Below are 115,343 nucleotides of genomic sequence, written 5' to 3' on the forward strand. Positions count from 1 at the left end.
TGTTCTCGGTCATGATGCTTTTGCCTCACCTGTGAATGACAATTGCAGATCTCGTGCACACGGAAAGGCCATTCTTTCTGTGTTGCGCTGAATGCAGAGACTACTCCCGGTGTATGTGAGGGACAATCAACCTGTCACATGCGCGCGAGGGGCTACGAGGCCCCATTGGAGACGCGCGTGCGGCGTGGTAGCTTCACTGAAAATACGCTGGAAATGGTGGGCTATCTGCATGTTTGCAGCGTGGTGCTTCGGTTGCTGCCACCTGCATGGGCGGCGCGGATGCACACGTTGTGTTAAAGCGAGGCGCATTCAAGATGCACATAGATGCGATTGAGGCGCCACCCTCAAATTGTTGGAGATGGCGCTGTTGGGGAAAATGTGCTCACATGTTGGCCGATGTGTGTGGTGGGCGATCGTCAGGCGGGCGGGTCCGTGCGGGGTGTGCGTAGCTCAGGGGTGATGACCTGCGGGTACAAGTAGAATACTTGACATATGGATGTAACTGGCGTAATAGCTGCTATGATCAACTTGACAGTAATGTTTAGTTACTGTCGAACTCAATGATGAGAGGAAGAGTCATGTCATGGTTGCTTGAGCTAGGGATTGGTGCAGCTGCGGGTATCCTTTCCGGCGTCATTCTGCAGGTGCTCTTTCCTGCAAATTCAGGTATTTCTTCGCCCGTTATTGCCTCTGGTGCACAGGTGAATCAACAGGTGATGACAAGTGAGGGTGATGCGATTTCGATTGTAGGGAGTGGGAATCAAGCGCACATTGGCGATGTCAATTCAGTTCATGTGACGGTTAATGAGCGTGTAGGCCAACGGGAGTCAAATAATGATGACGTTGGTGGATTTGTCATCCTGTGTATCGTTGTGACTGTCGTGGTTGCGTGGGTTCTGCTGCGTAATTACGAGAGCATATTGCATGTACTCATTGGCGTATCAGCTGCACTGTTGACGCTATGTATCCTGATGGTTGGTTTGGCGCTACGGGCGCGATATGTTTCGCCTTCCCTTGGTGCTGCAATATTCACGAGTATCTTGATGGGCACTGTGGTGTACGTTAGTTACTACACGTGCTTTTCGCTCAAGACTGCAACGACAGGTTTGTCGATGCCAGATCTATCACGCTTGCTAGCTGAGTCTTCAGAGAGCGGCAATGCGACTTCGGTTGGTACAGTCGTCCGCGTTCTTTTCGATGAAGGTGCCCTGGCATATGTGGGGACTGTATTCATTGAGATGCTGATTAGCGCATTGCTGGGTGTCCTGGCGTTCCAACTGCTGCTGCGTGAATGCTGTGAGCGCTACATGGTTGGGTACTCTGGTGGTGGAGTAGCTCAGTGGGTCTCGGATCATCTCACCGTGTCGTGGAAGCGTTCATTGCTTTGCGCTGTCATCCTTCTCGGTATTTCCGTCGGGTTGATCTTCCTCTTCCACTGGATCCCAGATCTTATTCAATAGTGGTTCAGTGCGTGTCCCTGTCACGTGGAAGTGTTACTTGTACGGTTGTCCCCGCGCGGCTGTCCGCGCGGGGACAACCGTGTGCGATGATAGTAAGGTTCCTGGCGGGGAAACCGCCGCGTTGATTGAGGTAGACCGTGAGAGGTGACGTCGTGTCGGATCGCAGACTGGCCTCGACAATCACGGTGGGCGGCGCGACGAACGCGGGAACGTTTGAGGCGGCTGAGCTGATGGCCGCTGGCATGAGTGCGCGCGAGGCGAGCGACGTGTTGTTCGAGCAGAACTTGGTGGTTGCGGACTCGGAGTCGACGCGGCGCCGCTTGGCGAGTGCGACGACGAAGCACCTGTCTTTCCTGGAGGATGACGCCCTCCGATTTGTCGCTAGTCGTGAGTACGGGTGGGAGCTTGTCATGTGGCTGGCTCTCGTCACGGAGTCATACGTATTCGCGGCCTGCGCGCGCGAGGTTGCGTGGCCGCGCCTGATCGTTGATGAGGCTCCTTTGACAGCGTCGGATATCGACGAGTTCGTGGAGCGCCAGCGCAGGGTGGATCCCGCGATGTCGACGCTGACGGTGAAGAGTAGGCAGAAAGTGCGCTCCGTGTTTTTGCGTTGCATGCGCGATGTGGGTTTCATCGACGAGGCTGGGGTTGCTTTGCCGATCGTGGTTCCCGTGGGGGTTGCCCGCTTGGTGAACACGGCTCCCCAGCCGTGGGGCTGGCCGATGCGGGAGTCGTTCCCGGTCGCGCAGTTCCAGTTCGATGTCCTTAACTGACACTTATTCGGGAAAATGTGACGTAGGAGCCATGATTGGAGTCGAATTGTGGGTGGCCTGCGGTACGGTAAGAGAAGCCCGGTGAGGGGCGCTGCACGAGAGGAAGGTACGGTCGGTGTCGAAGCGTGGGGCGTATCTGGATTCGCTCAGGGAGACCTTTGATTGCGCCTTCCGGGTGCTCACGTCGGAACGCTTCAAAAAGATGGAGGGCTTGGGTAACGAGGTTCCTTTCTTTGTCCTGCGCTACAAGCCGGAGTGGGAGCCGACTGTCGACGAGGAGCTCTCGCGGCTGCGTCGCCGCCTGCGCGAGGAGCGCTACCACCTGGCCGATATCGACGTCTTTGCCCTCGCGGTGGACATCTGGAAGGGATCCCCTTTTTTCGATCAGATGCTGGCGATGGAAAAGACGCTGCCTCCGGAGACCTTCCGGGATGCGCTGAGCAAGGTAATCGACGCCGAGGGTTTGCTCGCGCCCGCTATTAAGAAGGCTGTGGACGAGGCCGGGGGAGAGGATAGCGTTGACGCCGTCCTGCTCTCGGGGGTGCATCATCTGTTTCCGCTCGTGCGCACGCATTTGCTGCTGAACTGCCTGCAGCCCCTGCTAGGGCGCGTGCCGCTGGTCGTGACCTTCCCGGGGTCGTACCACCAGTCGCCGTCCACCCACTCGGCGCTCGTCCTCTTCGATCAAATCTCCCAGGACAACTACTATCGAGCTTTTGATTTGGTGGACTTTTCACTTACTCTAGAACCGTCGGCGAACTGAAAGACAAAGGTGTGACGCATGGACATGAAGGGTCTGTACGCGAAGGATATTTTCCGGTCGATCGACGGTGTCATCAAGGCTGATGACGTCTCCAAGGTCGCCTCCGAGGTCGACGAATATGTCATGACCAGCGAGATCCGTAGCGGCCTGTCGCGCATTGTTGATGCGTGGAACCAGGTCGACGCTCCGTCGAACGGCGTGTGGATTGCGGGTTTCTTCGGTTCGGGTAAGTCACACCTGCTGAAGATGCTGTCCTATCTGCTCGGTGAGCAGGCGGGCAGCCAGCCGGTGACCCGCGAAGATGTCGAACGAGCCTTCGAACAGAAGGTCGCAGGCGACGAGACACTTATCGCGGACCTCAAGAGGAGCCTGCATACGCCCACGCGCGCGGTGCTCTTCAATATCGACGCCAAGGATGATAAGTCGACGCGTGAGCGCGGATCGGCAATGATCGAGGTCTTCTACAAGGTCTACTTTGAGGCGCGCGGCCTGTACTCGAAGGATCTGGGAGTTGGCGCACTCGAGCGCGACCTGGAAGATCGGGGAGAACTGGCGCGTTTTCGCGAGGCCTACCAGGAGGAAACTGGGCACACCTGGGAGGTCGGTCGCGTCAACACCGTCTTTTCGGAGGCGCTTGTCTCGAGGGCGCTGGCCCGCCTTGGGCACCAGGTGGATCAGCCCTTCCGCAGCTATCGGGAGCAGATGAACCTGTCGGCCGAGGCCTTCGCGCAGGACGTGGCCTCGTGGCTTGACCGTCAGGGGCCTCACCAGCGCATCGCCTTCTTCGTCGACGAGGTCGGCCAGTTCATCGGCGACGACTCTCAGCTGATGCTGAACCTGCAGACCATCACCGAGCAGCTGGCGACGCATTGCCCCGGTCGCGCCTGGGTCTTTGTGACCTCGCAGGAGGAACTGAGTGGTATTACGGCGCAGATGAACGAGCGCCGCAGTACTGACTTCTCTAAGATTCAGGGGCGCTTCGCGATCAAGGTGAGCCTGTCGACGGAGGAGGTCACGGACGTGATCGCTCGCCGCCTCCTGACGAAGAGCGATCAGGGGGCGGAAGACCTGGACACGCTGTGGCAGCGTCTCGGCGCGGGGTTCCCGTCGATGTTCCGTTTCCCAGTGAAGACGAAGAAGTACGATAATTACCTGACGAGGGATAGCTTCGTCGCTAAATACCCGTTCGTGGACTACCAATTTGAGATGTTCACACAGGCGATGCGAGGTCTGTCGGATAACGACCTGTTCACGGGCCGTCACTCGTCGGTGGGCGCGCGTTCTCTGCTGGGCGTGTGTCAGCAGATCGCGCAGGAGCTGACGGATGATGAGCTGGGCACGGTCGCGTCATTCGATCGCTTCTACGATGGCATCGCGGCGATGCTGAAGTCCGACGTGAAGGACAATATTGGACGCGCTGCCCAGGATTCACGCACGAGCGACTCCTTCACGATGAGTGTGCTGAAGGTCCTCCTGCTCGTCCGCTACGTGGATTCCTTCCAGGCGTATCCGCGCAATATTGCGGTCCTGCTGCGCCGGTCCCTGGATCAGGATGCGACTGATCTGGAGACGCGTGTTGAGCGTGCGCTTCGTATCCTGTCGGATCAGGTGTACGTGCAGCGTCAGGCGGACGGCACGTTCGCGTACATGACGAACGAAGAAAAGGAAGTTCGTCGCGAGATCAGTCAGATCATCGTGGAGTCCCGGGAAGTCGCGGATCTGCTGCGCACGGATATCCGTAGGCATGTCGGTACCTCCGCGACGAGCTTCGTGTATCCCGGAACAAACCGGCGCATGGGCGTGTCCCTGTTCGTTGACGGGCGCCGTGAACAAGCCGAACCGCTGGTAATCTCGGTGTATACGCCGCAGTCCTCCCTGGACGAGGAGAGCATCCGCCACGAGAGCGTCGTCCGTCATGACACCCTCTCATTGGGTCTGGATATCAGCTCCGAGATCCTCGAGGACGTGCGAGTCTTCTGTCAGACGGAGGAATACGTGAAGCGCCAGGCGGGCGCCGCATCGGGCCTGCGTAAGCACATCATCCTGAGGCATAAGGAAGACAACGAGCAGCGCCGTCAATTGATCGGCGAGGCCGTGAAAGACGCGCTCATGCGTGCCTCGCTGTTCGTCGACGGGCAGGAAGTGAAGACGGGGACGGCGAAGACACCGGTGGACGTGATTGAGCTAGGTTTGACTCGCCTGGCCCAGCAGGTCTATCCCCGTATCGAGGATGTGAAGCCACTAGCGAACCTCAAGGACGGGCAGATCGCATCCTTCCTGCGCGATCAGGAGGACGCGACGCTGGACGTCGACCCGGGCGTGGATATCGCGCAGAGTCTCGCGGGCGAGTGCACCCAGTGGGTAGAACAGGCGCGCGTGCTCAACGGCCAAAACGTGTTCGTAAAGAACGCGATCGAGTATTACGGTCAAGCCCCCTTCGGCTGGGACAAGAACGCGGTGCTGGCCATCGTGGCGACGGCCCTTCGCCTGGAGCTGCTCGAGGCCCTTGAGAACGACAGGCCGCTCGCTCGCACGGAGCTGGAGAGCGCCCTGCGCGACGTGACCCGCCAGGGGCGGGTGCTGCTGCAGAAAAAGAAGTACCTGGATCGCGCCGCGCTCGCGGATTTCCAGCGTTTTGTCGGCCATTTTGTCCCGAAGGAGTCCCTGCAGGATGGCCCTTCGCGCGTTCGCGCGGTTGAGGTCAAGGCGGCCGAGTGGGTGAAGCTGCTCAAGGGATACAGGTCCGACTGGTACAGCTTTGATGACGAGGTCGCGGAGGCCCTCGACCTGCTGACGCCGCTCACAACCACGCAGCACACCGAAGAGGAGATGCTTGCCCCGCAGATCCGCGGCGGATTCGACGAACTGATCGAGATTGTCGACGACTTCCTCATGTCCTACCGGGAGTTCGTGGAGGAGCATGAACAGGAGCTTCGCGACGCGTTGGCGGAGGCGGACAGCCTGTCGTTCTTCGAACTCACGGAGGACGGCGAGCAGGCAATTGGTGAGCTTCGAAAGCTCGCGGGTGACTCGAGGTTGTACGTGCGCACGCAGGAGATCGCGCCGTTGGTTCGGCGTATCGACGCGGCGCGTCGCGCGCTGGTACAGGCGCAGCGCGATAAGGTACTGCGACGCATCGACGAGGCCGTGGCGGGTATTCGAGGTTCCGCCGAGTTCGAGGCCGCCTCGGAGGTTGCTCAGCGGCGGGTTGATGCTGAAATGGAGCGGCTCTGTGCTGCGGTGAATTCGGTATCAAAGCCGGGTCATGCGGAGGAAATTGGCCGCCAGCTCGATCAGTGTGTGGACGACCTCTACGCCGCATTGATCGCGTCGGCAACGTCTGCGGAGCGAGCGGACGCGGACGAGGCGACGGAGCCGGCCCCGAGGCCGAAGATCGTGCGCCTGGCGGATCTGCTGCCGAAGACGAACGGCCTCCTGTCGACGCCGGATCAGGTCAACGAGTACGTCGAGCATGTTCGTGAGCAGATGCTCGCGGCTGTGAACGATGGCAAGCAGCTGCGCCCCTGAAGGAGTAGGTAATGAATACCTCAGCGTTGGAGTCTCTGGCGTCCGCCTCACGCGAGCGCCTCATTGAGATGTCCGTGGCGGCGATTGAGCGCAAGATGGCCGATCCGCTTCTGAGCGACGCCGACCGTGCTCGCCTGACCCAGGCTGTCGACAAGCATGCCGAGGCCGGTGGTAACCGGGTGCTGGGTGCAGCGAAGGTGGTCGCCTACTCGTGGTTCAATCGCCTCACGGCCCTGCGCTACATGGATGCGATAGGGGTCTCGGGCAACTACGGAGTCGTCTCACCGGCGGAGGGATCGGGGACGGGCGTGCCAGAGTGCGTGCAGCGCGCTCGTGGGGGCGACTTCGACCGCCACATCGGAGAGGGCGCGCGAGCGCGGGTGGCGCAGCTGCTGTTCGACAACCGAGACTTGGATGCATACGTTCTGCTGCTCCGCGAGTACTTCATCTCGTGGCACCGGGTCATGCCGGGCGTATTCCCCGAGGCGGACGACTGGACGAACCTTGTTCCGCCGACGGACCTGCTGTCAGCTGGTGAGTCTGTGCGTGCCGATATCGTGGCGGCGATCGGCCCCAACGATTCTGGAGGCATGGACGTTGAGGTGATTGGCTGGCTCTATCAGTTCTACATCGCCGCTCGTAAGCAGGAAATCAACGAGTCGAAGGCCAAGATCGACAAGGACACCTTGGCTCCCGTCACGCAGCTCTTTACCCCGCACTGGGTGGTGCGCTACCTGGTGGAGAACACGCTCGGGATGCAGTGGCTGCGCGCTCACCCGGACTCGGCGCTCCGGGAGCGTTTTGAGTATCTGGTGACCCCGGCCGAGGGCCAGGAGGATCAGGGCCTGGCGATCGCCAACCCTGTGGATTTCCGCGTCATCGACCCGGCCTGCGGCTCCGGGCACATGCTCACCTACGCCTTCGACGTCCTGTGGGAGATGTACGCTGAGGCCGGATACCCGACCAGACGGATCGCCCGTCTGATCCTGGAAAAGAACCTGCATGGTGCGGACGTGGATGGACGCGCGGCGCAGCTTGCCTCCTTCGCCCTGACGATGAAGGCCGTCGAGCACGATCCAGGTTTCTTGGGGCGCATCGAGCGTCAGAGCCAGCGGGCTGGCGAGACCTCGTGGCGTGGGCCCAGGATCGTTCACGTCGAGTCCATGAAACTCGATGAGCTGAGCCCCGCAGAGATCGCGGATGCCTCTGGAGACGGAGTCTCCCTCGGTATCTCCCAGTTGATCGAGCGGCTCCGTCATGCCGACACCTACGGTTCTCTCATCCGCGTGCCCGAGGGTGCGTCTACCCTGTTCCGCGAGATCGCGCGCCGCATTGAAGCGGGGGAGAGGCAGCAGGTGCTGGGCGGCGCGGACTGTGAGGAGTGGCTGCGTGCCGCCGACATGTGCGAGATCCTCGAGGACGACCGCTACACGACCTTGATCGCGAACCCGCCTTATCTCAGCATGAAGAAGGCAGACGACTCGCTGAAGAAATATGCGAAGTCACAGTACTCTCGTTCGTACCAAGACCTTGCGACGATGTTCATGGAACGTTCGCTGTCCCTCGTTGCAAGGGGTGGTGCATGCGGAATCTTGTCGCTGAACTCTTGGATGATGACTGTTACGTTCAAGAAGTTCCGTTCGCTGATTCTGTCTGCCGCTCAAATCCTCTATATTGCCCATCTGGGTAGAGGTATTGCAGGTATTGCCCTCGACTTCGCAACGACTGTGTATGTGGTGGGTTCCAATACGTCTGATTACCTCATTCGTTTTATGCGGGCGAGTAAAGCTGCGCAGTCTCCATCAGATAAAATACGGACTGAGCGTCTCAGACGAGCCGTACAAGCAGTTGAAATGGGTGACGATTGCTATGTACTCTCCAGAAGCCGTATTCGAGAGATGCCTGATTGTGCTTTCTTAGGTGATCTTTCCGATCGTCTCCTTGAGGCTTTCCGACACCCATTGGGAGAAGTGGCACCCGTGAGGCAAGGGCTCGCAACCGGTGATAATGAGCGATTCCTGCGGCAATGGTTCGAGGTAAGCGGCGACCGCTCGTACATGCAGGCCCGCGATCGTGAGGATGCTCGGGCCAGCGGTGCCAGATGGTTTCCTCATATCAAGGGAGGAAGCTATAGAAAATGGTGGGGAAATCGAAGCGTTCTAATTGCGTTTTCTAAAGGTGATCAAAGTGATCTTTCGGAGCTTGGGAATCACCTTCCTTCTAGAAATTTTTACTTTAACCCATGTGTTTCCTGGTCGAATGTTTCTAGCGGTGAACCCTCGTTCCGCCTGTATGAGGCTTCAAGTATCTTTAGCCATGTCGGGCAAGCTGTGTTTCCGGTGGATTCTGAACGGCTTAAGGTTCTGAGCTATGCCAACTCGAGAGTAGTGACCACCGTCCTCGAGACCATCGCGCCCGGGACGCACTTCGAGGTTGGCCAGGTGAAGAATCTTCCCTGGATCGAGCCCGAGTCCTTCGATTCTGTGGGTGTCGAGCGGTTGATCGAGATTTTCCGTGCTGACTGGGATGCACGCGAGACATCGTGGGACTTCGCCCGGCCTCCCTACCTGCGCGGCGGACACTCGCTGCTCCAGGATGCCTTCGACGACTGGTACCGCCGCAGCTGTGAGACTGCCGATGAAGCGCAACGCCTGGAGACAGAGAACAACCGCTACTGGGCCGACGTCTACGGCCTCGCGGACGAGGTAGAGGTCGACGTCCCCCTCTCGCGAGTCTCCCTCACCTACAATCCACGATTCGCATTCGCTCCCACGAAGGGTGCGCCTGAGCGCAGCGAGGACGAGTATCGCTGGCTGCACTACCAGCGCAGCGCGCGCGAACTCATCTCCTGGGCTATTGGCGTCACGATGGGGCGCTACAGTGTTGACGTGCCCGGCCTCGTGCTGGCGGACCAGGCCTCGTCCCTTGACGGCTTCCGCGCCCGCGTTTCCGAGTCGCGCTTCGAACCCGACGACGACGGCATCATTCCCGTCACCGGTGGCGCCTTCGACGACGACGCTTCGCGCCGCGTCAAGGCCGTGCTGCGCGTTGTCTTCGGCGCCGCCGATCTAGGTGACAACATCGAGTTCCTCACTCGCTGCCTGTCGGTCAAGCCTGGCAGCGCCACCGCGGAGTTTGTCCCGCCGTTGATCCCTGCGGATCCGGATCGCGCGCTCGAGGACTACATGGCGAAGTCCTTCACCGCCGACCATCAGAAGGACTACAGTGGTCGCCCCGTGTACTGGTCCCTCGAGTCACCGAGGGGTACGTTCCAGGCGCTCATCTACTTGCACCGCTACACGCCCGACACAGTCGGACAGGTCCTCACCAAGTACGCGGCCCCCTTCGTCGATCGCCTCAAGGCCGAATCGGAGGCTGTTGGGCGCGAGCGCGACGCCGTGACTGGCGACGATAGGAAGGCCGATCGCGAGCGTGCCCGCATTGACAAGAAGCGCTCGGAGATCGACGCGACGATCGCGGAGGTTCAGGGCTACATCGACTCTGTCCTGCAGCCCCTCGCCCAGCGCCGCATCCACCTGGACCTGGACGATGGCGTGCGCATCAATCGCTTGAAGCTCGCCTACGGTTGGCGCTCGGACCTGGCTGACCTACCCCAGCCCGCGATCGGCGCCGCCACGACGGAAGTCAAGAAGGGAATCGCGACTGACCTAAAGTGGGCCCGCGGGGAAATTAAGAAGAACAACGTGTGGTGGTCCTGACAGTGCTCCCTCCCCGTGGGACACTGGAGAGGCACCCGGTCTGGCAACGAAAGGACTGACGTGAAGCTGACGCACATCGCCATCACGAACTGGCGCAACTTCGCCCACATCGAGTTCGACCTGTCCTCGCGTCTCTTCGTTGTCGGACCCAACTCATCGGGCAAAACCAACCTGCTGGCCGCCCTGCGCTTTTTGAGCGATGTCGCGCGGCGCGGACTGCTGGCAGCCTCGGTGGACCTAGGAGGCCCGGAGCGCTACTTTCACACGGGAGCAGACTCCGCATCGTTTGCCGTGACAGCGGAGATCGATGTGCACCAGATTACCTACGATCTGTCCCTTCGGAAGGTGACAGTGGTTGAGGATTTCGTTGGTGGAGAAATGCGGATGCGTCCTCTGAAAGCCGGTATTCCCGCTGGTTTGCTGGAGGCCGATCAACCTCGGATACTTCAGCCCCGGGTTGCTGCCAAACCTACTTCGTTTTCCTTCGAGCATCTAGCGACAATGGAGATAGCCGATTCCCCCGACGAATATCAGCTGGAGGATGAGAGCGTTAACCCGGTGTCGGAATACGTCTCGGACTATGCTTTCGTCGAAGATGAAAAGCTAGTGATCGACGGCGAAGACGTAACGGGTGTTCCTGGAACAAAACGAGTAACGGGAAGTGCCCTGTCTATTCGCAACATGCTCTCGGGCATCCGCTACATTCACCCGAACCCCAAGAAGATGCTCGAGCGGGCTGATCGCTACGACCCGGACCATGGGACCGGCTTCTTCCAGCACGCGGGGCGTTTCCCGGATCAGCAGCTGGATGCCATCGTCGACCGCATTCGCCCGATCATGGCCGCGGTAGTCCCGGAAATCCCGAACTTGTCCTACCAGCGCATGGGGCTCGGTACGGAGCTCGTCTTCTACAGCGACACTCCCGTGCGCGGCGCGAGCGGCGTCTACTCGCACGAGCAATTCTCCGAGGGAACGCTGCGCCTGCTCGGCCTGCTTTTCGACCTGGCGACGTTGCCGCGCGACACGAGCGTCGTCCTCATCGAAGAACCCGAAACCTTCCTGCAGGCCTCCGTCGTCCGTTCCCTGCCCTCGCTCCTGGCAGAGGTCGCCATGAACCGCGACGTGCAGATGGTCATCAGTACCCACTCGCCGGAGCTTATCGATTCCGAGCTGGTGCTCCCCAGCCAGGTCCTGATGCTTCGTTCGGAGAACGGCGCGACGACTGGCGAACTGCTCTCGCAGTCTAACGACCCTCGCATTAGAGCCGTTGTCGGTGCGGGCCTGCCCAAATCGCAGGGCATCGATGCTGTCAACGGTCGCACGATTCCCCCGGGAACCTGGTAAGCGATGGAGGGCTACGTCTTCGCCCAGGTCATCGTCGAGGGGACGACAGACGAACCGGTTGTCACTGCGCTGATGCACGCGGCGGGATGGGCTGATCATGAGTTCTTCGTCAGGAGTGTCAACGGCAAGGGCGCAATTGATAGGCACATCGAGAACTACTGGGAGGCCGCTCAGTATGTGCCGTATGTCGTCTTCCGTGACCTTGATCGGGATGGCGGAGGATGCCCCGTGACCCTTCGAGCGCAACTTATAGAGGGAACACCGGGTGAGTCGCCGGATCTGCTTGTCCGGATCGTCGACCAGTGCATCGAGTCGTGGATTCTGGCGGACCGGCACGGGGTTGCTGATTTCTGCAAGCGGTCGCCAGCGAGTGTGAAGCCGCCCGCGTCCCATCACAAGCCGTACCTGCTCAGCATCATGAAGGAAGCGAAGCTCGCGGACGCTGTCGAAGAAAAGGGGCGTGAACTGGATTTTGGTCCCAGGTACAACACTTGCTTGCAAAATCTCATGACGCACCATTGGAGCATCGAGCGCGCCGCCGCCGAAAGCGATAGCCTCAGGCGGGCCATGAAGCGCCTGACGGACCTGCATGACCGACTTGGAGGAGGCGCAGAATGAGCGGAATCGATGCCTCTCGGCTGGCAGAGGAACTCAACGCCCTGCTCGAGCATGGGCGCATTGTCACGTGGCTGGACCGCAACGGCGAATACGCCGACGACCTTGACGCCGTCCGAGAACTGCTCGACGGCGCCACCCTCATCACCGTTAGTGCCAACCTTTTCGAAACCAAACTCCGTATTTTCGCCGAAGACACCAAGTCCCGCTACGTTCTCTACCGCGGAGGCGAACTCCCGCCCCTCGAAGAAGACCTCCTCGCCGACGTGCGATGCGGATACCCCACATTCAAGGCCGACGCGTCGACCCTCCTCGTGCGCGAACTCGGCGTCGACCCCGCGCTGGCCGCAGTCATCGACGAATACGCCCCCTTCTTCAACTCCACCGCCCGCGTCGCCGACCTCAAGAAGCACCTCGCTGCTATCGGCGACGCCGACAAGCGATCCGACCGCAAGACATTCCTCGCCGCGATGAGTGCCGTCCTGCTCAAGACCCAGCAGCGTTCCTTCTCCGTGCTCTTCGCGAAGCTCGCCTCCATGACGCAGGACAACCCGCTCGACGCCCTCAAGTGGGGCCTCGACGCGTACTTCTGGGAAGGCGCCCGCGCCATCTGGGGGTACGACGGCGAATACACCTTCGACGCGCTCATGACCTGGCTCTTCGTCATGAATGCGAATGGCTGGGACCACCGGCACAACTCCGCCCAGCGCGACTTCAGCATGTGGACCCGCGACGTGGCCACGCGAGACGATGCCCGCCGATGGGCCAGGCGCGTCGACGAAGCAACCGGTGCCAGCGCCGCCCTGAAGGGTGCAGCTACCGACGCCCTCCTCATCGACACGACCACGCTCGGCGTGGACCGAGAACTCATCTCCCGCCTCGTCCGCGGAATCATCGACGGATCCATCGGCGTCGCTCAGGTCGAAGAACAGCGCGGAAGGCGCCGCGAAGGCCTCTGGTTCGACGACACGGAGGCGCTGTGGGACGCTGCGCGTGCGGGGGCGCGTCTGCTCACCCACCTGCGTGCGCTCCCGGGCATCGCCTTCTCGGACGCAGCCGAGGGCTTCGCTCGCTACACGAACCCGGACGGCGGCCTGTGGGCCATTGACCAGGAGTACCGCCACTACGTGCGTGCCTCCCGAGCCGTTCACGTCGACGACGTCCTCACCGGCCTCGACCGGCACGTCGAAAACGCGTACCGCGACGACTACCTGCGTCCCCTCTCGCGCACGTGGGATGACGCGCTGCGCGGCATGCGCACATGGGATATCGCCGTTCCTCCGTCCAGCGGGCGCATCGACTCGTTCCACCGCCTCCTCGTCGCCGGCTCTCACAGGCGCACCGTCGTCATCATCTCCGACGCTCTCCGATACGAGGCCGGCGTCGAGCTCGCCGACCACCTGCGCTCCCTTGGACGCGGCGCGATCGCCGTGAATCCCTGGTACACGATGCTGCCGTCGATCACCGCCCTCGGAATGGCCGCGCTGCTCCCGCATCGAGAGCTGACCCTTAACGTACGCGGCAAAGACCAAGTGGTCGTCGAGGCTGACGGCCGACCGCCGTCCGGGATCGATGCACGCCGGACAATCCTCGAAGGTGCCGATGGGCGTGCGTTTACCTATCAGGAGCTCGCGAGCGACTCCGTCAAGTCGATGCGCTCGAAGTTCAAGGGTGCCTCCGCCGTGTACATCTACCACGACGTCATCGATGCGATCGGCGACCACGCGGCCTCGGAAAGTGATACCCCCGATGCCGTCAACCGTGCGATTGCCGAGCTCTCCGGCCTCGTCGGCAAGCTCATTTCCGCGGACATCACCCGCATCCTCGTGACCGCTGACCACGGCTTCCTCTTCCAGGACAGCGAACCCGCCAACGACGACACCGCGAAACAGGACGGCGTTCCGCGCGGGCGTTCCGTCTCCGTGAAGAAGCGTCGCTATGTCCTCGGCAAGGACCTGGGGTCGACGGATGACTTCGTCGCTTTCGACGCGACGAGCGTCGGCCTGACAGACGGGCCGAGCATCGCCCTACCCTACGGCACCCGCCGCATTCGCACCCAGGGCCGAGGAAACCGCTTCGTCCACGGAGGAGCCTCCCTCCAGGAAATCACAACCCCCGTCATTGAGTTGTCGGTGGGTAGTAGGGGTGCCGAGGATGTCCGCGACGTCGGTATCGCCCTGCATTACGACGACATGTCCCTGAAGGTCAACCGTTTCAGTCCACGTGTCATCCAGCGGGAACCCATCAGCCCGACGCGACGCCCTCTGACCGTCACGATTGGTCTCGAGAGCATGTTGGGTGAGCAACTGTCGAGCACTCGAGTCCTTACTCTGGATGCGGCTGAGCGCTCCGAGGTGTCGCTCAAGCAGAGCAGCGAACTCATCCTTTTCGACGGGGTGCTGCAGAGACACTCCGGCGAAGCCGTCAGGATCGTCGCCTACAAGACTGTTCACGGACAGGTCGTCGGCGAGGCCGTCGCCACCCACGAGCTGACCCTCAACGACAACGGGTTCGGAGGATTCGGAGGATTCGACCTATGAGCATCTCGCCCGAAGACGCGCTAGAGCGCGAGGATTCCCCGGCCTCGTCCCTGATCCCGGGCAGCGAGGGAGGAAAGCTTGCGGAGTACGAGGAAATCGCCGCGCGCGCATACGACGGCTTCGTCGTCCGCAAGGACCTGGTCGGCCAGGTTAAGGGCAACGCGATCGTCCCCTCCTACGTGCTCGAATTCTTGCTCGCTCAGTACTGCGCGACTACGAGCGAAGCGGCCATTGTCGAGGGCGTCGAGAGCGTCCGTCGCATCCTCGCCAAGCACTACGTCAACCGCGGAGATTCCGAACTCATCAAGTCCCGCATCCGCGAGGAGGGACAGTATCGGATTATCGACAAGGTCTCCGTCAACCTTGACGAAACGCACGACCGATACAACGCCTCCTTCGAAAATCTCGGGGTCGCCAACGCGCTGGTATCCGACGAGACCGTTCGTGAGAACGACCGCCTCCTGACCGGTGGTGTCTGGTGCCTGGCTGAGATGTCCTACGTGCCGATGGGAGATTCCGGAGCAAAAGCATCCAGCCCGTGGATCGTCTCCCGCCTTCAAGCCATCCAGCTGCCGCGCTTCGATTTCGGCCGCTACTGCACGGGGCGCGCCTCTTTCAGCACCGACCAGTGGATCGACCTGCTCGTCGCCTCGGTCGGTCTCGATCCCGATAAGCTCAGCCGACGCTCGAAACTCTTCCAGCTGACCCGCCTCATTCCCTACGTCGAACGCAACTACAACCTCGTCGAGCTGGGCCCCAAGGGCACCGGAAAATCGCATATCTACTCCGAATTCTCGCCCCACGGCATCCTCGTGTCGGGCGGCGAGGTGACGCTGGCAAAACTCTTCGTTAATAACGCGACCCGGCGCATCGGCCTGGTTGGCTACTGGGACGTCGTCGCCTTCGATGAATTCGCCGGGCACAAGCGCGTGGAACGCAGCCTGGTCGACACGCTCAAGAACTACCTCGCGAACAAGTCGTTCTCACGTGGCGACAGCACGATCACGGCCGAGGCCTCGATGGTCTTCGTCGGTAACACGACGCGGACCGTACCCGCGATGCTGGCCAGCGCCGACCTTTTCGAGGCCCTGCCCGAGGCGTATCACGACACGGCGTACATGGACCGCATCCACTACTACCTGCCCGGATGGGAAGTGGACATTGTGCGGCCCGAGCTCTTCTCGCGCGGGTACGGGCTCATTGTCGATTACCTGGCGGAGGCGCTGCGGCACCTGCGTACCCTGGATTACTCCGGTGACCTGGATACCCTCGCGACGCTCGATCCGGCGATGTCCAAGCGCGATCAGGACGCTGTGCGAAAGACGTTCTCGGGCCTGGCGAAACTCATCTTCCCGGCACGCGATGGCGAGCCTGAGGAACTCGAGGAGCTGCTTCGCTTCGCGATCGAGGGGCGTAAGCGCGTCAAGGATCAGATCATCCGACTCGACGACACGATGGCTGCGTCCGGGTCCCACTTCACGTACATGCTGGGACGCGTGGACCAGGACCGCTATGATGCCTCGAGCGCCCGATCCGTTCCCACGCAGGAGGAACTGGACTACCCGCAGTACTTCACGTCGCACGGTGATGCTGATGAGCGGGGGAGTGGTCAATGGGATGCCGGAGAGCTTTCCGACGGTCTTCCGAAGTCGGACGTTGTAGTCGATGCACGCGGAGACAATAAGCCGGCCTCGCCCGTCTTTGACCGTCGAGCCCTGTTGAAAGCACGCGCCATCCCCAAGCGCTACAAGATCGAGCCGAGCATGGGTAATTCCATGCCGGACATCCTGCTCCCGTACCTGTTCGATGCGGCTGAGATACGGATCCGTGACCCGTACTTGCGCCAGACGCACCAGGTTCGAAACGTGCACGAGATACTGCTGCAGCTGATCCAGAATGCTGATGTCGCGAAGCTGCCGCACATTGTCATCGAGACGTGCGCCAGCGACGAGGACATCTATCGCTCGCGGCAGGAAGAGACGTTCAAGCAACTACAGCAATCGTGGGAGCCCTTCGGCATCGTGATCGACTGGAGCATCGTTGATTACTTCCATGACCGCTGCATTACGACCGACACCGGCTGGGTCATCGACCTCGGTCGCGGGCTGGACGTCTATGACGCGTACACGCCGCTATCGCAATTCGACCCTCGTTATGCAATCCCGCACCTGCGGCGGACGAAGGAGATCACGATCAACGTCAGCAGGGAGTAAACTGTCCGTTCGTCAATCGTATAGTTGTGATGTAATGCCGACCGCTGAGCGCATCGTGAGTGCAGTATAGTTGGGCACTTATAGTGGCGAGTGTCACTAGCACTTGTTGTGACGGGCGCATTGCTTAAGGGTATCGTTGAATATAACATGACCGGTTCCGCTACCCGCTATGCAGTGGGAGTCCAGGGCCGGTCCTTGCTATTCGGGAGAAGCGATTTGTGCCGTGACTCGTGTGAAAGTGTTCAAAACCTACGCTGAGCAGGTCGAGCTGCTTCGAAGTCGTGGGATGCGTATTGATAATGTTGGGCGCGCGGAGAAGGAGCTTGCTCAACTGAACTACTATCGACTATCGGGGTATTGGTATCCTATGCGCCGTTTTTCTTCAGGTACCCGTAAGGCGTGCGACGAGTTTGTTGACGGAGCTTCGTTTGATTTGGTCATCGACCTCTATGAGTTTGACGAACAGATGCGGCATGTCGTATTCGGCGAACTTGATCGTATTGAAATGGCCATCCGCACCATGCTTGGGTATCGCTTGGGAAGCATTGATCCTTTCATTTATCGAGATGTGAAACGTTTGAGTGCGTCTGCTCGTCAACAGAATAAGGGGAGTTCCCGTAGTAAACATGCTGTTTGGATGGAGAAATTTGAAAGAGCTGCGAAGTCTTCAAGGGAAGACTTTGTCGAGCATCATCGGAAACATTATCAAGGCGATATGCCTATCTGGGCAGCTGTTGAAATCATGGATTGGGGGATGTTGTCTTACTTATATGATTTTTCTCCGACGTATGTACGTGACGATATTGCGCATGAGTGTCGACTTACGGCTCCGCAGCTCGCATCATGGTTGAAGTGTCTGAATATTGTGCGAAATTATGTCGCCCATCATGCGCGTATATTTAATCGTGTTTTCGATATTAAGCCGAAGCTTAGTAATGATGAGCGGTTGCAGGCGGTGGCTGGCGTGAGCAATCGTTCTTTTGGGCAGTTGTCACTCATCCAATACTTGCATCGCCAACTTGGTCTATCTCCCGCCAATCGCCTGCCTCAGTTGCTTGATATGTTCCCGCATAACGATGTTGTTCCCTTGTCGCGAACTGGTGCTCCTGATGGATGGCAAAAGCTTGCGGTGTGGGAGCGCTAGTCTAGAGTGCTCCATATCGCACAGACGTGCACATGCGAGACATGCTGCGGAACGGATGCTCTTGGCTCAGGGTGTGCGTATGCGGGTTGGTAAGGGTTCGAGGTGGAAGATAGGGGTTCGTATGCGCCACGCTCCGAACTGGTCCGACAAATCAGCCCACAACCAGCCTAAACGCGCCCTGAAACCCCACCACGGCCTCGTCCGAAGCAGAGCCAAAAAGTGAACGCCACCACGAAAAATGGCTTAGGATGGTGGACGCGCCGACGAACCCCAATGACGGGAACGACCGGCACACCACAGTACCCAACGCAGCAGCAACACACCAACCAGCAGACCGCAAGGCCAGCACAGCGCGGACGCACCGTCGCAACCGTGCGCAGCCGGAGCACAGCGGGGGAGCGGCACCGCAACGCGGTCAGCCGCGACAGCCCGTCGTGACCCAGCAAGCCGCGACCCGGCACGCAGCGGCACCGCGATGTCGGAACCCGGCAGCATCGCGATGCCGAGCCACCGAGCCGCCGCACCACGGCGCCGCGCCGCCGTACCACGGCACCCCGCACCACCACGGCGGCACCCCCCACGGTCGCCGCGCGCACAACCACAACCTCAACACCGACGTTGACCACACCCAGAGGAGTCACGATGAAGTCCAGGCTCGCAGCAACAGCACTAGTCACCATATCGGCAAGTGCCCTCGCACTCGGCGCTTGCACGACGGACGGGGGCACTACGGCCCCGGGCGGCAAGGCCGCCGGAGACGGCAACTACACGATTGCCGTCGTCCCCAAGGACGCCACCAACCCGTGGTTCGTCCGTATGGAAACGGGCGTCAACAAGTACGCCTCGGACACGGGTATGAACGTCTTCCAGAAGGGCCCCGCTGAAACCGACGCCACCATGCAGGCCCAGGTCATCCAAGACCTCATCGCCCAAGGCGTCGACGCGATCTGCGTGGTCCCCGTCGACCCCGGTGCTATTGAACCCGTCCTCAAGCAGGCCATGGACGCCGGCATCGTCGTCGTCACCCACGAGGGTGCCTCGCAGGAAAACACGATGTACGACATCGAAGCCTTCAACAACACGGCATACGGCGCGTTCATTATGGATAACCTTGCCGAGGCCATGGGGGAGGAAGGCGTCTATACGACGATGGTCGGTCACGTCACGAACGCTTCCCACAACGAGTGGGCGGACGGTGCCGTGGCCCACCAGAAAGAAAAGTACCCGAAGATGACGCTGCTCGAGGCCGAGCCCCGCGTCGAATCCCAGGACAACGGCGAGACCGCCTACCAGACCGCCAAGGAAGTCCTCAAGAAGTACCCCGAAGTCAAGGGCATCCTCGGCACCTCCTCCTTCGACGCGCCCGGCACGGCCCGCGCTATCGACGAGCTGGGCCTGAAGGGCAAGGTCTTCACCGCCGGTACGGGCATGCCCGCCGCGAACGCCCAGATCCTCAAGGACGGCTCCGTCTCCACCCTGACCCTGTGGGACCCCGCGAACGCCGGCTACGCCATGGCCTCCCTGGCCACGAAGATCCTCAACGGTGAGACCATCGAAGACGGCGTGAACCTAGGCGTCGAAGGCTACGAGAGCATGCACTTCTCGTCCGGCTCCACCAAGGTCCTCGAGGGCACCGGCTGGCTCAAGATCACGAAGGACAACGTCGACTCCCTCGGCTTCTGATCCGCAAACAGGCGACGACCACCAAGGCTCCACGGCCTCGTCCCTCGCTCCATTGACGAGGCCGTGGCTGGGCCACTCCCGCGCGTGCACGGACGCTCGCGCATCCTTGTTCCTCCTGCGCGCGACGCCCGCGCGCGTGGGGGTGGCCTTTGGGCGGTGGCGTGCGTTGGAAAGGACACCACATGGACACCCCAGTGCTGGCGGTACGACACGTCAGCAAATCCTTCGCGGGTGTGCGAGCCCTGGTCGACATTGACCTGGAGATCGCGCCCGGAGAAATCCACTGCCTGGCCGGGGAAAACGGGTCGGGTAAGTCCACGCTCATCAAGGTCATTTCGGGCGTGCACACCCCCGAACACGGGACGGTCTCGATTGACGGTCGCGACTTCACGCGCCTGACGCCGGCGGCCGCCATCGACGCGGGCGTGCGCGTCATCTACCAGGATTTCTCGATTTTCCCGAACCTCTCCGTCATGGAGAACATCGCGCTGGGCAGCGAAGTGGCCGCCGGGCGTCGCCTGGTGAACCGTTCCCGCATGCGTAAGGTCGCGCGCGAGGCTGTGGCGAAGATCGGCTTCGACGTGGACCTCGACGAGCTGGTCGGCAACCTGTCCGTGGCCGACAAGCAGCTCGTCGCCATCAGCCGCGCCCTCATGGGCGACGCGAAGCTCATCATCATGGATGAGCCGACGACCGCCCTCACGAAGAAGGAAGTCGCCGCCCTCTTCGACATCGTCCGCGACCTGCAATCGCGTGGCATCGCGATCCTCTTTGTGTCCCACAAGCTCGAAGAAGTCTTCGAGATCGCGCAGCGCTTCACCATCCTGCGCAGCGGCCACAAGGTCATCACTTGCCCGAAGGAGGAACTCGACCGCGCGAGTTTCGCTCGCTACATGACGGGGCGCGACTTCGCGGAGGAGCGCTACCGGCCGGGCACCATTGACGAGGCCCCGGTCCTCCAGGTGGAGGGGGCGACGGTGAACGGTGCCTTCGCCGATGCGTCCCTGAGCGTGAGGCCCGGCGAAATCCTGGGCATCACGGGACTGCTGGGATCGGGCCGCACCGAGCTGGCTCTCTCCCTCTTCGGGATGCTGCCCCTTGACTCGGGGCGCATCCGCGTCAAGGGACAGGACGTCACGCTGCGCGGCGTGCGCGACGCAATCGAGGCTGGCATCGCCTACGTGCCCGAAGATCGCCTCACCGAAGGCCTATTCCTATCCCGCTCAATCGGCGAAAACATCACCATCTCCGAGATGGAGAACTTCACCAAAGTGCTCGGCTTCATCGATAAGAAAGCCATTCGCGCCGAAGAACAGAAATGGGTGACGCGCCTCGAAGTCGTCACCCCCGACCCTGCCAACGCCGTCAACACCCTGTCGGGCGGCAACCAACAAAAAGTCGTCCTAGCCAAATGGCTGGCCACCAAACCCTCCGTCCTCATCCTCAACGGCCCCACCGTCGGCGTCGACATCGGCTCCAAGTTCACGATCCACTCGATCCTGCGCGAACTCGCCTCCCAAGGCATGGCCGTCATCATCATCTCCGACGACATCGCCGAAGTACTCACCAACTGCTCGACGATCGCCATTATGCGCGCCGGACACCTCAGCGAACCCATGAGTCCCGACACCCTCACCGAGGTCGAGCTGACCCGTCTCCTGTCCGAGGACCGCGCCCCGGCCTCGTCCACTGAAGGGGGAGAGAACTAATGCCCCGACTCATCACGAAAGTCCTCCACGCCAACGAATTCTGGGTCTTCCTGGTCATCGCAGCGCTGAGCCTGGTCATCCAGGCGCGCTCCGGACAGTTCTTCACGGCGAACAACCTGGTCGACCTGGCCGGCGCGATGGTCGTCCCCGGCCTCTTCGCCGTCGCCGCGCACCTCGTCCTCGTCTCCGGCGGCATCGACGTGTCCTTCCCGGCGCTGGCCTCCCTGGCGGTCTACGTGACCACGAGGGTCCTGGTCGATAACGGGTGGAACGGCCCGGTCATCGTGCCCTTCCTGATCGCCGCCGGCCTCGGTGCGCTCCTGGGCGCCTTCAACGGCCTCTTCACCTCCAGGCTCACCGTGCCGACGCTGATCATCACCCTGGGCACCGCCAACGTCTTCAACGGCGTCATGCAAGGCGCACTCAAATCCGTGCAGATCAACACGATCCCCGCCTCCATGCGCTCCTTCGGGTTATCCTCCCTATTCGTCGCCCGCAACGAAAGCTCCGGCCTGCAATCATCCATGCCCGTGTCCTTCCTGATCCTCGTCGCGGTCGTCGCCGTCGCCTTCGTCGTCACCCGCTACACCATGTTCGGGCGATCCCTCTACGCCATCGGCGGCGACGAAAGCGCAGCCGCGCGCGTCGGATTCAAAGTACGCGCCACCAAGTTCTGGCTCTACGTCATCGTCGGCATCATCGCCGCCCTGGCCGGCATGGTCCGCACCTGCGCCATGGGACAGATGCACCCCACCAACCTGCTCGGCATGGAAATGATGGTCATCGCCGCCGTCGTCCTGGGCGGCACCGCCATCACCGGCGGCAAAGGCTCCCTCACCGGCGTCATGCTCGGCACACTCCTCATCGTCATCGTCCAAAACTCCATGATCCTCATGGGCATCAAGACGTTCTGGCAGGGCTTCGCCCTGGGCCTGCTCATCATCGTGGGAACCGGCGTCTCCGCGCTCCAGGTCATGCGCGGCCGCCGCAACGCAGCATAGGAGGACCACATGTCAACGCTACTCGCCTCCCCGCGCCTCGCTTTCCTCAAAAAAGACAGCTACATGGCGCGCCTCGTCATCGTCTTCCTGCTCCTGCTCATCTTCTTCGCCGCCGTGCGCCCCGGCCCATTCTTCGCCGTACGCACCTGGCAGTCCATGGCCCTCCAATTCCCCGAATTCGGCCTCATGAGCCTGGGCGTCATGTTCACCATGTTCACCGCCGGTATCGACCTGTCCGTCGTCGCCATCGCCAACGTCACCGGCATCTGCGCCGCCCTCACCCTGCGCGCCACCCTCACAGGGCCAGCCACGGCCTCGTCCATGGGAATGGCCGTCCTCATCGCGCTCGGCGTCGCCCTGGTCGTCGGCATCGTATGCGGCCTCATCAACGGCATCCTCGTCGCGATCCTCAAGATCCCACCCATCCTCGCCACCCTCGGCACCCTCGAACTCTTCGGCGGCGTCGCCCTGGTCCTCACCGAAGGCAAACCCGTCTCCGGCCTGCCCCCAGCGTTCAGCACCGTATTCACCGCGAAGGTGGTAGGCCTCGTGCCCATCCCCCTCGTCGTGTTCCTCGTGTGCGCGGCCGTCGCCGGTTTCATCGTCGCGTGCACCAGCTTCGGACGCACCATCCTCATGCTCGGCACGAACGACACCGCGGCGCGCTTCTCCGGCCTGAAAGTCAACAGCCTACTGATCCGCACCTACGTGCTCTCCGGCGTCATGGCGGCCATGGCGGGCGTCGTCATGCTCGCGAATTACAACTCCGCGAAGGCCGACTACGGCACCTCCTACACGCTGCTCACCGTCCTCATCGTCGTCCTCGGCGGCGTCAACCCCAACGGCGGCTCCGGGCGACTGAGCGGCGTTCTCCTGTCCATCCTCATGCTCCAGGTCCTCTCCTCGGGCCTGAACATGTTCCCCAACATCTCCAACTTCTACCGGCCCCTCATCTGGGGTGGCGTGCTCCTGCTCGTCATCTGCATGAACGAGGGCCTCTTCTCCTTCCCCTCCCTGCGCAAACTCCTGAAAGGACGCTCCCATGCTGACAGTTAAAGACAAGCACGTCGTCGTCGGCGCCGACTTTGCCGGGCACCCCCTCAAAGAAGCCGTCAAAGCCCACCTCGAGGAGTGCGGCTGGACCGTCACCGACCTGACGCCCGACGCCGAGAGCGCCCCCATGTACCACCGCGTCGGCTTCGCGCTCGGCGCGCAGATCGCCGAAGGAAAGTTCGAACGCGCCCTCGCGTTCTGCGGCACCGGCATGGGCATCCACATCGCCGCCTCCAAGTGCCCCCACGTGCACGCCGCCGTCTGCGAGTCCGTGCCCGCCGCGCGCCGCTGCGCCGCCGCCAACAACGCGAACCTGCTCGCCGTGGGCGCCTTCTACGTCGCGCCACGCACCGCGATGGCCATGGCCGACGCGTTCCTCGAGTCCTCCCTCGGGTCCGGGTACGAGGCCTGGGACGGCTTCTACGAGTACCACCGCATCGGGTACGACGAGTGCGAGAACTTCGACTACGAGGCCTACAAGGCCAACGGCTTCGAGGTCGTCGACCCGGGCAGCGCCGTCCTTGCGGAGCAGCCGAAGGGGCTGGCGTACTGAGGTTGTGATGCTGCTGTAGATGGGTGGGGGCTCCCGTTTGGGAGCCCCCACCTTTACGTTGGCGTGCGATATCGGAATGCTGAGGCCTCGTCCTACCAGCCTCCCAAGCCCAGGTAGTACAGCGGGTGGGTGAGAATTGCGATGATTTGCTCGCGGTATTCGAGGGGTAGCATCGGGAAGATGACGATCACGGCCAGGACCGCGACGATCAGCGTCACGAGGATGCGTTTCTTGGTGCTCATGCGCGACTCCTGTGCGAGTTTGTGAGCGCTGCGCGGGCCTCGGCGAGGATGTCGTTGACGAGGTCGACGCCTTCCGGTGTGGCCAGGAGTGGACGGTCCTCGGGGTGATCGTTGAAGTGTCGCATGAGGGCGTCGAGGCCGGTGAAGGGGATGCCGAGGTGCCGGGAGCAGATGATCGAAAAGTCAGGGGCTATCTTCTCGCCGAGCAGATAGAGGTCGGATCCGATGATGCAATCGATGTAGACGCCGTCCCCCCACGCGAAGGAAACCTCGGTTTGCCAGCCAGGACTATCACAGGATAAGGGGGGTGGGAAATGCAGGTAAATGCCCTTGGGTGTCAGGGTAATCGTCTGTCTGTCGCGCAGCGCGATGGAGAGGTCCGCCAGCGGTTGATGAGTGCCTTCGACGTATGCCCACAACCCGACGAAGAATGCGCAGATAGCTGCGTGCAGAGGATACCCGGTGATCAAGCCGACGATGAATGTTCCAGCGGCGAGGAGCCACTGCGCAAATCCGGTGATAATGCGTGCAATGTTTTCGTGGTTTCCCCTGATGACGATGCTGTCCTTAACGTGGCGGGGACGGCGGTGAATGAAGGGGCGCACGCTCGCTTCAGCCAGCTGAGGCAATGATGCGGCAAGGAACAGGGGATACCAAGCGAAGAGCAGTTCGAGACGTGGGAGAGGGTATCGGAAATGGACCAGGTACGCGCCGATGCCGAGAATGGCGTTAACGCTGATGGCGAGGGCTAGCCATATCCATTCACGACGTGCTCGTTGGTCCGCGGAAAAGGATGAGTATTGATCTTCGTGAGGGGTATTCGACGTTGAATCGGCGGTCATCATTGCTTTCTTGGTCGTGCCTCAAGATCGATATTTCGATCAATCTCCAACTTCTCAAAGTGGATCCGTTGTTTGAGTTCTGGAAGCCGTGCTATTTCGATAAGAGCCCAGCCTTGGTCGTCACCCATTCCGTCAAGCAGTCGGTCAAGAGATGTGTATGCCAAAAGTACCGTCGTTTGATCGAACATATGGGCGAGTGAAAAACCGAGCCTCCATCGGCTCGCTCATCGACCGGCACATACAGGACCGGAGGCACGATCTCCGGATGGGCATTGATAGACATGTGTTCCATGACATGACGCTAGCAGGCGTGTGATCGGGGACGCAAGTATGGGTGAAGAGGTGAGCAGGCATGAGTGTGTGAGGGGACCGCGCATCGTCCTGTGGGGCGGCGCGCACATGACGCAGCCCCGGCCTCGTCCCTGAGAAAAGAAGCGAGGTCGGCGCACAGTCAGCCACAACCGCGACAGTCAGCGGCCCGAGGCGAGCGCCGCCCGGGCGACCTCCTCGAAGGTGAGCGGGTCGCGGCCCGTCACGTCGCGCACGGTCGTGGACACGACGTCCATCTCGCCGCGCGCAATCGACGTGTAGGTCGACACCCACGAGTCGTACTCCCACTGGGCGGCCGGCCACTTCTTGCGGGACTCGTACGCCTCCTCGACGGTTTCGCGCACGTACGTGACGGGCCGGCCCCACACGCGGGTGAGAATCTGCGTGATCTCGTCGAGGGTGAGGGCCTCCGGGCCCGTCACGTCAAGGGTCTGATTCTCGAAGCTCCTCGGGTCGGCGAGGACCTCGGCGGCCACGCGCCCCGCGTCCTCGCGCGCGACCACGCCGACGCGCCCGTCGCCCGCGGGTCCGAGGATGCGGCCCTCCTCGTCAGGCAACGCCACGAAAAAGTCCGCGTAGAAATTATCGCGCAAGAACGTGTACGTCATGCCGGACGCCTTGATGTGCTCTTCCGTGTGGAAGTGCGTGCGCGCCAGCGTGAACGTTGCATCGGGAGCCGCGTTCATAAACGACAAGTACACGATGTGGCGCACCCCGGAAGCCGCCGCCGCGTCGACGAACGCGAGGTGCTTGTCCAGGCGGTCCTCGCTCTCGGGTGCGGACACCATGAAGAGGACGTCAACGCCCGTAAGGGCCTCGCGCGAGGCCGGGGTGTCCTCATACGAGCACTGGACGGTGTGCGCGCCGGGCAGCTTGGGCGCGCGCGACGGCGTGTTCGCGAGCAGGCGTAGGGGGAGGCCGCGCTCGGACAGGAGTCGGGCGACCACGCCGCCGACGTTTCCGGATGCGCCGGTGATCGCGAGGGGCGGGAGGAACGAGGCCTGGGCTGGCTCGTTCGTGCGGGCTGTGGGAGCGGGGGCGTCGGTCATGTGTGTAGTGTGCCACCGACGTTGTGGCGTGTGTGTACGCCACGCGAGGTTTGGGCTGTGGGCGTACCGGAGGTTGCCGCCGACGCGGGGCCTGCAGGGCCTGGCCGGGCTTCGAGATCGACCACTCCGAGCCGAAGGCTCGCGTGTGGCGATCTCGCGGGCGGGCAGGCTCCGCGTCGGCGGGAAAACGGGTCTCGTCGGTCGATAAAGCCAGGCCCCGCGTCCGTAGGGACGCGGGGTCAGTCGTCGAAACGCCGGCCTTTGCGAGTTCGTAGGCCCCGCGTCCGTAGGGACGCGGGGCCTCGCACGCAGCAGGGATGCAGCTACACCCCGTAGCGCCTCGAGAAGTCGTGCTCGAACTGTTCGAGGGAGACGCCCCGCGTCTCGGGCACGATAAACAGGTAGAAGCACAGAGCAACGACATTGATGACGCCGAAGGTCAGGTAGGTCCACGTGGCACCCAGATGGCCGATCATGATGGGGAACAGCCACGTGACGACCGCGTTCATCATCCAGCCGCAGCCCACGGCAAAGCCCTGGGCGACGCCGCGGATGCGGGCGGGGAAGATCTCGGAAACCAGCACCCAGTTGACGGTGCCGGACTGCTTGGCGAAGACGAACAGGGACACGAGGATGAGGACCAGCCACGGCAGATAAGAAGGAATCTCGGGCGAAATGCTCCCGTCGGCCAGCGTGTAGGGGCCGATGCCGAGCCCGAAAATGAGGGCGAGGGCGAACAGGAACAGGGTGACGCCCGTTTCCTGGTAGATGCCGACGTGGCGGCGAGCAAACTTCGACACGAGGTACAGGCCAAATCCCGCGCCGATGCACGCGACGGCTCCCGTAATGACGTTGAGGGTGATGGAGTCGGCGGAGCTGAAGCCGGCGGCTGCCAGGATCTTTGGTAGGTAATACATGGCGGTGTTGATGCCGGTCAGCTGGTCGAAACACGCCAGGCCGATACCGATAAACAGGAGCCGCCTGGTCCACGCGACCGACGCGGTGCGCCGCAGTGTCCAGTGCCCCTGGCTGGCCTCGGCGGCGTGCAAGGCCACAATCTCGCTGATCTCGGCGGCGACGTCGTCGCGCTGGGGGTCGCGGATCCGCTTGAGGGCACCCACGGCCTCGTAATAACGAGCCTTTGACGCGTACCAGCGTCCCGACTCGGGCATGAGGCGCATGCCGACCCACAGGAGCACCGCGGGGATCGTGGCGAGCACGAGCATCCACCGCCACGCTGAGCCGTCACCCTCGGAGACGACGGCGGTCGCGACGCGGGAGACCTCGTCCCACGAGTACCACTGGCCGGGCGTGAGCGTGCCCGACGGGTCGGCGCTCACGAGGACGCGCGGGCCGCCGTGCGCGTGGGAGAGCGCCGCGTTCATCGAGTAGGCGAGGAGCTGGCCGAACACGATCATGAACTGGTCGAGCGCCACCAGGGCACCGCGCATGCGCGTGGGTGCCGACTCGGACAGGTAGATCGGCACGGTCGCCGACGCACCACCGACCGCCAGGCCGAGCACGAAACGGAACAGGTACAGCACCCAGACGTTCGGCGCGAACGTGCACCCGAGCGTGCCGACGATGAACACGAGGGCGAGGAGGAGGATGTTGTGCCGTCGCCCGTTGCGGTCCGACAGCCGCCCGGCGGCAATCGCGCCGATCGCTGCGCCGATGGCGAGGACGCCGCCGACGAGGCCCTCCTCGATTTCGTTGATCCCGAGTCCGCCGGCCGTGTGCGGCATATACATGTACGGCAGTGCGCCCGCGATGACGCCCGTGTCGTAGCCGAAGAGGAGGGATCCGAAGGTCGCGATGGCGGCCAGGAGTTTCACAGAACGCGCCGGCCCCGAGGCCGGGGTTTCCTCCGTGAGTGTGCGCAGTTCTTGGTCAGTGGGGGCACCGATGGCCCCAGGTCGGGTGCTCATAGGTTACATTGTGCGCCAGCGCACGCCGCGGTGCGCGGGTGAGTTTAATATTCAGGATTTTCCCAGGAAAGTCATAAGGCACAAATGAGGTGTTCATAGGTTTTTCATAGGGTTGCGTGGGGAAATAGGGGCATCGACAAAAGGAGACACCAATGACCGCCCTGATCCTGATTGCCATTGACCTGGTCGCCATGGCCGCCCTCGTGTTCGGCCTCTACTTCCCACGGCACCGCCGCGCCGACCTGGTCGCAGCCTTCCTCGGTGTGAATGTCGGCGTCCTCGCCGTCACGATCATCCTCGCGAACTCGACCGTGAGCGCGGGCCTCGGCCTCGGCCTCTTCGGTGTTCTCTCAATCATCCGACTGCGGTCCGACCAGATCTCGCAGACGGAAATCGCCTACTACTTCGCGTCGCTGGCTCTCGGCCTGCTGACGGGCATGTCCTCGGCGGTGACCCCGCTGCTGGGTGGCCTCATTGCCCTGATCCTCGTGGCCCTCGCTTTCGGTGACTCGAAGCTGATTTTCGGCCGCTACACCTCGCAGACTGTGCAGCTGGACCGCGCGATCGCCGACCCTGCCGAGCTGAAGGCAGCCCTCGAGCAGCGCCTCGGTGCGTCCGTCGCCTCGGTCAACGTCGTCAAGCTCGACCTCGTGAACGACCTGACTCTCGTGGACGTTCGCTCGAAGGTCGCCTGACACACCGGCCCGCCACCCGAGCCCGCCCTCGCAGCACCCTTGGCCACGGCCTCGACACTCCGCAGACCACCTCTACTAAGGACACGACTGATGAACGCCACCCTGAACTCGCTCCTCGCCGACCTTGATGTGATCGGACTCGATGAAATGAATGAGCGCGCGGCGATGCTGACCCGCGTGGACCGCAAGTACGCGCTGGACGCGGCCACGGCCTCGGCGATTCTGAGCCGGCTCCCCGAGGACGCGTTGGTCCTCCAAATCGCCGGCCAGGTGTCCCAGGGCTACGCGTCCACCTACTACGACACCCCCGACATGGATTCGTACCTGCTGACCGCGCTCAAGCGCCGCCGCCGCTTCAAGGTCCGCGCCCGCACCTACCTGTCCACCGGCACCTCCTTCCTCGAGGTGAAGACCCGGGGACCGCGCGGACTGACCGTCAAGAAGCGCATGTCGATTCAGCCGCACGAGGCCGGGGCTCCTCTCGCGGGTGAGCACCGTTCGTGGGTCACGAGCAAGGTTGAGAAGACGGGGTATGGCCACCTGGTTCCTGAGCTCGAGCCTGTGCTCGCCGGAACCTATGAGCGCAACACCCTGCTCCTGCCCGGCGGCGCGGGCCGCGCGACGGTGGATACAAAGCTGACGTGGCGCTCGCTGCGCACGGACGGCACCGAGGTTGCACGCCCCGACCTGGTCATCATCGAAACGAAATCGGGAGCGACCCCGTCCATCGTCGACCACCTCCTGTGGGAGGGTGGCGTGCGACCCGTCAAGATCTCCAAGTACGGGACCGCGATGGCCGCCATGCATGACCTGCCCGCGAACAAGTGGCACCGCACGCTGCGCCGCTACTTTCCCGAATACGTCGAGGCCCCTGAGCTCACCCGCGAGGAGTCCCTCGCGATGGCCGCCTGAACGACCTCATACCGGCGCGCGAGTCATCGATAGCACACGACACGCAAGCGCTGAGCATAAGAAATACAAGCGTTAATCGCATGAAAGAGACATAGCAATGAAAGCCCTTCAGAAAATTTGGACCCCCGCCCGGACGATCGGCGCGATCGCCCTCGTCGGAACGCTGGCGCTGGGTGCCTGCAGCTCCTCGGGCGCGGCCTCCTCTGGTTCCACCGCGACGAGCGCGACCGCGGCCGTCGCGGCCGCCGGAACCAACGGTGACACGACCGCGCCGCCCACTGCGGCCGACGCCCTGGCCTCGAACGCGAAGGCCTCCCACGTGAAGGACAGTGACTGGAAGGCCTCGGACGCTGTCGACGTGACGCTCAGCGGCACGACCGCGACCTCCTCGTCCGACGCCGCGAGCGTGAGCGACGGCGTGCTGACCATCTCCAAGGCGGGCGTCTACAAGCTCAGCGGCTCCTTCACCGGTAAGGTCGTCGTGGCAGCCGGATCCGGGGACCGGGTCGTCCTAATCCTCGACAACGCCACCATCACCTCGTCCACGGGCGCCGCTATTGAGGCGACCAGCGGTGACGACCTCGTCCTGTCCCTCGAGGGCACCTCGACGATCACCGACGGGACCTACACGGGGACCGAGGACGCGAACGCTGCGATCTACGCTGACATGGACCTGACGATCACCGGCTCGGGCACTCTCAACGTGACCTCCGGCACCTCGGACGCGATCACCTCCAAGGACGACCTGTACGTCCTGAGCGGCACGATCAATGCGACCGCCTCGGACGACGGCCTGCGCGGCAAGGACTCCCTGACTGTTGCCGGCGGAACCATCACCGTGAACGCCGGCGGCGATGCCCTCAAGTCCGACCAGGACAACGACGACACCAAGGGATACGTGTCGATTATCGACGGAACCGTCACCCTGACTTCGGGCGGCGACGGAATCGACGCGTACACGGACGCGATCGTCACCGGCGGCACCCTGTCGATCACTTCGGGCGGCGGCGCCTCGACCGGCAAGCCCTCCACGGGCTCGGCCAAGGGCATCAAGGCTCAGACCTACATCATTGTCGACGGCGGCACGACCACCATCGACGCCGGGGATGACGCTATCCACTCCAATGGTGCCCTGCGCCTCAGCTCCGGCACGATCAGTGCCGCCTCCGGCGACGATGGCGTGCACACCGAGGTCGCGGCCGTCCTGGACGGCGCGAGCGTGACCGTCACTCAGTCGAACGAGGCCCTCGAGGGTGGCCTCATCACGATCTCCGACGGCACGGTCGACCTGACCTCAAGCGACGATGGCATCAACGCCTCGGGCTCAATCACGGTCGAGGCCGGCCTGGCCGCCACCGCGGAGTCCAGCTCCGATACGACCACCACCGATACCTCCACCCAGCAGATGGGCCCCGGAGGCATGGCTGACGGCGGCGGTTCCATGGAGGACACCGGCGAGCAGATCACCATCACCGGTGGAACCGTGACCGTCAACGCAAATGGCGACGGCCTCGACTCCAACGGTTCGCTGACCATCAGCGGTGGTACGACGACCGTCTACGGCCCGGCCTCCGGCGCGAACGGTGCCCTGGACAGCAACGGTGCCATGAGCATCACGGGCGGCACGGTCATCGCCTTCGCCACCAATGAGATGGTGGAGACGCCGACCACGACCGACGGCCAGGGCTGGGTTTCCGCATCCGCGACCGGGTCTGCCGGATCCACGGTGACGATCACCGACTCGTCCGGCAAGACGCTGGGCACCTACACCTCGCTCAAGGCCTTCGGCAACGTCATCTACTCGACCTCCGGCATGACCAACGGCTCCACCTACACGGTGAACGTCGACGGCACCGCCACTGAGGCGACCGCCGGTGAGGGCGGCGGCATGGGCGCCGGCATGGGACCCGGAGGCCCGGGTGGTCAGCCCCCGGCGGGTGGCCCGGGTGAAGGCAGCCAGCCCCCGGCCGGTGACCCGGGTCAGGGCGGACAGCCCCCGGCCGCGCCCCAGAACTGACGGCCATCTCTGATCGGCAGCCAGCCCCGACGGGCGGTTGGAGCTGGAAGCCAGTCGGCCCGGGTGTAGGGCCGATCCCGACAGTCGGAGCGGCCACAGAGCCAGTGCGAACTGACGTCTCCAAGAATCTGTGCCCCACGTACTCACGAGTACGCGGGGCACAGTCGCAGGTGCCGAGGAGACGGGCGAGGCCGGCACCGGGATCTCACGCCAGCACCCTCGCTCACCACCCCTGGGAAGAGCGCAACTAAACTGGAACCAACGGACGAGGCCCCGGCCTCGTCAATCAGAACGAAAGGACCCCCCATGCTCCCCTCCGAGAAGCTCGCCGAGCTTGGCCTCGAGCTGCCCGCCGTCGCTACGCCCGTCGCCGCGTACGTGCCGGCCGTCATCGACCGCGGCGTCGTGCGCACCTCCGGTCAGATCCCCGTCGTGAACGGTGAGCCCGTGTGTATCGGCGCGGTCGGCGAGGACGGTGCAGACCCCGAGGATGCCAAGGACGCGGCGCGCGTGTGCGCCCTCAACGCCCTGGCAGCGGCCGCCTCCATCGCGGGCGGCATCGACAACCTCGCGGGCGTTGTCAAGGTTGTGGGCTTCGTGTCCTCGCGCCCCGACTTCTACGGGCAGGCCGGCGTCATTAACGGCGCGTCCGAGCTGTTCGGCGAGATCTTCGGCAGCCAGCACGCGCGCAGCGCCGTCGGCGTCGCGGCCCTGCCCCTCAACGTCAGCGTCGAGGTCGAAGCCGAGTTCCTCATTAAGTGAACGCGCGTGCTCGGCTGAGGCGCGCCTACACTGGATAAGGTTCACTGAAGTGGCCCTGCGGGCCGAAGGATAAGGAAAAGATATGACTGATCGTCAGATGTTCAAGCTGGTCGACGCCAACACCGTCTCCTCCGAGGGTGGTAGCTGCGGGTGTGGATGCGGCGGCGAAGGTAAGAAGGAGCGCGCCGAGCAGGCCGCTGCCGCCCAGCAGGCCCCCGCTGCTGAGCACACTGGCTGCGGATGCGGCGGACATGGCCACGGCCACGCCGCGCAGGCCGAGGCCCCCGCGCAGGCCCCCGCCGAGCGCCCCTTCGAGATGGCCGCTGAACCCATCGCCTCCACGGCGGGCGGCTGCGGCTGCGGTGGTCACGGCGGTGGCCACGGTCACGGCGGTGGCCACGGCAAGGTCCACGCTGGCGGTGCCGGCGTCATCCACCGCCCCGGCGCGGACGAGCTTGTCATTCACTCGATCCCCCGCGTCGTGCGCCACGCGGTCCTCTTCGCCGCGGTCGACAACCTGCCCGTGGGTGAGAATCTCCAGATCTGCGCACCCCACCAGCCCGAGCCGCTGTTCGCACACCTGCAGAACTCTGAGCAGCACTACCGCGTGGAGACCCTCGAGGCCGGTCCCATCGACTGGCGTTACCGCGTCACGCGCCTGGCCTGAACACTCCTCCTGACACGAGGCCGTGGTCGGCTCTGCTTTCCCGGCGGAGTCAGCCACGGCCTCGTCGTATCCGAGTGCAGATCGGCAGCAATTTTGTGACCCTGTTCGCGTGACGGAGCGCGTGCGAGCCGGTACCGTTGAGGTATGAGCATCTTTGACAGGACTTCTGACGGTGACGTTGAGGACGAGCTGGACCGCGTCGAGACCGACGTCGTCGTGGACTGTGACAGTGAGGCCGCGTGGGCCCTCGTGTCGGAGCCGGGCTGGTGGGTCAACGATGGCCCGCTGGGTGACCATGAGGTGAGCCTCGGAGACGACGGCATCTACCGCGTGAGCGACCCGGACGTTGGCGACTGGCTGATCGAGAAGGCCGACGAAGACCCCGTGGATGTCGTCGCCTTCCGCTGGTACCCGCTGGCCGACGACGAGCTGCCCGACGAGTACGCGACCCGCGTCGAGATCTCTCTGTCCGAGGAGCGCGGCGGCGTCGGCATCCACGTCGAGGAGTCTGGCTTGGCGTCCGTCTCCGACGACGAGGCCGTGGCTCGTCAGGCGTACGAGGACGCGGTCGGCATGTGGGAGCAGGTCCTGGCCGCAGCGAAGAGCTACCTCGAGGGCCGCTGAGCGTCTACGCTTCCGAGCCGGTGTCTGTTGGTGTCGGTGAGGTTCTATCGTTTCGGCGTCAGCGGATCGTTGGACGCAGCGGATTGTCGTCGTTTCGGCATCTGCTGGTGTCGTCGAGGTTCCGTCGTCGCAGCATTTTGTCGGCGAATGACTCGTAGTTAGCGCGTTGCCAGACTTTGAACCCCCGCAGTCTCGCGGCTGCGGGGTGTTCGTTGGGAGCGTGCGGCCAGTGACGTTGACGCTATCTGTTGGGGCAAGGGAGATGCCTGTACATGCATTGAAGCGGGGGCTATCGATCGTCTCAATGGAGGATGGTGTCAATGGGTGGTAGCGATGAGTTCGTTGAATGCTTGGGTGGGGGTGTGGTAGTCGAGGGTGGCTCTGGGGTAGTTGTTCAGCTCGTAGGCGATGGCGTCGAGGTAGCGTTGGTGGCGGGCCATTTCCCGGCCTTGGTCCCAGGTCAGTGTGCGCATCGCCCTGTCGGGCAGGCCTTGGATGCGGCGGGTCAGCGCGCCGGACCTGGTCTGCTTTCCTGTCCAGGGGCAGGGCGACGATGATCAGGTAGCGGGTGGTGCGTTCGACCAGGGTTGAAGCGCGCGATGGCCCCGTTTTGGCCGATGATCAGGTCGCCAAGCATCCGACGACACCCATGACCCGCCTCCAACCAGCATCACCGCTACACGAAAATTGCTGACATCCTATGACACTGCCCGATTTGGTCCGCGATTGTGCTTGTGAGTGTGGGCGCTGCACCCGATCCGTAGGCAATGCACCCGTTCTGATCGGGTGCAGCGTCCCGTAACGGGTGCAGTGCCGGGTGTGGGAGTTGCTGTGCGAACCACGGCGGAGCTTGTGGCTCCGAAGCGTTGCACTAGTTGAAGGAGCAATGCACTAGATGGGGGAGCATTGCACTGGATAGTAGCTAGTGCAATGCCCTGCTAAGTAGTGCAATGCTGGCGAAAGTAGTGCAATGCCTCCGGGTGTCGGATGCTGGCCGCGGCGGGGCTTGTTGCTAAGTGGTGTGACACCATTTAGCTGGGTATTACACCAGTTCCCAGGTAGTGTAATGCTCCCTAACTAGTGCATTACCCTTCAGTGGTACGACGTTTCCGACAGCTCCTGACGTCGATAAGTTTCTGTCGTTGCAGTGTCAGCTGGTGTGAGTGTGGTTTCGCCGTTCGGCTCGGCTCTCGTCCCCAAATTTTGCACGTAATTCTCCTGCGAATGTTTCAACTTTTTAAGTCAGAACGTTGAAATCATGCGGTTTTTGAGGCGTTGATGCGTCAGGCCTTCAGGGAATTACGTGCGGAATTGGTGAATGTTCGGACGGTGGTGGCGTGGCGTAGGGCGCGGGTCGTTTTAGCAAGGGGCGCCAGAAGCTGGCCGCGGCATAGCTTGTTGCTAAGTGGTGTTACACCATTTAGCTGGGTATTACACCAGTTCCCAGGTGGTGTAATGCTCCCTAACTGGTGTAATGCTCCCTAACTAGTGCAACGCCCTGCAGTGGTGAACCGTTTCCGATGCGGATCTCTGCGTGACTCGTATTGATACGCGTGGGCTTGGGTGTGTCCCCGAAATTTCGCATGCAATGCCCTCGTGCATGCTTCAACCTTTTAAGTCAGAACGTTGGAATTCTGCGGTTTTTGAGATGCTAACGCGTCCGGCCATCAGGGAATTGCATGCGGAATTGGTGGACCTGCCGGGCCTACGCTGCTGCGTGCCCGGTTGTTGCGTGCATCGTCGTGTGTGCTTTGATATGTGCCTGCTCTGGCACGTGCCCGGTCTAGCGTCGCGCGTACCGTGCTTGGGTGTCCTGCCGCGCCTAGTCCGCGGTGAGCGCCGCGACTACTCCGCTTGTCCGGCCCCGCGCGTCGCCTCGCGGGCTGCTTTCTTGGTGCGGGCGTGGGCGTCTATGTCGGCGGGAGTGAGGGGACCCTGCGTGGTGCCGGCGCTGCCGTCGGTGCGCCGCCACGAGATGGTCAGGGCGTCGCGCACGCCGAATCGCGCCAGGTGAATGCCCGCGACGTGCTCGAGGTGATCAGCGCGCTCGGGGGTCGTGCGCAGCTCAAGAACCAGTGCCGACGGCATTGCGCTCACGTCGAAGCGTCCGACCGCGGGATCCTCGCGGTCAAAGAGGAGGTAACCGCTGTCGGATGACTCGTTCCATTCGCCGGTGACCTTGTGTGCCATGTGTGTCACGAGCTGTTTGCCGTAACGCGCCGCGCGCTGCGTGGGCACGTTCGCCGTCGAGACCAGGGGGAACGAGGCCGGGGCGGGCGCGACCGCGGTGGATTCCCCTGCGGGGGGCTGGGGTGTGGAGCCGCCCGGACCGCCGCAGGCAGCCGGGGCCTCGTTCGAGGAATGGGGAGCGGACGTCGCAGAAAGATTCATGAGCCTAACCTAACTTGCATGGTTGTTTCGTGCGCAGCGGCGGCTTCAAAGTGCTCGGGGCGTGCCGTGCGACACCTGAATTCGGTCGCGGGCGGGCCGGTGCGGTAGCGTTGGAGGGTCAAGTGTGCTCCGCGCGCACGCAAAGACCGTGCAAAACGCCGCCCGCGGGCGGCATCCGGCGGAAAGGAAAACGAATGAGCAGCGAGCCAGTCGTGCATGATGAAGCCCGGCAAGGGGGCGGCGAAAAGCTCCAGCGAAACCTGAAGAATCGCCATATTCAGCTGATTGCGATCGGCGGTGCAATCGGGACGGGCCTGTTCATGGGTTCGGGCAAGACGATCTCTGTCGCGGGTCCGTCGATCCTGCTGGTCTACATGATTATCGGTGCTGTCCTGTTCCTGTTTATGCGCACGCTCGGCGAGCTGCTCCTGTCGGATCGCAAGTACGCGACCTTCGCGGACATCGCGCGCGACCTGATCGGCCCGTGGGCGGGCTTCGTGACGGGGTGGACGTACTGGGCGTGTTGGGTTGTCACCGGCGTCGCCGACATGATCGCCATCACCGGCTACACGCACTTCTGGTGGCCGAATCTGTCCCCGTGGATCCCCATCACCGCTACGACCCTGCTGCTTTTTGCCCTCAACGCGATGACGGTCAAGGCTTTCGGCGAGACAGAATTCTGGTTCGCGCTCGTTAAGATCGTCGCGATCATCGCCCTGGTCATCGTCGGCTTCGGCATGGTCGCCATGGGCACGGTCGACGAGGAAGGGACGGTCGCAGCCGTCTCGAACCTGTGGAGCCACGGAGGCTTCTTCCCCAACGGATTCACCGGCTTCCTGGGCGGGTTCCAGATCGCGCTTTTCGCCTTCATTGGTATCGAGATGGTGGGAACGACGGTCGCCGAGACCGATGATCCGGACACCACTCTCCCCAAGGCTGTCAACTCGATTCCTGTGCGCATCATGCTCTTCTACGTGGCGGCCCTCGCGGCCATCATGATGGTGACCCCTTGGGATCAGGTGAGCCCGGAGAAATCCCCCTTCGTCACGATGTTTTCCCTGACGGGTCTGGGCGCAGCGGCCACGATCGTTAACCTGGTCGTGCTCTCCTCGGCGGCGTCCAGCGCGAACTCGGGCATCTACTCCACGTCGCGCATGCTCTACGGTCTGGCCCGCCAGGAGCAGGCACCCGGCATTTTCGCGCGCCTGTCGAAGCACCACGTGCCCCTCAACGCCCTGTTCTTGTCCTGCGTGTGCCTGCTGACGGCCATCGTCATCATGGCGACGGGCGGCTCGATCTCCGCGGCCTTTACGCTGGTGACTTCGGTGTCGGCCACCCTCTTCATGGGCGTGTGGGTCGTCATCGTCGTCTCCTACCTGGTCTATCTGCGCAAGCGTCCCCACCTGCACAAGGAATCGCACTTCAAGTCCCCCGGCGGTGCCGTTGGCGCGTGGGTGGTCTTGGCGTTCATGGGGGCCATGGGCGTCATTCTGGCGATGTGGGACGATACGCGCCCCGGCCTCGTCTATTCCCTGGTGTGGATTGCGTTCATCGTGGGCGCGGCGTTTGCGAACCGTCATTTCCTGCTGCGTCGTGCGGCGCGCGGCGTCCTGGGCGACGGTGGTACGGGCGAGGGTCCCCATCAGGGGCCTCACCTGCATGAGTAGCGTGATAAATACTAGGTGACTATGCTCACTACTGTGCCACGGGAGCTCGACGCGAGCTGAGAGGGGACCATCCCCGACCGTAGAACCTGATCCGGATCATACCGGCGTAGGAAGGCTCTTCCCTCGTGGCCGCCGTGCATCACGAAGGGAGTATTGTCGCATGGCAACCACTGTTTCCCTCCGCTGGAGGGTCATCGATATCGTCACCGCCGCCGTCCTGGGCGTCGCGTGCGGCCTCATTTTCGTCGCGTGGAACCAGGTGGGTTACGCGGGCTACGAGGCTCTCAAGGCGATTGCGCCAGGCCTCGGCGGTCTGGTGACGGGCGTGTGGCTGCTGGGTGGCACGCTCGGCGGCTACATCATCCGCAAGCCTGGTTCCGCGCTCTTCGTCGAGCTGATGGCCGCCACTGTCTCCATGGGTCTGGGTTCGCAGTGGGCGGTCGAGACGCTGTATTCAGGCCTTGCGCAGGGCATCGGTGCTGAGATTGTTTTCGCGCTTTTTGCCTACCGCCGCTTCAGCGTGTGGGTGGCTGCCGCCGCGGGCGCGCTGTCCTTCGTCTGCGAGTGGGTCCTTGAGCTCTTCCTCTCCGGCCACCTCGCGAAGGGTCCGCTCTACAACGCCATTTACTTGGTGTCCGGCGTGGCCTCGGGCATCGTTTTGGCCGGCGTCCTCGCGTGGGCGCTGACGAACGCGCTGGCAAAGACGGGCGCGTTGGATCGTTTCGCTTCGGGACGCGGAGCGCGTGAGCTTGTCTGATTCCCGTTTCATGAACGAGGCCTCCTCCGCTTTCTCCCGCTCCGTGTCCTCCTTGGGTGGCCAGGTGCCGCTGGGTGAGGGGACGGGCGCGCGCGTGTGCGCGCGCGGATGGGGATGGCGTCACGCTGGGCGTAAGAACGCCGCGCTGTCGGGTGTTGATCTCGATATTGCGCCGGGTGAGCGCGTGTTGGTGCTCGGGCCGTCTGGCTCGGGCAAGTCGACGCTGATGGGTGGCTTGGCGGGCCTGCTGGGCGGTGCTGAGGAGGGCGAGGCCTCGGGTTCGCTCACCGTGGACGGCGTCGCCCCGGCGGATGCCAGGGGCCGCGTGGGCCTGCTTATGCAGGACCCCGAGGCCCAGGTGGTGCTGGCTCGCGTGGGCGATGACGTGGCCTTCGGCATGGAGAATCTGGGGGTTCCTCGCGAGGAGATCTGGCCTCGTGTGGAGGAATCCCTGAGCGCGGTGGGCTTGGACGTGCCCCTTGATCATTCGACGACGGAGCTGTCGGGCGGGCAGAAGCAGCGCCTGGCGCTCGCGTCGATCCTTGCGATGGGTCCGGGTCTGCTGCTCCTAGACGAGCCGACCGCGAACCTGGATCCTAGTGGCGTCGCCGAGGTGCGCGACGTCGTCGCCTCCGTTGCGGAACGCACGGGCGCGACCCTGGTGGTTGTTGAGCATCGCGTGGACGTGTGGGCTTCCCTCGTGGATCGCGTCATTGTGGTGGCCGACGGTCGCATCGCCGCCGACGGCCCCCTGAGGCAGGTCCTCGAGGAACAGGGAGAGGCCCTGCGCGAGCGCGGTATCTGGCTGCCCGGGGACGACGTGGCTGCCGAGGTTGGCCCCGCGCCCGAGCCCGTCCCGGCCTCGTCCGAAGCTGCCCCCATCGCCCGCGTCACCGACCTGACGATCGGCTACGACCAGGATGCCCCCGTGCGCAGCGGCATCAACCTGACGCTCGAGCGCGGCGTGTCCACCTGCATTGTGGGTGCTAACGGCGAGGGCAAGTCCACCTTTGCGCTCACCCTCGCGGGCCTCCTCAAACCCATCGCGGGTACGGTCGAGGTCGAGACCTCCGACGGCACGCGCGGCGACCCCCACGAGTGGTCGAGCAAGCAGCTGCTCGGCCGCATGTCCATGGTCTTCCAGGAACCCGAGTACCAGTTCCTGGCCTCCACCGTCGCCGAGGAACTCGCCATCGGCCCGCGCGCGGCCGGCATGAGCGAGGAGGAGATCGCCCCCCTCGTCGAGGAGTACATGGAGGCCCTGGGCCTCACCACCCTCGCGCGCGCCAACCCGATGACCCTGTCCGGCGGCGAGAAGCGCCGCCTGTCCGTGGCGACTGCGCTCATCAGCGCCCCTCAGCTGCTCATCCTCGACGAGCCGACCTTCGGGCAGGATCGCGGCACGTGGCTGGGCCTCGTGCGCCTCCTGCGCGCCGCCCTCGCGCGCGGCGTCACCCTGGTGTCGATCACGCACGACCCCGCGTTCGTGGCCGCGATGGGCCAGCGCGTCGTCGACCTGGGGTCGCTCGGGAGCCGAGGCGGGGGAGAGCCGCGCGGTTGCGCCGAGTCTGCGCTCGCCTCCCCACTTGACGAGGCCGACTCGGGTTGCGCGTCCCGCACGAGTGTCGGGTCAGAATCTGGCGACAGTGCCGACGCGACGATGATCGGTGACGCGACGGGTACCGAGGTGCCTGCGGACGACGCGCCTGCGGGCGAGGCGCCTGCCAGTGCGGCGACCGCCGGTGCCACACGAACGGGCGCGCCTGCCTCGGCCCGCGCGCCCCGGCGCGGCCTCCTGACCCGCACGAATCCTGTCGCCCGCGTGCTCGCCCTCCTGGTGGCGACTACGCCGCTGCTCATCACCATCGACCCTGTCAGCGCGGGGGTCGCTCTGGCCCTCGAGCTGTCCCTCATCCCTCTGTCGGGTGTGTCGGCGCGCAGCTTCTTCCTCAAAGCGACGCCGCTGCTCGTCGCCGCGCCGCTCGGTGCCCTCTCGATGCTGCTCTACGCCGCGCCCGGCGGGCACGTCTACTGGTCGTTTGGGCCTGCTGCGATTTCCGACCACTCGATGTGGCTGGCCCTCGGCATTGCCCTGCGTATGTGCGCACTCGTCGTCCCCGCGATTGCCCTGCTCGACCGCATCGACCCGACCGACATGGGCGATGGCCTCGCGCAGATCCTGCACTTGCCCGCCCGGCCGGTGCTGGCCGCGCTTGCGGGCGCACGCATGACCTCGCTGATGGCCGCCGACTGGAAGGCCCTCGAACGAGCCCGCCGCGCCCGAGGCGTGGGCGACGCCTCGCGCATCCGCTCCTTCCTGCGCGGCTCCTTCTCGCTGCTCGTGTTTGCGCTGCGACGGTCCGGCAAGCTCGCGACCACGATGGAAGCTCGAGGGTTCGGCGCTTCCCGCGCGCGCACCTGGGCGCGTCCCTCGCGCCTGCGCGCCGCCGACGCGGCCCTCATGGCGGTCGCCATCGCCGTTCCCACCATCGCGCTGACGGTCAGCGTCTGGGCCGGCACCTTCGCGCTGGTGGGCCGATGAGCGGCCAGGCGGGCGCGTCCGCAGGGGTTCCGGGCGGGGGAATACGGGTCACCGTCCCCGTGTCCCTCGCTCCCGACGAGGCCGCGCGAGACCTCGCCCCGCGCCTGCGCGCGCTGATTGACGAGGCTGCCCCGGCCTCGTCCGGCGACGCGCACCCCGACGGGAGCGGCACCCACGCCGATCCTGCGATCATGCCGCGCCGCGTACCCGTCGTCACCATCGACGGGTACTCGGGCTCGGGCAAGTCCACGCTGGCCGCCGCGCTCGCGTGCCTCCTGCCGGGCTGGCAGGTCCTGCACCTGGACGACTGGTACCCGGGATGGGACGGCCTCGCGGCCGGCGCGCAGGTCGCGCGGCGCATCTGCGAGGACCTGCGCGCCGGGTGCCCATCCTCCTACGAGGCCTGGGATTGGGAGACCGACGCGCCCGGGGTGGTTGTAGACGTGCCCGTGTCCCCCACGATCATCGAAGGCTGCGGCGCATGGGACGCCGATGCCGACCTGTCCATCTGGATCGAGGACCCCGGCGAGGACGAACGCCGCAGGCGGGCCCTCGCGCGCGACGGAGCGACCTACGCGCCACACTGGCAACGCTGGGCTGACCAGGACAAAGGGCGCTTTGTAACATAGGTGTATGTTTGCCCCGCACCCCGAACCACCGCTGTGGGTGTGGCTCCTCCTCGGAGCCGTTGAATTCGCCATCCGTATCGTGGCGCTGGGTGTCGTGCCCAAGCACCGGCGCGCCTCCACGTCGACCGCGTGGCTGCTTCTCATCTTCCTGTGGCCCTTCCTCGGGGTGCCCCTCTACTTCATCTTTGGTTCCTGGTGGGCCATGGGACGACGCCTCGACGATGACCCCGAGGCCAGCGCCCTCGTCGAGGCCATCCTGAAAGACTCCGCCAAGCCCAAGCCGACCGCCTACGAGACCCCCGACGGCTCCGACGACGACACCGCCTTGCTCATGCGCCTGACCGGTTCGCTCAGCGGCTTCCCCGACTCCTGCGGCCACGTCGTCGCCCTGTACAACGACACCGCCGACACCTTCCGTGCGATGGCCGCCAGCATTGATCGGGCTACCCACCACGTCAACGCCCTCTACTTTCAGACCTCCTGGGACGAATACTCCGCGCCCTTCTACGAGGCCCTCGAGCGCGCAAAGGCTCGTGGCGTCACCGTGCGCCTCCTCGTCGACCACCACGGCATGCGCACCATACCTGGGCACAGGCGCTTCCGGCGTCGCCTGGATGACATGGGCATTCTCTGGCACCAGATGCTCCCCTTCGCGCCCCTGCGTGGACACATTCGCCGCCCCGACCTGCGCAACCACCGCAAGCTCCTGGTCGTCGACGGGCGAGAAGCCTACATCGGCTCCCACAACCTGGTCGCCCCTGACTACGACACGCCCTCCTTCCAGAAAGCCGGCATCACCTACGACGACACCAGCGTGAGCCTCACCGGCCGGATCGTCACCCAGATCGAGGCCGTTTTCGCCCTCGACTGGTACTACGCCTGCAAGGAAGTCCTGACCTCCGCCGACCTCACCCCGCACACCGCGCGAGAGGAGGACGAGCGCGAGGACACCCCGGCCTCGTCGATGCAGATCATCCCGTCGGGGCCCGCGTTCCGCGGCGAACCCAACCTGCGCGCCTTCGTACACATGGTGTCATCGGCACGCACGCACGTGTCCATCGCGAGTCCGTACTTCATCCCCGACGAGGCCCTCATGACCGCGCTGACGAACGCCGCCCTCTCCGGCGTCGAGGTCGAGCTCTTTCTTTCCGAGCAATTCGACCAGTTCCTGGTCGGCCACGCACAGCGCTCCTACTACGGGGCACTCCTCAAGACGGGTGTGCGCATCCACCTGTACCGCAAGCCGACCATGCTGCACTCCAAGTATGTGATCGTCGACGGCAGCCTGTGCGCGATTGGCTCGTCCAACATGGACGTGCGCTCCTTCGGCCTGAATTACGAGATCACGCTCATCGCCGACGACGCGCGCCTGGTCGAGCTGCTGCGCGGCAACGACGAACGCAACCGTGAACGCTCGCGCGAACTCACCTACCGCGAGTGGCGCGATCAGCCCTGGCACGTGCACTATGTCGACAACGTGTGCCGACTGTGGAGCTCGCTCCTGTGAGTGCTTCCGGGGACGAGGCCACGGTCGGATTTGATGGATCAGGTGCGTGTGAGAACAAGGATTCTATGACACTATCGAACGCAGCGTCCGCCTCTCTGGAGGCGAATCCCTTCGTGGGGGAGGGCGGCGCATACGCCTCCGTGCGCCCCGCCTACCCCGACGAGGCCGTGGCCGCGCTCCTGGCCTCCGCTCGGTTGCGCGGTGGGAGGACGGGGGATATCGATCCTGCCGCTGGCGATCCTGCCGATTCGCCCTCCGTCGAGGATACTTCCATCGTTCCCGCTCCCGCTGTCCCCGCCTCGTCCGCGCCGCTGCGCGTCGCCGACATCGGTGCCGGCACCGGCAAGATGAGTGAGCTCCTGGCGCGCGCGGGTGCCGTCGTGGACGCGGTGGAACCCTCGGACGCGATGCGCGCCCAGGCCTCGTCGATTCCCGGCGTGACGTGGCACGGCGGCGTCGCTGAGGACACGGGACTGCCGGACGGAGCGTTCGATATCGTCGTGTTTGCCCAGTCCTGGCATTGGGTTGATTCTGAGCTGGCGGGCCGGGAGGCCGCGCGCATTCTCGCGCCCGGGGGCACGCTCGGCATCGTGTGGAACCAGATGGACGTGTCGATCCCGTGGGTGCACCGGCTCACGCGCATCATGCGCTCCGGCGACGTGCACCGGCCCGACCGTCCGCCCACGCCCGGCGGTGGATTCACGCCCATGCGTCTCACCCAGGTCACGTGGGAGGACATCATGACCCCCGAGCAGATCCTCACCCTGGGGACCACCCGTTCCTCGTTCATCCGAGCCTCGCAGGCCGGTCGGGACCACATGCAGGCGAACCTGCGCTGGTACCTCTACGAGCACCTCGGTTACGCGCCGGGGGAAAACGTTGCTATCCCGTACACGACCCTCGTGTGGCTGGGGGAATGTGCGCCCGAGTGAGCACCTTGCGACCGCGTGCTCCTGAAACTACATCTCAGGCTGCGTCGCGCTGTCGAACCGGCGACCGCTGGCGGTCGTTACTGGACGGGGACCAGGAAACGGTCCGAGGCCCCTTGGGGAAGGGCGAGGCAGCGCGCGCGGGCATCGCGCAGCGCTGGTTCCAGGACCGCGAGAATCGGATCCCACGAGTCGAGAGGCCGAGCGGTGTTCAGGGACGTGCCATCCTCGCTCACGCACATCTCCTCGTAGAGCTGGATCGTGACCCCCGCGAACTCCTGTGCGGGGTGCTGGCAGAAGTAGGTGCCCGGCAGGTAGGTGACCTCCTGAAGGTTGACAGTCGGTGCCCCCGCCATGAGGGCCGTCAAGTCGCGTCCATTCGCGCCCACAACCACGCCGACATGGGGCGTGCGCAGGTTGTTCGTGGCGATCGCGATGCTATGCGAGGTCGCCGTCAGTGCCGGGGAGACGACGATGCGCGCCTGGGTGACGGACGTGTCGACGAAGCCTCGAAACGTGATCGACGGTGTGGAGGGCAGCTTGTTCAGGAGCGACAGGAAATTGCGTGCGCTCTCTTCAAAGTCCTGGGTCATGTCACACTTTCTGTGGAAGGCCGCCACGCGTCGGCGCGAGCGTGTACTGCGAGGCTATCAAGCCATGGCGAACGGACCGCCCATCGGCTCGCCGCCGTGGGAGAGGTTGTGCAGCCATTCTTTCAGAGACTTCAGCAGTTGGTCGGCACCGGAGAGCTTCACACCCAGGTTCGACAGCGATTCCTTCAACGCGATGATGCGCGCAGTCACCCCCTCGATCAGTGCCCCAACCGACGAAGCGATCTGTGCCATGACCAGGGGGAACGCCGTCACGAAGGACGAGGTCAGCTCGACCGCGTAGGGAGTGATGGCCTCGACGACCTGATTGATCGCGTCGCGCACGAAGTCGTACACGAACTGGATGATGACGGCACACACGTCGTAGGCGGTGCCCACCGCGCGCGACAATTCCCCCGTCATGCCGATGCCTCGGGTCGTCGCTCCCGACGCTGCCAAATACGAGGTGACGGCAGAACCCGCGAACGCGCCATCCGGGAAGGAGAGTCGGACGTCGTCATCAATGTTGTGCGCCGTGGCCTCCAGCAGCGCACCGACGTTCCTCCACGTACGCCCGTGGGTGCGCAGCTGGTCGGCGTCCCCAGCCAGCTCAATCAGCCACCCCTTCAAGGGCGCGATGAGGTCGAAGACCCACCCCATCCCCCAGGAGATAAGGGTGGCACGAGGATCGGGCGTGGGGGGAAGCATGTCAGCTCCCATAGCGACGCCAGCAAGGTCACCGCTCACCCACGACTTGTCGACGATCGCCGAACTTAGTGCCGCGATTCCATCCAAAACACCCGTCTGAGGGAACGCCGAACCATCACCCGGCACCCGTGCGGTCACAGGGTGCATGTCAGCTGTCACGACCGTCTCCCCACAGGGCTGCCCCGGCCTCGGGAATCGTCACCCGCGACGACTCGCCCACCTGGACGGCGCGCGCGCTGGCCACGAGCGTCTGACCGAGCTTATCGAGGGCGCACTCAGCGCCGCTAATCGCCAGATGCTCGCCCACTTCCACGAGCTGAAACAGCGGTGCAATAAGAGGTCCGGCCATGAGGCCAAACGCGCCGTCAGAGGCGGACACCTGACGCAGTGTCGCCGAGGCATGCTCAAGGTCGCTCTGGTAGGAAAAAATCCGAAGAGCGTGCGCCGTAATGGCCGCCGGATCGGCGGGAAATTGCTCAGACACGCTCAGAGCCTCCGCTGATGCACCCGGGGATCCGAGGCCTCGGCCAGCTGGACGTCGGGGGAGGGGACACCGTATAGCGAACGCAAGCGCTCGATGCCCGGGAAGGAATCACCGAAAGCGTCCTGGGAGGCGGTGATAACCTGTTCGCCGACGTCGCGGCGCGCGGCCGCATAGGCCGCAACGATGGCGTCGCACAGCTCGGCTGGGGCATCGTCGATAGCGAGGGCGAGGAGGGTACCCGCGGAGTCAACGGTGACCGTCACGCCCCGGCTAGGTGAGACACCCACCCCGTGGATGGATTCAATGCGTCGACGCATTGCGTGGGCGCGCTCTGCCTGCTCTCGAACCTGACCTTCCTGACGGCGAATCAGGCCGGGATCATCCTCGAATAGCGACATTGTCACCTCCCACCAGTAGAGATATTTATTGTAGATGAAGCGTTAACCTGGTGGCAAGAATACGCCGTTATTCCGCCCTTTTCTCGTTCATTTTGCGCGCGTAAATCCCAGCCTTTACCATCGCGCTCTGACCCATTTGTCAGGTGCATCCGGGCAAGCGTACACGCGGGAGTTAGCCCAGGCCTCGTCCCAGTCCTGAGCAGGTACCAACCACCTGGCACAATGGGTGTTATGGGTTTGTCGTTTCTGGGAGTGATCGCGGCGCTCGCCATGTATGCGGTGAGCGTATCCCCCTCGCTCATGGCGCGCTCGTGGACGTGGCACGCGGTCGCCTCCGGCATCCTGGTGGCCTGCGGCTACATCGCCGGCCTCGTCGTGCAGAACGTGGGACTGCTCGTCATCCGCCTCACTGGGCTGACGGTCAGGGCCTCCGATCCCGCCGAAATCGGCTTCCGCGTTGCCGCCGCCGCCCTCTTCGCCATCTGGTGGTTCTACGCCGTCATCCAGTCGTATCGCCGCGACCACGTCGCCGCCACACTCGTCAACATGCCGGGGGAGACCATCGGCGAATACCTCCTTGGGGCAGCGGGTGCAGTCGCCGTCGCCTGGACACTGCTCATGATCGTGCGCGCCTTCAACCATCTTGGTCGCATTCTCATCGCGACCCTCGCGGACTTCATGCCCCGACCCGCCGCCTTCATTACGGGCGTCGCCAGCCTCTTCGTCACCATCTTTTTCCTGACCTCAAAAGTCATCCTGCGCGGCGGCATCGGCTTCTTCCGCCGCAAAGCAGAGCAGCTGAACACGCGCACCGCGCGCGGCATCTACAAGCCGACCGTCCCGGAGCGCTCCGCCTCCCCGGCATCGCCCGTCACCTGGGAATCGGTCGGCGGGCAGGGGCGTGTCTTTCTGGGGCGAGGTCCCTCGCGCCGCGACATCACGCAAGTGTGCGGCGTCGACGCCATGGAACCCATCCGCGTCTACTCCGGCATGCCCACGGGTGGAACCGGCATCGAGGCGGCCGCGGCAACCGTCGTCGCCGAGCTGCGCCGCACGGGCGCCTTCGATCGTGCAGTCATCCTCATCGCCGCGTCGACCGGCTCTGGGTGGGTCGACGAATGGCAGGTCCAACCCCTCGAGTTCCTCACGCGAGGAAACTGCGCCACGGCCTCGTTGCAATACTCCTATGTGCCGTCCGTGCTCAACTGGCTCACCGGACTCGAACCCGCACAGGACGCCTCCGCCGTGCTCTTCGCCGCCGTGCGCGCCGAGCTCGACCTCATGGACGAGGCCTCACGCCCCGCGCTGTTCGTCTGCGGCGAGTCCCTCGGTGCCTTCGCGTCGCAGTCCGTATTCTCCTCCATTGAAGACGCGCTCACCCAGGTCGACGGCGCGCTGTGGGTAGGCACCCCCGCCTTCACCCCCATGCACGAGGCACTCACCGCCGCACGGCACACGGGCAGCCCCGAGGTCGCACCCGTCGTCAACAATGGGCGCCGCGTGCGCTTCGTCAACGAACCCTCCGACCTGCGCACAGACCTGTACGGGCGCGAACTCGGCCCGTGGGGCTTCCCGCGCATCGTCTACGCCCAACACCCCTCCGACCCGGTCGTTTGGTGGAACAACAAGCTCATCTGGACACAGCCCGACTGGCTGCGCGAGCGAGCCGGGCGCGACGTCTCGCGGGACGTGGAGTTCACGCGCTTCGCCACCTACATCCAGATCCTCGCCGACCTGCCCGTCGCCGGGACCGCACCCGGCGGGCACGGGCACACCTACCATGAGGAACTCATCCCCCTGTGGCGCGCGATCCTCGGCTTTGACCGCCTCTTCGACGAGGCCCCAGTGCACCCGCGCCTGGCTGCGCTGGATGGTAGCTGGGTGGACGATGCGATGGTTGAACGCATCGGCATTGTCGTGCGCGCGAGCCTGGAGCTGTCCGACCGACAGTAAGCGCGCCGCGAGCCTGCAGCTCGAAGCGGTCGATCTCGAGGCCCGGCAGGGTCTCGCAGGCCCAACAGGCCCAACAGGTCCAGTGGCGCCTTCCAACCGAGGAGGTTCACATGTGGGGTTATAGGACGTGTCGTGTTGCTGGGGTTCGTGCTTTGCGTGCCTTGGTGCGGCCTTCTCATCCGCACGTGGGCCTGCTGTTCCGAGTCTGGGCAACCCCGCCCATGTACGGGACAGGCGTCCCGCGTGCGGAATAGGCGGCCCGCGTGCGGAATAGGCGGCCCGCGTGCGGAATAGGCGGCCCGCGTGCGAAAGAAGGGGTGCAGCCCAACACCAGGCTCGCTGCAATGCGCGCAAGCCCGCTATGTGGAGCCTGGGCCTTCTCATCCGCACGTGGGCCTGCTGTTCCGAGTCTGGGCAACCCCGCCCATGTACGGGACAGGCGTCCCGCGTGCGGAATAGGCGGCCCGCGTGCGGGACAGGCGGCCCGCGTGTGAAAGAAGGGGTGCAGCCCTACACCAGGCTCGCTGCAATGCGCGCAAGCTCGCTATGTGGAGCCTGGGCCTTCTCATCCGCACGTGGGCCTGCTGTTCCGAGTCTGGGCAACCCCGCCCATGTACGGGACAGGCGGCCCGCGTGCGGAACAGGCGGCCCGCGTGCGGGACACGTTGGAGTCCAAGTCGTTGTTGCATGCGGCCAATCCGCATTTGCGCTTGTTGCCGATGGGGTCGTGCACCCCATCGGTTGGCATTGCAACCCTCCTGATTGGGTGCAGCGTTCCCTAACGGGTGCAGTGCCCTCTAACGGGTGCAGTGCTTCTCGCGTTACTGCTGCGCTACCTATTGTCCAGGTGCCCGTGGGCGGCGGCCCGCCCGCGAGATCGCCACACGCGAGCCTGCGGCTCGGCGTGTCGTCTCGAAGCCCGGCCAGGCCCTGCCGCCGCCCCCGGGCACCGATTCTGTCCCCGAGTACCGCAGCCGTCCCTTCTGCTCCCTTCGGAACCTGGCGGGTGTTGTGGTGGCATGCGCCAAGCAGCCGCAGTGTTTGACAGGTGTGGAATCACAAAATGATCGTAAATGCGCAGGTGACGGGTCATTTCATGCTCGTTAGTTTCAGATCGCCCGCAGACTTACCGAGCAAATAGGTGATACTTTCATTGAGATGTTAAGGGATTGAAGGAAAGTGTGTATGAGAAAACGTGCGGCGGGTGTAGAACATTTGTTCATTGGTCAGGTTCCCAATGAAAACCTGCCAAAAAGCGCGCGAAAATATTACTAGTAATACCGCAAATTAACTTGTGGCTACATGATGGTAAGTCAGTAACGCGTTGCTAGGTATTCATTTACGCAGTAGTGTTCGTTATGCGGATTCCAAGCCTAACCATCCGGTATGGTCCGTTGATTCAACATTGGAGTGAGTATGTCCCAGTTAGTTCACAGGGCGTTCTTGGCGACCCTGGCGACCGGCGCGATGGTGGCGTCCGGTGCAGCCTTCGGTGCCCCCGCGTTCGCGGCGCCCGCCCCCGACATTTACGGCCCCACCATTTCCGACGTCGAAACCACCAGTGAAGGTCTCGGCGGTTCGGTCTCCTTCGTCGTCGAGGATATCCCCGGTCTGTCCAGCATCGACCTGCGCGACCCCTCGACCGATGCGATCTTCTATCGCCGCGTCGTCGACTTCCCTGGCAATGTCTCGGCTGACGGTGTCCATCGCTACACGTTCGACATCAAGTTCTCCGACATCCAGGCTGCTTGGACCAAGGCAGGCCACACGGATGCTCTGCCCGCTACGGTCAAGCTCGTTGCGTGGGGCAGTGATGGCCTGCCCTCCAAGCGAGCCGATGTGGCCCTCGAACCCGTGGCCATGACCTCGCTTGACTTCGGCATCGAGTCCGGCAAGCTTGACCTGCGAGTCGGCCAGCAGACGAACATCGGTGTCACGCACCAGCCTGAGAACGCAAATAAGACCAAGATCAATTGGTCCGGCGACGACATCGACGTTCTGAATGTCGATGAAAAGTCGGGCCTCGTGACTGCGCAGAAGGAAGGCTGCTCGGACGTCCGGGCTGTCGCCGACTACGCGGATCCGATGGTCTTCGATCCGGTGATGGCTACTGTCAACGTCTGCGTCACCGAGCTGGGCGAGGACGAGATCGCCGTCAATCACCTCCGCGTGGACCTGGAGGAGGGTGAGACCGTCACCCTCAAGCCGCTGCTGCCCGCGAAGTTCAAGGACGCCACCCTGTCCTGGGGCTTGGAGTACGGCGGTGTGGCCATCCTGAAGGCGGCCGATGACGGCAAGAGCGCCACGATTACCGGCGGTAACTCTCTTGACTGGGATCAGGTCAACCTGACCGCCACCCTGGCCGACGGAACCGAGGCGACGGCGACGACGATTGTCGTCGTGAAGTCCGTCAAGCAGGATGCGACCGCTCCCGCGCCGTGGGTTGATCCGCAGCCTCAGCCCGATCCGCAGCCTCAGCCGGACCCGCAGCCTCAGCCGGACCCGCAGCCTCAGCCGGACCCGCAGCCTCAGCCGGACCCGCAGCCTCAGCCGGACCCGCAGCCTCAGCCCGATCCGCAGCCTCAGCCCGATCCGCAGCCTCAGCCCGATCCGCAGCCTCAGCCCGATCCGCAGCCTCAGCCGGACCCGCAGCCTCAGCCGACACCCACGGGCACGTGGGAAAAGGACACAATCGGCTGGTGGTACCGCAACGCTGACGGTTCCTACCCGAAGGACACCGTGGCCACGATTGACGGGCGCGTCTTCCGCTTCGATGCTCGCGGCTACGTCCGGACCGGTTGGGTCGAGGACTCCGGAACCTGGTACTACCACGACGCGAACGGCTACATGGTGACCGGGTGGCTCAACCTGGGTGGCACCTACTACTACCTGCGTGAGACCGGCGCGATGGCGACTGGTTGGCAGAACCTGGGTGGTACCTGGTACTACCTGAACGCCTCGGGCGCGATGGCGACTGGTTGGCTGAACCTGGGTGGTACCTGGTACTACTTGGACGCCAATGGCGCGATGGCGACTGGTTGGCTGAGCCTGGGCGGCACCTGGTACTACCTGAACGCCTCGGGCGCGATGGCGACTGGCTGGCTGAACCTGGGCGGCACCTGGTACTACCTGAACGCCTCGGGTGCCATGGCGACCGGCTGGATCAACCTCGGTGGCACCTGGTACTACCTGGACGCCAACGGCGTGTGGGTCAAGTGACCTGATCGCCTTTACAACACGGGCCGGGCCCGGGGACGTAACACTCAAGCGTCCCTGGGCCCGGCCCTTTTGACATTTCAGATCGTCTTAATTGTTTCGTTAGCAATCTGAAGATTGTCAGTCGTGTCTTTTCCGGTAGCGTTGTGCTAGGCGGCTGCGACGTGGGAGCGCCCACGCTGGCAGTGGTCGTCTGTGACACTAATTGGAGAAGGCTTATGTCAATGAAGAAACCAGCTGTCCTCCTGGCTTTTGTCGGTGCGTGCGCGCTTGCGTTCACGGGTCCGGCGTCCGTGGCTTCACCACTGCGCGTGGGTCCGGTGCCTGCGGAGGATGCCCCGGCCTCGTCCCTGCCGGTCGGCGACCTTGATACGGCGCTGACCTCGAAGGATGGGCAGGCACCCGAGGTTGCCGAAGTCGTCGACCGGGACCCGGCGCGACTTGTCGGCGTCATCGTGCAACTCGAGGAAGGAATTGATCGTAGCGCTGCTCTTGCGTCCGTGAACGAGGCCGTGGCCGCGTCGTTTCCAGGAGTGCAGGTCCGGGTGGAGCGGGAGTACGCCAACGTCCTGGATGGCTTCGCGCTGAGCGCCCCCGCCGGCAGCCTGGAGGAGATCCGCAGTGTGGCGGGGGTCAAGGCGGCCTTCCTGGAGCGCGAGGGGCACGTCAGCGATGCGGCCGCCGTCGACGCGGAGGGTGGCACCAGGGCTTCGCAGATCGAGGGGCAGGACCCTGCGAACCTGAGTGCCCAGCTCATGATGCGCACCGACCAGGTGACTCAGAAGGGCGAGGGGAAGGTCGTCGCCATCATCGACACGGGTGTCGACATGGCGCACCAGGCGTTCACGCCCGCGCTCACGGCCACGCCCGCCCTGTCGGAGGATAGGGTGGATGAACTCAAGGCCCAGTTGGGGGAGGGGAAGACCGGCGTCTATGTGAATGAGAAGTTCCCCTTCGCCTACGACTACGCGGATGGTGACAACGATGCCTCGCCGCGCGAGGGAGGGTCGGGCTTCCATGGGACGCACGTCGCGGGTATCGCGGCGGGTAACGCCGACAAGATTGTCGGCACCGCCCCGGACGCTCAGATCATCGTCGGAAAGGTGACGCGCTCCGAGGATGATGCGCTGCTGGATTCCGCTCTGCTGGCCGCACTCGACGATATGCTGGTCCTGCATCCGGACGTCATTAACCTGTCGCTGGGCTGGACGGCTGGCATGGATAACGAGGCGGACACGGTCTATGCGACCGTCTACAAGAAGCTGCAGGAGGCGGGGATCACCGTCAACGCGGCTGCGGGCAACGCTTTTTCGACCGGGTACGGCAACATGTCTGGTAAGGGCCTGCCCTATGCCTCGGATCCAGACTCCTCGGTCATTGATGAGCCTGCGACCTACTCCTCGGTGGTCGCCGTCGCCTCCGTCGAGAACGCGCTCATCCGCAATGCCTTCACGGCAGCCGGGAAGGATATTGGCTACCAGCGTTCGCGCGGCATGAATGGCGAGAAGGTCGCCTACTTCTCCGACCTGCCCGCCGGCACCTACGAGTATGTGGATGCGGGATTCGCCTCCGAGGAGGACGTGGCCGCCCTCAAGGACAAGTATCCGGATGGCCTCGCCGGCAAGATTGCGCTTGTCTCGCGCGGCAACATGACCTACCAGAAGAAGGTCGAGAACCTGTACGACCTGCACCCCGCGGGCGTCCTCGTCTACAACAACGTCTCGGTCGGCTCCCTCATCATCATGAACCTGACGACCCAGGACGTGCCCGCCGCGTTTATCTCGCAGGCGGATGGCCAGGCCATGCTCGAGGCCGCTGACCATCACCTGACGATGGCTGAGGGGCAGGTCTTGCCGCAGTCCTCCGTCTACGAGGCCTCGGAGTTCTCCTCGTGGGGCGTTTCCCCGGATCTGCGCCTCAAGCCTGAAATCGCTGCGCCCGGTGGCAACGTTTTCTCCGCGATACCGAACGGTGCGTACGAGCAGACGTCGGGCACTTCGATGGCGACCCCGCAGATGTCGGGTATTAGTGCGATTGTCTTGCAGCGTGTTCAGTCTGATCCTCTGTTTGCGTCGATGAGTGCGCGTGAGAAGGTGGATGTTGTTCAGGATCTCGTTATGGGTACCGCCCGTCCCTTGACCGACGCGTCCCAGGGCAGTGGGGCGCTGTATTCTCCGCGTAAGCAGGGTGCTGGCCTGGTTGACGCTTTGGCGGCTACGACCTCGTCTGTGTACCCGACCGTGAAGGGTGCCTCCGAGGTCTCCCGGCCCAAGGCCGACCTGGGGGATGGCACGACGGGCTGGCACTTCGATGTCGTCCTGCACAACCTGTCTGACGCGGAAGTGACCTACGAGGTCTCCTCCCAGGTGCTCTCCGAGATCGTCGACGGCGGCTTCTTCACGGAGCACTCCTCGGATTGGCGAGGCCGTGGCGTGGCTGTGTCGTACAGCGGCGCGGCGTCGGGAGCGGGGGAGGGGGCGGCCGTCACTGTCCCCGCGAAGGGCGAAGCCACCATTGGCGTTGACATCGCGCCCGGGTCCGAGTTTGCCCAGTATGTCACTGACAACGCCCCCTCGGGGACCTTCCTCGATGGCTTCATCCGTTTTACCTCGCGCACCGAGACCCAGCCCAGCCTGACCGTGCCCTACCTCGGCTTCTACGGCGACTGGGGCAAGCCGGCCATCTTCGACGCACTCGCCTCCGACGGCGGGGCACACACATTCGCCTCACAGATCGTGAACGGCGCGACCGGCAATCAGCTCGGCTACAACCCCCTGATCAAGGTGGGTGCACGCGAGGGTCGGCCCAACGCCGACCGCTACGTCATCTCGCGCTCCGGGGCTCCGGGTGCGCCCACGATCCTCGAACCCCGCACGGGCACGCTGCGCAGCGTCCACACGCTCACCAGCACCTACACGAACGAGGCCGGGGAGAAAATCGCCTCCGTCACGAACCATCGGAACTGGAAGTCCGTGTATCTGACGAGCACCGAAGAGAACACGTGGGTCGAGTCCTACCACGAGCCCACTGCGCTGGACGCACGCTCTGAGGCCTACAAGGACCTGCCCGACGGTGAGTACACGCTGACGATTGAGGCGAGCAACGACGGGCCGTCAAGCGCAGAGCAGTCGATCTCCTACAAGTTCCGCCTCGACGCGACCGCGCCCGTCATCTCCAACCTGACGTACGGGGGCGAGGGGCCAGACATGGTCATTTCCTTCGACGTCACCGATGCCTCGCCCCTGGCTGGCGTCGACCTGCACGATCCTGCCGACGGCCTGTGGTTCTACCGCCACATTTTCACCCCCAGCGAGGGCAGCGTCGGCGAGGATGGGGTCTACAGCTACCACGTGGAGCTGCCCATCATGACGATCATGCAGGCGTGGGAGAATCAGGGCGGAACCGGGGGAGTTGTCGCGCACCCCTACGTGCTTGCATGGGACTACGGCCTGAACCCCTCCGATCCCGTGACCCTGGACCTGCCTACCAATAACAATCCGGACGTCCGGCTTCCCTGCGCCGACCCTGCGGGTGGTTCCTGGGTGAAGGATTCCGTCGGCTGGTGGTACCGCTGCGCGGACGGTGTGACTTACCTGAAGGCGGGTTGGTTCACCATCAATGGCTCGGAGTACCAATTCGGTCCGTCCGGCTACATGATGACCGGGTTCCTCAAGCGTGTGAGCGGAGAGTGGGTCTACGCGGACCCCGAGGGCGCTCTGGTGGGCGGCTGGGTCCGCGATGGAGTGTATGGAGGACCCTATTGGTATTACCTCGACCCAGCCACGAAGGTCATGCGCACCGGATGGTTGTTCGAGCGCGGTTCCTGGTACTATCTGGGAGCGTCCGGCAACATGCACACTGGATGGATCACGTACGGCAGCTCCTGGTACTACCTGGACTCAACTGGAGCGATGCGCACCGGATGGTTCAACCAGGGGGGCACCTGGTACTATCTGGGGTCCGATGGGGTGATGCTGACCGGTGTGCAAAAGATCAATGAACGCACCTATACTTTCGACCCTTCGGGCGCGTTAGTCGGGTGATCTGAGGGGAGAAAACCGCGCAAAGCCTGGGTTCGATGGTGCTTCGTGAGAACGTCACCGAACCCAGGCTTCGTCGTTGAAAAAGTGTCGGGAATTTGAAAAAAGACTTCCAGATTCTGCGATAAGTGTTGTACTCTAGTTCCGGGTGACCAACAGGTCAGACTTTAGGTAGGTCTGTAAGGTCCCCAGACGCCAACATTGGAGTTAGACATATGACACTGAAGAAACCGGCGAAACTCATCGCAATCGCCGGCGCATGCGCGGTTGCAGTCGCGCTGCCGACGTCTCTTGCGCTGCCCGGGTCTTTTGGGCCCGAGGCCGATTCTGACCCCGAGGCTGCGCAATCCGCAGCCGGAGTGGTCGCGCAGCCTGAGCCCGAGCCTGAACTGCCCGTGGGTAACGCTGAAAATGCGTTGACCTCAGAGGAGGGCGAGCAGGTGGTTGATGGGGAAACTCAGGCCTCCACCGATGACGGATCCTCGCGCGTCGTGGATATGATCGTCCAGCTGAAGGACGGCACCGACACCGCCGCCGCCCTCGCCTCTATCAACTCGGCCGTGGCTGCGGCCTACCCGGACGCCTCCGCCGAGGTGAAACGCGAGTACAGCAACACATTTACGGGCTTCGCGCTGAGCGCCCCCATCGGCTCGATGGATGCGATCCGCGGCGTGAGCGGTGTCCAGAGCGCCTTCCTTGATCGCGAGACCCAAGTCAGCGACGATGCAAACGGCGACTCTGACGACGCGGGCAGCGGTTCCGCAACGACTGCGTCACGTTCGCAGCACCCCGATAACCTGAGCGCGCAGATCATGATGCACGCTGACAAGGTTACTCAGAAGGGCGAAGGCAAGGTCGTCGCCATCATCGACACGGGCGTGGAAATGAACCACCCCGCATTCTCGGGAGCCCTGCACGGAACTCCCGCGATCGACAGTTCCAAGGGCGCATCTCTGGCACAGCAGGTGGGCAAGAGCGGCACCTACGTGTCCGAGAAGTTCCCCTTCGCCTACGACTACGCGGACGGTGACAACGATGCCTCCCCGGCGGGTGCCCACGGCACGCACGTCGCCGGTATCACCGCAGCCAATGGTGATCAAATCATGGGTATCGCCCCCGATGCTCAGATCATCGTTGCGAAGGTTGCGCGCAGCCGCGGTGGCGGCATCCCCGACTCCGCGCTGCTCGCAGCCCTGGATGACATGGCTACTCTGCATCCTGACGCCGTGAACATGTCCCTCGGCCGCACGGCCGGCATGGACAGCGATGCCGACACCCTGTTCGCGGGCGTGTACGAGAAGCTGCAGGAGAAGGGCATCACTCTCGACGTTGCTGGCGGCAACGAGTTCCAGGCCGGCTACGGCAACAAGTCGGGCAAGAACCTGCCCTACGCCTCTGACCCGGATTCCTCGACCCTGGGTGAGCCTGGCTCCTTCGCTCCTGTGGTCACGGTCGCGTCCATTGAGAACGCGAGGAACGGGGCAAACGGCAACTACAAGATGTCCGATTTCAGCTCGTGGGGCGTGTCTCCTGACATGCGCCTCAAGCCTGAGGTGACCGCCCCCGGCGGCAACATCTACTCCTCCGTGCCCGGCGGCGGCTACCAGATGATGTCCGGTACGTCCATGGCAACGCCCCAGATGACCGGTGCCAGCGCCGTCGTGCTTGAGCGCGTTCAGAACGACCCGCTCTTCTCGTCGCTGAATGATCGTCAGAAGGTGGATGTTGTCCAGAACCTGATCATGGGAACTGCGGTCCCGGTTGTGGATCCCGGACAGGGTGGCGGTGCCTACTACTCCCCGCGTAAGCAGGGTGCAGGCCTGGCGAACCTTGAGGGTGCCACGACCTCGTCCGTGTACCCGACCGTGAACGGTGCTGCCGACTCTTCCCGCCCCAAGGCGGAACTGGGGGACGGCACCAACGGCTGGCACTTCGACGTCACCTTGCACAACGTGTCCGACACGCCTGCTACGTACGAGCTCTCTTCCCAGGCTCTGTCCGAGAACATTGAGGGCGGTTTCTTCACCGGTCACTCCACTGACTGGAACGGCAAGGGCGTCAGCGTTTCCTTCTCTGGCTCGAGCGTGACGGTTCCTGCCAAGGGTGAAACCACGGTCGGCATTGATATCAAGCCCGGCAACGAGTTTGCTCAGTACGTCTCCGCCAACGCTCCTGCGGGCACCTTCCTGGACGGTTTCGTGCGCTTCACCTCGCGTACGAACGGTCAGCCCGACCTGGGCGTTCCTTTCCTGGGCTTCTACGGATCCTGGGCCAAGCCGGCGATCTTCGATGCGCTCGTTTCCGAGGGTGACGCCCACGCTGCTTCCTCGGGCATCTACAACGGTGACCGGGGCGGCCTCCTCGGCTACAACCCCCTCCTCAAGGGGCGGGAACGCCAGGGTCGTCCTAACGCTGAGCGCTACGTGGTCTCCCGTTCCACGGTCTCGGGTGCACCCACAGCGATCAGCCCTCGCACGGGCACGCTGCGCAGCGTTCACAAGATGACCACCACGTACACGAATGAGGCGGGCAAGAGCGTTGCCTCCTTCACCTCCTTCCAGAACTTCAAGTCGACCATCGATCCTGAAGAAGAACGGATGAGCTGGGTTGAAGAGGGGCAGGAGCCTCGGTCCATCGACCTGAAGGAAGGCAAGTACGCAAGCCTTCCCGACGGCAACTACAAGCTGACGATTGCCGCCAACAACGACGGCCCCTCGTCTACTGAACAGTCCATTACGTACAACTTCCGTATCGACACCAAGGCTCCCGTTGTGGACAGCGCCAAGGTGAATGGTTCCACCCTTTCGGTGGAGCTCAGCGATGAGTCGCCCCTGGCCGGCTTCACGCTGAACGATCCGAATAGCGGTCGCTACATCCACCTCGAGGTTGCTCGTGACGAGAACAGCCAGACCTACGAGAACGGTCGGTACCACTACAAGACCAGCATCGACCTGAACCAGGTTCAGGGTGGCGCCAGCAACAATCCCTACGTTGTCGCGTGGGACTACGGACTCAACCACTCCGAGCCCGTCACGATGAACGGCGGCAAGCCCGGTAACGGTGGCGGTCAGCCCGGTAACGGTGGCGGCCAGCCCGGTGTCGGCGACGATCAGCCCGGTAACGGTGGCGGTCAGCCCGGTGATGACTGGGGCGACGATCAGCCCGGTAACGGTGGCGGTCAGCCCGGTGATGACTGGGGCGACGATCAGCCCGGTAACGGTGGCGGTCAGCCCGGTGATGACTGGGGTAACGGTGGCGGCCAGCCCGGTGATGACTGGGGCAACGGTGGCGGCCAGCCCGGTAACGGTGGCGGCCAGCCCGGTGACGGCTGGGATAACGGCGGCGGCCAGCCCGGCGGCGGCTGGGATAATGGCGGCGGCCAGCCCGGTGGTAACCCGGGCAACGGTGGCAACTCCGGTTACTGCGACTTCCTGAACGGATACTGGCTGAGCGATCCGGTCGGCTGGTGGCAGAAGTGCGTGAGCGGGAAGAGCCTCCCTCGCAACCAGTGGTCTAACATCGGCGGCAAGGACTATTTCGTCGGACCTGACGGGAACGCGCAGACCGGTTGGCTGAACCAGGGAGACACCTGGTACTACCTGGATCCCAGCAACGGTGGCTCGATGTGCACGGGCACGCGCAACATCGACGGAAAGACCTACACCTTCGATAACTCGGGTGCACTGGTCAAGTGATCTGACAACCGTTGACGACTCACGGCCTGGGCCCGGAAACGCTGACATGACGGCGTTTCCGGGCCCAGGCCTCGTTGATGGACGGGTGCCGTGTCGCCTGTGAAACAGTTGACTGGCTTGACAATGCAAGCCGCCCCCTCGCTCATGGTGAAATCGCGCCATAACAAGCAGGCACCAATATGTAATAAGACGAAAGAAAGCGAGCTCAACAACCCTCCATATAGCACGGGCTTGAGAGTCTGACAGGACGATGCTGACCGATGTGCAAATGATAATGGACAGGCCTGCACCTTTGACCTTTCGGGTGTCTTAGTGAGGTAGTCTCAGGGGAGAAAATCCTGCAAATCCTGGGTTTGATAGTATCTTGCGTGAGGTAGTCGAACCCGGCTTCATTGTTGAAAAAGTCTTGGGAATTTTGTCAAAGGGCTTCTGGATTCCGCGATAAGTGTTGTACGCTGATGTTCAGTGACCATTAGGTCAGAGTTTGTTCTAGGCCCGACTGGGTCGCCCGACACATCATTGGAGTTAGACACATGACACCGAAGAAACCGGTGAAGCTTTTCGCTATCGCCGGCGCGTGCGCGGTTGCCATCGCGCTACCCACGTCCCTGGCCATGCCGGGGTCGCTCCTCCACCAGGCCGGCTCTGACGCTGACGCTGCACAGTCCGCGCAGTCGGCTGCCGACGAGGCTGCGGCGAGCGAACCCGCTCCCGAGCTCCCTGTGGGTGACGTCGACAACGCGCTGACCTCCGCCGATGGCGAGTCCCTTCTCGACGAGGGGGCCCCGGCCACGACCGAAGAAGACTCTTCGACCGTCGTCGATATGATCGTCCAGCTCGAGGACGGCACCGACACCGCCGCCGCCCTCGCATCTATCAACTCGGCCGTAGCTGCGGCCTACCCGGACGCCTCCGCCGAGGTATCGCGCGAGTACACCAACGCCTTTACGGGCTTCGCGCTGAGCGCCCCCATCGGCTCGATGGATGCGATTCGCGGCGTGAGCGGTGTCCAGAGCGCCTTCCTCGATCATGAGACCCAAGTCAGCGACGATGGCGATGACACTCCCGCCGACGCGGAGGGCACCGGCGGTGCCGACGCCTCGGCCGACTCCGGCAGTGCCGCCGACGCCGAGAGCAACCCCATGGCAGCCATGCGCGCCGCGCAGCACGGCGACGTCCTGTCCGCCCAGGTCATGATGAAGGCCGACAAGATCTCCCAGACCGGCGCTGGCAAGGTCGTCGCCATCATCGACACGGGCGTGGACATGAGCCACCCCGCGTTCTCGGGAGGCCTGCACGGAACTCCCGCGATCGACAGTTCCAAGGGCGCATCTCTGGCACGACAGGTGGGCAAGAGCGGCACCTACGTCAACCAGAAGTTCCCCTTCGCCTACGACTATGCGGACGGTGACAACGACGCATCACCGGCTGGTTCTCACGGCACGCACGTTGCCGGCATCACCGCAGCTAACGGTAGTCAGATCACGGGTATTGCCCCCGATGCTCAGATCATCGTCGGCAAGGTCGCGCGCAGCCGCGGCGGCATCCCCGACTCTGCGCTGCTCGCCGCCCTGGACGACATGGCGGTCATTAAGCCTGACGTCGTGAACCTGTCCCTCGGTCGCACGGCTGGCATGGACAGTGCGGCCGACACCCTGTTCGCGGGCGTGTACGAGAAGCTGCAGAACAACGGTACTATCGTCGACGTGGCCGCCGGCAACGAATACTCGGCTGCTTACGGCAACAAGTCGGGCAAGAACCTGCCCTACGCCTCCGACCCGGACTCCTCGACCCTGGGTGAACCCTCCACCTTCGCGCCCGTCGTGTCGGTGGCCTCCATCGAAAACGCGCGGAACGGTCGCGGTGCCTACAAGATGTCTGACTTCAGCTCGTGGGGCGTGTCTCCTGACATGCGCCTCAAGCCTGAGGTGACCGCCCCCGGCGGTAACATCTATTCCTCCGTGCCCGGCGGCGGCTACCAGTACATGTCCGGCACGTCCATGGCGACCCCGCAGATCACCGGCGTCAGCGCCGTCGTGCTTGAACGCGTTCAGAACGACCCGCTCTTCTCCTCGATGAGCGCGCGCCAGAAGGCCGACGTCGTCCAGAACCTCATCATGGGCACCGCTGTCCCCGTCGCCGATCCGAACGCCAGCTCCGGTGCCTACTACTCCCCGCGTAAGCAGGGCGCAGGCCTCGTGAACGTTCAGGCGGCAACGACCTCGTCCGTGTACCCGACCGTCAACGGCGCAACCGACGCCTCCCGCCCCAAGGCGGAACTGGGGGACGGCACCAAGGGCTGGCACTTCGACGTCACCCTGCACAACATGTCCGGCACGGCGGCGACCTACGATCTCTCCGCTCAGGCCCTGTCTGAAAACATCTCGGGCGGCCTCTTCACCGGCAGCTCCACCGACTGGAACGGCAAGGGTGTCAGCGTCTCCTTCTCCAACAACAGCGTGACCGTCCCCGCCAAGGGCGAGGCCACCGTTGGTATCGACGTCACCCCCGGCAGCCAGTTCGCCCAGTGGGTGAGCGCGAACGCCCCCTCGGGCACCTTCCTGGACGGCTTCGTGCGCTTCACGGCTCGCACGAATGGCCAGTCCGACATGACCGTGCCCTACCTGGGCTTCTACGGATCCTGGGGCACGCCTTCGATCTTCGATCAGATGCTCTCCGAGGGTGACGGCCACGCTGCTTCCTCGGCCATCTACAACGGCCAGAACGGCAGCCTCCTCGGCTACAACCCCCTCGTCAAGGGCAGCGAGCGCGAGGGTCGTCCCAACGCCGACCGCTACGTGATTTCCCGTTCCACGGCCTCGGGCGCGCCCACGGCTATCACTCCTCGCACGGGCACGCTGCGGTCCGTCCACACGATGACCACGACCTACGCGAACGAGGTCGGCAAGAGCGTCGCTTCCTTCACCTCCACGCAGAACTGGAAGTCGGTGTATAACTCCGACGAGCGGCGGATGACCTGGGTTGAGGAAAACCACGAGTCGCGTTCGATCAACCTCAACGACTACAAGTACTCGAGGCTGCCCGACGGCAAGTACACGCTGACGATCTCCGCCTCCAACGACGGCCCCTCGCCGACGAAGCAGTCCCTGACCTACAACTTCCGCGTTGACACCAAGGCGCCCGTCGTCGAGCGTGCCACGCTGAGCAACGGGGGTTCCACCCTCAACGTGGAGATCAGCGACGAGTCGCCGCTGGCTGGCTTCACGGTGAACGACCCGAACAGCGGCCAGTACATCTACAGCGACGTCATCCGTAACGACGCTGACCAGACCTACTCGAACGGTCGTTACCACTACACGGCTACCGTCGACATGAGCAGGGTGAGCGGCGGCAGCTCCAGCAAGCCCTACGTGCTCGCGTGGGACTACGGCCTCAACCACTCCAAGGCCACCACGATCGGGGCGGCTACCGGTAACGGCGGCGGCAACGACGGTGGCAACACCGGGGACCAGCCCGGTAACGGCGGCGGCGACAACGGTGGCAACACCGGGGACCAGCCCGGTAACGGCGGCGGCAACGACGGTGGCAACACCGGCGATCAGCCCGGTAACGGCGGCGGCGACAACGGTGGCGGCATCGGCGGCAACGTGTGTAGCCCCTCCATGGGTGGCCGCTGGGTGACCGACGGCTACCGCTGGGCGTGGCAGTGCAACAACGGTGCGTACCTGCGTAACGGCTGGTACCTCATCGACGGTCGCTACTACTACTTTGACGGCAACGGCTACATGCGCTCCGGCTGGGTGCGCGGTAGGGGTTCCTGGTACTACCTGGGCAACAACGGTGCCATGCAGACCGGCTGGGTCAAGATCGGTGGCCACTGGTACTACCTGGGTTCCGACGGTGCGATGTACAGCGGTACCCGCACGATCGATGGAAACTCCTACGAGTTCAGCGAATCTGGCGAGTGGATCAAGTGATCTGACGTCTTCTTCGTGAAACATACCGCCTGGGCCCGGGAACGCTAGTGCGACAGCGTTCCCGGGCCCAGGCCTCGTTTATGGACGGGAACGATGTCGTTCGTGAAACGGTGTCAAACTCGCGTGTTGTGTCGTGTACCCTACGAAGTAATGACCGATGGGTCGGACTTTGTACTGCGCCCGTGCGGTCTGTCATCAACACATGGGAGTTTTACGACTATGACACCGAAGAAACCAGTGGTGTTGCTTGCCCTCGCTGGGGCGTGCGCACTCGCGGTCGCGGCTCCGGCTGCCCTTGCGGCACCGCCCGCCCCCGTCACCCCGCAGCCCGCGCCGTCCACGACCGAACCGATCATTCCGGTCGGCGACGTCGACACCGCGCTGACCTCGAAGAACGGACAGACCCCGGCCGCTGCGCCGACCCAGGCCTCTGCTGCTGAGGACTCCACGCGCGTCGTTGGCATCATCGTCGAGCTGGCGAGCGGCACCGACCGCGCTGCCGCCCTCGCCGCCATGAACGAGGCCGTGGCTGGGGTTGACCCGGGTGCCTCCGCCGAGGTGAGCCGCGAGTACACCAATGCCTTTAGCGGATTCGCGCTGAAGGCCCCCGCCGGGTCGCTTGACGCGATCCGCAGCGTGAACGGCGTGAAGGCCGCGTTCCTCGAGCGTGAGATTCAGGTCGCCGATAACGTGACGCCCGACGCCGAGGGCGGTTTCATGGCCGCGCGCCTGGCGGGCCAGAATCCCGACAACCTGAGTGCCCAGCTCATCATGCACGCCGACCAGGTGTCCCAGAAGGGCGCGGGCAAGGTCATTGCCGTCATCGACACGGGCGTGGACATGACCCACCCGGCCTTCGCCGGTGCCCTGTCCGGGACTCCCGCCCTGGATGCGGGAAAGGTGGCCTCCCTGGCCGCCCAGCTGGGTGCGGGCAAGACGGGCACCTACGTCTCCGAGAAGTTCCCCTTCGCCTACGATTACGCGGACGATGACGCCGACGCGTCCCCGGCGGGTTCCCACGGCACGCACGTCGCTGGTATCGCCGCGGGTAACGCAGGTGAGATTATGGGCGTGGCCCCCGACGCGCAGATCATCGTCGCGAAGGTTGAGCGTGACCGCGGCGGTATCCCGGACTCCGCGCTGCTGTCCGCCCTGGATGACATGGCGGTCCTGCGCCCCGATGTCGTGAATCTTTCGCTCGGCCAGACGGCCGGCATGGACAACGCCGCCGACAGCGTCTACGCGGGAATCTTCGAGACGCTGCAGGAGAAGGGGGTCGCAGTCGACGCGGCCGCCGGTAACGAATTCTCCGCAGGCTACGGCAACAACTCGGGTAAGAACCTGGCCTACGCCTCCGACCCCGACTCCTCGACCCTGGACGAACCCGCTTCCTACGCCCCCGTGGTTGCCGTTGCCTCCCTCGATAACGTGCTTCAGGCCAACGGCTTCAAGGCGGCCGGACGAGACATCGCCTACCAGCGTGCGCGCGCGGAGAACGGCGACAAGATCGCTGACATCGCCGAGCTGCCCGCTGGCGACTACGAGTACGTTGACGGTGGAATCGCCTCCGAAGACGACGTGAAAGCTCTCAAGGAGAAGTACCCGGACGGACTGGCCGGTAAGTTTGTGCTCGTGTCGCGCGGTAAGCTGACCTTCGACGCTAAGGTGTCGAACCTTGCAGACCTCAAGCCCGCTGGCGTCCTCGTCTACAACAACGTCCCGGGCGACGCGCTCATGGTCATGAGCCTGTCGACGCTGAGTGTGCCCGCCGGTTTCATGTCGCAGGCCGATGGTCAGGCCATGCTGGCCGCCGCCGACCATCACCTGACCCTCGTTGAGGGCATGACGATCACGCCCAGCGCCAAGCACTCAATGTCCGGCTTCAGTTCGTGGGGCGTCACCCCTGATCTGCGGCTCAAGCCCGAAGTGACTGCCCCCGGCGGCAACATCTATTCCTCGGTGCCTGACGGCGCATACGGGTTCATGTCCGGCACGTCCATGGCGACGCCTCAGATCGTCGGCGTGAGCGCCGTCGTGCTTGAACGTGTTCAGAACGATCCGCTCTTCGCCTCGATGAGTGATCGCGAGAAGGTGGACGTCGTCCAGAACCTCATCATGGGCACAGCCACCCCCGTCGTCGATCCGCTCCAGGACACCGGTGCCTACTACTCTCCGCGTAAGCAGGGATCCGGCCTGGTGAACGTTCTGGCTGCTACGACCTCGTCCGTGTACCCGACCGTGAAGGGTGCCCCCGAACAATCCCGACCCAAGGCCGACCTGGGGGATGGCACGAAGGGCTGGCACTTCGACGTCGTCCTGCACAACCTCTCCGACGCCTCGGCGACCTATGAGATGAACTCCCAGGCGCTTTCCGACATCGTGACGGACGGCTTCTTCAGTGAGCGCTCCTCCGATTGGCGTGGCAAGGGCGTGGAGATCGCCTACTCCGGCGCTGCCTCGGCCACCGGCGAGGGCGCGACCGTCACTGTGCCCGCGAAGGGCGAGGCCACCGTCGGCATCGACGTCACCCCCGGATCCGCGTTCGCCCAGTACGTGACAGACAATGCGCCGTCGGGTACCTTCCTGGACGGCTTCGTGCGCTTCACGTCGCGCACGCAGGGTCAGCCCGACCTGACCGTCCCCTACGTGGGCTTCTACGGCGACTGGGGTAAGCCCGCGATCTTTGACCAGCTCGCCTCTGAGGGCGATGGGCACATTCTGGCCTCGGGCATCTACGACGGGGCGAACGGCAGTTCGCTGGGCTACAACCCCCTCGACGATGTGACAAAGCGTGAGGGTCGCCCCAACGCCGGGAATTACGTGATCTCCCGCGCCGATTCTGTGTATGCGCCCCATGCCGTGTTCCCTCGAACGGGAACCTTGCGTTCCGTTCACACGATGACGACAACCTTCACGAACGCTGCTGGCGAGGTCGTCGCCTCGTACACGTCTCACCAGAACTGGAAGTCCGCCCTGGACTCGAATGGGGTCATGACTGCGGTGGAGCAAGGCCATGCGTCCAGGGGACTGGACCTGACGTCCGACGAGTTCAAGAACCTGCCCGATGGCACGTACAAGCTGACGATTGCCGCCAGCAACGATGGCCCTTCTTCCGCCGAGCAATCCATCTCCTACGACTTCCGCGTCGACACGAAGGCTCCGGTTCTGGAAAGCGTGAACGTGGACCTCGGGGATGTCGTCGGTCCTACCCTCGACCTGCAGATCAGCGACGAGTCCCCCATTGCGGGCTTTACTGTCCACGATCCCGGCAGTGGCCTGTGGTTCTACCGTGATGTCATTGATAACAGTTCCAATCAGTGGTTCAACAATGGTAGGTACCACTACAGCCTGAGCCTCGGCCTGGGTGAGCTTGAGGACGGGTGGACTGCGCAGGGTGGCACGGGCGACATCGTCGCTCACCCCTATGTCATGGCGTGGGACTACGGCCTCAACCACTCCGAGGCCGTCACGATTGACCTGCCTTCCGACAACGAGGGTCCGATCGCTCCGTGCGTGAGTCCCACGGGCGGACATTGGGCCCACGACTCCACTGGCTGGTGGTACGCCTGTGCGAGCGGCACGGACTACCTCAAGGGCGGCTGGTTCACGATCAACGGCTCCGACTACCTGTTCGGTCCCAACGGCTACATGTCCACCGGTTTCCTCCAGCGTCCCTCCGGCGAGTGGGTCTACGCGGATTCCGAGGGTGCTCTGGTGGGCGGCTGGGTCAGCGACGGCGGCTCCTGGTACTACATGGATCCCGACACCAAGGTCATGCGCACCGGCTGGCTGCTCGATCGTGGTTCCTGGTACTACCTGCACGCCAACGGCGTCATGGCTATCGGCTGGGTGCAGGTGGATGGTTCCTGGTACTACCTGAAGGCCTCCGGGGCGATGGCTACCGGCTGGGTGAAGGTGGGCGACTCCTGGTACTACCTGTCCTACTCCGGCGCGATGCTCACCGGCACGCACACGATCAACGGACGCACCTACGTCTTTGACGAGTCGGGCGCGTGGATCAGGTGACCTGAGCGTCGGCGTCTGACGAAGAATTGGCCCGGGCCTCGGAACGTTGTTTTGTAAGCGTTCCGAGGCCCGGGTCCGGTTTATTAGTAAAATATTCTTCAATCGTTTCCCAATGTGAAACAAAGTTTGTCACAAGCCTTTTGTAAGGTATGTTGGGTGTGGCGGCCGACATGGCGCGGTCTTCACGCCCAAGGGCGGCCGCCTGTCGACACATTGGAGTTACGCACATGACAACGAAGAAACCTACGGCGCTCCTCGCGCTCGTCGGCGCCTGTGCGCTGGCGGTCACGGGGCCCGCGTCCCTTGCATCTCCGCCGACGCCCACGGCGCCCCAACCCACCCAGGACGCCCAGGCCTCGTCCCTGCCCGTGGGTGACATCGACACCGCGCTGACCTCGAAGAACGGCGAGACCGCGACGCCCGAGGCGGACGCGACGGTGAACGACCAGGATCCGGCGCGCGTCGTCGGTATCATCGTCCAGCTCCAGGACGGAGCTGACCGCAGCTCCGCGCTCGCCTCCATCAACGAGGCCGTGGCCGGGGCCGTCCCTGGATCCGCCGCCACGGTGGAGCGCGAGTATGACAACGCTCTGGACGGCTACGCCCTCAAGGCACCCGCTGGGTCACTCAGCGCGATCCGAGCCGCGAATGGCGTCAAGGCCGCCTTCATTGAGCGCGAGACCCCCGTCGAGGATGCCGACGACCAGGTCGCTGGCGAGGGAGCGACGAACTCCGCCCGTACCTCAACCCAGGACCCCGCCAACCTCAGCGCCCAGCTGATGATGCACGCCGACCAGATCACCCAGAAGGGCGACGGGAAGGTCATCGCCGTCATCGACACGGGCGTGGACATGACGCATCCGGCGTTCGCGGGCCCCCTCGGGGGGACCCCCGCGCTCTCGGCGGACAAGGTGGCGTCCCTGACCCCCCAGCTGGGCGACGGCAAGACCGGCACCTACGTGTCGGAGAAGTTCCCCTTCGCCTACGACTACGCGGATAACGACCCGGACGCCTCGCCGACCGGACAAGCCGGATCGCACGGCACGCACGTCGCCGGCATCGCCGCGGGCAACGCGGGCGAAATCGTCGGCATCGCGCCCGACGCGCAGATCATCGTCGCCAAAGTCGCGCGCAGCGTCGAGGGCGACATCACCGATTCCGGGCTGCTCGCCGCACTCGACGACATGGTGATCCTGCACCCCGACGTCATCAACCTGTCGCTCGGCCAGCTCGGAGGTATGGACAACGAGGCCGACTCGGTCTACGCGACCGTCTTCAAGAGCCTGCAGGACGTGGGCGTGACCGTCAACGCGGCAGCCGGCAACCACTACACGGCCGGATACGGCAATACCTCCGGCAAAAACCTGCCCTTCGCGTCCGACCCAGACTCCTCCACCCAGTGCGAGCCAGCGACCTACTCCTCCGTGGTCTCCGTCGCCTCCGTCGATAACTCGCTGGCGCACAGCGCGTTCACCGTCGGCGACCGCGACATTCCCTTCCAGCGGGCCGGTGGCGCTAACGGTCAGAAGATGCCCGACCTGTCCGACCTGACCGGCGGCCCCTTCGAATATGTCGACGGCGGCATCGGTTCGGCCGAGGACGGCGCCGCGCTCAAGGCCAAGTACCCCGAGGGCCTGGCCGGAAAGATCGTGCTGGTCAAGCGAGGCTCTCTCACCTTCCAGACCAAGTTCGACAACATCGCAGGCTCCAAGCCCGCCGGCTTCATCGTCTACAACAACGTTCCCGGTGACTCCCTCGTCGTCATGAGCCTGGCGACGGACGGCGTGCCCGCCGCATTCATTTCGCAGGCGGACGGCGAGGCCATGCTGGCCGCCGCCGACCACCACCTGAGCGTTGCCCCCGGCAAGGTCGTCGCCCCCAGCTCGAAGTACTCCATGTCGAGCTTCTCCTCCTGGGGCGTCACCCCCGACCTGCGCCTCAAGCCCGAGGTCGCCGCACCCGGCGGCAACATCTACTCCTCGGTGCCCGGAGGCACCTACGAGTTCATGTCCGGCACGTCGATGGCGACCCCGCAGATGGCGGGCGTGAGCGCGGTCGTCCTGCAGCGCGTCCAGAATGATCCGCTGTTCGCGTCCATGAGCGCACGTGAAAAGGTTGACGTCGTCCAGAACCTCATCATGGGTACGGCCGCTCCCATCGCCGACCCGCTCCAGGACACCGGCGACCCGTACTCCCCGCGCAAGCAGGGCTCGGGTCTGGCGAACGTCCTGGCTGCCACGACCTCGTCCGTGTACCCGACCGTGGCGGGCGCCCCCGAGTCCTCCCGACCCAAGGCCGACCTGGGGGATGGGACCAAGGGATGGCACTTCGACGTCACCCTCCACAACCTCTCCGGCGTCGAGGCCACCTACGCCCTGAACACGCAGGCGCTCTCCGAGTTCGTTGAGGATGGGTTCTTCACCGGCCACTCCTCCGACTGGCGAGGCAAGGGCGTGGACATCGCCTACTCCGGCGCGGCCGTGAGCGGCACTGGCGAAGGCGCGACCATCACCGTCCCCGCCTCGGGCGAAGCAACCGTGGGCGTGGACGTCACGCCTCGCGCCGCCTTCGACTCCTACGTCGCGCAGAACGCGCCCAACGGCACGTTCCTCGACGGCTTCGTGCGCCTCACCTCGAAGACCGCGTCTCAGCCCGACCTGACCGTGCCCTACATGGGCTTCTATGGCGACTGGGGCAAGGCCCCCATCTTCGATGCCCTCGCCTCCGACGGGGGAGCGCACACCCTGGCCTCGGGCATCTACAACGGCACCACGGGCCAGCAGCTGGGATACAACCCCCTGGTCAAGGCCGACGCGCGCACCGGCACGCCCAAGGCTGACCGCTACGTCCTCTCCCGCGCCGAGGCCTCGGGCGCTCCCACGGTCCTCGAACCGCGCACCGGCACCCTGCGCAGCGTCCACACGCTCAACACCGTGTACGCGAACGCCGCCGGTGAATCCGTCGCCTCGTACGTGACCCACCAGGCCTGGAAATCCGGTGTTAACCCCAGCACCGGCAAGATGACCTGGGTCGAGGACGGCCACGAGCCCACGACCCTGGACCTGCGCTCCGACGCGTACAAGAACCTGCCCGACGGCGACTACACGCTGACACTCTCCGCGCACAACGACGGCCCCTCGCAGGCCGAGCAGTCGATCTCGTACAACTTCAGCATCGACACCACCGCCCCCACGGTCGACACCCTCGCATTCAGCAAGGACGGCGACGCGCCGCACGTCACCATCGCCGTGACCGACAACAAGCCCCTCGCGGGCATCGACCTGCACGACCCGGCCGACGGTCTGTGGTTCTACCGCCACATCTTCTCCGACACCGAGGGCGTCAAGGGAGACGACGGCAAGTACCGCTACAAGCTCGACGTCCCCATGTCCGAACTCTCCCAGGCGTGGACCGACCAGGGCGGCTCCGGCGACGTCATCGCCCACCCGTACCTGCTCGCATGGGACTACGGCCTCAACCACTCCGAGCCGCGCACCGTCGACCTGCCCACCAGCAACGAGGGCGCGAAGCTCCCCTGCACCGACCCCGCGGGCGGACACTGGGCAAATGACGCCACCGGCTGGTGGTACGTCTGCGCCAACGGCTCCGACTACCTGGCGAGCGGCTGGTACACCATCAACGGCTCCGACTACCAGTTCGGCCCTGCCGGCTACATGATGACCGGGTTCCTCAAGCGCCCCTCCGGCGAGTGGGTGTACGCGGACGCTTCCGGCACCCTGCTGAGCGGCTGGATCCGCGACGGTGGCTCCTGGTACTACCTGGATCCCGCCACGAACGTCATGGCCACCGGCTGGCTGTCCCAGGGCGGCTCCTGGTACTACCTGGGCACCTCCGGCGACATGCACACCGGCTGGGTCAAGGTCGACGGTCTCTGGTACTACCTCTCCTCGTCTGGCGCGATGCACACCGGCTGGCTCCAGCAGGGCGGCTCCTGGTACTACCTGGGACCTGACGGCGCCATGTTCACCGGCACGCATACGATCAACGGCCGCACCTACACCTTCGATGAGTCGGGAGTTTGGCAGCACTAACGCCGCCTGCTTCTGATTCACGAGGCCTGGGCCCGGGAACGCTCCACCGCGGAGATTCCCGGGCCCACTCGCTGTTCCGCGCGTGGGCCCGCTGGTGCGCACGTGGGCCCGCTGTTCCGCACGTGGACCCGCTGTTCCATAGGTGGGCGGCCCCGCCCACGTACGGAACAGAGGGTTTGGTTGCGTATGAGCGGGTTTGGTTGCGTATGAGCGGGTTTGGTTGCGGATGAGAGGTCCTACGTGCGGATGAGGGGCAACGCGTACTGTGCCCCTGCTTGCATTAGACAGGCTGCCCAGACAGCCATAAATAGGCGCGCAAACACGGCTTGTCATGAGCGCCCCTGAGCTATGGTGAAGGTGATGGCCGACATAGTGTAGATGTCCCTGCACCCAGCGTCGGCCACCCACAAACGCATAGGAGTGCATCATGTCGATGAAGAAATCAGCTGTTCTCCTGGCGTGTGTCGGCGCATGGGCGCTCGTGGTCACGGGTCCCTCGTCTGTAGCGTCGCCGCCTCACGCCTTTCAACCCAACCCGGGTGCATCACCCACGCTAACCGCCCGCGCTGCCACGGCCTCGTCCCTGCCTGTCGGTGATGCCGACACAGCGCTGACCTCGAAGAACGGCGAGACCGTCGCGCCTGAACCCATACGCGCGGCGAGCGATGAAGACCCGGCTCAGCTCGTCGGGATTATCGTTCGTTTCCGGGAGGGGAACGAGCGTGAGGGCGTTCTTGCCTCGATTCGCGAGGCCGTGGCCGGTGTTGTCCCGGACGCGTCGGTTACGGTGGAATACGAGTATCGTCATGCCCTGCAGGGTGTTGCGCTGCGCGCACCCGCCGGGTCGCTGGAAGCGATTCGGGGAGTGAATGGCGTTGCGTCGGCCTTCTTTGAGCGCGAGAGCCGAGTGTGGGGCGGTGCCGACAGAGAGGGAGGAATCCGCACGTCGAGGCTGGCCACCCAGGATCCCGACAACCTCAGCTCCCAGGTGATGATGCGCACCGACCGAGTTGCGCAGAAGGGCGAGGGGATGGTCATTGCCATCGTCGATACGGGCGTGGACATGACCCACCCGGCCTTGAACGGCGCTCTGTCGGGTTCGCCCGCGCTCGATTCGGAGAAGGTAGCGGCCCTGCTTCCTCAGCTTGGGGAGGGTAAGAACGGCACATACGTGTCCGAGAAATTTCCCTTTGCTTACGACTACGCGGACGGTGACAACGATGCCTCGCCGGCACCCGACGACTCCGGTTCACACGGCACGCATGTCGCTGGCATAGCCGCGGGTAACGCCGACAAGATTATGGGCACGGCTCCCGAGGCGCAGGTCATCGTCGCGAAAGTCTCGCGCAGCAAGACTGGAGAATACCCGGACTCCGCGCTGCTGGCCGCGCTGGATGACATGGCGGTGCTACGTCCCGACGTCGTAAACCTGTCGCTCGGCCAGACCGGCGGCATGGATAACGAGGCCGACTCGGTGTACGCGAGCGTCTACAAGAACCTGCAGGACGCCGGGGTGAGCGTCAACGCCGCCGCGGGTAACGAGTATTCGGCCGGGTATGGCAACCTGTCGGGCACCAACCAGGCCTACGCCTCCGACCCCGACACGTCAGTGTTGTGTGAACCCGCGTCCTATCCCTCCGTGGTGGCCGTGGCCTCGATCGAGAACGGAACTGCCTACGCCGCGTTCACCGCTGCCGGTCGGGACGTCGCATACCAGCGTGCGCGCGGCTTCGAGGGCGAAAGTGTCGCCGACCTGTCGGACCTACCTCCCGGCGAGTATGAATACGTGGACGGAGGTGTCGGGACAGCCGAGGACGCCACGGCCCTGACGGCACAATACCCGGAGGGATTAGGTGGAACAATCGTCCTGGTCTCGCGCGGCACCCTGGATTTCCAAGACAAATTCGACAATATCGCCCCGCTCAAGCCAACAGCGATACTCGTGTACGACAACGAGCCCGGCGACGCGCTCCTCATTATGAATCTGTCAACCCTCGATACTCCCGCCGCCTTCATCTCACAAGCGAACGGACAGGCCATGCTCGAGGCCGCCGACCATCACCTGACCATCGTTGAGGGCAAAGTCCTGGAACCCACCAGCTCCTACTGGATGAACGAATTCTCCTCGTGGGGTGCCTCTCCCGACCTACGCCTCAAGCCCGAGATCGCGGCACCCGGCGGTAACATCCTCTCCTCCGTTCCCGGAGGCGACTACGACCACTTCTCCGGCACGTCCATGGCGACTCCGCAGATGTCGGGTATTAGTGCGATTGTCTTGCAGCGTGTTCAGTCTGATCCTCTGTTTGCGTCGATGAGTGCGCGTGAGAAGGTGGATGTTGTTCAGGATCTCATTATGGGTACCGCCCGTCCCCTGACTGACGCGTCCCAGGGCAGTGGGGTGCTGTATTCTCCGCGTAAGCAGGGTGCTGGCCTGGTTGACGCTTTGGCGGCTACGACCTCGTCTGTGTATCCGACCGTGAAGGGTGCCCTCGAGCAGTCTCGGCCCAAGGCTGACCTGGGGGATGGTACGACGGGCTGGCACTTCGACGTCGTCTTGCATAACCTGTCTGACGCGGAAGCGACTTACGAGCTCGGCTCCCAGGCGCTCTCCGAGGTCGTCGACGGCGGCTATTTCACGGAGCACTCCTCGGATTGGCGAGGTCGTGGTGTGGATGTGTCGTATAGCGGCGTGGCCGTGTCTGGCATCGGTGAGGGCGCGACCGTCACTGTGCCCGCGAAGGGCGAGGCTACCGTCGGCATCGACGTCACCCCCGGATCCGCGTTCGCCCAGTACGTGACAGACAATGCGCCGTCGGGTACCTTCCTGGACGGCTTCGTGCGTTTTACCTCGCGTACCGAGGGGCAGCCTGACCTGTCCGTGCCCTACCTCGGGTTCTACGGATCCTGGGGCAAGCCGGCCATCTTCGACGCACTCGCCTCCGACGGTAAGGGACACATGCGGGCCTCGGGCCTCTACGACGGCGAAACCGGTACCCCCCTCGGCTTCAACCCCGTCCAGCGACCCAGCGAGCGACCCGAGCGACCCGACGCCTACGGGTACGTGATTTCCCGGGCCGAGGCCTCGGGCGCACCCCGGGTCCTCGAACCGCGCACGGGCACGCTGCGCGGCGTGCACACCCTGACGACCACCTACACGAACGAGGCTGGGGAAGTGGTCGCGTCCTTCGAGCAGCACCAGAACTGGAAATCCGTGTTCGATCCGCTCACGACGGAGGTGTCGTGGGTTGAGCGTGAGCACGAGTCGACGGCCCTGGACCTACGCTCCGAGGCATATAAGGACCTGCCGGACGGGGAATATGCGGTGACGGTCTCCGCACACAACGACGGACCGTCGCGCACCGAACAATCCATCTCCTACAAGTTCCGTATCGACACGACCGCACCCGTCATTGAGGACGTGCACTACTCCGGCAAGGGTGACGACACGGTCGTTACTCTCACCATCGTTGACTCCTCGCCGATGGCTGCCTTCGACCTGCACGACCCGGCCGACGGCCTATGGTTCTACCGACACATACTCTCCGACGCCGACCAGATCGCTGACAAAGATGGCAAGTACCGCTACGAGGTGGACGTTCCGCTCTCCGAAATCTCCCGCGCGTGGGTGGATCAGGGCGGCACGGGACCCGTTGTGTCCGACCCGTACGTGCTGGGCTGGGATTACGGCCTCAACCACTCGTCGGCGGTGACCGTCAACCTGCCCACCGGACGTCCGAGCAATCCTCCGTTCTGCGCCGACCCCACGGGCGGCCATTGGGTGAAGGGAAGCGGTGGCTGGTGGTACGCGTGCGCCGACGGGTCGACCTACCTGGCCAACGGCTGGTTCACGATCAACGGCTCCGACTACAGCTTCGGCCCCGACGGTTACATGATGACCGGGTTCCTCAAGCGCCCCTCCGGCGAGTGGGTGTACGCGGATGCCTCCGGCACTCTGCTGAGCGGCTGGCTTCGCGACGGCTCCTACGGAGGGCTGTACTGGTACTACATGGACCCTGCTACCAAGGTGATGCGCACGGGTTGGCTGTTTGATCGCGGCTCGTGGTACTACCTGGGTGACTCCGGCGACATGCACACCGGCTGGATCAAGATCGATGGTCTCTGGTACTACCTGAAGCCTTCGGGTGCGATGCACATCGGCTGGCTCCAGCTCGGAAATGCGTGGTACTACCTGTCTCCCTCCGGCGCGATGGTGACCGGTGCACAGGTCATCGACGGCCGAGTATATTCCTTTGACACATCTGGAGTATTGCGGCGCTAACGCCGCCTGCTTCTGAATCACGAGGCCTGGGCCCGGGAACGCTCCACCGCGGAAGTTCCCGGGCCCACCCGCTGTTGCGCACGTGGACCCGCTGTTGCGCACGTGGACCCGCTGTTCCGCACGTGGACCCGCTGTTCCGTAGGTGGGCGGTCTCGCCCACGCACGGAACAGCGGGTTTGGTTGCGGATGAGAGGTCCTACGTGCGGATGAGGGGCTGTGGGTACGTGGTCGTGGATGCCGCGCACGTCGCTTGTTGTCCTGCGGTATGTTGGATGTATCTGCCGATACAGCGGCGACGACGCAACTGCCTCGGTCGCCTGTGAATGCGAAGGAATACACCATGTCCATGAAGAAACCAGCCGCCATCCTTGCGGGCGTCGGAACGTGTGCGCTCGCGGTCGCGAGCTGTTCCGTGTCCTCTCCGCAGACGCCCTCCGCCCAGTCCGACCCTGGCGCGGACTCGCAGCAGTCTGCTCCCCAGTCCGCTCCTCAGTCGGCTCCCCAGTCGGAGCCGCAGTCCGGCTTGACGGCCCCCATGCTGCCGGTGGGTGACGCCGATACTGCGCTGACATCCAAGGATGGGCAGGACGGTCCGGATGTGCAGAGCGGTGCCCCCGCGCCGTCTGGCGATGCCGAGGCAGCGGAACCTGTCGTCGTCATCGTCCACCTTGAGGAGGGTGCTGATCGTGAGGCGACCCTTGCTTCCATCAACCAGGCCGTGGCCGGGGTTTATCCGGATGCGACCGTCGAGGTCGAACGCGAGTATAAGAACGCCTTGCAGGGCTACGCGTTGCGCGTGCCTGCGGGTTCGCTGGATGCGATCCGTGGAGTGAGTGGTGTGAAGTTGGTGTCCATCGAGCGTGAGACACGCGTCCAGTAGTTGTCCTGTAGGTGGTGGTCGGGTGAGCTTGTGAGGTCGCCCGACCACCTTTTTGTCTCTGCATACACGGAATCATTAAGTTTGACAGCATGGTAGTAATGAACAAATAGCAGTCATGAGTAGCTTGTCAGTTATGCTGTCGTGTTAGGGTGCTCCTGGTGATCGGCGGAGAGGATACGTGGCAGTGTTCCCGCTCGATCGCCCATGATTACAGAGGAGCAGAATATGTCCATGAAGCAAACAGCTCTCGCGCTGGCATGTGTTGGCGGGTGTGCGCTTGCGGTTGTGAGTCCGTCGTTCGCCGCGTCGGCGACCGCCTTCCAGTCCGGTGCTTCGCCTGCGGTGGTCGCCCAGGCGGCCATGGTTGGAAGTGAGAACCGTCCGTCGGAGAATGTCGAGGTTGTCGTGCGCCTCGAGGAGGGCGCTGACCGCGCGGCTGTGCTCGCCTCGATTAGGGAAGCTGTGGCCGAATCTTTCCCCGGTGGATCCGTCGAGGTCGAGTATGAGTACGAGAACCTCGTGCAGGGCTTCGGGCTGAGTGTGCCCGACGGATCCGTCGAGGTGATTCGGGGCGTTAGTGGCGTGCAGTCGGCCGACTACGTGTGCGCGAACCGTCTTTGGTAGTGTGCCCGCCATCGACGAGGCCGTGGCCGGGTGTTCCGGTCGCGGCCTCGTTTGTTGTGGGGATGCCTGCTTGTGGCGGGATGTTGAATATTCTGTTGCGCCCTCGGTGATGTATGCGCGCTGTGGCACTATTTCTAGTTGCTTCAAATTAAGATAAAATTAGAAGTAATTTGAAGTTCGTGTGAATGGAGTAGCCATGAAGACTCCTATCCCTCCGCCTTATCGGCTTGGTGAGCTGCGTGAACGAGTCATCACCAATCTGATGGCTATGGATGATGATCGTCGTCTCCCCGTTATTGCTGTGCTCGCTGGTGGGCTGGATGATCCGGAGTATCGGCCGTGGGAGTATTACTTCCGTGCTGAGCCGGTGCCAGAGGGGCTTAGCCGCGAGGCGTGGTGGTACGCGGTGCGCACTGCGCGTGCCTTGACGGCCCGGCCCACTCCCTTCGTTATGAAGGACGGAACGCGCCTGACGTTTAATCTCCCAGATCGCTTCTTGAGGTTGAATGAGGAAATTACGGCGCAGGCGCGTGGTCAGGTGGAGCTTCCGGGAGAGGTGGCGACGCAGGGGATGAGAGATAGGTATCTGATTAACTCTCTCTACGAAGAAGCGATCACCTCCTCCCAGATGGAGGGGGCTTCGACCACAAGGCGCGATGCGAAAAAAATGCTCCGAGAAAAGAAGGATCCGCGTGATCGCTCAGAGCGGATGATCCTCAACAATTTTCTCGCTCTCGAATATGTGCGCGATCACTTGGGTGAGGAGCTCACTCCTGAATTCATCTGCGGGGTCCATCGCATCGTGACGGATGGGACGCTCGATGAGGCGGAGGATGCAGGACGCTTGCAGCGCCAGGGTGAAGAGCGAATTCGTATCTATGGGAGTGAGGGCGATGATCAGCTGTTGCATGTGCCGCCGCCAGCCGAGGAGCTGCCCGAACGACTCAAGCGTCTGTGCGACTTTGCCAATGGTGTGGGTGAGTATGCCTCGCAATATGTGCCGCCCCTGGTGCGGGCACTCATCGTGCACTTCATGATGGGCTATGATCACTACTTCGTCGATGGTAATGGGCGCACGGCCCGCGTGATTGCGCAGTGGGTGATGCTGCGCGAAGGCTTCTTCCTCATGGATTTCGTCCCGGTTTCGAGGCTGCTGCGCCAAGCGCCTGCCCAGTATGCGCGATCCTTCCTCGAGGTTGAGCAGGATGAGGGGGACCTTACCTACTTCCTGATCTGGCATGCGCATATTATCCTGCGTGGAATCTGTGAGCTGCACGATTACCTGGCGAGAAAGTCCAAGGAAATGGAACAGGTGAAACATCTCCTGAGGCTCACCGATCTCAATAATCGACAGATCGGGGTCATTGAGGAAGCGTTAAAGGACTCTGCTATCACCGTGACAGCTGCAGCTCATGCCAACAAGTACAGGGTGACGCAGCAGACGGCGCATGCTGATCTGCGCGGTCTTGAGGACGGGGGATACCTGATGCGTACCAAGCGCGGTCGCAGCTTCGAGTGGTACCCGGTCACAGATCTCCAACGCCGGGTTCGGGGTGCCGAGGCGTAGCGAAGTTCCATGATCGACATGGTCGTTAGGTTGTGCGACGCAGCGTGGGGTCTTGTTGTAGGAACTGTTGCAAAAGGCAACTTCTAGTTGCTTCAAATTTGATCCAAATTAGAAGCAACTAGAAGTAAGCCTCCCCGTGCCGTCGTACCTCGGTGTCGCTCATGCCCCAGCCCCGGCCTCGTGCAGAGTGAGGCGCAGTCAACTCGCGGTGTGCATCTGAGTGCCACCACGGCACGTGCAAAGAGGCGCGAATCCGGCGCACATCCCCAGCCTCAGGGCCGAGGTCCGGAAAGCTAACGCTTAGATCAGATCCTTCTTCTCCATGTACTTCATGGCCAGCCAGCCAAACGGGATGCGCCCGTAGAAGGTGACGAGACGGTAGAGCAGCGCGGTGGCAATCGCGACCGAGGAGGAGACGCCCGCGACTGTCAGACCCGAGGTGAGTGCCGTTTCGACGGTACCGATACCACCCGGGGAGGGGATGAAGGAACCCGCTGCGTTCGCGGTCAGGTAGGTGATAGCAACCGTTGAGAAGTTCAGCGAGCCACCCATGGCGACCATGGCGGTCCAGAACGCGCCCACGTAGCCGATGTTCATGAGCAGGTTGCCAGCCACGACGGCGGCCAGGCGACGAGGTTGTCCGATGATCCACAGGAGACGCGGGTAGACCTGCTGCCACGTTGGCTCGATCTTGGCCCAGATCCAGCGGCGTACCTTTGGGACGGCCATGATGACGCCGACCGCGAGCATGACGACCGCAACGACCGCGAGGATCGTGCCGTAGGGGAGTGAGACGGACAGGGATGAACCCGCGCTGACCATGACGAGCAGCAGGAGGATGATCGTGATGAGCGCCTGCGAGATCTGCATGAGCGTCACCGTCGTCACGGCAGCGGCGGTGGGGACGCGGCGTTTGCGCAGGTAGCGCAGGTTCAGGGCGGCAGGACCCACACCGGCGGGTGCGACGACCGTGATGATCGAGGCGGCCACCTGCGCGATGAGGGTGTCGCCGAAGCGCAGCTTCTCGGGGGACAGGGCCATGAGCGGCACGGCCGAACCCACCCAGATCAGGCAGGCTAACGCGGCGGACGCGGCCATCCACCACGGGTTCGCGCTTTTCACCGTGGAGACGAGGTCGTTGAAGTTGAGAGAGGAGACGACGATGAAAACCGCGATGAATGCGACCGCGATCGTCAAGATCGTGCGCGGGCGGAAGCGCTGCAGGTCGGCTGTCGGGGCGGACTCGGCCTCGGAGTCACCCACGAGGGCGGCGCGCAGATCGCTGAGCAGATCGGATCGGCGCAGCATCTGGTTCACCGATGCGGGCAGGACCGGCTTCTGGATGACGGGCGCGCACGCGATGAGGGTCTCGTCGCCGACGCAGCGTCGACCGGCCTCAAGCGCACGTTGGGGACCCACTGCCAGGGCGGTCAGGACTAGCATCTGGGCGATGTCGATGGACTGGTTGAGTTCAGTCGTCGCGACCTCGCCCGAATCCCAGTCGAGCAGCCACACGTCGGAGGACGCGTCGACGACGACAGCCTCGGGCGTGAGGGCGCGGTGCGAAATGCCCCGCGTGTGCGCGTACCGCAGCTGTTCCCACGCACGATCCAAGACCTCGTCCGAGGCCCGCTCGCCGAGCTCCGTCAGCGGCGTCGTTGGGGGCAGAGCGGAGAGCACCATGATGATCGAGTCGTTCGCCGAGGCGATCGCGATGGGTTCTTGCGTGAAGACGCCGGCGCGCAGAGCCTGCAAGGTTGTGAACGAGGAGCGTTCCGCCTGGGCCTTGAGGGAGGGGGAGACCCAGCGGCTAATACCGCGCAGGCGCAGGTTGTTCCACATCTCGAGGAGGGTGCCGGTCAGCTCTTGACCGGGGTCCATGACGATGAGTTCGTAGGTCAGCCCGGTGTCGCTCCACACCTGGTAGTGGCGGTTGTGGTCGGGGTCGGGGCGTCGCGTGATGGTGATGCCTATGTCGCCCAGATCGGCGGGTACCTGTGTGAGGCGTCCGCGGGCGTTCTCGGCGACCGCCCATGTGGACAGCGGTTCGATGGTGGTGTCCAGGTCGGTGCGCACGATCCGCGAGGGCGTGATGCCGATGCCGAGGAGCGCCTCGACGAGGGTGACCCCCTTGGCTCTCTGGTCGTCGTAGCCCATGATCCACCGCGATCCTGAGCCGAACGCACGGCCGAGGAACACGGAGATGAACGCGACGGGCAGGGTCATCGAGGAGCGCAGGACGCCTAGGATCAGGATGACCCACACGCCTATCCAGCCCCAGCGAATGGCTCTCATCGATTGGGCTTCGCCTGCTGAGGTGAACATGGCGCACAGGGTGACGAGTACCAGGTTGATGGCGATCACGAAGCCGCTCCTGTGGCCCTGTGTGGCGATGAGCCGGTCCACGCTCAGGGGGATGGTGAGGTAGGCGGGCAACAGACCGGTGAGGATGGCGATGATCCAGCCGCCGACGGCGGCGACGACGCTTGTGACGATGACCTGGATGATGGTGTGCAGGCGTTTTCTCAGCGCAAGGGAGATAATCACCATGATCGGCGTGATCAGGATGATGAGGCCCTCAACGAGGTTGACGGGCAGGATCAGGATCTGGCGGATGAGCTGGAATTGCAGGACGTCCATGGTGACGCCGCGCGTCGTGGCGCTGGCGACGGTGCCGATGGTCCAGATGATGAGGATTGCGAGGATCGAGATGACGATGTCGACGACGTCCTCGCGCCTGCGCTGGATGGTGAAGATGCGGTCGGCGATGTAGGCGGGCCGGGGGAGGCGGAGCCTGCGGGCGGGGACGGGCAGCGCGACCTCGCCGTTTTTGGCGCGCACGACCGTGTCCGAGGCAGGGGTGGCCTGTGCGTCCGCCGTGTCCTTCTCGGCGGGCGAGTCGGTCGGGGTGGGCGCGTGATCGGTTGTGGCTCCGTCGTGGCTCGCGTGTGTCGTCTTCCGGGTTCTCGCTGTGTTGGCTGCGGCGGACGCAGCGACGGTGACGAGGGTGGGGACGGCAGCGACGGTGGTCTGGTCGGCGGACGTTGCGCTCGCCTCGAAGGCCTCGTTCGTGGCGGCGCTGGGACCGGCCTGCTCGGGTGCAGGCGGTTCGGGCGCGGGGGGTTCGGGCGCGGGGGGTTCGGGTGCGGGCGGTTCGGGTGCGGGCGGTTCGGGTGCGGGCGGTTCAGTAACCGCGCGTTCGCCGGAGTCGGCTTCGGGCGCGGGTGGCGGGAGAATGGGGGTGATTGGTCTTGCGGCCTCCTCGTCGTCGGGGAGCGGGGGAGGGAGGATGGGACCCGTTGGTGTCGTGGCCTCCTCGTCGTCGGGGAGCGGGGGAGGGAGGATGGGACCCCTTGGTGTCGTGGCCTCCTCATCGTCGGGGAGCGGAGGAGGAGGTGCGTCGACGATTGCCGAGGCGGGGGGCGGGGGAGCGGGACTCTGCAGCGCGTTGACGGTGACGACCGGCGAGATGATGGCCGACTCGGGCACGATCGCGGCGGTGGGAGGGAAGCTGGGGGGTGTATTGGAGGAGGGGGCTGCGGTGGGGGGCACGACGATGGGGTCGAGGATTTCGGTCTTGTCTTCGGGGCCGGGGATGTCCGGTTTCTGGGCAGGGGTTGCCGTGGTCCCCGCACCGTTGATCATACCCATCAGGTCATCGACCCCTAGTGAGGACGGATCCTCCGCGGAAGAGGGGACGAACAGGATGTTCGTATCGACAACTGGGGGGTTGTCGTGTGACTCCTTGCGCTTCCTCATAGTGACTATCCTATATTCGCGGTCAACAAAGGTAGGGTTAGGGGGACATATTCCCGGCAGAAAAGGGCCTTATCGTGACCTGGTCTACACTCGCGGCAGCATCGGATCCGTCGATGCTTGACACAGTTATCGAGTGGTTTAAGAATCCTGAGACACTTCTTGTTGCCATGGGGCCGTGGGTCCTGTGGGGAACGATGCTCATCGTTCTTATCGAGTCCGGCGTTCTTTTCCCGGTTCTTCCAGGCGAGTCCCTGCTGTTTACTGCCGGCTTGCTGCACGACCGCCTTGGTCTGCATCTGCCCACTCTCATTGCCATGGTCGTCGTCGCCGCCTTCATTGGCGCGCAGATCGGCTACTTCCTGGGCGCGAAGTGGGGTCGCCGCTTCTTCAAGCCGGACGCGCGGATCCTGAAGACCGAGCACTTGGAGAAGGCTGAGCATTACTTCACAAACTACGGCGGACGCTCGCTCGTCATCGGTCGTTTCATTCCCTTCGTGCGCACCTTCATTCCGATCGCCGCGGGCATGGCCCGCTACCCCTATTCGAAATTCCTGGTATTTAACACGCTGGGTTCCGTCTTCTGGGGTGCTGGCTTCATCCTGGTTGGCTCGCTCCTGGGCAACGTGCCTTTCGTGCACGACAACCTGACGCTCATCCTGGGTGTCATCATCCTCGCGTCGGTCCTGCCCGTCATCATTGAGATGATCGGCAAGCGTCGGTCTTCTGCTGAGAAGGAGTAACACGTGCTGGCCTGGTGGATGCTGGTTCCGACCCTGTTGGCCATGATGGTCGCCCTGGTGCTGCCGGGGTTCATGTGGCTGCGCGCGGGGGTGCGCTCGTCGCTCGTCGCAATCGGGGCGGCACCGGCGTTCACCTTTGGCCTGATCACTGTCCTGACGGTCCTCTATCCGGCGCTCGAGATCCCGTGGGAGGCTTCCACGGTCATGCCGGTCCTCGGCATGAGCACCGTCGGCGGTGCGGTCGCGTGGGGCCTCAGCTACTTTCACCGAGTTAACGGCGGGTTTGCCCTCAACGGGGTGCCTTTCCGCGAGGCCATCGGTGTGCGCGTGCCGATCGGCGGACGTCAGGCGGCAATCCGCGCGGCGACGTGGGGCACGATCCTCGTGGGTTTCCTCCTGGCTGCCTGGCCGCTGCTGTCGGTTGCAGATCCCGCGAACCCTGTCCAGCAGTGGGACCCGACGTTCCATCAGAATGGCGTTCACGCGATCCTCTACGGCAAGGATGCCAGCCCTTTCGGTGGTCTCCATGAACTCTACGGTGGGCGGCGCGTCTACTACCCGACGGGCTGGCACGCGTTCGTCGCGCTCTTCGCCCGCTACGACTCGGTTGTCCAGGCTTCCAACGTGTCCTCCCTGGCCCTCATGGCCGTGTGGGTGATCGGCCTGGCGGCTCTGGTGTCCGTACTAACGGGTTCGCGCACGGCCCTCCTTGCGACTCCGATCATCGGCGGCATGCTGCACAACATGCCGGCTGACGCGCTGACCATGTATAACCAGTGGCCCAACTCGACGGGCACGGTGCTGGTCCCCGGCCTCGCTGCGGTCTTCATCGTCGCTGGTCGGCGCGCGGCCGCAGACCTGCGTTTCGGGGACGGCATCCGGTCTTTGATCCGCCGCATCCCCCAGGTTCTCTTCCTCCTCGTAGGCTGCCTCGGCCTCGTCGGTGCGCACCCCAGCGCTGCCTTCTCCCTCCTGGCTTTCCTCGCCGCGCCCCTTCTGTCTTCCATCGTCTTTTTCGCGCGCTCTGCGCTGGCGCGTGAGGGCCGAGGCCAGCTCACCGCCATCCTGTGGGTCGGCGTCGGCCTCGCTGTCCTCGCCTTGCCCCTGATCGCGCTCGCCTCACCGAAGATCCAAGCGATGGGCCGTTACCCGCGTCGAGGCAGTGGCTGGGGCGAAGCCTTCTCGCATGGACTCCTGCCCTACCCGCCGTTCGCGCAGACGACGAGCACGACGTGGTGGACGCTCATCCAAGTGATTCTCCTCGTCGCAGGTATCGTCGTCACCGCTCGCCTCCACACGTTGCTGCGACGCCCCGACCCGGTCGATGACCTGGCCGACGAGGCCCGTCTGGACATCGACGGTCGCGAGATCGAGACTATCCGACTGATGGATCGCAAGGAAGCCGCTCCGATGCCGGCCTGGCCTCTCGTCTCCTACCTGATTCTTGCTGTCCTCACCGGGCTCGCCTACGCCCCCGACTCTGCGCTGCGCACCTTCCTGCTCGCCCCCTGGTACAAGGACGGGCGGCGCATTATGGGCGTCGAGGACATCGCGCTGGCCGTCCTCATGGCCGTCGGCGTCGCGGCTATCGTCCACGGCATTCACGCGGCATGGACAATTTCTCTGCGTCGCATCCTGGCCGAGCGCGGCATCGAGGACGACGTCGAGGATGGTGTCGAGGCACCCCGCTGGCCGATCCAGGTGGGTATCCTCTCGCTCGTCGTTCTCCTGTCCGGCCTCGGCGCGATTGACGCTCGTGACTCCGCCGTCGCCTACGTGTACGACCCGACGCGCCTGGGCAAGCCCGGCATGGCTGTCAAGGGTGAACTCGCCATGCTGCGCCGCATGCAGTACACGACCGCGCCCGACGCCCTCATCGTCGGCGACCCCATCGCGGGTGCCGCCTACTCGGAGATGCTGGGCGGCCGCAAGGCCGTCTTCCCCCAGCTCAGCACGGTCAACGGTGATGGGGCCTCGCAGAAGGTCCTCACTCAGCACTTCCGTGACATCACGACCGATCCCGAGGTCTGCGAGGTCGTGCGCAACCTCGGCATCACACACTTCTACGAGGAAGAAGACGGTAGCTACTACAACTTCTTGCGCTCGAGCCGCAACCCCGGTTTCTACGGCGTCGACACTTCCAAGGGCTTTGAGCTGGTCGACGCGGGCGGTACCGCGAAGCTGTGGAAGATCACTGCATGCGGTTACGTCACCCCCGGCGGCGGCAGTCAGGCCTTCGCGGACGGGATCCGCTCCACCCAGCCGGGTGCCGATGACCCGGAGGAACCCCGGTCAGGCGACGAGTAGGCCACAATGCGCCCCTGAGCTGGGACTGAGTGCGCTCACCTCCGTCGCGTGTCGATACCCTTGACGCTATGACGACGAACATTCCCGGCCCCGCGCCCCTCGGTGACAAGCTCCGCATCGCGTTCCTCGGACCCTTCGGTACTTTTACCGAACAGGCCGTCCACCAGGTCGCGCCCGCCGGTGCCGTCCTCCTGCCGATGACGAGCGCCCCGCAGGCGCTTGCGGCTGTGCGCCGCGGCGAGGCCGACCGCGCCGTCGTCCCGATCGAAAACTCCATCGAGGGCGGCGTGAACGCGACCCTCGACTCCCTCTCGCACGGCGATCCCCTCGTGATCGTCGCCGAAATGCACGTCCACGTCGTCTTCCAGCTCGCAGTCCTGCCGGGCACGCGCGCTGAAGACGTCCGCCGCATCGGCACGCATCCGCACGCGTGGGCGCAGTGCCGCGGCTGGGTCGAGAGTACCTTCCCGGGCGCGATCCACGTGCCTGCGACCTCGACGGCGGCGGCCGCCGAGCTCCTCTCCGACGGTGACGCCTCCTTCGACGCTGCCCTGTGCAACGCGGTGTCCGTGAGCACCTACGGCCTCGAGGCCCTCTACCAGGACGTGGCCGACAACCCGGGCGCGATCACGCGCTTCGTGTTGGTCGCGCGTCCGGGCGCGGTGCCCCCGCCCACCGGCGCGGACAAGACGACCATCCAGGTGGCCCTGCCCGTCAACGAATCGGGCGCTCTGCTGACCCTCCTTGAGCAGTTCTCGGCGCGCGGCGTGGACCTCTCGCGCATCGAGTCCCGTCCGAGCGGCGACGGCCTCGGCAACTACACGTTCAGTATCGACATCGTTGGGCACATCCGCGAGGAACGCGTCCAGGCGGCCCTCGTCGGCCTGCACCGCTACTCGCCGGAGGTCCGTTTCATGGGGTCCTACCCGCGCGTCGACGGCGTGCGTGCAGCCGTTGTCCCCGGGACGACGGACGAGGCGTTCCGTGCGGGTCGCGCGTGGGTCGCGGATCTGCTGCGCGGCGGCGACGGCACGGGCAAGGCGGGCGGCTCTGCCCCCTCCTGGCCGCTGGCCTGACCTCCCGCATCCCGGCGATTCCGGGCGCGCATGAAGCAGGTCTGCACCATTTAGCAACAAGCTCAAATGTGGGTCAGTGGCGACACGCGCACGGATTTGGGCCGGGGCGCGCTGTATCACGGAGTGGGTCAGCTGGGCAGCAGCTCCATCCACGTGCGCTCGGCGGGCACGGCCACGTCCAGTGCGCCGGCCTGCATGCGCACGTGCATCGTGCGGGCCAAGCCGATGGCGTCGCCGTCCACCTGGCACACCTGCGGTTCGGTGGCCGTCACGGAGGCGCCTTTCGCCTGGCGGAATGCGACCGTGCCCGTCGACACGGGCAGGTTGATGGGGCGCAGGCCGATGAGCTGGCCGAGCATCTTCCACGTGACATCCGCCCAGCCGAGCAGGCCGACGTGCGCGTCGACCGCGATGACGTCGATCAGTCCGTCCGACAGGTTCGCATCGGGAGCGAGGACCAGTAGTTTCAATTCACCGGCGTTCGCAAACATGACCGAGCGTGCCTCGATGCGCGTGACTTCATCCGCCGACGAACGTGGAGAATCTTGACGACTGGAGGGGGCTGCGGCCTCGTCGACGGTCCGCCCGGACAGCTGGTCGCTCACGCCCAGCGGGTCGGGCGCGGTGGCGATGGGGGATCGCAGCATCAGGCGCGCCTTCATGCGCGGCACGCCCATCGCGCCCAGTCCCGCCCACACGTAGGCGATCCACCCGATGCGCTTCTTTAGCTCAGGGTCGGTGTCCGCCATCGTCGCGCCGTCGTAGCCCATGCCTGCGATGACGAGGCAGGCGTACTCATCGGTGCGTGGCTCGATGGACGAGGCCGTGGCGGGTTCGCGTTCCTCATCCTCAGTGCGGTGGGCGGCTCGGCGGGCAGCGTCGCGCAGTGCGCCTTCGGCGGGAAGTGCTGAGGGTTCGGTGGTGTCTTCGACGCGCACCCACGCCAAGTCCACGGGCCTGTGGTTGGCGTCTAGAGCGACAGCGAGTGCGTGTGCGGGGTCATCGGGAATGGAGAGGTTGCCCGCCAGGACGTTGCCGGTGCCGACGGGGATGATGCCCATGCGTACGCCCGATCCGGCCATGCCGGCCGCGACCGCGCGCACGGTCCCGTCTCCGCCTGCGGCGATGACGATGGATGCGCCTTCCTTGAGGGCATGCACGGCCTGCCCGGTGCCGGGGTCCTCGCGTGTGGTCTCGCGCCAGTGCACGTGGTCGATGCCAAGCTCCTTGGCCTTGCGGTTAATGAGGTCCTTGAAAGCCTGTGGATCGTCGTGCTTCGAGGGGTTCATGATGATCCACGGACGAGGCCTGCCGCGCTCCGGGTCGTCCGCCGTTGCCGGGATGGAAAGTGCCTGCCGTCTGCGATGACGTCTGGTGAGCGCCGTGACAGCGCGCGCGACGCCGATTGCTCCGGCTCCTGCAGCGGCTGCGAGTATCCACGGTGTAGCGTCCATGTGCACATCTTAGTCTGCCTGTGGATTAAGGGGTTGTGGACAGGCTGTGAAAGCTCTTTTCGTTGTGCCCCATAGTGGCTATGACCAGCTGTTGTGCAACGATGCTCATCGTTATACACACAGTTATTCACAAGAGGTGGATAACTTTTGGTATTTCTGTTGAATTGATCGGATGGTTGGTGCATAACCCTGGTCTCTGCTGCGGATTTGGCATCCGGCACGGTGGGGGACAGAGCCGGGCCACCTGGCATAGGATGGTTCCATGATTGATGTGCGTGCCCTGCGTGAAAACCCCGAACCCGCCCGCGCCTCCCAGCGTGCCCGCGGAGCCAACCCCGGCCTCGTCGATGAGATCATCGCGGCCGACGCCGCCCGCCGCGAGGCCCTGCAGGCCTTCGAGACGCTGCGCGCCACCCAAAAGGAGGTCTCCAAGTCCGTGGGTCGCGCCTCCAAAGAGGAGCGTCCCGCGATTCTGGCCAAGGCCAAGGAACTCGCTGAGCAGGTGAAGACCACCGAGGCCGCCGCGAACGCCGCCGACGCCGAGGCCGACCGCCTCGCGCGCCTCCTGCCCAACCTCGTTCTCGACGGCGTGCCCGTTGGTGGCGAGGACGACTTCGTGGTCCTGCGCCACGAAGGCCCCGCCCCCCGCGACTTCGCCGCCGAGGGCTTTGAACCCCAGGATCACCTCGCGCTCGGCGAGGGCCTGGACGCTATCGACACCAAGCGCGGCGCGAAGGTCTCCGGCGCACGCTTCTACTACCTCAAGGGCATTGGTGCCCGCCTCGAGCTGGCCATCATGACGATGGCCATGGACCAGGCGCTCGCGAACGGTTTCGTGCCGATGATGACCCCGACCCTGGTTACCCCGCAGATCATGGGCGGCACGGGCTTCCTCAACGAGCACTCCGACGAGATCTACTACCTGCCCGCCGACGACCTGTACCTGACGGGCACGTCCGAGGTGGCCCTCGCCGGCTACCACGCCGACGAGATCCTCGACCTGAGCGCCGGTCCCAAGCGCTACATGGGCTGGTCCACCTGCTACCGCCGCGAGGCCGGCTCCGCGGGCAAGGATACGCGCGGCATCATCCGTGTCCACCAGTTCAACAAGGCCGAGATGTTCAGCTACTGCCGCCCCGAGGACGCCGCCGAAGAGCACCAGCGCTTCCTCGCGTGGGAAGAGGAGATGCTCGCCAAGGTCGAGCTGCCCTACCGTGTCATCGACACGGCCGCCGGCGACCTGGGCACCTCCGCCGCCCGCAAGTTCGACTGCGAGGCCTGGCTGCCCACCCAGCAGCGCTACATGGAGGTCACCTCAACCTCGAACTGCACGACGTTCCAGGCGCGCCGCCTCGGCATTCGCGAACGCCGGGAGGACGGCATGGCCGCGGTCGCCACGCTCAACGGCACGCTGGCCACGACCCGCTGGATCGTTGCCTTCCTCGAGAATCACCAGCAGGCGGACGGCTCGATCTACGTGCCCGAGGCCCTGCGCCCCTACCTGGGTGGACTCGACGTCCTGACCCCCCTCGCTCGATGAGCCAAGAGCGCTTCCTGACGGTCCCCTCCTCCGGGGAAGTTGCCCGCCCCTTCGAGGATCTCCTCGACGAGGCCTCGGCCGCCTTGCCCGCCGACTTTCCGACGTCGGCGGGCCAGGTCCTGGTCGCGCTCGACATCGACGGCACGATCCTGACCCCCGCGGGGGCAACCCCGCGCGTCCTCGAGGGGATCCACGGCCTCGCCGCCGCGGGCGCTCACGTGCTCATCGCGTCGGGCCGCGCGCTCGAAGGCGTTACCCCGGTCCTCGATGCCTTGGGCTTCACGGATGGGTGGGCGCTGTGCAATAACGGCGCGACCCTCGTGCGTGTGAGCGGCGGGCAGTGCGACATCGTCGAGGAGCGCACCTTCGTGCCCGGTTCATGCCTGGAGGAGATTGCCTCCGCCATTCCGGGTGTCGTGTTCGCGTCGATGCCGCATCCCGACATTCTGCTGTCTGCTCCCTTCCCGAACAACGAGATCGAGGGCAGCGAGCATCGCATCGTGTCGATGGAGGAGCTGGCCTCCACGCCGACCCCGAAGATCGTCGTACGCGCCGCGGACATGGATCGCGATGTGTTTGACTCCGTTTTGTCCTCCCTGGACGTCTCGCGCACCCACGAGGTGTTCGTCGGATGGACGTCCTGGGCGGATATTGAGCCGCTCGGCGTGACCAAGGCAACTGGCCTGGAGTCACTGCGGGCGCGACTGGGCGTTCCCGCGGCGGGGACTGTCGCTGTCGGGGACGGTACGAACGACATCGCGATGATCGAGTGGGCGGCCTTCGGCGTCGCGATGGGGGGTGCCTCCGACGAGGTGCGCTCCCATGCCGATCACGTGACGGCGGCCGTCGAAAACGACGGTGCCGCCGCCGTCATGCACGCGATTATGCGCCGCTGCGGGGTTGCTGGCCGCTGAGCGGTGATTGCTAGCATTCTTCGATGGTTGCAAGCGCGCGTCAGTACGTGCCCATGTTTTTCGCACGTGGGCCCGCTAATTCGCACGTGGGCAGCCCTGCCCACACGCGTAATAGCGGGTTAAGGTGCGCAATAGAGGGTTAACGTGCATGATGTGGTGCCTGCAGCCAGTCGCCCATGATCGTGAAGGCGCGGTTCAGGTCCCCAATCTGGCAATGCTGTGCCATGTCTGGGTCCTCGGCCTCGTGGAAGACGCGCACGTCCAGCGACGCCGCGTTAGCCAGGACCCGGCGCACGTCTGCCAGGCGCTCGATGGGCACGTACTGATCCGCGTCGCCAGCAAGCACCAGGCATGGCTGATGAATCAGGCCCTCGAGGGGTTTCATCGTATAGTCGCCGAAGGCGTGCAGCACCTCGCTCGGTGTGCTCAGGCCCGTGAGGTGTCTGGCCTGCTGTAGCTTCCACGCCAGGTCCGCACTGAACCTCGGCGCGATGCGCAGCGCCGCGTCGATGAGCCATGCGGGACGAGCGTGACCGACCACGGCCTCGGCGAAGGGACGCAGAGGACGAGGCAGTGGCAGCGTCAGGCCGTCCAGGAGCCGGTACATCATGTCGAAGGCGATGACGTGGCTGATGCGCGGGCAGTGGGCGGCCGCGCGCATAACGAGGTAGCCGCCGAAGGACACGCCGAGCGCGGCCGCGCTCTCCACGCCGAAGTAGTCCAACACCGCGCTCGTCGGGCGCTCCCACTCCGGCTCGAGCGCCATGCCCGCCAGCGCCGCATGTCCCTGCCCCGGCCCATCGAACGCGATGATGTCGAATGGACGGGTGGGGAAGTAGGACGCGAAGTCAATGATCTCCTCCGCATAGCCATCGAAACCGTTCAGCATGACAAGTGTGTGCGGTGTGCCCGCGGGGGCCTGCGCGCGGGCATCCGGGTCTGCCTCCCAGCGCATCGCGGTGAGTTCGCCATCCCGGTAGGGGATCGTGTGACGGGTGAGGGCGAGGCCGTGGCGCGCCTCGTCGAATGCGGCCGACATGGCGTCGATGGCGCGGTGCTTGCGGGGGTCGGAGGTGGAGACGTAGAAGGCTGCCAGCTCGTGTAGGCGCCACGCGGCCTCCGCGTCGCCTTCGGCATCGAAGCGCTGCGCGAGCGAGTGAGCAAGTGCCGTGATGTCCTTCGTCGAGCGAATGCGAGGGAGCGCAGTGTCGGCGATGCGTGCGATGCCCTCGTGATCAAGCAGGGGAGCGAAGGTCCGATTGAGCTGGAGATCGAATTGCCGGTTGCCCGTGTAGTGAGTGAACATGCCTCGAGGCTACGAGCTGTGACAGCGGGCGGGGATGCACAATATCGCATGGAATGTCCATTACCGGACACACGCTACGAGAAGAGTAGGATAGGCCCACAGATCCGAGGAAAATGATGGGAGCATCATGTATCTGCGAAACCTGGACAAGCATGGGCGGGCCGCCGAGAAGAACCTGGACCTGCGCATCCGCAAGACTCGCCGCGCGATCCGCTCCGGCCTCGTGAAGGCGTGCGAGGCCAAGCCCTACGAGCACGTGAGCGTCGCCGATATCTGCCGTGTGTCGATGGTCTCGCGCACGACCTTCTATGACCATTACACCGGCAAGGATGCGCTTCTGGCCGAGGTGGTGTCCTTCCTCCTCGAGGACATTACTCCCGCGCTCGAAGGCTTGTGGTTTGGGGAGGGCGGTGACTCTCGGGCGGTCGCGCGTCACCTGGCCGACATCTACGCGCGCAACGGGCGTGCCCTGACGACCCTGCTCGCCATTCGTGTCGGGGGAGAGGGTGACCTGCACGAGCGTCTCCGCCAGACATGTCGTTCGGTATTTGCCAATTGGGCGCGCGGACGCATCGATGATGACGTGCTTCCCCTGGCCTCGGAGGTCTACGCCTCGGTCGTCCTGACCTTTATAGAGCGCAGCGCAACCAAGCCGCTCAGCGAGAAGGAACTGTCCGTCATCGACCGCACCCGTGAACTCTTCATCGAGGGCTTCGGCGCTCAGTAGGTCAGCGGTAAACCCGAGACCTGTGATCGATGTTGATGGCGAGGATCAATAGCTCGTCATCTTCAATGGAGACGATGATTCGGTAGTCACCGACACGGTACCGCCAGAACCCTGCGAGGTTACCGGTGAGCGCTTTCCCGCGGGCGCGGGGATCATTCCCGTTCGCGGTCTCGCGCAGATATGCAATGATTCGTGCGGCAGCCGGTTTATCGAGTTTGCTCAGTTGCTTCAATGCGCGAGGCGACAGCTTAGCCTTCCAGGCCAAGGGTCTTCACCGCCTCGTCAAGGCTCACCGATGTTGCGCGTCCACTGCGGATATCTTCGAGGTCTGCCTGCAGTGAGTAGGCCAGCTCGATCTCCTCGAGCGCTGACTCGATGGCACGATTCATGTAGAACGATTTCGTTCGTCCCGTCCGCTGCGCAAGGGCCGTGAGTCGGGCGTCGATCTCGGGGTCGAGCTTGACGGAGCGTGCAACACGTGCTGTAGACATGCGTCCTCCTGAATTGTGACTACGCGTAGTCTACTCCCCCGAGCCGTCAGCTGGAAGGGGACATGTGAGAGGAAGGTGGGCGGGTGGGAGAATCGGGCTGATGGGGTCACAAGGTTGTTAATAAGCCATAATTCCGCATATATCGTGCAGAGTGTTCGATAAATGGCCGCAGGTCCTCGCCGGGGCGTTCACGAAAGTGTTACCGTTAGCGCATTCCGGGCCACAGCCTCGTCAATGAAGACCCAAGGAGCACACATGAGCACCGACCCCCGCGCCGCTATCGCCGCCGCCGACACTTCGCTCGGCATCGAGTTCGGCTCGACCCGCATCAAAGCCGTCCTGATCGGCCCCGACCACGAAGTGCTCGCCACCGGCGGGCACGCCTGGGAGAACCACCTGGAGGATGGCCTGTGGTCCTACACCCTTGACGAGGTCGTGGTGGGCCTGCGCTCCGCCTATGCCTCCCTGGTCGCCGACGTTCGCGAGCGCTACGACGTTACCCCCACCTCCTACGGCTCGATCGGCATCTCGGGCATGATGCACGGCTACCTTGCCTTCGATGCCGACGATAATCTGCTCGCGCCCTTCCGCACGTGGCGCAATACGAATACGGGCCGCGCCGCCGACGAACTGACTCACCTCTTTGGATTCAACATTCCCTTGCGCTGGTCGATTGCCCACCTGCATCAGGCGGTCCTCGACTCTGAGGAGCACGCGCCGCGCGTCGCTCGCCTGACGACGCTCGCTGGCTGGGTGCACCATCAGCTGACGGGCCGCCATGTCCTGGGCATCGGCGACGCCTCCGGCATGTTCCCAGTTGACTCGACCACGGGCACATACGTGGAGTCCTACCTCGATCAGTACGAGGCCCTGGTTGAGAACCGGGTCCCGTGGCGCTTGCGCGACGTGCTTCCGACCGTGCTGAGTGCGGGTGAGGACGCGGGTGCGCTGACCCCCGAAGGTGCCGCGCTCATCGACCCGACCGGCGCGCTGCAGCCCGGGATTGCGCTGTGTTCGCCGGAGGGCGACGCGGGCACAGGCATGATCGCGACGAACGCGATCGCGCAGCGTACGGGCAATATTTCGTGCGGCACGTCCGTTTTCCTGATGGCCGTTATTGAGCGTTCCCTCACCGAGCTGCACACCGAGATTGACATGGTGACCACGCCGGATGGCTCGCCCGTCGCGATGGTCCATTCAAACAATGGTGCGTCCGAGCTCGATGCGTGGGTGGGCTGGTTCGCGGACTTTGCGCGCCTCATCGGAGTTGACGTGAGCGTCCCCGCGATCTACGACACCCTCTACAACCACGCGCTCACGGGCGAGGCCGACGCGGGCGGCGTCATGGCCTACAACACCCTGTCCGCCGAACCGATTGTTGGACAGGAGACCGCCCAGCCCGTGTTCACGCACACGGCTGAGGCCCGCGTGACCCTCGCGAACGCGGTGCGCGCCCAGCTCATGAGCATCTTCGCGGCCGTGCGTATCGGCGTCGACATCCTCCGCGAGGAGGGTGTAGGCCTCGATTCGCTCTTCGCGCACGGCGGACTCTTTAAGACTCCGGGCGTTGCCCAGCAGATCCTCGCCGACTCGCTGAATATCCCTGTGTCCGTCGGCGATACCGCAGGCGAGGGCGGCGCGTGGGGCATCGCCGTCCTCGCGCGTTACCGTGCTGTCCTTGCTGGGAATTCGGCGACTCCCGCCCTGCCGGAGTACCTCTCCGAGCGGGTCTTTGCCGAGGCCTCGGTCTCCACTCTGGAACCCACCCCCGAGGGCGTGGCCGGGTACGAGCGCTTCCTCGACGCCTATCGCGCTGCCCTGCCCGGCGTGGAGGTCATCGCCCGGGGACACTGACGAGGCCCGGGCTGGACCGGCTCGCCCAGCCCTGACCTCGTCGATTGTACGAAACCCGCTACGATTACACCCATGGGTAAAGCTAGCCGCCGTAAGAAGGTCACCGATCCCGCCAAGCTCAAGGCATATCGTCCGCCGATCCCCTTCGTCGCGCGTCCCTACGAGGGCCTGCCGAAGGAGATTGAGCTGGTCGCCATGCGCGAGCTCATCCCGGCGGCCACACTGACCGCACGCACCAACGCCGACCACGGTGCCGTCGAATTCGACTTCGTCACCCTCCTGCCAGAGGGGCAGCCCGCGATGGTGCGCCCCGACGGGCGCATCCTTGTCGCGCTACAGACCCGCTCGAACTCCGCGGACCTCAGCCATGACGCGGGTGCCGCGCTGCTCGCGGCCATCGCCGCGAAGGAAGCGGGCGACGAGGGCGTCATCTCGATCGATGTGCGCGAGCCGTCCGAGCGCCTCCAGGACATCGTCGACGCCGATAGCTTCACGGACATGAAGCTCGAGGAGGACTTCTCTTTCTGGTTCGACCCGGCTGAGGAGATCGATGAGCAGACGCGCCGCGCCCTTGAACAGAACCGCGATGAGATCATCCCGACCGAACCCGTGCCCGGCGTCCCCGGCGCGTACTGGTGCGAGATGAACCGTAACTTCGTGCGTTTCCTGACGGACAACGACGAGACCAAGCTCTTCGACGCGCTGGCTCGCCTGGCTGCGCGCGGCGAGGCTAACGTCGGTGAGGGTTCGCGCTACGTGGGTTCCTTCCGTGCGTGCGGCCTCATCGTCCCGGTCTTCGAGCTGCCCGAGGGTGCCAGCGCCTCCGACGTCGCGCCCGGCACGCAGGTCTTCGCCAAGGCTTTGGCCGAGGCGCTTACCAACACCGAGCGTCTGGATGACAAGGAACGCCGCGCGCGCCAGGGCCTCGTGTCCCGTGCGGTGACGATCCGCTGAGCATACTTTTACCCGCCGTTTAGGCAGGCTTGTCGCTCACATTACGGGTAGTGGGACGCAATCGCGTCCCACTACCCGTAAACTATGTCGTGTGAACTATGCCAGCGGATCCCGAAGTTCCCACCCGCAGCGTGTCGCTGCAGTCATCGCTGCGCACAACGTCGGCCGTGCCGTTGCGGCCACCGTGCGCGCATGCCGCGCTATACCCGGCGTTGACCTTCTCATTGTCGTCGACGATGGGTCGACGGACGACACGGGACGCGCAGCCCGGGCCGCAGGTGCCGTCGTCGTGCGCCACTCCGTTGAACGGGGGCGCGCCTCTGCCATCGAGACGGGCGTAAAAGTCGCCGCCATGCGGGATCGTCCCGACGGCCCACCCCGCCACATTCTGCTGCTCTCGCCCGACCTGGGTGAGTCCGCCGTCGAAGCCACCGCCCTCGTCGAGGCCGTTGTCTCCCGCGAGGTGGACATGAGCATCGCGGTGCCTGCCACCGGGCGTGAATACTCCGGCTACGGCCCGGCCGTCATGCGCCGACTCATCCGCCGCAAGACCGGCTGGTACTGCCACTACCCGCTGAGCTACCAGCGTTGCCTGACGCGCGAGGCTATTGACGCGGCGATGCCTTTCGCTGGCCGTTACGCCCTCGAAGCTGCGATGACCATCAGCGTGCTGCGCGCCGGACTGTCCGTCATGGAGGTTCCCTGTAACTTCGCGCACTCGGGCGCGGACCGTTCCCTCGGCTCCTTGAATCGCCCGGCGCGCATGTTCGACGCCTTGCGTACCTCCGCCAGCCAGGTCTTCCACTCCGATGCCCGCTCGAAGCGGCGCGCCGACCACGAGCAGGGCATCGGTGTGCCTTACCCGGCCCCGGCCTCGTCCCGCGAGTTCGCCGACGATGTCGAGGCCTCGCCTCGCCGCTCGGAGATGGTCGGGTGAGGCTCCCGGATCGGTCGGACGTCGCGCGCGTCGCTTCGGCGTGGTGGCTTCCCGCCGCGCTCGCCTGCACGGTCGGCACCCTCTACATCTGTTTTTCACTGGCGCAGTGGCGCACGCTCTCTGACCCCTCGTGGGATCTGGCGATTTTCGCCGAGGCCGTCCAGGCGTACTCGCGCTTCGAGGCTCCCATCGTTCCGATCAAGGCCCCGGGCTACAACCTGCTGGGGGATCACTTCCATCCGATCCTGGCCCTGCTCGGGCCGATCTATCGTTTCTTCCCGTCGGCGCTCACTCTCCTAGTCATCCAGGACCTGTTGATTGCGGCGTCGGTCCTGCCGATTGCGCGACTGGCGCAGCGGCTCTTCGGGCGCGGTGGCGCCGTGCTCGTTGGCCTGACGTACGGGCTGGGGTGGGGTCTGCAGGGCGCGGTCGGTGCCCAGTTTCACGAGGTCTGTGTGGCCGTCCCGCTGTTGGCCGTCGCAGGCGTTGCTTTCGTCGAGCGGCGGTGGGGTGCCTGCATGGCGTGGTTGGCACCGGTCATCCTTGTCAAGGAGGACCTGGGGCTGACTGTTTTCGTCGCCGGCTTGGCGCTCGCGTGGCGTCGGAGGGGCGAGGATCGTTCCGGGATACTCGTGTCCCTGGCGTACGCACTGTTCGGTATTATCGCGTTTATCGTGACAGTGAAGGTGCTGCTGCCCGCCGTGAACCCGGCAGGTACCTGGGCCTATTCGTTGGACGGATCCGCGACGGGGGCGGGCACGACGATGGCCAGCAAGGCTGCCGTGCACCAGATTCCCTCCGTCTGGGGGATCCTCACGACCCCGCCCGTCAAGATCAAGACGCTGCTGATTCTGGTGGCCGGAGCCGGTATTGTCGGGCTGCGCTCCCCGTGGTTTGCCCTAGTCCTACCGACCCTCGCGTGGCGCTTCGCGGGCTCGGTGAACGCCTATTACCAGTGGAACTCCTGGCACTACAACGCGGTTCTGGTCCCCATTGCAGCGTGCGCCCTGCTGGACGTCGTCAGCCAGTGGATTCAGCCCGAGCGGGGCGGGGCGGACCCGGAGGAACCGGCCCGGGCCTCGTTCGAGAAGTATCGCCGTGTGGCCGCGTGGGCGGCCGCGTGCGTGCCCGCCGTGTCCCTGGCGCTTACGGCCTCGTTCCTGCCCCTGTGGAAGCTGCCGACTCTCGCGGAAAGCCCGCGCATGGCGGCAGCCCAGGGCGCGCTCGACGTCGTGCCCGCGGGGGCCCGCGTCGAGAGCGACACGACACTGCTTGCGCGGCTCGTGCCTGGGCGCGACGTCTACTGGGTGGGCACGACCGTCGGCATGGATACCCCGCCCGAGTATGTTGTCGTCGACCGGCAGTCCTACGCGTGGGGCGGTGCCGAGGTTGACGCCGAGTCCTGGGCCAGTGCCGCTCACCCCGGCCACACCTACGAGACCATCTACTCCGCGCAGGGCTTCCGCGTCGCGCGTCGCACTTCGTAATACAAAGGTGCCGCGCAGCCGGAAACTCCGGCTGCGCGGCACTATTTCATTGATTCCTACTACGGCTGCAGTATGGCGTATGCAAGCGCGCTGGATTTCAACGCCCCGTCGCCGTATCGGCGAAGTGGGAAAGTTGTCAAAAGCTCAGCCGATGAATCAATCGTTGGTATGACACGAAGAATCTTGTCTGTGATGTGCTGGTGAAGGTGCTGTGTGTGGCTGGGACTAGAGAGTGATAGTCAGACCCATAGCGGCAGGTATTCAAGGTGAGGGCGGCAGGTGTGCCGATGTGGAATCAGGTGGGTAGTGCGCGTCCGAGAAAATGCTTGTTGCATTGGGCGCTGCACCCGATCCGTGGGCATTGCACCTCTTCTGATCGGGTGTAGCGCCCCGCATCGGGTGTAGCGCCCCGTAACGGGTGTAGCGCCCCGCATCGGGTGTATTGCGTACTGAGAACAAGACGCGGTTGCCCTGTCGGCTTCATCAGTCAGTCGAACACGTCGCGCAGGTGAGATACAGTGCGTGCAACGTGTGCGTGACGTGTCGAGCCGGAGTCTAGCCGACGCTCTTGCTCGCTGGTGACTCCCATTGCTGCATCCGGTCAAGGTCGGCTGCAGCAATGGGAGTCGAATTCTCGCCGGTGTGATCGCCCCTATTTCGCCGTGCGCAGCCGCAGCGAGTTGAGGACTACGAACACTGACGAGCAGGCCATCGCGGCGCTTGCCAGCATGGGGGAGAGCAGGCCCGCGATCGCGAGCGGCACCATCAACACGTTGTAGAAGAACGCCCAGAACAGGTTCTCCTTGATGATGCGCAGCGTCCGGCGTGACACTCGGATCGCGGTCGCCGCCGAGGTTAGCGACGAGTTCATGAGCGTCATGTCAGCGACCTCGATCGCCACGTCCGTGCCCGACCCCATCGCGATGCCCAGGCCCTTCGTGCTCGCCTGAGCGAGGGCGGCCGCGTCATTCACGCCGTCGCCCACCATTGCGACCGTGCGGCCCTCGGCCTGCAGGTCGGCGACGGTGTCGCGCTTGCCGTCGGGCAGGACGCCCGCGATGACGCGCTCGATCCCGACCTGATCGGCCACGTGGCGGGCCGCCGCCTCGTTGTCGCCCGTCAGGAGGATCGGTTCGATGCCGAGTTCGCGCAGCTGAGCAATCGCAGCGGGAGAGGACTCCTTGATCGTGTCGCGTACGATGAGCGCCGCAATCGCGCGGCCTTCGACGCGCTCGGGAATCACCAGGGACGAGGCCGTGGCCCCCTCGCGCTCTCCCGTTCCCTGTGTGGTGCCGGGCTGGGTGGGGGTGTCGGTATCCCTACCCGCGCTCTCGCCGGACGCGGGTGCGCCGTCGGCGGGCGCGGATTCGGAACGAGAGGTGACGGTGCCGGAGTATCCGGCTGCGTTCACGACGGACTCGAGTTCCTCGTTGCTATGCGGGGAGGTCAGCGTGATGCGCGCGGACTCGGTGGCGAGGTTGACTTCGGCCTTGACGCCGTCGAGCTTGCCGAGCTTGCGCTCGACGCGGCGTACGCAGGACGCGCAGGTCATGCCGCCCACGCTCATGGTGATCGTCGCGAGGGGCAGATCCGCGTCGGGGCCGGGAAGTGCGACGGGCGCGGGCGCCTCGAGTGTGGTGGCGACTGCCGCCGGGGTGGAGATCGCTGCGGAACCCAGGTTCGGCGCGAGAGCCGCGACGACCGCGGAGGCACCCGAGGCCTCGGCCTCGCGAACGGCGTCAAGGAGAGAAGAGGGGACGTCCACTCCGAGGGAAGCCAGCCATGACGGGCGACCGACCAGCACGCCGCCGCGGGCGGTGAGGCCGACGACGCCGAGTCCGGGCTGGTTCGCGAACGCGGTCACGGGGACGAGAGAGACGTTTCGGGAGGATGCACCCGACGTGATCGCGCGGGCGACGGGGTGCTCGGAGAGGGACTCGACGGAGGCGGCCAGGGACAGGGCCGAGGCCTCGTCCACCTCAGGGGAGCCGCCCGCGGAGGGAACTGCAACAGACTCAAGCGACATGACGCCCGTGGTGACCGTGCCCGTCTTGTCCAGGAGCATGGTGTCGATCGAGCGCGTCTGTTCGAGGATTTCCGCGTTCTTAATGAGGATGCCCAGCTGCGAGGCGCGTCCCGACCCGACGAGGATTGCGGTCGGCGTGGCCAGGCCGAGCGCGCACGGGCACGCCACGACGAGGACGGCGACGGCCGCCGTGAACGCGGCCTGCACGCTGCCGCCCGCGAGCAGCCAGCCGACGAGGGTCAGCAGAGAAACAAGGATGACGATGGGCACGAACACGCCCGAAATCTGGTCCGCGAGGCGCTGGACGGGTGCCTTGCCGGCCTGGGCCTCGGCAACCATGCGCCCGATCTGCGCGAGCGTCGTGTCCGAGCCGACGCGCGTGGCTCGCACCAGCAGGGATCCCCACGTGTTGACGGTCGCGCCCGTCACCGCGTCGCCGGGGGACGCGTCCACCGGCACGGACTCGCCGGTCAGGAGGGAGGTGTCCAGGGCGGAGGACCCCTCGACGATGATGCCGTCGGTCGCTACCTTCTCGCCCGGGCGCACTGCAAACAGGTCGCCGACCTGCAGGGACGAGGCGGGCACGACGCTCTCCGTGCGCTCGCCCGTCTCGGGGTCGATGCGCACGAGCGTCGCCTCCTTCGCGCCCATGCGCAGCAGCGAACGCAGCGCGTCGCCCGCGCGGTAGCGTGCGCGCGCCTCCAGGTAGCGGCCCGTCAGCAGGAACACGACGATCATGCACGCGCCCTCGAAGTAGATCTCCGCATGACCCGCGTGCGCCGCGCGCGGGATCAGGCTCATCTGCATGCGCATGCCGAGCATCCCGGCACCGCCCCACAGGAGTGCCCACCAGCTCCACAGCGTCGAGGAGATGACGCCGAGGGAGACCAGTGTGTCCATCGTTGTCGACCCGTGGCGGCCGGCCGCGAATGCCGCCCGGTGGAACGGCCACGCGCCCCACGTGACCACCGGGATCGAGGCGGCCGCGACGACCCACTGCCACCCGGTGAACTGCCAGGCGGGCACCATCGACAGGAACATCGCGAGGACGCCCAGGGGCGCGGAGACGATGAGGCGGCGGCGCAGGTCGGCGGCGTGGGCGCGGGTGCCCTCGCCCACCTGGGGGCTGGGGGCCGAGGCTGGGGTGGCCTTGGCGGAAGTAGTGACGGTTACGGATGTCGTGGACATGGGTACCCTCCGGGGGTATGTAAAGAGCGAAAGGAAACGAGGCCGGGGAAGGAACCCCGGCCTCGTCGTTGAGGCGTGGAAATCCTCAGAAGTCGCGCGAGATGCCGACCAGCTTGAAGCCGGCCTCGGACACCGCGTCGCTCAGCGCCGCGTCGTCCAGGGGAGTGTCGGTCAGGACGGTCACCTTGGAGGTTGCGCCCGAGTTGAGGATGACGTCGACGTTCTTCACGCCGGGGATCTCGCTCAGTTCTTCGCTGACGCTCATCACGCAGTGGCCGCAGGTCATGCCGTCGACGGACAGCTCAATGGTGCGATCAATCTCGGTGGTCATGATTTCTCCTTGTGATTAGGACTTGATGAGGCGGGCGATGGCCGCGGCCGCCTCATCGACTTTGGCCTGGGCGGCCGCGTCGGATTCGCGCGCCGCCGTGACGACGCAGTGGTTCATGTGGTCTTTGAGCAGGTTGACCGCGACCGAATCGAGCGCGGACTGGACGGCCGAGACCTGCGTGAGGATGTCGATGCAGTACTCGCCCTGCGAGATCATGCGCTGCAGGCCGCGCACCTGGCCCTCGATGCGGCGCAGGCGCGCGAGATGATTCTCGGTGTTGCCGTGGTAGCCGTGCTCGTTGCTCATGGAAGTAATGGTACCCCTAGGGGGTATGGGTGTCAAGGGGGTGTCGTCACCGAGCGACCTCGCCTCGCGTTGCGCTCGCCAACCCCCGTAGTGTGGAGCCTGGACGGACCATGAGGAGGGCACTTGAAGCGACGCTCACGCCGACGCTACCGTGCGATCCGCCGCGTCCCCCAGGCATACCCGGGCCTCTACCTGCGCCTCAAAGTCGCCCCTGTCCTGCCCGCGCTCGCGGCAACGGTCGCCGTCGGCAGCCTCGCTGAAATCCCGGCGCTCCCCAAAACCATCCGTGCCCGCGCCCGCGCTGCCTCGGATGACATGGGCACATCGATCTCGGAAAAAACCCAGCGCATCTTCTTCGATACCCCTGGCCTGGACACGCTCCTCATCCGCTCCCTCGCGCACGTCGCACGGCGCACCGCGAGCGTCGGGCGCGTGTGGGCACGCGCGGTCGTTGCGGTCGGTGCTGACAAGGACGGGCGCATGGCTCGCATGCTGCCCCTCATCCCCAGGCGCGGATACGACGCCCTCATGACCGGCATGCTGACGGTCGGCACAGCAGTTGGCGCGCTGCGTGGCGGTGCCGTTCACGTGAATCTCCTGCGCGACTCCGAGGCCGACCCAGCCTTCCAGGACCCGCTCCCCGGCCACCCCGAGGCACAGATCCGCCGCGTCGATCCTCCTTCGATCCTGTCCGATATGTGCGCCGACATCGACGAACTCTACTGGTCTCGCACCATCGGCCCCGCCGTCAAGATCACGCGCGTCGGCGAGGACGAGGCGCGCCGCTGGCTCCTCTCCCTGGTTGGCACCCAGTCCATGACCTTTCGTTCAACAAACAACCCAGCCGATATAGAGACGAATATTCGTCTTATGCTCGGCCTGGAGAGCGCGATGAGCGTCGGCGTCGTGAGCGCCCTGCACGCCGCCATGGAACGTGACGGCGTGCCACGCGAGCAATGGACGCGCGAACCCATCCTCATCTGCGGCCACTCCCAGGGTGGGATTGTCGCCGCCGCGCTCGCCTCCATCCCGCCGGACGAGGCCGGGGTCAATGTCGGCGGCATCCTGTCCATGGGCGGCCCCAACCGCCGTATCCGCGTGCGCCCCGACGTGGTGATCATCACCGTCAACCATGACCAGGACGTCATGCCGAGCTTCGACGGCTCGCCCGACCGCGCCCCCGACCGGCGCGTCACCGTCGGGCGTAGCCTCGTGAGGCCTCGGACCCGCCCCCTCTACTACGCGCACTCCTCCGCGACCTACACGGAGACCGTGCGCCTCCTCGAGCGCAAGGTGCGCGTGACCCCGTGGGGTCGGCTGGCCTCGTCGATGGCGGCGCTGCAGGATTTCCTGCCCACCCCGGGGGAGTCCACGCGCGTCATGCACTACGAGATCTGGCAGGATCTCCTGACACCCACCGCCGACGCCGCATGGGACACGGTTGCCGCGCTCGAACGCGGCGGCGCGTACACGGCCGCCACCTATCCCATGGACTACGTGACCACGGTGCCGCGCCTACCGCGCGTCGCCCGTGCGAGGCGTCGGCGCGCCTCTGCCTTCTCCGCCCTCTCCCGGCTCATTCCCATCAGAAAGGACCGCTCATGACCGAGCATTACGCCCCCCTGCGCGAGGTGCGCCGCTGGATGCGCGTCTCGACCCCCGTGAACAAGGCCGCCGCCTCCGGCCTGCGCGGTCAACTCCCGCAGATTGCCGGGCCGCTCGTGATCGGCGCGCTCGGCGTGGGTGCGATTGGTGCCGGCATCGCGTGGCGAGCCCTGGCTTCGACGCGGGGAACCGGGCGCACGCAGCGCTTCGCGGAGCTGGCCTCGTCCGCGCTGGAGGCCGCCTTCCCGGAGACGTTCATCGACGAGGCCGGGGTTGGCCCCGGTGAACGCGGTTCCAGTGAGCGCCGCGTCGTCAACGTCGAGGTTGGTGAGGGTTTCGGTCGCCCATCCCTGGTGTCCATTGACGTGGTTGCACCGGCCTCGGATGAGTTAGCGAATGTGGAGGTCGCGACGGAGGCGCTGGACGCGCTCACTCGCGCGGTGTGGAACAACGCCGAAATGGCACCGGTCAGCGTGCGCGCCCGCGTCCTCATCGCACGCGGTGATGCGGATTCGCCGGCGGACGCCCGGGCGGTGCCCGGTGCACAGACCGAAACGGTGGCCGACATGGCGGTGCTGGGCTTCGAAGACGAGATTGCTCGTCCCGACGAGCTTTACGCGCGCTATGGCGCGCCCGACTGCGACCCTGCCTGGAGGCCGTGACCTTCGATAGGACTGAGCGGCTCCGCTTTTGCGGATGCGATGGAGCCCCCAGCAGGAGTGCTGGGGGCTCTCTTGTTCCGGCTCAGCCAATGACCTCGATGTCGCGTAGGTACACCACGGGGTTACGTGAATTGGGGCGCCGGATCTTCTTTCCGATCAGCTCCTCATGTTTGGCTGGGAGGTCACTCGGGATAATGGAGATGCGGCCGCTTCCCTCGTCTAGATCCTTCTCAACGCCAGCGACGCGAGTAACCGCCTTGACCGTATCGTTCTTGTCGAGCACAAGTAGTTCAGCGCAGTCGATGATGCGTGCTGCACTGGCCTTCCACCACTTACGTCCACGTTCAAGCCAGGCCTCCTCGTTCTCTTTCCAGGGCGGGTCGTCTTCGTTAACTCGGATAACGACAGTTTCCTGATGCGCCATGACCGTTTCCTTTCTTGGAGTATTGAAGCTAGTCTTGATGTTTAGCTTCTTATACTTCTATTAAAGTATAAGAAGTATGGGGGCGCAACTCATGATTCAGTTTGTGCGAGGAGTAAATCTTGGTGTCGATGGAGAGAAGGACTCTGCGCATAGTTCGAGGGTTGTCGTGTCAACCATCTGGTTGTATAGCCCTGACAACACTCCGCCCCGGCCTCGTCGATCCAAGGCAGAAACGGGGAGGGCGGCGAGGCGCGGACCAACCGCGCACCCGCCGCTCCAGCCGATAGGACTCAGGCCTCCCAGCGCGCCAGGCGCTCGGACAGGCCGACGTAGGTCGCCGGGGTCAACGCCAGGAGACGCTCCTCCACCTCGGCCGGCAGACCCAGGCCCGCAATGAACTCACGCATGTCGCGCTCGCCCACCTCGTGGCCGCGCGTCAGCTCCTTGAGGCGCTCGTACGGGTTCGCCATGCCGGTCGCACCCGCGATCGCCGCGGCGCGCATCGCCTGCTGGACGGCCTCGCCGAGCACCGCCCAATTCGCATCCAAATCCTGCGCCATGCGCGCCGCGTTGATCTCGATGCCATCCAGGCCGCGCACCAGGTTGTCGTAGGCCAGCACCGCGTGACCAAAGGCAACACCCACGTTGCGCTGCGTCGTCGAATCCGTCAGGTCACGCTGCATGCGGCTGGTCACCAGCGTCGACGCCAGCGAATCCAGCAGCGCGTTCGACACCTCCAGGTTGGCCTCCGCGTTCTCGAAACGGATCGGGTTGACCTTGTGCGGCATCGTCGACGAACCCGTCGACCCCTGCGCCGCCAGGTTCTGGTGGAAGTAATCCATCGAAATGTACGTCCATGCGTCCGTCGCCAGGTTGTGGGCGATGCGGCCCGCGCGCGCCACATCCGAGTACAGCTCGGCCTGCCAGTCATGCGACTCGATCTGCGTGGTCAGCGGATTCCATGTCAGGCCCAAGCCTTCCACGAAAGAGCGGGCCAGCGTCGGCCAATCCGCGCCCGGCACCGACACGACGTGCGCGGCCCACGTGCCCGTCGCACCGTTGATCTTGCCCAGATACTCCGTGGCCTCGACGCGCGTGATCTGGCGGGACAAGCGGTGCGCGAACACCGCCATCTCCTTGCCGATCGTCACCGGCGTCGCCGGCTGGCCATGCGTGTGCGCCAGCATCGGGACGGCCGCCCCGGCCTCGGCTAGGCCGCGCAGGCGATCCAGGAGCGCGCGGATCGACGGCAGCCACACCTGCTCGGTCGCCGCCTTGATGGTCAGCGCGTACGCCAGGTTGTTGATGTCCTCGGAGGTGCAGAAGATGTGGACGACCTCGCGCAGGGTCGGCAGCGTCGTGCCCTCGCCCAGCTTGCCGGCCGCGGCCTCCAGGTATTCGCCGATCAGGTACTCGACAGCCTTGACGTCGTGGCGGGTGACGGCCTCGAATTCGCCCAGGCGCTTGATGTGGTCGGCACCGAAATCGCGGGGCAGTGCGCGCAGGTAGTCGCGCTCCGCGTCCGTCAGCGTCGGGGCGCCCGGCAGGACCGAGTTGTCGAGTAGGAAAATCAGCCACTCGATTTCGACGTGCACGCGCGCGCGGTTCAGGCCCGCCTCGGACAGGTAGTTCGCCAGCGGCGCGGCCACCGCGCGATAGCGACCGTCCAGCGGGCTGAGCGGCTCACCCCCGCCCGCCAGGTCCGAATAGCCGTGGGCAGTGGAGAACAGTGTCATCGTGTCGCTCATACCCCCATCTTCCCAGACTGCGAGGTCTTCGGGACGCTGAGTCCGCTCGGCGGTTCGTGGTGTGTATAACGCACGAGGCCGGGGCTGGGGCGGGTTGTTCACGTTCGCTGGCGGGGGAGTGCCCGATACCGTCCGGGGGTGACCTCGCTTTATCCACAGGCTACCGCGAGCGATGTCTATCCACAGGCCTGCGTTCGTGTCGCCCGCCATCCACAGGGCTGCCCGTGCGGGTAGAACCAGCCACGGCCTCGGGCGTAGCGTCCGTCCTGTAACAACACCGCTTCCGCTGAAGGGAGTTCCCATGCCTATCGATACAGCCGCCGTTTCCGTGTCCCTTAACAGCGCCTACGCCCTCGTCGATGCTCTGCGATGCGCGCTCACGGGGTCCTCCTGCTCGCAGTGGACGGGCACGGGAGGCGATTCCTACCGCTTGCGTAAAGACGAGGTCGTGGCTCAGGCCCAGGGAGTTCTCGACGATATTCAGGCGGCGCTGGACGCCGTTCCCACCCTTGAAGCAAACGCCACCGCATTCCTCGCGAGCACCGTTGTCACAGTGGCGAACGGATGCAACACGGCAGTAGCCCTCGCAGACTTCTACGGCACCGTCCTGACTTCTGCCGCAGCCGCGGTCAGTGGCGACGTGCTAGGGAGGCGGTAACCGTGGCCTTTGACCCTCATCGTCACGTCACGGTTGCCTCCGGTGCTTTCAGTGTTGACGTGAACGAACTGAACGCCGCGCACGCGGCTCTGACCTACGAGAAGCTACTCGCAATCGGACCATCCAAAGCCGCGCTCACCTGCGCACAGTTGGAAGTCGACCTGGCCCCTTTCGATACAAGCAGCGTCACCAGCGCGATCACCACCGCCCTGAGTTCCCTGGATGACCTGGGTGCCGCTGTCGATGATCTCCTGTGGAAGCTGCGTGATGCTGCACTGACCTACGACGACGCAAATAGTTTCGCCTCCCTGTGGGAGGCCGTTCCCGGCAGCGCGTCCGGTCCGCAGTTCAGCCTCCTCGGACTCGCCAGATTCGAGGCGACGGGTGGCTTCGCGGGCGCGCTGTGGAGCGCCGGTTTCCACCTGTGTCAGGACGCCGCGGCTCGACTGGGGGTCCCAGGGTTGGCGACTGTGGTCATGCCGCTTCCGGCGATGGCAACCCACAGCAGGGACTTGATGAACACCGGGATCGACGGTCTGGAGTTTTGGAAGCATGAGGATGAGATGTCAGGCGTACAGTTTCAGCGCGACCTCGGCCGTTTCGCGTTGGACGTCAATTCCTTGCCTGTGCATCGGGACGTCGCGCGTATTCTGGAAGGACTTGGGGTGAGTCAGGACCTCAACTCCACGTCGACGGCCTCGGCCTCGGGCTTGGCGGCGCTGACAGTGCTGGGACTTACTGCTTGCGGACTAGGGAGCGGACCAAGCTACGGGGTCGCAATCAAGGCAGCCGACGGACATACGCGCGTCCACGCTGGCGGGATCGGACTGTGGCTATGGCCCGATAGGTTTCAAGAACGAAAGGCCACGACGCTGGCATCGATGCCGGACGCTGCACCTGACATCCACTACGAGGGCGCTGCCACCAGCGCCGACGTCATCGAACACATCATCGACATGCACGGGGGAGACGCCGACAACGGCGAGATCGCCATCGAGGAACACGTGACACTGGGAGAGGATGGAACCCAGACACGCTCATGGACCATCGACATCCGTGGCACGCAGTCCTTCGGCGCTGGGGAGAAAGGCCCGCAGGACATGCTCACCAACTTTCAAGGCGTGGGCGGCATGGCTTCCGACCAGCTCTACGCCATCCAGAAGGCGATGGACGACGCGGGCATCGCGCCGGGCGAAGCCGTCGAATTCGCCGGACACTCCCAAGGCGGCATCATGGCCGCCCAACTTGCCGCAAACCCGAACGTACGCTCCCGCTACAACGTCGTCTCAGTCGTCACCGCCGGATCCCCAACGGCCACCATCGCCCCCGCCGACGTACCCGTCCTGTCCTACGAGAACTCCGGCGACATCGTCCCCGGCCTCGACGGCTACGCCACACAGGGGGATAACGTCACCACCGTCATGTTCTGCGACTACGAAGCCACGTGCGACATCTCCGACCCCGTCCCGTGCTCACACTCTGCCTCCGTCTACGTCGACGAGATCAGGAGTTCCCTGAGCGCAGCCACGGCCTCGTCCGACCCGGGCCTTGGCGCACTCGCGGTCGCCGAGGCCCGCCGCACCCACGCGCTCGGCCTCACCGAGCGCACCCAGACCACGATCCACCACTACCAAACGAGGCGCATCACCGACAAGTGATGCGCCTCGAGAAAGGGGAAGCCAGCTCAGTCGCGGGTGTCCTTCTTGTCATGCAGGACCCCCGACACGACGGAGGCCACCACCGACGTGATGACCGCACCTGTCAGGCAGGACAAGAAGCCACCCGTCGTCATAGGAATGCCCAGCGACGTGGACAGCCAGCCCGTCAGCGCGAAGAGCAACGAGTTGGTCACCAGTGCAAACAGGCCGAAGGTGAGGAGGTACAGAGGGAAGGCCAGCGTCTTGACGACGGGCTTAATGATCGAGTTCACCAGCGTGAACACGAAAGCGATGACGGCGAGGGCGATCACGGTTTCTGATGCCGTCGTCGACGTGATGGAGATAGACGGAACCAGGAGGGTCGTGACCCACAGTCCGGCCATCGTGGCAACAAGTCGAGCAATGAAATCCATCTGCTCATTCTTGCGCAGTGGGACGTTGCTTGCACGGCACACCCCCATGGGATAGGACTACACACATGAGCAACCTGCGCTTTCGGCCCGCCGTCCTCTCCCTACCTCGCTACAAGCCCAGCAAGTCCGCGCCCGACGCCGTCAAAATCTCATCCAACGAGATGCCGACCCCGCCCAGCCCGGCCGTGCTGGAAGCGATCGCCCGCGAGCTCCAGACGATCAACCGTTACCCCGACCTGACCGCCGCGCCCCTGCGCGAAGCCCTCGGGAACCGCTTCGGCGTGGGTGCGGACCAGGTGTGTGTCGGTACCGGCTCCTCGGCGATCCTCGTCGCTGCGCTGTCCGCCGTGTGCCAGCCGGGCACCCAGGTCGTCTTCCCGTGGCGCTCCTTCGAGTCCTACCCGATCGCCGTCCCGACCGTGGGGGCCGACCCCGTTCCCGTGCCACTCCTCCCGGATGGCAGCCACGACCTCGTCGCCATGCGCGAGGCCATCACGGATGACACTGTCGCGCTCATCCTCTGTTCTCCCAACAACCCGACCGGCCCCGCCCTCACCTACGAGGAGATCGCCTCCTTCGTCGCTGATGCCCCCGACGACGTCATGATCATCGTCGACGAGGCCTACATCGATTTTGCGACCAAACCCGGCGTGCGCACCGCGGTCCCGCTCATCGAGACCCACCCCAACGTTGTTGTCATGCGGACCTTCTCTAAGGCACACGCCCTGGCTGGCGTACGCGTCGGCTACGCTATCGGCGATGCCGAGGTCATCGGCGCGATTCAGTCCCTCCTCGTGCCCTTCGGCGTCAACTCCCTCGCGCTCGCCGCTGCCCTGGCCTCGCTCGCAGACGCAGAGGGTGTTCAGCGCGCGGTCGCCGACATCGTCGCTGAACGCGAACGTATCGTTCCCGCCCTGCGCGACCTCGGATACGACATCCCCGACACGCAGTCGAACTTCTACCTGCTGCGCGGAAGCGTCTACGGCCTCGTCGACGAATGCGCCCGCGTCGGCCTCATCGTGCGTCCCTTCCGCGAAGGCGTGCGCGTCTCCGTGGGCAGCCGCGAGCAGAATGACCTCTTCTATTCGGTGGCCGCCGAGTTCGCGCGCACCCACGGAATCAGCGCGTAGGTACCTGTGCGCGTGGGCGCGCCCGATCAGTCGGACACGCCCACGCGGCGGGCGGATGCGGTTACGGGATCAACAGCACCACGAACAACAGAGCCGACCAGGCGATCTCGGTGAAGCCGATCAACCTGGGGGAGAGGGGATGCTTTCGGGTGCGGCTCAGCGTCGGCATCACCCACGCGCGCGCCGTCAGGCACACCCACACGAGGGCGGGCCAGATCGATAGCGCGCCGAACCACCACGCTGCGGTCACGCCGAGCGTGCAACAAGCGTGAAACAGTGCCGCCCCCATCGCCCAGCGCGGGTCCTTGCGGCCGCGGATCATCGAGCGCACCAGCGGCACCGTGCCAACATAGTGCAGCGTGAACACCGTGCACGCTGCCCACGCGTGCGGGGTCACCGCCGCCGGCGAGCCATCTGCTGTCGCCAGCGCGAAAGCGACGGGACCCATGATGCCGCCCGCCAGGATCGAGGCCGCGCGGGCACCCAGGGAGCGCTCGCGCCCCTTCCACACGAGGAAGAGCGCGGACGAGGCCAAGGGAGCGAACGCGATTGCCCACCACAGTAGCTGCGGGCGCATCGCCAGGAGGGTGATGCCGGGGATCGCTGCGAGGACGCTGTAGGTCAGGATCGCGGGCACGATGCGACCGCGGCGCTTCGTAGGGGTCTTGACCCACAGACACACGGCCGAGAACATCTGGAACGCCATTGCCCACGCCACCAGCATGAGGACGACCATCCATACGAAGGTCAGGGACAGCGCCCATCCGAGCAGCGGTGGGAGGGCCATCATCGTCCATGCGCCGTGCTGGTCGGAGATCCAGCCCTTGCGCTGTAATTCGCGCATGCGGGGATTCTTATGGTGTCGCATTTTTGGGCGGCTGTGGGAATACCTGCACGTATCGTCCGGGGATTTCTGCTGGGGGTGAGCGGGGGCGGAGTCAGTCGTTGGCGCGGCACTGTGCATAGCCTTAGCTTAGTGAAGTTGTCTTGTGAGTCTCAATACTGAACTGATCACAACGTGAGACGCGGAAGGGAAAAATTCAACAATCGGTGAAATATGGGTGGCATGTCCACATCAGATACAGTCACCACTCAGTCTCCTTCGCTTTCCTCCGAAGATCGCAGCGCGCGCATCGCCGTGACGGTCTTCCCGCTGCTGATCCTGGCAGCATTCGCGATCGCCATGGTCACTCCCGCGACCTTCAAGCCGCTGGCCCCCGGCGTCAGCTGGGCACTGGGCGTCATCATGTTCGGCATGGGCCTGACCCTGACGATTCCCGACTTTGGACTCATCGTGAAGCGTCCTCTGCCCGTGCTCGTGGGTGTTGTCGCCCAGTACCTGATCATGCCCCTCGTCGGCTGGATCCTGTGCTACGTGTTCCGCCTACCCGACGCGGTCGCGGTCGGCGTGATCCTCGTCGGCTGCGCGCCCGGTGGTACGGCCTCGAACGTGATCTCCTATCTGGCGAAAGCGGACGTCGCGCTGTCGGTCACCATGACCTCGATTTCGACTCTGCTCGCGCCCCTCATGACGCCGCTGCTCACCGCCTGGCTGGTCGGCTCGCGTATGCCGGTGGATGGCGCAGCGATGGCGCAGAACATCCTGCTGATGGTCCTCGCTCCCGTGCTTGGAGGCTTTATCGTTCGCTTCGTCGCGGGCCAGCTCGTGGAGAAGATCCTGCCGCTCCTGCCCTGGATCTCGGTGTTGGGCATCTGCTACGTGCTGCTCGTCGTCGTGTCGGGGTCGGTCGACAAGATCCTGACGTCTGGTGCCCTCATCATCGCGGTGGTCATCTGCCACAACCTGCTGGGCTACCTCCTTGGCTACCTGGCTGGACGCGTCGGAGGCGGCTCCGATAAGGCCGCGCGCACGACCGCGATCGAGGTCGGTATGCAGAATTCCGCGCTGGCCGCGACGCTGGCGAAGACCCACTTCGCCGCCACCCCAGAAACTGCGCTCCCGGCGGCCGTCTTCTCCGTCTGGCACAACCTGTCTGGTGCACTACTGGCGACGTTCTTCCGTCGCTGGAAGAACGGTGGTCAGGCCTGAAGTGACGAGGCCTGGGTGCCCTCGGGCGCTCATACCACGCGGATGGGTGGGAGATACAGCCCGCGCAGATAGATGAAGAGGGACGACCCTGCGGGTCGTCCCTCTTCATCTTGCTGACTATGCCAGCGGCACATCAGTTACTGGTCGACATAAGTCCGCACGTGGCGAAGAGTTCATTCTGGTGGGTGCTCACGTCGTTGACCGCCTGCGTGTATTCGTTCAGTCCGGACCCGTTCGTGGTGGAGATGGCGGCGGCCTTCTCGCCAGCGTTGCGCCAGTCAGCAGTGACCTGGTCGACAGACTTCTTGATGTCCTCGTTGGAGATCTTCTCAGATGCCGTCGCGTAGGCGTCCGCAATCGAGTCGAACGCGTTCTTGATGCTGGCGGGGTCAGTGCCCATCTCTGAAGTAGCGCTCGTCACGGTTTCGCTGGCGTCTGCCATCGCCTTTTCGATTTCCTTGCAAGCGTCTTCCTTGGACTGGTTGCCAGCAGGGGCAGTGTTCTGGGTGGCAGCGGAGCTGGACTCCGACGAGGGGGTGGCGGACGAGGGGTTAGCCTTCTCGCCACCGCACGCGGCCAGGCTGAGCGGCATCAGGATGATAAGCATGGCGGCTGCGATGCGCTGTTTCATGGGTTCTCCTTTGAAAGCATGGAAGGATACACTGAAAGTCTAGCCGTGCGGTTAAAGTTGGGCAAAACTCCCTGTGTGAAGGGTGGTCTTCCCCTATGCTCCGCGTCTCTTTGCTTGGAAAGGCATGCGTTTACGCCTGGGAAAAGATGGGTGGGGTGACCATGAAGGCCGCCCCACCCGGTATCGCATGCATGGTTAGTGACGGGTCACTGTCCGGTGCCCCAGTCGAAGCCGCAGAGGTCGTTCAGCGCCTTTCCATGGTTTGACATGTCTGTCATGAGGTCAGGGCCACCCGTCGAAGCGCCGGGCGACTTCGTAGCGTCGCGAAGCTTCTCAAGGTCTTCAATAAGAGGGGTGAAGGCAGCCTTGACCTTCTTATTGGTGATCTTCTTGTTGGCTTTCTTGTAGGTCTTGATGATCTGGTCCAAACTGTCCCGGATGTCGTCAGGGGAAGTGCCCTTGATCTTGGCGCTTTTGTTGGCGCTGACAGCTGCCTTCTGGATATGTTTGCAAGCGGCTTCCTTGGATTGGGCACCGCAGGCGGCCAAGCCGAAGGGGAAAACGAGGATGAGGGCAGCGGCGATGAGGCGACGCTTCATGCTGGCTCCTTTGAGAGCGTTGATGGACATAGTGGAAGTGTAGGGGAGTGGTCCCGGCGATGTACAACTCGCCACATGGCGAGCGGGTAACCGACGAGGTATGGGTGCGGTACGAGGCCTGTGTGGCGTAGGTTGTCGTGGTCAGATTTTTCATGGCGCGAGGAAAAGCATGCCTCGGGTTGTCCCTCCCGATAGACTCAACGGAGTCGTCATTGGCGTATCAGCTTCCAATGTTCCATCCGAAGCCGCACAGATCGCTGAGTTTCTTCCCGTGATTCTCCATGTCTATCATGGCACTGTCGAACTCGCTGGAAGAAAACGTGGTATCGCCGTCATCATAGAGTTTGATGATCCTCTCCATGTCAGCGATGAAGCTCTGAAAAACAGGCTTAACCTTCTTGTTCTTGACCTTCTTTGAGGCCTTCTTGTAGGTAGAGGCCAGGTCAGCCATCCGGTCCCTGAGGACCTTCGGATCTCTGCTGGTGGTCTGCCCGTTCTTTTGTGCCTGCTCGCTGGCGCTAGCCGCAGCATTGTCGATCTCATGACAGGCGGCTGCCTTGGATTGGGAGCCGCAGGCGGCCATGCCGAAGGGGAAAACAAGGACGAGGGCGGCAGCAATGAGGCGACGCTTCATGGGAATTCCTAAAGGGTGGGTCGATGGTCTCGCGGCAGAGGGTCAGTATCGATGACCGCGACAGTGACGCTGGTGGTGGACGGGGAGGGCACCCGGTTGGGCGTCCCTCCCCGCATGGCTGATGGTGTCAGCGAAGTATCACTTGCCGGAATCCCACTTGAAACCGCAAATGTCGTTCAGCTCCTGGCCATGGGTGGAGATGTCCTGCAGGACCTGAAAGTCTTCCGTAGACACGTCGGAGCTGTCCTTGTCTGCGAGGTCGCGGAACTTCTCGAGGTCGGCGATGAGGTTCTTGAAGGCGGGCTTAACCTTCTTGTTGGTGACCTTCTTGGCGGCCTTCTTGTAGATCTTGAGAGCCTTATCCAGGTTCTCCTTGATATCTTTTCCGTCGCTATTGGAGTCGAAATTGATCTCAGAGCTGGCGGTAGTCGCAGCCTTCTGGATCTGCTTGCAGGCGGCTTCCTTGGACTGGGCGCCACAGGCGGCCATACCGAAGGGGAAAACGAGGACGAGGGCAGCGGCGACGAGACGGCGCTTCATGGGAATGCTCCTAGTGCATTGATGATGGGTACGGTGAAAGTCTATCGTCTGAAAAAAATCTGTGGGATGGTTACTGGGTGATCCATGGCACCACTCTGCGAGACGTTGCTCAAGGGGCTGCTCGGTGGGGTTCTCCAGACGAGCCGCTTACCAGCG

81 protein-coding genes and 1 riboswitch are annotated in these 115,343 nt (G+C 64.3%); of the genes, 54 read left to right on the top strand and 27 right to left on the bottom strand.

The genetic code is table 11. The features are described 5' to 3' along the window. Positions 1–578 precede the first annotated feature (578 nt). The 15 genes from O3932_RS02860 (at position 579) to O3932_RS02930 (ending at position 24,098) form a co-directional block, all read left to right on the top strand. Entirely contained in the window at positions 579–1,460 is an 882-nt protein-coding gene (locus tag O3932_RS02860) for a hypothetical protein (RefSeq protein WP_009648401.1), read from the top strand. A gap of 152 nt (positions 1,461–1,612) precedes the next feature. After that, positions 1,613–2,233 (top strand): BrxA family protein, encoded by a 621-nt coding sequence (locus O3932_RS02865; RefSeq protein WP_371536080.1) that lies wholly within the window; start codon positions 1,613–1,615, stop codon positions 2,231–2,233. Between the two features lie 115 nt (positions 2,234–2,348). After that, a complete protein-coding gene (locus O3932_RS02870; protein ID WP_371536083.1) occupies positions 2,349–2,996 on the top strand; it encodes a BREX protein BrxB domain-containing protein in 648 nt (215 codons plus the stop codon). Between the two features lie 18 nt (positions 2,997–3,014). Further along, on the top strand, positions 3,015–6,524 hold the full coding sequence (gene brxC, locus O3932_RS02875) for a BREX system P-loop protein BrxC (protein ID WP_371536085.1): 3,510 nt from the start codon (positions 3,015–3,017) through the stop codon (positions 6,522–6,524). Between the two features lie 11 nt (positions 6,525–6,535). Beyond that, a complete protein-coding gene (pglX, locus tag O3932_RS02880) occupies positions 6,536–10,243 on the top strand; it encodes a BREX-1 system adenine-specific DNA-methyltransferase PglX (protein WP_371536088.1) in 3,708 nt (1,235 codons plus the stop codon). 60 nt (positions 10,244–10,303) lie between these two features. Beyond that, entirely contained in the window at positions 10,304–11,587 is a 1,284-nt protein-coding gene (locus tag O3932_RS02885) for an AAA family ATPase (RefSeq protein ID WP_371536092.1), read from the top strand. 3 nt (positions 11,588–11,590) lie between these two features. Then, positions 11,591–12,205, top strand: coding sequence for a hypothetical protein (locus tag O3932_RS02890; protein ID WP_371536095.1), 615 nt, complete (start codon positions 11,591–11,593; stop codon positions 12,203–12,205). After that, positions 12,202–14,742, top strand: coding sequence for a BREX-1 system phosphatase PglZ type A (gene pglZ, locus O3932_RS02895; protein ID WP_371536099.1), 2,541 nt, complete (start codon positions 12,202–12,204; stop codon positions 14,740–14,742). Before O3932_RS02890 ends, pglZ begins: the two co-directional genes overlap by 4 nt. Next, positions 14,739–16,955 carry a BREX system Lon protease-like protein BrxL gene (gene brxL / locus O3932_RS02900; protein WP_371536102.1) on the top strand — a complete coding sequence of 739 codons (2,217 nt, stop codon included), beginning with the start codon at positions 14,739–14,741 and terminating at the stop codon, positions 16,953–16,955. The genes pglZ and brxL overlap by 4 nt, the downstream gene beginning before the upstream one ends. Positions 16,956–17,178: 223 nt before the next feature. Beyond that, positions 17,179–18,099 (top strand): Abi family protein, encoded by a 921-nt coding sequence (locus tag O3932_RS02905; protein WP_371536105.1) that lies wholly within the window; start codon positions 17,179–17,181, stop codon positions 18,097–18,099. Positions 18,100–18,741: 642 nt separating this feature from the next. After that, positions 18,742–19,782 carry an autoinducer 2 ABC transporter substrate-binding protein gene (locus tag O3932_RS02910; protein ID WP_371536107.1) on the top strand — a complete coding sequence of 347 codons (1,041 nt, stop codon included), beginning with the start codon at positions 18,742–18,744 and terminating at the stop codon, positions 19,780–19,782. A 182-nt stretch (positions 19,783–19,964) separates the two neighbouring features. Continuing rightward, positions 19,965–21,491, top strand: coding sequence for a sugar ABC transporter ATP-binding protein (locus tag O3932_RS02915; RefSeq protein ID WP_371536110.1), 1,527 nt, complete (start codon positions 19,965–19,967; stop codon positions 21,489–21,491). After that, positions 21,491–22,492, top strand: coding sequence for an ABC transporter permease (locus tag O3932_RS02920; RefSeq protein ID WP_371536113.1), 1,002 nt, complete (start codon positions 21,491–21,493; stop codon positions 22,490–22,492). The genes O3932_RS02915 and O3932_RS02920 overlap by 1 nt, the downstream gene beginning before the upstream one ends. Positions 22,493–22,501: 9 nt before the next feature. Beyond that, positions 22,502–23,548, top strand: a complete 1,047-nt coding sequence (locus O3932_RS02925; RefSeq protein ID WP_371536116.1) for an ABC transporter permease — start codon at positions 22,502–22,504, stop codon at positions 23,546–23,548. Next, positions 23,535–24,098 (top strand): RpiB/LacA/LacB family sugar-phosphate isomerase, encoded by a 564-nt coding sequence (locus tag O3932_RS02930; protein WP_371536119.1) that lies wholly within the window; start codon positions 23,535–23,537, stop codon positions 24,096–24,098. Before O3932_RS02925 ends, O3932_RS02930 begins: the two co-directional genes overlap by 14 nt. A gap of 92 nt (positions 24,099–24,190) precedes the next feature. Here O3932_RS02930 and O3932_RS02935 read toward each other — a convergent pair whose 3' ends face one another. From O3932_RS02935 to O3932_RS02955, 5 genes are all read right to left on the bottom strand, one after another. Further along, positions 24,191–24,340, bottom strand: coding sequence for a hypothetical protein (locus O3932_RS02935; protein ID WP_315294462.1), 150 nt, complete (start codon positions 24,338–24,340; stop codon positions 24,191–24,193). Next, complete coding sequence (locus O3932_RS02940) at positions 24,337–25,182, bottom strand: hypothetical protein (RefSeq protein WP_371536121.1); 846 nt, start codon at positions 25,180–25,182, stop codon at positions 24,337–24,339. Before O3932_RS02940 ends, O3932_RS02935 begins: the two co-directional genes overlap by 4 nt. Continuing rightward, complete coding sequence (locus O3932_RS02945) at positions 25,182–25,370, bottom strand: SAV_915 family protein (RefSeq protein WP_371536124.1); 189 nt, start codon at positions 25,368–25,370, stop codon at positions 25,182–25,184. Before O3932_RS02945 ends, O3932_RS02940 begins: the two co-directional genes overlap by 1 nt. Positions 25,371–25,652: 282 nt before the next feature. Beyond that, complete coding sequence (locus tag O3932_RS02950) at positions 25,653–26,561, bottom strand: SDR family oxidoreductase (RefSeq protein WP_371536127.1); 909 nt, start codon at positions 26,559–26,561, stop codon at positions 25,653–25,655. Between the two features lie 323 nt (positions 26,562–26,884). Continuing rightward, positions 26,885–28,489: an MFS transporter gene (locus tag O3932_RS02955; protein ID WP_371536130.1), complete on the bottom strand. Its 1,605-nt coding sequence runs from the start codon at positions 28,487–28,489 to the stop codon at positions 26,885–26,887. A 152-nt stretch (positions 28,490–28,641) separates the two neighbouring features. Between O3932_RS02955 and O3932_RS02960 the strand changes: the two genes are divergently transcribed. From O3932_RS02960 to O3932_RS02985, 6 genes are all read left to right on the top strand, one after another. Next, positions 28,642–29,184: a DUF4956 domain-containing protein gene (locus O3932_RS02960; protein WP_009647729.1), complete on the top strand. Its 543-nt coding sequence runs from the start codon at positions 28,642–28,644 to the stop codon at positions 29,182–29,184. A gap of 90 nt (positions 29,185–29,274) precedes the next feature. Beyond that, on the top strand, positions 29,275–30,096 hold the full coding sequence (locus tag O3932_RS02965; protein ID WP_371536132.1) for a polyphosphate polymerase domain-containing protein: 822 nt from the start codon (positions 29,275–29,277) through the stop codon (positions 30,094–30,096). A gap of 97 nt (positions 30,097–30,193) precedes the next feature. Continuing rightward, positions 30,194–32,113, top strand: a complete 1,920-nt coding sequence (locus O3932_RS02970; protein WP_371536135.1) for a carbohydrate-binding domain-containing protein — start codon at positions 30,194–30,196, stop codon at positions 32,111–32,113. 306 nt (positions 32,114–32,419) lie between these two features. Further along, entirely contained in the window at positions 32,420–32,875 is a 456-nt protein-coding gene (locus O3932_RS02975; protein WP_371536139.1) for a RidA family protein, read from the top strand. Positions 32,876–32,957: 82 nt separating this feature from the next. Next, on the top strand, positions 32,958–33,542 hold the full coding sequence (locus tag O3932_RS02980) for a DUF2249 domain-containing protein (RefSeq protein WP_314568568.1): 585 nt from the start codon (positions 32,958–32,960) through the stop codon (positions 33,540–33,542). Positions 33,543–33,686: 144 nt separating this feature from the next. Further along, the gene (locus O3932_RS02985; RefSeq protein WP_371536142.1) at positions 33,687–34,166 is read left to right on the top strand and encodes a toxin; all 480 of its coding nucleotides are present in this window, start codon (positions 33,687–33,689) and stop codon (positions 34,164–34,166) included. A gap of 317 nt (positions 34,167–34,483) precedes the next feature. Here O3932_RS02985 and O3932_RS02990 read toward each other — a convergent pair whose 3' ends face one another. Beyond that, entirely contained in the window at positions 34,484–34,606 is a 123-nt protein-coding gene (locus O3932_RS02990; protein ID WP_371536145.1) for a hypothetical protein, read from the bottom strand. A 1,405-nt stretch (positions 34,607–36,011) separates the two neighbouring features. Beyond that, positions 36,012–36,557 carry a DUF2218 domain-containing protein gene (locus O3932_RS02995; RefSeq protein ID WP_371536147.1) on the bottom strand — a complete coding sequence of 182 codons (546 nt, stop codon included), beginning with the start codon at positions 36,555–36,557 and terminating at the stop codon, positions 36,012–36,014. Between the two features lie 194 nt (positions 36,558–36,751). On the opposite strand from O3932_RS02995, the gene O3932_RS03000 reads away from it, so the two are divergent. The 6 genes from O3932_RS03000 (at position 36,752) to O3932_RS03025 (ending at position 44,591) form a co-directional block, all read left to right on the top strand. After that, positions 36,752–38,224, top strand: coding sequence for an amino acid permease (locus O3932_RS03000; protein WP_314568561.1), 1,473 nt, complete (start codon positions 36,752–36,754; stop codon positions 38,222–38,224). A gap of 28 nt (positions 38,225–38,252) precedes the next feature. Beyond that, positions 38,253–38,354, top strand: a riboswitch (TPP riboswitch). Positions 38,355–38,384: 30 nt separating this feature from the next. After that, on the top strand, positions 38,385–38,981 hold the full coding sequence (locus tag O3932_RS03005) for an ECF transporter S component (RefSeq protein ID WP_296502356.1): 597 nt from the start codon (positions 38,385–38,387) through the stop codon (positions 38,979–38,981). Positions 38,982–38,991: 10 nt separating this feature from the next. Continuing rightward, positions 38,992–41,523, top strand: a complete 2,532-nt coding sequence (locus O3932_RS03010) for an ATP-binding cassette domain-containing protein (RefSeq protein WP_371536255.1) — start codon at positions 38,992–38,994, stop codon at positions 41,521–41,523. Continuing rightward, complete coding sequence (locus tag O3932_RS03015) at positions 41,520–42,152, top strand: hypothetical protein (RefSeq protein ID WP_371536149.1); 633 nt, start codon at positions 41,520–41,522, stop codon at positions 42,150–42,152. Before O3932_RS03010 ends, O3932_RS03015 begins: the two co-directional genes overlap by 4 nt. Positions 42,153–42,156: 4 nt before the next feature. Next, positions 42,157–43,659 carry a phospholipase D-like domain-containing protein gene (locus O3932_RS03020; RefSeq protein WP_371536152.1) on the top strand — a complete coding sequence of 501 codons (1,503 nt, stop codon included), beginning with the start codon at positions 42,157–42,159 and terminating at the stop codon, positions 43,657–43,659. Further along, complete coding sequence (locus O3932_RS03025; protein ID WP_371536155.1) at positions 43,656–44,591, top strand: class I SAM-dependent methyltransferase; 936 nt, start codon at positions 43,656–43,658, stop codon at positions 44,589–44,591. Before O3932_RS03020 ends, O3932_RS03025 begins: the two co-directional genes overlap by 4 nt. Positions 44,592–44,668: 77 nt before the next feature. On the opposite strand, the gene O3932_RS03030 is transcribed toward O3932_RS03025, so the two are convergent. The 4 genes from O3932_RS03030 to O3932_RS03045 are packed head-to-tail and all read right to left on the bottom strand — an operon-like array spanning position 44,669 to position 46,768. Continuing rightward, the gene (locus O3932_RS03030; protein ID WP_296502344.1) at positions 44,669–45,181 is read right to left on the bottom strand and encodes a hypothetical protein; all 513 of its coding nucleotides are present in this window, start codon (positions 45,179–45,181) and stop codon (positions 44,669–44,671) included. 57 nt (positions 45,182–45,238) lie between these two features. After that, entirely contained in the window at positions 45,239–46,045 is an 807-nt protein-coding gene (locus O3932_RS03035; protein ID WP_371536158.1) for a hypothetical protein, read from the bottom strand. Continuing rightward, complete coding sequence (locus tag O3932_RS03040; protein WP_296502339.1) at positions 46,035–46,370, bottom strand: hypothetical protein; 336 nt, start codon at positions 46,368–46,370, stop codon at positions 46,035–46,037. The genes O3932_RS03035 and O3932_RS03040 overlap by 11 nt, the downstream gene beginning before the upstream one ends. Before the next feature lie 2 nt (positions 46,371–46,372). After that, positions 46,373–46,768 (bottom strand): YbaB/EbfC family nucleoid-associated protein, encoded by a 396-nt coding sequence (locus O3932_RS03045; RefSeq protein ID WP_371536161.1) that lies wholly within the window; start codon positions 46,766–46,768, stop codon positions 46,373–46,375. Positions 46,769–46,990: 222 nt separating this feature from the next. Here O3932_RS03045 and O3932_RS03050 point away from each other — a divergent pair, with 222 nt between their 5' ends. From O3932_RS03050 to O3932_RS03100, 11 genes are all read left to right on the top strand, one after another. Beyond that, complete coding sequence (locus tag O3932_RS03050; RefSeq protein WP_371536162.1) at positions 46,991–48,721, top strand: alpha/beta-hydrolase family protein; 1,731 nt, start codon at positions 46,991–46,993, stop codon at positions 48,719–48,721. Positions 48,722–50,137: 1,416 nt separating this feature from the next. Further along, a complete protein-coding gene (locus tag O3932_RS03055; protein WP_371536164.1) occupies positions 50,138–51,940 on the top strand; it encodes an Ig-like domain-containing protein in 1,803 nt (600 codons plus the stop codon). Between the two features lie 215 nt (positions 51,941–52,155). Further along, complete coding sequence (locus O3932_RS03060) at positions 52,156–55,980, top strand: S8 family serine peptidase (protein ID WP_371536165.1); 3,825 nt, start codon at positions 52,156–52,158, stop codon at positions 55,978–55,980. 212 nt (positions 55,981–56,192) lie between these two features. After that, positions 56,193–59,672, top strand: coding sequence for a S8 family serine peptidase (locus O3932_RS03065; protein ID WP_371536167.1), 3,480 nt, complete (start codon positions 56,193–56,195; stop codon positions 59,670–59,672). A gap of 533 nt (positions 59,673–60,205) precedes the next feature. Beyond that, a complete protein-coding gene (locus tag O3932_RS03070) occupies positions 60,206–63,610 on the top strand; it encodes a S8 family serine peptidase (protein ID WP_371536169.1) in 3,405 nt (1,134 codons plus the stop codon). 219 nt (positions 63,611–63,829) lie between these two features. Beyond that, the gene (locus tag O3932_RS03075; RefSeq protein ID WP_371536172.1) at positions 63,830–67,636 is read left to right on the top strand and encodes a S8 family serine peptidase; all 3,807 of its coding nucleotides are present in this window, start codon (positions 63,830–63,832) and stop codon (positions 67,634–67,636) included. A 227-nt stretch (positions 67,637–67,863) separates the two neighbouring features. Further along, positions 67,864–71,688: a S8 family serine peptidase gene (locus tag O3932_RS03080; RefSeq protein ID WP_371536174.1), complete on the top strand. Its 3,825-nt coding sequence runs from the start codon at positions 67,864–67,866 to the stop codon at positions 71,686–71,688. Positions 71,689–72,115: 427 nt separating this feature from the next. Further along, entirely contained in the window at positions 72,116–75,967 is a 3,852-nt protein-coding gene (locus tag O3932_RS03085; protein WP_371536176.1) for a S8 family serine peptidase, read from the top strand. A 340-nt stretch (positions 75,968–76,307) separates the two neighbouring features. Then, positions 76,308–76,847, top strand: a complete 540-nt coding sequence (locus O3932_RS03090) for a protease inhibitor I9 family protein (protein WP_009647857.1) — start codon at positions 76,308–76,310, stop codon at positions 76,845–76,847. Positions 76,848–77,078: 231 nt separating this feature from the next. Next, the gene (locus O3932_RS03095; RefSeq protein WP_299239318.1) at positions 77,079–77,471 is read left to right on the top strand and encodes a hypothetical protein; all 393 of its coding nucleotides are present in this window, start codon (positions 77,079–77,081) and stop codon (positions 77,469–77,471) included. 196 nt (positions 77,472–77,667) lie between these two features. After that, positions 77,668–79,038, top strand: coding sequence for a Fic family protein (locus O3932_RS03100; protein WP_299239316.1), 1,371 nt, complete (start codon positions 77,668–77,670; stop codon positions 79,036–79,038). 300 nt (positions 79,039–79,338) lie between these two features. Here the strand turns inward: O3932_RS03100 and O3932_RS03105 are convergent, their stop codons facing one another. Then, the gene (locus O3932_RS03105) at positions 79,339–82,797 is read right to left on the bottom strand and encodes a flippase-like domain-containing protein (RefSeq protein ID WP_371536181.1); all 3,459 of its coding nucleotides are present in this window, start codon (positions 82,795–82,797) and stop codon (positions 79,339–79,341) included. Positions 82,798–82,910: 113 nt separating this feature from the next. Here O3932_RS03105 and O3932_RS03110 point away from each other — a divergent pair, with 113 nt between their 5' ends. The 3 genes from O3932_RS03110 (at position 82,911) to pheA (ending at position 86,920) form a co-directional block, all read left to right on the top strand. Then, the gene (locus O3932_RS03110; protein ID WP_296502310.1) at positions 82,911–83,537 is read left to right on the top strand and encodes a DedA family protein; all 627 of its coding nucleotides are present in this window, start codon (positions 82,911–82,913) and stop codon (positions 83,535–83,537) included. A gap of 3 nt (positions 83,538–83,540) precedes the next feature. Beyond that, a complete protein-coding gene (locus tag O3932_RS03115) occupies positions 83,541–85,844 on the top strand; it encodes a DUF6541 family protein (protein ID WP_371536183.1) in 2,304 nt (767 codons plus the stop codon). Positions 85,845–85,912: 68 nt separating this feature from the next. Then, the gene (pheA, locus tag O3932_RS03120) at positions 85,913–86,920 is read left to right on the top strand and encodes a prephenate dehydratase (RefSeq protein ID WP_034504414.1); all 1,008 of its coding nucleotides are present in this window, start codon (positions 85,913–85,915) and stop codon (positions 86,918–86,920) included. A gap of 128 nt (positions 86,921–87,048) precedes the next feature. Here pheA and O3932_RS03125 read toward each other — a convergent pair whose 3' ends face one another. Continuing rightward, complete coding sequence (locus O3932_RS03125) at positions 87,049–88,374, bottom strand: diacylglycerol kinase family protein (RefSeq protein WP_371536185.1); 1,326 nt, start codon at positions 88,372–88,374, stop codon at positions 87,049–87,051. A 262-nt stretch (positions 88,375–88,636) separates the two neighbouring features. On the opposite strand from O3932_RS03125, the gene serS reads away from it, so the two are divergent. Then, complete coding sequence (serS, locus tag O3932_RS03130; protein ID WP_371536188.1) at positions 88,637–89,914, top strand: serine--tRNA ligase; 1,278 nt, start codon at positions 88,637–88,639, stop codon at positions 89,912–89,914. Next, positions 89,911–90,828 carry an HAD hydrolase family protein gene (locus O3932_RS03135; RefSeq protein WP_009647571.1) on the top strand — a complete coding sequence of 306 codons (918 nt, stop codon included), beginning with the start codon at positions 89,911–89,913 and terminating at the stop codon, positions 90,826–90,828. The genes serS and O3932_RS03135 overlap by 4 nt, the downstream gene beginning before the upstream one ends. A 139-nt stretch (positions 90,829–90,967) precedes the next feature. Here O3932_RS03135 and O3932_RS03140 read toward each other — a convergent pair whose 3' ends face one another. Then, positions 90,968–92,134 carry an alpha/beta fold hydrolase gene (locus O3932_RS03140; RefSeq protein ID WP_371536191.1) on the bottom strand — a complete coding sequence of 389 codons (1,167 nt, stop codon included), beginning with the start codon at positions 92,132–92,134 and terminating at the stop codon, positions 90,968–90,970. A 127-nt stretch (positions 92,135–92,261) separates the two neighbouring features. Here O3932_RS03140 and O3932_RS03145 point away from each other — a divergent pair, with 127 nt between their 5' ends. Continuing rightward, positions 92,262–92,861, top strand: coding sequence for a TetR/AcrR family transcriptional regulator (locus O3932_RS03145; RefSeq protein ID WP_009647574.1), 600 nt, complete (start codon positions 92,262–92,264; stop codon positions 92,859–92,861). 1 nt (position 92,862) lies between these two features. Here the strand turns inward: O3932_RS03145 and O3932_RS03150 are convergent, their stop codons facing one another. Continuing rightward, positions 92,863–93,126, bottom strand: coding sequence for a type II toxin-antitoxin system RelE/ParE family toxin (locus O3932_RS03150; protein WP_009647565.1), 264 nt, complete (start codon positions 93,124–93,126; stop codon positions 92,863–92,865). Continuing rightward, positions 93,110–93,352: a ribbon-helix-helix protein, CopG family gene (locus O3932_RS03155; RefSeq protein WP_009647576.1), complete on the bottom strand. Its 243-nt coding sequence runs from the start codon at positions 93,350–93,352 to the stop codon at positions 93,110–93,112. The genes O3932_RS03150 and O3932_RS03155 overlap by 17 nt, the downstream gene beginning before the upstream one ends. A gap of 255 nt (positions 93,353–93,607) precedes the next feature. Between O3932_RS03155 and O3932_RS03160 the strand changes: the two genes are divergently transcribed. The 4 genes from O3932_RS03160 (at position 93,608) to O3932_RS03175 (ending at position 98,584) form a co-directional block, all read left to right on the top strand. Then, positions 93,608–95,206 carry a xylulokinase gene (locus O3932_RS03160; protein ID WP_371536194.1) on the top strand — a complete coding sequence of 533 codons (1,599 nt, stop codon included), beginning with the start codon at positions 93,608–93,610 and terminating at the stop codon, positions 95,204–95,206. A 72-nt stretch (positions 95,207–95,278) separates the two neighbouring features. After that, positions 95,279–96,160 (top strand): DUF5926 family protein, encoded by an 882-nt coding sequence (locus O3932_RS03165; RefSeq protein WP_296502282.1) that lies wholly within the window; start codon positions 95,279–95,281, stop codon positions 96,158–96,160. A 91-nt stretch (positions 96,161–96,251) separates the two neighbouring features. Beyond that, entirely contained in the window at positions 96,252–97,097 is an 846-nt protein-coding gene (locus tag O3932_RS03170; RefSeq protein WP_009647573.1) for a glycosyltransferase, read from the top strand. Next, on the top strand, positions 97,094–98,584 hold the full coding sequence (locus O3932_RS03175; RefSeq protein ID WP_371536197.1) for a DUF2079 domain-containing protein: 1,491 nt from the start codon (positions 97,094–97,096) through the stop codon (positions 98,582–98,584). Before O3932_RS03170 ends, O3932_RS03175 begins: the two co-directional genes overlap by 4 nt. 652 nt (positions 98,585–99,236) lie before the next feature. Here the strand turns inward: O3932_RS03175 and O3932_RS03180 are convergent. From O3932_RS03180 to O3932_RS03190, 3 genes are all read right to left on the bottom strand, one after another. After that, on the bottom strand, positions 99,237–101,798 hold the full coding sequence (locus O3932_RS03180; protein WP_371536199.1) for a heavy metal translocating P-type ATPase: 2,562 nt from the start codon (positions 101,796–101,798) through the stop codon (positions 99,237–99,239). An 85-nt stretch (positions 101,799–101,883) separates the two neighbouring features. Then, a complete protein-coding gene (locus tag O3932_RS03185) occupies positions 101,884–102,129 on the bottom strand; it encodes a heavy-metal-associated domain-containing protein (RefSeq protein WP_009054619.1) in 246 nt (81 codons plus the stop codon). Positions 102,130–102,144: 15 nt separating this feature from the next. After that, positions 102,145–102,435, bottom strand: a complete 291-nt coding sequence (locus tag O3932_RS03190; RefSeq protein WP_371536202.1) for a metal-sensitive transcriptional regulator — start codon at positions 102,433–102,435, stop codon at positions 102,145–102,147. A 123-nt stretch (positions 102,436–102,558) separates the two neighbouring features. On the opposite strand from O3932_RS03190, the gene O3932_RS03195 reads away from it, so the two are divergent. Together O3932_RS03195 and O3932_RS03200 are read left to right on the top strand one after the other, a co-directional pair. Further along, entirely contained in the window at positions 102,559–104,040 is a 1,482-nt protein-coding gene (locus O3932_RS03195; protein ID WP_371536204.1) for an alpha/beta hydrolase, read from the top strand. Further along, entirely contained in the window at positions 104,037–104,702 is a 666-nt protein-coding gene (locus O3932_RS03200; protein ID WP_371536207.1) for a pyridine nucleotide-disulfide oxidoreductase, read from the top strand. Before O3932_RS03195 ends, O3932_RS03200 begins: the two co-directional genes overlap by 4 nt. Before the next feature lie 82 nt (positions 104,703–104,784). Here O3932_RS03200 and O3932_RS03205 read toward each other — a convergent pair whose 3' ends face one another. Both O3932_RS03205 and purB read right to left on the bottom strand, forming a co-directional pair. Continuing rightward, positions 104,785–105,126, bottom strand: coding sequence for a hypothetical protein (locus O3932_RS03205; protein WP_371536210.1), 342 nt, complete (start codon positions 105,124–105,126; stop codon positions 104,785–104,787). A 290-nt stretch (positions 105,127–105,416) separates the two neighbouring features. Further along, complete coding sequence (gene purB / locus O3932_RS03210) at positions 105,417–106,874, bottom strand: adenylosuccinate lyase (RefSeq protein WP_371536212.1); 1,458 nt, start codon at positions 106,872–106,874, stop codon at positions 105,417–105,419. A 301-nt stretch (positions 106,875–107,175) separates the two neighbouring features. Between purB and O3932_RS03215 the strand changes: the two genes are divergently transcribed. Next, entirely contained in the window at positions 107,176–107,532 is a 357-nt protein-coding gene (locus O3932_RS03215) for a hypothetical protein (RefSeq protein ID WP_296502266.1), read from the top strand. A 2-nt stretch (positions 107,533–107,534) separates the two neighbouring features. After that, positions 107,535–109,190 (top strand): alpha/beta hydrolase, encoded by a 1,656-nt coding sequence (locus O3932_RS03220; protein ID WP_371536215.1) that lies wholly within the window; start codon positions 107,535–107,537, stop codon positions 109,188–109,190. A 26-nt stretch (positions 109,191–109,216) separates the two neighbouring features. Here the strand turns inward: O3932_RS03220 and O3932_RS03225 are convergent, their stop codons facing one another. Then, complete coding sequence (locus O3932_RS03225) at positions 109,217–109,603, bottom strand: phage holin family protein (RefSeq protein WP_009647594.1); 387 nt, start codon at positions 109,601–109,603, stop codon at positions 109,217–109,219. A gap of 65 nt (positions 109,604–109,668) precedes the next feature. On the opposite strand from O3932_RS03225, the gene O3932_RS03230 reads away from it, so the two are divergent. Next, the gene (locus O3932_RS03230; RefSeq protein WP_009647572.1) at positions 109,669–110,733 is read left to right on the top strand and encodes a histidinol-phosphate transaminase; all 1,065 of its coding nucleotides are present in this window, start codon (positions 109,669–109,671) and stop codon (positions 110,731–110,733) included. A 61-nt stretch (positions 110,734–110,794) separates the two neighbouring features. Here O3932_RS03230 and O3932_RS03235 read toward each other — a convergent pair whose 3' ends face one another. Then, complete coding sequence (locus O3932_RS03235; protein ID WP_371536218.1) at positions 110,795–111,577, bottom strand: YwiC-like family protein; 783 nt, start codon at positions 111,575–111,577, stop codon at positions 110,795–110,797. Positions 111,578–111,799: 222 nt separating this feature from the next. Between O3932_RS03235 and O3932_RS03240 the strand changes: the two genes are divergently transcribed. Continuing rightward, positions 111,800–112,783 carry a bile acid:sodium symporter family protein gene (locus O3932_RS03240; protein ID WP_315295090.1) on the top strand — a complete coding sequence of 328 codons (984 nt, stop codon included), beginning with the start codon at positions 111,800–111,802 and terminating at the stop codon, positions 112,781–112,783. A gap of 133 nt (positions 112,784–112,916) precedes the next feature. On the opposite strand, the gene O3932_RS03245 is transcribed toward O3932_RS03240, so the two are convergent. From O3932_RS03245 to O3932_RS03260, 4 genes are all read right to left on the bottom strand, one after another. Continuing rightward, positions 112,917–113,414: a hypothetical protein gene (locus O3932_RS03245; RefSeq protein WP_371536221.1), complete on the bottom strand. Its 498-nt coding sequence runs from the start codon at positions 113,412–113,414 to the stop codon at positions 112,917–112,919. A gap of 206 nt (positions 113,415–113,620) precedes the next feature. Then, the gene (locus tag O3932_RS03250; protein ID WP_232204150.1) at positions 113,621–114,043 is read right to left on the bottom strand and encodes a hypothetical protein; all 423 of its coding nucleotides are present in this window, start codon (positions 114,041–114,043) and stop codon (positions 113,621–113,623) included. Positions 114,044–114,233: 190 nt separating this feature from the next. Further along, the gene (locus O3932_RS03255; RefSeq protein ID WP_371536224.1) at positions 114,234–114,647 is read right to left on the bottom strand and encodes a hypothetical protein; all 414 of its coding nucleotides are present in this window, start codon (positions 114,645–114,647) and stop codon (positions 114,234–114,236) included. Between the two features lie 138 nt (positions 114,648–114,785). Beyond that, a complete protein-coding gene (locus O3932_RS03260; protein WP_296502250.1) occupies positions 114,786–115,187 on the bottom strand; it encodes a hypothetical protein in 402 nt (133 codons plus the stop codon). Positions 115,188–115,343: the final 156 nt, after the last annotated feature.

Source organism: Pauljensenia sp. 20925_1_25 (assembly GCF_041433955.1).
Classification (GTDB): Bacteria; Actinomycetota; Actinomycetes; order Actinomycetales; family Actinomycetaceae; genus Pauljensenia.

Excerpts from the sequence above, each read along its gene's own strand:
- O3932_RS02860 (WP_009648401.1), top strand. The coding sequence starts at position 579 with ATGTCATGGTTGCTTGAGCTAGGGATTGGTGCAGCTGCGGGTATCCTT.
- brxC (WP_371536085.1), top strand. The coding sequence starts at position 3,015 with ATGGACATGAAGGGTCTGTACGCGAAGGATATTTTCCGGTCGATCGAC.
- pglX (WP_371536088.1), top strand. The coding sequence starts at position 6,536 with ATGAATACCTCAGCGTTGGAGTCTCTGGCGTCCGCCTCACGCGAGCGC.
- O3932_RS02890 (WP_371536095.1), top strand. The coding sequence starts at position 11,591 with ATGGAGGGCTACGTCTTCGCCCAGGTCATCGTCGAGGGGACGACAGAC.
- pglZ (WP_371536099.1), top strand. The coding sequence starts at position 12,202 with ATGAGCGGAATCGATGCCTCTCGGCTGGCAGAGGAACTCAACGCCCTG.
- brxL (WP_371536102.1), top strand. The coding sequence starts at position 14,739 with ATGAGCATCTCGCCCGAAGACGCGCTAGAGCGCGAGGATTCCCCGGCC.
- O3932_RS02910 (WP_371536107.1), top strand. The coding sequence starts at position 18,742 with ATGAAGTCCAGGCTCGCAGCAACAGCACTAGTCACCATATCGGCAAGT.
- O3932_RS02915 (WP_371536110.1), top strand. The coding sequence starts at position 19,965 with ATGGACACCCCAGTGCTGGCGGTACGACACGTCAGCAAATCCTTCGCG.
- O3932_RS02920 (WP_371536113.1), top strand. The coding sequence starts at position 21,491 with ATGCCCCGACTCATCACGAAAGTCCTCCACGCCAACGAATTCTGGGTC.
- O3932_RS02925 (WP_371536116.1), top strand. The coding sequence starts at position 22,502 with ATGTCAACGCTACTCGCCTCCCCGCGCCTCGCTTTCCTCAAAAAAGAC.
- O3932_RS02930 (WP_371536119.1), top strand. The coding sequence starts at position 23,535 with ATGCTGACAGTTAAAGACAAGCACGTCGTCGTCGGCGCCGACTTTGCC.
- O3932_RS02935 (WP_315294462.1), bottom strand. The coding sequence starts at position 24,340 with ATGAGCACCAAGAAACGCATCCTCGTGACGCTGATCGTCGCGGTCCTG.
- O3932_RS02940 (WP_371536121.1), bottom strand. The coding sequence starts at position 25,182 with ATGACCGCCGATTCAACGTCGAATACCCCTCACGAAGATCAATACTCA.
- O3932_RS02945 (WP_371536124.1), bottom strand. The coding sequence starts at position 25,370 with ATGTTCGATCAAACGACGGTACTTTTGGCATACACATCTCTTGACCGA.
- O3932_RS02950 (WP_371536127.1), bottom strand. The coding sequence starts at position 26,561 with ATGACCGACGCCCCCGCTCCCACAGCCCGCACGAACGAGCCAGCCCAG.
- O3932_RS02955 (WP_371536130.1), bottom strand. The coding sequence starts at position 28,489 with ATGAGCACCCGACCTGGGGCCATCGGTGCCCCCACTGACCAAGAACTG.
- O3932_RS02960 (WP_009647729.1), top strand. The coding sequence starts at position 28,642 with ATGACCGCCCTGATCCTGATTGCCATTGACCTGGTCGCCATGGCCGCC.
- O3932_RS02965 (WP_371536132.1), top strand. The coding sequence starts at position 29,275 with ATGAACGCCACCCTGAACTCGCTCCTCGCCGACCTTGATGTGATCGGA.
- O3932_RS02970 (WP_371536135.1), top strand. The coding sequence starts at position 30,194 with ATGAAAGCCCTTCAGAAAATTTGGACCCCCGCCCGGACGATCGGCGCG.
- O3932_RS02975 (WP_371536139.1), top strand. The coding sequence starts at position 32,420 with ATGCTCCCCTCCGAGAAGCTCGCCGAGCTTGGCCTCGAGCTGCCCGCC.
- O3932_RS02980 (WP_314568568.1), top strand. The coding sequence starts at position 32,958 with ATGACTGATCGTCAGATGTTCAAGCTGGTCGACGCCAACACCGTCTCC.
- O3932_RS02985 (WP_371536142.1), top strand. The coding sequence starts at position 33,687 with ATGAGCATCTTTGACAGGACTTCTGACGGTGACGTTGAGGACGAGCTG.
- O3932_RS02990 (WP_371536145.1), bottom strand. The coding sequence starts at position 34,606 with ATGGCCCGCCACCAACGCTACCTCGACGCCATCGCCTACGAGCTGAAC.
- O3932_RS02995 (WP_371536147.1), bottom strand. The coding sequence starts at position 36,557 with ATGAATCTTTCTGCGACGTCCGCTCCCCATTCCTCGAACGAGGCCCCG.
- O3932_RS03000 (WP_314568561.1), top strand. The coding sequence starts at position 36,752 with ATGAGCAGCGAGCCAGTCGTGCATGATGAAGCCCGGCAAGGGGGCGGC.
- O3932_RS03005 (WP_296502356.1), top strand. The coding sequence starts at position 38,385 with ATGGCAACCACTGTTTCCCTCCGCTGGAGGGTCATCGATATCGTCACC.
- O3932_RS03010 (WP_371536255.1), top strand. The coding sequence starts at position 38,992 with ATGAACGAGGCCTCCTCCGCTTTCTCCCGCTCCGTGTCCTCCTTGGGT.
- O3932_RS03015 (WP_371536149.1), top strand. The coding sequence starts at position 41,520 with ATGAGCGGCCAGGCGGGCGCGTCCGCAGGGGTTCCGGGCGGGGGAATA.
- O3932_RS03020 (WP_371536152.1), top strand. The coding sequence starts at position 42,157 with ATGTTTGCCCCGCACCCCGAACCACCGCTGTGGGTGTGGCTCCTCCTC.
- O3932_RS03030 (WP_296502344.1), bottom strand. The coding sequence starts at position 45,181 with ATGACCCAGGACTTTGAAGAGAGCGCACGCAATTTCCTGTCGCTCCTG.
- O3932_RS03045 (WP_371536161.1), bottom strand. The coding sequence starts at position 46,768 with ATGTCGCTATTCGAGGATGATCCCGGCCTGATTCGCCGTCAGGAAGGT.
- O3932_RS03050 (WP_371536162.1), top strand. The coding sequence starts at position 46,991 with ATGGGTGTTATGGGTTTGTCGTTTCTGGGAGTGATCGCGGCGCTCGCC.
- O3932_RS03055 (WP_371536164.1), top strand. The coding sequence starts at position 50,138 with ATGTCCCAGTTAGTTCACAGGGCGTTCTTGGCGACCCTGGCGACCGGC.
- O3932_RS03060 (WP_371536165.1), top strand. The coding sequence starts at position 52,156 with ATGTCAATGAAGAAACCAGCTGTCCTCCTGGCTTTTGTCGGTGCGTGC.
- O3932_RS03065 (WP_371536167.1), top strand. The coding sequence starts at position 56,193 with ATGACACTGAAGAAACCGGCGAAACTCATCGCAATCGCCGGCGCATGC.
- O3932_RS03070 (WP_371536169.1), top strand. The coding sequence starts at position 60,206 with ATGACACCGAAGAAACCGGTGAAGCTTTTCGCTATCGCCGGCGCGTGC.
- O3932_RS03075 (WP_371536172.1), top strand. The coding sequence starts at position 63,830 with ATGACACCGAAGAAACCAGTGGTGTTGCTTGCCCTCGCTGGGGCGTGC.
- O3932_RS03080 (WP_371536174.1), top strand. The coding sequence starts at position 67,864 with ATGACAACGAAGAAACCTACGGCGCTCCTCGCGCTCGTCGGCGCCTGT.
- O3932_RS03085 (WP_371536176.1), top strand. The coding sequence starts at position 72,116 with ATGTCGATGAAGAAATCAGCTGTTCTCCTGGCGTGTGTCGGCGCATGG.
- O3932_RS03090 (WP_009647857.1), top strand. The coding sequence starts at position 76,308 with ATGTCCATGAAGAAACCAGCCGCCATCCTTGCGGGCGTCGGAACGTGT.
- O3932_RS03095 (WP_299239318.1), top strand. The coding sequence starts at position 77,079 with ATGAAGCAAACAGCTCTCGCGCTGGCATGTGTTGGCGGGTGTGCGCTT.
- O3932_RS03100 (WP_299239316.1), top strand. The coding sequence starts at position 77,668 with ATGAAGACTCCTATCCCTCCGCCTTATCGGCTTGGTGAGCTGCGTGAA.
- O3932_RS03105 (WP_371536181.1), bottom strand. The coding sequence starts at position 82,797 with ATGAGGAAGCGCAAGGAGTCACACGACAACCCCCCAGTTGTCGATACG.
- O3932_RS03110 (WP_296502310.1), top strand. The coding sequence starts at position 82,911 with ATGCTTGACACAGTTATCGAGTGGTTTAAGAATCCTGAGACACTTCTT.
- pheA (WP_034504414.1), top strand. The coding sequence starts at position 85,913 with ATGACGACGAACATTCCCGGCCCCGCGCCCCTCGGTGACAAGCTCCGC.
- O3932_RS03125 (WP_371536185.1), bottom strand. The coding sequence starts at position 88,374 with ATGGACGCTACACCGTGGATACTCGCAGCCGCTGCAGGAGCCGGAGCA.
- serS (WP_371536188.1), top strand. The coding sequence starts at position 88,637 with ATGATTGATGTGCGTGCCCTGCGTGAAAACCCCGAACCCGCCCGCGCC.
- O3932_RS03135 (WP_009647571.1), top strand. The coding sequence starts at position 89,911 with ATGAGCCAAGAGCGCTTCCTGACGGTCCCCTCCTCCGGGGAAGTTGCC.
- O3932_RS03140 (WP_371536191.1), bottom strand. The coding sequence starts at position 92,134 with ATGTTCACTCACTACACGGGCAACCGGCAATTCGATCTCCAGCTCAAT.
- O3932_RS03145 (WP_009647574.1), top strand. The coding sequence starts at position 92,262 with ATGTATCTGCGAAACCTGGACAAGCATGGGCGGGCCGCCGAGAAGAAC.
- O3932_RS03155 (WP_009647576.1), bottom strand. The coding sequence starts at position 93,352 with ATGTCTACAGCACGTGTTGCACGCTCCGTCAAGCTCGACCCCGAGATC.
- O3932_RS03160 (WP_371536194.1), top strand. The coding sequence starts at position 93,608 with ATGAGCACCGACCCCCGCGCCGCTATCGCCGCCGCCGACACTTCGCTC.
- O3932_RS03165 (WP_296502282.1), top strand. The coding sequence starts at position 95,279 with ATGGGTAAAGCTAGCCGCCGTAAGAAGGTCACCGATCCCGCCAAGCTC.
- O3932_RS03180 (WP_371536199.1), bottom strand. The coding sequence starts at position 101,798 with ATGTCCACGACATCCGTAACCGTCACTACTTCCGCCAAGGCCACCCCA.
- O3932_RS03185 (WP_009054619.1), bottom strand. The coding sequence starts at position 102,129 with ATGACCACCGAGATTGATCGCACCATTGAGCTGTCCGTCGACGGCATG.
- O3932_RS03190 (WP_371536202.1), bottom strand. The coding sequence starts at position 102,435 with ATGAGCAACGAGCACGGCTACCACGGCAACACCGAGAATCATCTCGCG.
- O3932_RS03200 (WP_371536207.1), top strand. The coding sequence starts at position 104,037 with ATGACCGAGCATTACGCCCCCCTGCGCGAGGTGCGCCGCTGGATGCGC.
- O3932_RS03205 (WP_371536210.1), bottom strand. The coding sequence starts at position 105,126 with ATGGCGCATCAGGAAACTGTCGTTATCCGAGTTAACGAAGACGACCCG.
- purB (WP_371536212.1), bottom strand. The coding sequence starts at position 106,874 with ATGAGCGACACGATGACACTGTTCTCCACTGCCCACGGCTATTCGGAC.
- O3932_RS03215 (WP_296502266.1), top strand. The coding sequence starts at position 107,176 with ATGCCTATCGATACAGCCGCCGTTTCCGTGTCCCTTAACAGCGCCTAC.
- O3932_RS03225 (WP_009647594.1), bottom strand. The coding sequence starts at position 109,603 with ATGGATTTCATTGCTCGACTTGTTGCCACGATGGCCGGACTGTGGGTC.
- O3932_RS03230 (WP_009647572.1), top strand. The coding sequence starts at position 109,669 with ATGAGCAACCTGCGCTTTCGGCCCGCCGTCCTCTCCCTACCTCGCTAC.
- O3932_RS03235 (WP_371536218.1), bottom strand. The coding sequence starts at position 111,577 with ATGCGCGAATTACAGCGCAAGGGCTGGATCTCCGACCAGCACGGCGCA.
- O3932_RS03240 (WP_315295090.1), top strand. The coding sequence starts at position 111,800 with ATGTCCACATCAGATACAGTCACCACTCAGTCTCCTTCGCTTTCCTCC.
- O3932_RS03245 (WP_371536221.1), bottom strand. The coding sequence starts at position 113,414 with ATGAAACAGCGCATCGCAGCCGCCATGCTTATCATCCTGATGCCGCTC.
- O3932_RS03250 (WP_232204150.1), bottom strand. The coding sequence starts at position 114,043 with ATGTCCATCAACGCTCTCAAAGGAGCCAGCATGAAGCGTCGCCTCATC.
- O3932_RS03255 (WP_371536224.1), bottom strand. The coding sequence starts at position 114,647 with ATGAAGCGTCGCCTCATTGCTGCCGCCCTCGTCCTTGTTTTCCCCTTC.
- O3932_RS03260 (WP_296502250.1), bottom strand. The coding sequence starts at position 115,187 with ATGAAGCGCCGTCTCGTCGCCGCTGCCCTCGTCCTCGTTTTCCCCTTC.